The following is a 115343-nucleotide window of genomic DNA, read 5'->3' as shown; positions in this document are numbered from 1 at the left end:
CGGGGTTGGGATCTGAGTCATAAAACCCCGTTGTCTCTGGAAGTAATGGCGCGATGGCTCAATCCCATGTTACGAGGCTGGATTAAGTACTATGGGCGCTTTTATCGCTCAGCGATGGGCTGTATAGCCAGTCATATAGATCTGCACCTTGCGAAATGGGTCGCCCGCAAATATAAGCGGGTACACGGCAGCCTGGCTCAGGCATATGAATGGTTGAGAAGGATACAGAGCGCTAAGCCCGGCCTGTTTGCACACTGGGAAATTTGTACGCGGCGTGAACGGTCAACGACAAGAGCCGGATGACGGGAGACTGTCACGTCCGGTTCCGTGGGAGCGCAGGGGGGAAGTTCCCTTGCGCGACCCGATAACTTGCCGCACACAGAGGAAGAAATAAAAACTGGCGGGGATCTTAAGCCGAAATCAATTTGGTGGCAGGGAAAAGAATATGGTGCCTGGGCTTATGAAATTAGCGGTATATCAAAATCAAGTGATGGATCACCGCCCCGGCCAAAGCTAACTGTTTCTAATATCAATAGCCTTATTTCTTCTCTTTGCCTGAAATTCGAAGATATGTTACAGGCTAAAGTAACGATATTTGAAACATTTGCACACTATCTTGACGCGAAAAATTTCACAGATGGCAATTTAACAGCTAATCATGATGAATGCTTTAAACAGGTTTTCTATATTGATACTAAAACGAGTGAGATAGCCGGTGAGATTATAGAGTTTGAATTATCCAGTCCGTTTGATCTGCAAGGTTTGCGTATTCCAACCCGGCAAATCCACACAATTTGCACCTGGTGTATGAGAGGGTGGTACAGAACCGGAAACGGCTGTGGTTACGCGGGTACGAAATATTTTGATAAAGACGGAAAGCCAACCGATGATCCGGCTAAAGATGAATGCGGTGGGCTACTATCAGACTGCAAAAAACGATTTGGCGAAAATAACCCCTTAGATTTTGGAGGGTTCCCTGCATCTGGCTTGATTTCGAGGTGATAATGAGAGAGAAAACTATCGCAGCGATATTTGAACATGTGAAAGCTGAATATCCGAATGAATGTTGTGGTGTTATCGCCCAAAAAAGCAGAGTAGAGAAATATTTCCCTTGTCGTAATTTGTCTAAAGAAGCCACTGAACACTTTGAACTTTTACCGGAAGACTACGCGCAGGCAGAAGACTGGGGAACTATCATAGTTATAGTTCATAGTCACTGTGGTGATGGTGTGACAACGCAACCCAGTGAATTGGACCAGTTACAGTGTGATGCTACCGGATTACCCTGGGTCATTGCTTCATGGCCTGAGGGTGATATCAGGGTGATACAGCCGCGTAGTGGCAGGCCATTAACTGGCCGGGCATTTGTGCTTGGTCATGCTGATTGTTGGTCTTTAATTAGGGATTACTACAAGAAAGAACATGGTTTATTTCTGCATGACTACAGTGTAGATAGGCACTGGTGGGAAGAAGGCGAAAACCTCTACATGGACAACTGGCAGAAAGAGGGATTTGTCGAGATCACGGATAGCCCGCGAGATGGTGATATGGTCATCATGCAAGTTCAATCAGATGTACCCAACCATGCTGGTGTTTTGGTGAATAATGGGATGTTGCTTCATCACTTATACGGACAGTTAAGCCAAATTATCCCATACAGTGATTACTGGCGTGACAGAACTGTGAAAATAGTCAGACATAAGGAGCTGGTATGAATCAGTTAAAAACAGTTCGACTTTACGGCACACTTGGAAAGCAATTTGGGCGTGAACATACAATTGCAATTGATTCCCCGAAAGAGGCCATAAAAGCCCTGTGTGTACGCTGCGAAGGTTTTGAAAAGTTCTTAAACGCAGCTCATCTAAAGGGGCTTGAATTTGCCATTTTCAAAGGTAAAAGAAATATTAGCAATGAAGAGCTTCATTTAATTACTAATGAAGAAATCCGCATTGCTCCGATCATTAAGGGAAGTAAGCGCGGCGGGTTCTTTCAGACTATTTTAGGTGTTGCACTCATTGGCGCTGCAATGTTAACAGGGCCGGCTGGATGGGCGGCATTTAGTGCAGCGGGCACATGGGGCGGGGCGCTCGCTCTGGGTGGCGCTGCAATGGCGTTGGGTGGTGTTGTCCAAATGTTAGCCCCACAACCACCGGGGTTGTCAACGCGACAAGATGCAGATAATAAACCGTCGTATGCTTTTGGCGGTGCAGTCAATACAACCGCCCAAGGGAATCCCATCCCTGTACTTTACGGCGAGAGGGAAGTTGGCGGGGCTATTATCTCAGCCGGAATATATACCGAAGACCAGCAATAACAATATTTAAATTAATTCAGACCAGGTCGCTAAACGCGGCTTTTTTTGTGGGTGGAATATGGCAACTCAATTAATTCAGGGTCGAAAGGGTGGTGGCGGAAAAGGACACACCCCTGTTGAATCACCGGATAACTTACTATCTACGTCTACAGCGAAGATATTATTAGCAATCAGTAACGGTGAAATAGCGAGTGGATTAGATGATACAAAGATATTCTTAGACGGTACTCCGATCGGAAACCCTGATGGTTCAAGAAATTTTGAGGGGGTTACATGGGAATTTCGCCCCGGCAGCCAGCAACAGGAATACATTAAAGGGATGCCAAGTGTTGATAATGAAATCAATATAGGAATGGAGCTTAAAAGTGATCAGCCGTGGATACGTTCTATTAGTAATACACAACTATCTGCTGTGCGTGTTCGGTTTTCTATTCCTCAATTGTTACAACAGCGAGATAATGGCGATACAACAGGTTACCGTATTGAATATGCAATAGATTTAAATACGGATGGTGCGGGGTTTAATCAAGTAGTTAAAGCTGCGTTTGATGGGAAAACAACGTCAACTTATGAGCGTTCACACCGAATTGATTTACCCAAAGCGACAACAGGCTGGCAAATCAGAGTACGCAGGCTGACGCCGAATCAAAATTCAGGGCGATATGCTGATAAAGTTAATATTCAAGCAATAGCAGAAGTTATTGATGTAAAGCTCCGTTATCCAAACACTGCTCTTCTGTTTGTTACATTTAATGCTGAACAATTTAATAATCGAATTCCGAAGATTAGTGTTTTATCCAAAGGATTATTAATTAAAGTTCCATCAAACTATGATCCAGCAACACGGACCTATTCGGGAATGTGGGACGGGACATTTAAATTAGCGCATAGTAGCAACCCAGCCTGGGTTTTTTACGATATTCTATTAAGTAAGTTATACGGTCTCGGTGACAGGCTTGACGCGAGCCATGTTGATAAGTGGGAACTTTATAGAATTGCCCAATATTGTGATCAATTAGTCCCCGATGGCCGTGGTGGGGATGGAAAAGAGCCGCGTTTTATATGTGACGTGTATATACAAGCACAGAATGAAGCTTATACAGTATTGCGTGATTTGGCGTCAATTTTTCGCGGGATGACTTATTGGTCGGATAATAAAATCGTTGCAATTGCTGATATGCCGCGTGATGTTAGCCGTATTTTCACTAAAGCATCGGTTGTTGACGGAAAATTCAATGGCGGTGGTGGTAGTCTGCGTAATCGATACACGCATGCTTTAGTGTCGTATGGCGATCCGAGTAATCACTACAATGATGCTGTTGAAGTTGTTTCTGATAATAAACTGGTTAGACGATACGGCGTAAATCAGACTGAAATTACTGCGATTGGTTGTACGCGACAGAGTGAAGCAAACCGGCGCGGAAGATGGGCTTTGCTAACTAATGCTCATGATAGAACAGTATCATTTTCTACCGGTCTTGAAGGCAAGATACCGCTTCCCGGAGATATTATTGGTGTTGCTGATGAGTTGTTTTCTGGGCGTGCAATCGGTGGCCGGGTATCAGAATCAAATGGAAGAAATATCACATTAGATAGAAAGACAGGGGCAAAAGTTGGGGATCGCCTGTTAATTAACTTACCTTCTGGAAAATCAGAAGGACGCACAGTCCAGGCGATAAATGATACTGTAGTAACAGTAAGTACAGTCTATTCAGAAGTACAACAAAAAAATGCGGTGTGGTCTATTGATGCTGATGATTTGGCTATTCAGCTCTATCGTGTCACAAGTATTGATGACAACAATGATAATACATTCACGATTAGTGGTGTTTGTCATAATCCCGATAAGTATAGTCACATTGATACTGGTGCCCGAATTGACGAAAAGCCAATCTCTGAATACCACCTGGTGTTCAGGCTCCACCGAAAAACGTGTCCATCAGTTCTTATTCTGCCAAATGCCAAGGGCTGGCTATCACGACAATGCGAGCAACGTGGGATGCTGTCGAAAATGCTATCGCTTATGAAGCTGAATGGCGGAAAGACAATGGTAACTGGGTATCAGTTCCCCGAACGTCAACACAGAGCTTTGAAGTCCCAAACATCTATGCTGGACGCTATCAGGCACGTGTCCGGGCTATCAATGCATCAGAGATATCCAGTATCTGGGCCAATGCCCCTGAAACTCAGCTCAACGGAAAAGAGGGTAACCCTCCGGTACCGTTAAATTTCAGGACAACGCCCATCATTTTCGGTATTCAGATAGACTGGAACTTCGGTGAAGACACATCAGACACACAACACACTGAGATTCAGTACAGCAAAACAAATGACGGCAATGATTTGATGCTGTTGTCTGACGTTCCTTATCCTCAAAAGACATATACGATGCAGGGATTGGCCGCAGGTGTGGCTTTCTACTTCCGCGCGAGGCTTGTTGATAAAACCGGTAATCAAAGCGCGTGGACTGATTTCATACGGGGCGAATCATCTTCAGATGCAAGCTGGATAATTGACGCTGCTGGCGATCAGTTCTTATCAACAGATGCCGGTAAAGCGCTTCAATCTCAGATTGATGATAATGCAGAGGCTGTGCTTGAAAATGCCACTGCAAGGGGAGCCGATACTAAGCGTTGGATGAAAGAAAACGGAAACAGAAAAGCTGAGATTGTCGAGATACGCGAAGTACAAGTATCAGATCAGCAGTCACTTGCACGTTATCAACAGCAAGTATCGAGTCGGTTTGAGAATACTAATTCAAGCGTCTTAGATATTAAAGAATCGGTATCTAAATTAAATGAGTCAACGGCAAAAGACATTAATCAAGTTAAAGCCGAAGTTAATGAAAATGCAAATGGGATCTCTCTAGCCAAGGGGCTTATTCAAGAGAATAAAAACGCAATTGCAAATACGGATAAAGCTTTGTCTGAATATAATACCCAGACAAGTGCCGAATTCAAAAAACAAAAGGCGTTAATTGATACAAAAGCCACAACGGTTTTTGACAAAAACGGAGAAGGCTCTGCTATCTATACTGTCAAAGCTGGTATTAAATATAATGGGACAGAATACAACGCTGGTATGGTCATCGGTGCCGAAGTTAAAAACGGAAAAGTCAGTACAAATATCGGGTTCAGTGCAGAGACATTCGGTGTTTTTAATCCATCAAACGGTAAGCTTGAATCTGTCTTCTTTATCAAGAATGGGCAAGTGTTCATGCGCAGTGCATTCATTGATAAAACCGTTATTCAAGAGTTGCTGGTGGGTGTTGATCTAAAGTCAGTCAATTATATTCCGAACAAAAGCGGTTTTCGTATTGACGCCGCTACAGGCATCATGGAAGTGAATGGAATAAGCGGAGAGTATCGAACACGGCTCACAAGTGGAGGGTTTTATTTGTTTGATAAGAACGGCACAGCAATAGTTGAATTGGGAGTTTTTCTATGAGCAATTACGGGCTAAAAATAACAAACCCTAATGACGGAGTGCCTTTTATCTTCAATGAAAAAACATCTCCATGTGCAATTATATGGTCAAGAGCGGTAGAGGTCAGCCGGGGGGATATTTTGAAAAATCCTACGGCAGGGCAGAATGGATTCTGGTATGACTGGGAGTGTCCAGTAAAAATCCCCTCCGGTTATAGATTCACAATAATCAAAAGTGGTGGAATGGCAATAGTAAAACGTCGGTACACAGCACGCGGAGTCTTTTTCGATGGTGCATTAGAAATGGTTCAATATTCTGAGAATAACGGGATAGTGACAGCATCCGGTTTTGGCGATGATACAAGAATCTTTGTTGATCGACTGGCATTAAACAATCTTATAAAAATCATTGCCTGGCCTGACCCTAAATTAAAAACATCAGGTTTAAACTATGGATTACGGATTGCAGGCAATGCGGTTTTTCTTAATGAGAAGCCGCCGATGGGTTACGGATATGCATTCTATAAAAAGAAAATGAATATCAATGGGATTTTTAATCCGAAAGATATTGATCCATCCCTCACAATAGATAATGCTATCTTCTTTTTTTATACCGATAATTCAGACGCAATCATGAGAGCAAGAGAGGATTATTCATATCTGGATTATTCAGTATGGTCGGAATATGTCTGTGTAAATAAAAAGACAGGAAAAGAAATGAGTGCGACTTGGTGGGTTGTTGTGTTTACTAATCCCAAGGGAAATGAGTTATCTCAGGGGGCCGGGGGATTAAGAATAAGAAATATAAAAGGAGAAATCACTTTTTCGTCATATTATGGTGTTTTATCACTCCCCGCTCAAGTGCCCGGTAATAATTTTTCTGCCGGGAGAGGGATGAGTATCCCCGATATTAAACGTCCCATGTATATGCCTACTGTTGTCGGCCAATCAATATTTCAGCCTAATTATGACTGGTGGAATTGGGTAGAGGAAAGATGGGAAAGGCCGACTAATTATTACTGGGTTGGAGAATTATGCGTGGGTAATAATGACAAACATTCACTGTCTCTTTTCAATTTTGCCAGGGTTCAGGATGGGGCGGGTATGCAAAACTACAAAGACGGATATAGAGAAGTCAAAACAAATCAGCCGATTTTAATATTGGATGCTGAAACCTATTTCAATTTCTAATCATTAAGGAATAATCATGTCTTCATACAACACAGGCACAATTTCAATTGCTGCCAACTCTGATATTGCCACTGGCACAAATACAAAATGGAAAGATAATAAATTCGGTGTTGCTCCGGCTCAGACTATATTAATCAAGGTCGGGAATGCTTTTAAATTATCAGCAATTAAAAACGTTAATAGTGATACCGAATTAGCCTTAATCGATAAATTTCCAGACGCGGTCTCTAATGCTAAATATTTTATTCAAACATCAGTTCCCGACACTTATTCAGATGCCGCTCGGAAAGTTACAGCGTAATTGGGTTATACCGATGAGCTGTTATTCAACTTAAACAAATGGATGACAGAGAATGGAGTTGTGACTGTTACAACTCCGGAAGGTAAAACAATTCAGCTTAAGTCTATCAATGCACTTGCATCAGATATCAGCAACAGACTGACAAAAGACCAGAACGGCACAGATATCCCCAATAAAAGTGAGTTTATAAAAAACCTCAATTTGTTGGAAACGGTAGTGTTTGCTAAGGAGGCGGTACCAGGTAGCCGGAAAATTAATGGTAAGGAGTTGACTGGGGATATTATTTTGAGTGCTGGAGATGTGGGGGCATATACGCGAGCAGAGAGTGATAATACTTTCTTGCGTATTTCTAGCGATAAAACCGCCACCGTTGGTAGTTTACTGATTGATAGTAAAACTTCCTTTCCTGAATTGCGTTTCAAATCAAAAGATGGGTATGTGGTAGGAATTAACGGTTCGGAAGGAAAATTGTTGCATATTTATTCTAACGATCCGAGCAATCAGCGACGTTATAATATATTAATACCTGAGCGAAGCGGTACTCTTGCACTACAAAATGCAGCTATAAAATCTGAAAATGGTTGGTGGCAATGTGGGGATACGGGAATAATGATTCAATGGGTTAAAGTTGCATCCAGTCAACAGTCATGGGTAAAAGTCAATTATCCAATTTCTTTTAAAAATAAATTCTTTGGCTATATCGCAAGTATGTCGAGTGTTAATACATCAACAGGTCATACATTAGTACGTAATGCAACATTATCGACATTTGAATATCAAGCTGGCACTCCTAACAGTAATGAGAATCCAGACAGAGTTGTATATATATTATTTTGGGGGGTATAAATGGTTTATTTCTCCAGAAAAGAATGCGCTTTTTATAATGAAACTTGTGAAGAATGCGTCGAAATAACAGCGGAAAAACATAATGAATTACTCGCGGGGCAATCGCGCGGTTTATCAATTGTCAGTAATAAAGAGGGTTATCCAGTACTCATTGAACGTGCTCCGTCCGTTTATCATAAATATGATGGTGAAAAGTGGATAATATCAGAAAATGGCAAGGCACAACTTAGGCAGGAACAGCAACAACAAGCAGAACATAAGAAACAGCAACTTATGCTCACTGTAAATAAACAAATAGCCCCGTTGCAAGATGCGGTAGATTTGGGGATGGCGAGTGATGAGGAAAAATCGCTGTTAGCCGCTTTGAAAAAATATCGGGTATTACTGAACCGCGTTGATGTTAATTTAGTACCAGATATTCATTGGCCCGAAAACCCCTCAGAATAATGGAATCAGAGCCGCAGTAGCTTAGTTCTTATTTGAGCGGCTCTGACTATTCGATATCGGGAGCCTGTGAGGTATCTACCCTATTTTTCATCTCTATTTATGCAACTTCTTCTATTTTAAGTTTCATAGTGCGTAATGTAACGACTGAATCTTTTAATTCGATGACGTCTTATTAATTGCTCAGGGGATAAATGTCCTTTTGACTTTTTTGATATCCTCCACTTTGTGCTATCCCTGATACTTACCCAATCAACTGAATTTTATTGTCACAGCGATCACCATAGCGAAATCATCATTACGGGAGTCTTTCGCTATGGCACAAGATTATCATCATGGCGTCCGTGTGCAGGAAATCAACGAGGGCACGCGCACCATTACCACTGTCAGCACCGCTATTGTCGGGCTAGTCTGCACAGCGGATGATGCTGACACCAAAACTTTTCCCTTAGACACGCCAGTCTTGTTAACCGACGTTCTGACTGCCAGTAGTAAGGCTGGCAAAACGGGCACACTGTCCCATGTTCTGCGAGCGATTGCCGACCAGTCCAAACCCGTGACTGTTGTTGTGCGTGTGGCTCAGGGGGAAACCGAAGTCGAAACCACGTCGAATATCATTGGTGGCGTTACCGACGAGGGCAAAAAAACGGGAATGCAGGCGCTGCTTGCGGCACAAGGTCAGCTCGGCATCAAACCGCGTATTTTGGGGGTGCCCGGTCATGATACCCAACCTGTTGCAGCAGCCCTTGCCGACATTGCTCAAAAGCTGCGGGCAATGGCTTATGTCAATGCTTACGGCCGCAAAAACATTTCCGACGCTATCAAATACCGCAACAACTTTAACCAGCGCGAACTGATGTTGATTTGGCCGGATTTCCTCAGTTGGGATACGGTCGAAAATAGCGAGTCTATCGCATACGCAACGGCTTGTGCGCTGGGCCTGCGTGCCAGAATCGACGAGGAAACCGGCTGGCATAGAACATTGTCCAATGTTGGTGTCAATGGTGTGACAGGGATTTCAGCCGATATCTTTTGGGATTTGCAGGATATTGCCACCGATGCCAACCTGCTTAACCAGAACGCCGTTACGACCTTGATCCGCAAGAATGGTTTTCGTTTTTGGGGTTCTCGCACCTGTTCGGATGATCCGCTGTTTCAGTTCGAGAGTTACACCCGCACGGCGCAGGTACTGGCCGACACGATGGCTGATGCGCATATGTGGGCGATTGACAAGCCGCTGATGCCTTCACTGGTACGCGATATTATCGAGGGCATCAATGCCAGGCTGCGCGAACTAAAAGCCAATGGTTACCTGATAGACGGCCAGTGCTGGTATGACGAAAGCGCCAACAGTAAGGATACCCTGAAAGCAGGCAAGTTATTCATTGATTACAACTACACGCCGATCCCGCCATTGGAAAACCTGCTGCTGCGCCAGCGCATCACTGACCAGTACCTGATGAATTTCGCCAACAACATTAACAACTAAGAGGCTATTTATGGCATTACCTCGCAAACTTAAATACCTGAATTTATTCAATGATGGCAATAATTACATCGGCGTTGTGGAAGAAATGACGCTTCCTAAACTGAGCCGCAAGCTCGAAGCCTATTGAGGCGGTGGCATGAATGGCACTGCCTCGGTTGACTTGGGGCTGGATGATGGCGCTCTAGATACCGAATTTTCTCTCGGTGGTGTTGAGTCCCAACTTTACCGACAGTGGGGCATTGAGAAAGTGGACGGCGTTTCTCTGCGCTTTAATGGCTCCTTTCAGCGTGATGATACCGGGGAAGTGATTGCGGTCGAAGTCGTAATGCGTGGCCGCTTTTCGGAATTTGACCACGGCAGCTATAAACAGGGCGACAACAGCCAGACCAAAGTCAGCGCCAAGAACACCTACTTCAAACTGACGTGGGACGGAGAAGCCCTGATCGAAATCGACACCGTTAATATGGTGGAAATCGTCAGTGGTGTTGACCGTCTGGAAGCCCACCGACGCGCCATCGGTTTGTAACAATTGAACGCTTATCATCTGATAAATCACTATAGGAATATTCACCATGACTGAACAAACCCCCATCGTCCAGCCGGAACACGCTACAGTGACACTGGAAGAACCTATTACCCGTGGTGCAACCACCATCAGCGACGTCGTTGTGCGTAAGCCCAATAGTGGTGCGCTGCGTGGTGCCCGCTTGCAGGCCCTGATGGAAATGGACGTCGATTCTATGATGTTGGTTTTGCCTCGTGTCACCGCGCCGGCACTGACTAAAAATGATTTGTTGCTAATGTCGCCCGGCGATCTGATTAACCTCTGTATTGAGGTGGTTAATTTTTTGTTGCCGAAGTCGGTGAAGTCCGATTTCCAGCATTAATAACTGTTGATGAACTGGTGGCAGACATTGCCACTGTGTTTCATTGGCCGCCTGCTGTGACAACTGAGATGGGCCTGCCTGAATTGTTGGCATGGCGTTACCGGGCCATGAAACGGAGTGGGGCCGATAATGAGTGACCGAAACTTACGCCTGCAAGTTATCTTGAATGCCGTTGATAAAATTACCCGTCCTTTCAAGAGTGCGCAGGCTTCTAACAAACGGCTGGCTGAAACTCTTCGCCAGTCGCGCCAGCAGCTCCGGGAATTGAACCAGCAGGCCGGACGGATCGATGGTTTTCGCAAGGTAAAGCGCCAACTGCTAGAAACCCGGCAGGTTTACCGCAGCGCTACCGAACGCGTGGCAGCACTGAACCGTGAAATGAACGCCAGCCAGAACCCGACACAGGCCCAAATCAACCAGCTACAGCGGGCAAAAAACGCAGCCAAGCAGTTCGAGGAAAAAAGTCAATCCCTGAGCCAGTCCCTGCAACGTCAGCGTGATGCTTTGCGCGCCAGCGGTATTTCCACTAACCAGCTTGGACAGGCGCAGAGACGGATAAACGCGGACATCAACTACACAACTGGTATGCTCCAGCAACAGGAGCAGCAGCTTGGGCGTCTGAGACAGCAGGAACAACGGTTGGCGAATGCCCGCTCTCGCTACCAAAAAATGAAAGATGTGCGTAACCAAATGACGGCAACCGGTGCTGCGGCAGCGGCAGCGGGTGTTGGTGCGCTCTATGGCGCTAAACGGGTGATGATGCCGGGTTACGACTTTGACGTGAGGATGTCGAAGGTGCAGGCGCTGACCCGTCTGGATAAGCATTCTCCCGAATTAAAAAAATTGCAGGAGCAGGCTCGGCACTTAGGCGCGACAACGGCATTCACCGCTAATCAGGTCGCGCAGGGACAGAGTTTTTATGCAATGGCCGGCTTTACTCCAGACCAGATACGATCAGCTATGCCTGGTACATTGGCGATGTCCTTGGCGGGTGATACCGATTTGGCGGCCACCGCCGACATTGGTTCTAATATCCTGACGGGTTTTAAGCTGAAATCCGAAGAAATGGGGCGGGTGAGTGACGTACTAGTGGGTGCCTTTACTCGTTCTAACACTAATCTGATGATGCTGGGTGACACCATGAAGTATGTCGCCCCTGTAGCGGCAGGCTTAGGGGTTGATATTGAAACCGCCGCTGCGGCGACGGGTAAGCTCGGTGATGCCGGTATTCAGGGTAGTATGGCGGGAACTTCCTTGCGATCTATTTTGGGACGGTTGGCTGAACCGCCCGCCGCCGCCGCGAAAGCGTTGGCAAAACTGAACATTCAGACTAAAGATGCCAAGGGTAATCTCCGCACCTTGCCGGATATCCTGACTGAGCTGGACAAGAAAACGGCCAAAATGGGTAACGCTCAGCGTGCCGGCATTTTCAAAGCCATTGCCGGAGAAGAAGCTTTTTCCGCGCTGTCGGTATTGGCTGAAAGAGCCGGTACGGGGGAATTGCAGAAACTCATCAAAGAATTGAAGAATGCCCAAGGTGAGGCTAAGAAAGTCGCCGATACTATGACTAATAACCTTGACGGCGACCTGAAAAGTCTGTCATCGGCATGGGAAGATATCGGTATTCAAATTTTTGGCGGTGTGGACAGTCCCTTGCGTGGGATCACCCAGCGTATCACCAAAATTATCAGTAAAACGGGTGAGTGGATGAAGGCCAACCCTGAACTGACCAAAACGTTAACGATGGTGAGTATCGGCCTGGGTATTATTTTGACGGTTTTTGGTGCGATTACGCTGGCATTGGTTGCTTTGTTGGGACCACTGGCAATCGTTAAATTTGGCCTGTCAGTGTTGGGTATCAGGGGAGCAGGCTCAATGCTACGTCTTGGTAACGTGTTTTCCTATATTGGGAAAATGGCGATGTGGCTGGGGCATGTTATGTGGACAAACCCCATTTTAGCGGTTATCGGTTTGATTGCTGTGGGCGCTTACCTGATCTGGCGATATTGGGACAAACTCGGCCCGTGGTTCCAGAACTTATGGAACAACATTTCGAACTATGTTTCCACCACATGGGAAAACATCAAGCAACGGGCATTAGCCAAATGGAATGAGCTGGTCGCTGACACGAAAAAAATTCCGTCCGAATTTAAGAAGATTGGCGGTGAATTTGTCGAAAATCTTAAGGCAGGCATTGAGGAAAAATGGGAATCCCTGAAAAAGAAATTCTCCGAATTGGGCAAGATGGTTAAAGACGCCTTGACTCCCGACTTTATGCAGGAAGAAAACCAAGATCCCAGGCAAAAGGCGGCATTGAATGCTTATAAGGAAGCTACTGGTCCGATTGGCGGCATACTGGCGGGTGGATTCGATAAAGGTGGTTACATCCCGACGGGCAAGATTGGCATCGTGGGGGAATATGGCCCGGAGATCATCAACGGCCCCGCCCGTGTCACCAGTCGTCGTCAAACGGCTGCACTGGCGACAATCGCGGCCCTATCTGTAGGGGCAGTCTTGCCAGTCAGCGCCCAAAATGCTCCGTTGCATCCATACAGTTTGCCTGCGTCACAGTATCAGACATCGGTTGTTTCAGTTGCTAACCAGATCCAGGATAACAGACGATCCATTTATGAAATTCATATACACGCCGTTCCCGCACAATCCGCACAGGATATTGCTCAGGTGGTGGCACGTGAACTGGATCGCCGCGAGCAACAACAACGCGCCCGCGCCCGTAGCTCATTTTCTGATAGCGAGGACTTTTATTCATGATGGCCGCACTTGGCTTATTTGTCTTTATGCTGAAAACCACGCCATACCAGAGCCTGCAACACCAACAATCATGGCGCTATGGATTTAACAATCGGGTAGGTGCCCGTCCTGCTTTCCAGTTTATGGGGCCAAATAACGATACTATTACACTGTCCGGCGCCCTGTACCCTGAAATCACCGGCGGCCGGTTGTCCTTGCTGGCCCTGCAATTGATGGCTGAGAGTGGCAAGGCATGGTCATTTCTGGATGGTAGCGGCACGATTTACGGCATGTTTATTATTGAAAGTATCGACCAGACCAAAAGTGAATTTTTTACCGACGGTACCGCCCGTAAAATTGACTTTACCGTCACGTTGCGCCGTGTGGATGACAATTTAGGGGAGATGTTCGGTGACCTTCGCACCCAAATGACTGACTTGAAAACCCGTGTCACACACAAATTGGGTGGGTTATTTTCATGATTTCTTTACCTGATATGTTAAAACTCGATTGGGTAACCGGCAAAACTAATACACCTGTGTATGTTCTCAGTGCTGGTGACAAAAACGTCAATGCCCGTATTCAGTCGCGATTGATTTCCCTGAGTCTAACCGACAATCGAGGCTTTGAGGCTGACCAGTTGGATATTGAACTGGATGATAGCGATGGTCTGTTATCTTTGCCCCGTCGTGGGACGGAGTTATCTCTGCATCTGGGCTGGCAGGGGGAACCACTGATCCACAAAGGTAAGTTTATTGTGGATGAAATCGAATATAGTGGTGCGCCGGACAAGATAATCATCCGTGCCCGCAGCGCAGATTTTCGGGCGATGCTTAATATCAATCGCGAGGTGTCCTATCACCAGAAAACGATCAGCGATATTGTGCACACTATTGCTGTACGTAACGATTTGACGCCGAAAGTGGACAAAATGCTAGCCAACATCACCCTCAGCCATATTGACCAGACCAACGAATCCGACGGCAATTTTCTAACCCGGTTGGCAAAACAGGAGGGTGCTATTGCCACTATTAAGAATGGCTATTTGCTTTTTATCCGACAGGGGCAGAATAAAGCAGCTAGCGGTCAGCTCTTGCCAGTGGTTATCATTACTCGTCAGTCTGGAGACGGTCACCGTTTTTCACTGGTTGATCGGGGCGCTTACACCGGTGTTTCCGCCAGTTGGCTTAATACCCGTGATCCTAAGAAAAAAGAAAGAGTCACCGTCAAGCGCAAGCAGAGTAAGAGCAACTCACAGGCAAAAGAAGAAAAACAGGGTGATTATCTGGTTGGCAGTGAGGGCAATGTTTTTGTGATGAAGCACATCTATGCCAACAAGGCCAATGCTGAACGTGCAGCTAAAGCAGAATGGGAGAAAATTCAGCGCGGTGTGGCGTCATTCTCTATTCAACTGGCGAAGGGAAGGCCAGAGCTGTTCCCTGAAATGAAAGTCAGGGTGAGTGGCTTCAAGCCTGAAATTGATATGGCAGACTGGACTCTGGTTACCGTCACTCATACTTTGGATGACAGCGGATTAACGTCATCTTTGCAATTGGAAGTGAAAATTTCTGATTCAGATATGGTATAGTTGCTTTAGTGCCAGTTTCAGCTATGGCAACCTGTTTGTTGAGGTACTCGCGTTATGATGAGATGCCCCTTATGCGGTCACGCCGCCCACACCCGTAGCAGCTTTGAACACACCCCCCAGACCAAGGAACGTTACAACCAGTGCCAGAATATTAATTGTGGCTCAACGTTTGTTAGTCATGAAACCTTTGTTCGGTTCGTCACCAAGCCGACATTGATTGAAGCGGTTCCGCCGCATCCTGATAGCGGACAACAGACCGTGCTGGTATTCTGATCGAAGAGTTGTCGATCAGTAAATGATTAAAAAAAGCGTTCCATTATTCATCGTGGTGCGCTTTTTTAATGTAAAAATCTTTTTCTTGGGAGGAGCTTAGGAACGGTGAGGAGAAGGCTTATGTCATGGCCGTCTCAAGCTATATTCAATTTTCGGGAGCGTGCTTGTAATTCACTAAAATCTGATGAATAGCCAAAACAACATCAGAAAAATCGTCATCTACAATATAAAAATAGCATTCAGGAACGTTTAACACTTTGGAAAACGCACACATTGTTTCAAAGGTTGGCTGATGAGTTCCATTTTCATACTGTGATACTCTCGCTCGTGCTGACTTTTCATCTATGCCAGCCGCAATTCCGAGTTTTTCTTGTGTGATATTTGCACGTAAACGAGCGGCTTTTAAACGTTTGTTAATCATAAAGTTAACCGTCAGTTATTAGAAATGTAGCTGACGATATATGTAACATTTCTTAGCGCTTTTTTTGTCAAAATTTACTTAACAAAAATATTAATGTTTGATTTGTTATTTTATGCCATATAAGAAATTAATTGCTGTGTATTTTATTTAAGTTGTTAATTTAATATGTATTTAGCCCACATACAAGTTTTTTGGCAATGATGAAGCAGCATAAATATCAGCTAATAAAAATGAATATCTTGGGTGTTTTAACAACTTAATTTTTGCTATGAACATGTAAAACCAAATTTTTAACAATAGTCACATTATATTTTCTTTAAAATGTTGACGGTATGTTTAGTATTCCTTAACATGAATGTTGTTAAGGAATACTTAGCAAAAAAATCAAATTAATTAAAAGGAAGGCTATCATGCATAAAAAAATCTCTGATGACTGGCATCCAGCAGACATTATTGCAGCTCTAAAAAAACAAGGAACAAATCTTTCAGCCGTTTCACGTAAAGCGGGATTAGCATCATCCACATTAAGTAACGCGCTGTATCGTCCGTGGCCAAAAGGAGAAGCTCTGATTGCCACCGAGCTAGGTTTATATCCATCCGATATTTGGCCATCACGTGGAAGGTAGAAAAGGGTGAATTTAAGCCAATGGCGCTGGATACGGTTAGCGCCATTATTAGGTGTCAGAGTTGTCTCAAACAGTATTCAATTTTTAGAAGTGTGTTTGTAATTTGCTAGAGTTTGATAAATAGCTAAAACAACATCAGAAAAATCATCATCTACAATATAAAAATAGCACTCAGGAACGTTTAATACTTTGGAAAATGCACACATTATTTCGAAGGTTGGCTGATGGGTTCCATTTTCATACTGTGATACTCTCGCTCGTGCTGACTTTTCATCTATGCCAGCCGCAATTCCGAGTTTTTCTTGCGTGAGTTTTGCATGCAAACGAGCGGCTTTTAAACGTTTGTTAATCATAAATTTAACCGTCAGTTATTAAAAATGTAGTTGATAATATATTTAACATTTCTTAATACTTTTTTTGTCAAAATTTACTTAACAAGAATCACTAATCGGTAGTGAAGGGAGTGTATTGGTGCTGAAACATACCTGTGTAAATAATGTCAATTCTGAGCATGCCGCCAAAGTCGAATGGGAAAATTCCATCTGGGGTTGTGTCATTTTCAATCCAACTGGCAGAGCTGTTTCCCAAAATAAAAATCAATGTGTGTGGCTTCAAGTTTCAAATTGACCCGGCAGAGACTGGACACCGACCATCAACCCATCCCTAAGTGACAGTGGGTTAATGTCTTCTCTGCAATTGGAAGTGGAAGTAAAGATTTCTGATTTAGATATGATGTAGTCATGTTTAGTGTCAGTTCCAGCTATGGCAACCCATTTGTTGAAGTGTTTGCCGATGATGAGATTCCTCTCTATGTGGTCATGCCGCCCACATCCGCAGCAGTTTTGGACATACAACCCAAACCAAAGAGTGTTACAACCAGTGCCAGAATATCAATTGTAGTACGACGTTCGTTAGCTATGAAACCTTTGTCCGGTTCGTGACTACACCAACATTGATTGAGATGGTTCCGCCTCATCCTATTAATCTACTAATGATCAGTGAGCTTTATGTCTTTTTAATTAGATCCATTGAATAAATAATCATAAAAAGTACATCATGATTCGTTCAGGTGTGCTTTTTTATGTGAAAAATATTTTTCTGATGATGCTTCGAGAGGGGGAGAGATTGCCTGAAATAGATAGTGTGGGTTTATACAGTGGTGCCAAGGTGCTGCCAATCTGCTGCCATTTTGCGATTTTCGTGCAATCGCAGAAAGCAAAAAAGCCACCTTGCGGTGGCCTTTTCTTTTCCCTAACTCACTGTTTTATCAGTGAATTTTATATGGTGCCCAGGGCGGGACTTGAACCCGCACAGCCTTACAGCCGAGGGATTTTAAATCCCTTGTGTCTACCGATTTCACCACCTGGGCTGAATTTGGAGGCGCGTCCCGGAGTCGAACCGAGGTTAACGGATTTGCAATCCGCTGCATGGCCACTCTGCCAACGCGCCTTACTTATTCAGCTATTAAGTTACCAATCATTTATCCTAACTAGTAACTTGGAGCGGGAAACGAGACTCGAACTCGCGACCCCAACCTTGGCAAGGTTGTGCTCTACCAACTGAGCTATTCCCGCACCGCTTCGAACCGACTGATTTACTTATTTGTTTTCGTAAATCTCATGTGCCGTTCGATGCGTTGCATTCTACTTACTTCACGTATCGAGTCAACACAATTATTGTTAGGATGTGTTTGTTCGATGTTTTTTACGTCACTTCGATCAAGCTTCCCGCAAATCAGACCACGCCGCGCTGACATATTGAAACATTGACCAAAATGTTATCGCTGTAGCAACGTAAAGTAATATGAATCCACCTAGTTCGAATTCAAAATTAGGACGCCATAATAAGGTAATTAATGCCGCCATCTGTGCTGTCGTTTTTACCTTACCCATCCAGGAAACGGCAACGTTACTGCGTTTTCCTAATTCAGCCATCCATTCTCTGAGAGAAGAGATGATAATTTCACGTGCTATCATTGTTGCAGCGGGGAGTGTTATCCACCATGTATGATAATGCTCGGAAACTAATACTAATGCGGTGGCAACCATGATTTTGTCAGCGACAGGATCAAGAAATGCGCCAAAGCGGGTTGTTTGCTTCCAAAGGCGGGCGAGAAAACCGTCAAACCAGTCTGTCGCCGCAGCGACAACAAAAATTATGGCACAGACCATCGGCGCCCAATTGAATGGCAAGTAAAATGCCAGTACAAAAAATGGGATCAGGGCGATACGGAACAGAGTGAGCCATGTTGGTATATTTAATTGCATAGTGCTTCTTAACTATCTGGCTATAGTGGAATTTATAAGTATGGTGCATCAATGCACCTAGTGTTTCAATGCATTATGAATTTTTTCTGCTAATGCATAGGAAATAGTCGGTACTTTTGCGATCTCTTCGACACTTGCGTTGCGTAAAGGCTGTAACCCCCCCATATATTTCAGTAACATTTGCCGGCGTTTTGGACCAACACCGGCAATAGATTCTAACGTACTGGTTTTTCTCACTTTATCTCTCCGCTGGCGGTGCCCCGTTATCGCATGGTTATGTGATTCGTCACGGATATGTTGAATCACATGCAGGGCAGGTGAGTCCGGTGGTAATGCTATACCTTCACCTTCTGCCGCGAAAAATAGCGTTTCAAGCCCGGCTTTGCGATCACTTCCTTTGGCAACGCCTATCAACTGAGGGCGTGTTTTGTCCCATTCAACATCAAGAGACTGGAATACCTCTATTGCCTGAGCTAATTGCCCTTTTCCGCCATCAATGAAAATAATGTCGGGAATTTTTGATTCATCCCATGTCTTTCCGTATCGACGGCGCAATACTTGATTCATGGCAGCGTAATCATCACCGGGCGTAATGCCACTAATATTATAGCGCCGATATTCAGAACGTAGTGGGCCATTACTATCAAAGACAACACAAGATGCAACAGTTTGTTCCCCCATAGTGTGACTGATATCAAAACATTCCATTCTCTGAATTTTTGCCAACTTAACTAAATTAGCGAGAGATTCTAATCTTTGGTGAATGGTGGATTGTTGAGATAAGCGAGTAACTAAAGCTGTTGCTGCATTTGTCCGGGCGAGTTTCAGATAACGGGCCCTGTCTCCGCGAGGGCGGGTTTGAATATGAATTTTTCGACCGGATATTTCAGATAATGAATCAGATAAAATGTCTTTCTCTTGCAGAGCAAAATCCAGCAAAATTTCTGATGGCAAAGTCCGGTTTTGGCTGCCTTGTAAATAAAATTGACCAAGGAATGTCCGCACAATCTCGTCGGGTTTTGTCCCAGCCGGTATTTTAGGGTAATAACTTCGGCTCCCCAGTACTTTCCCCTGACGTATAAACAGGACATGCAGACAAGCCATGCCCGCTTCAAATGCAATGCTAATAACATCCAAATCGTCGTCTGTACCTGAAACAAATTGTCTCTCAGTGACCTGACGAACGGTTTGAATTTGATCGCGATATCTCGCAGCATCTTCAAATTTCAGTTGTTGGCTGGCTTCTTCCATTCGGCTAATCAATTTGGTTAAAACTTGCTGATCTTTGCCTGAAAGGAATAGGCGAATATAATCAACTTGCTGTTGATATTCTTCTTCACTTACCAGCCCATTAACGCAAGGCCCAAGACATCGGCCAATTTGATATTGAAGGCATGGTCGAGAGCGATTGCGGTAGATACTATCCTCACATTGCCGGATAGGAAAAAGTTTTTGCAGTAAGATTAATGATTCACGTACTGCATAAGAGCTTGGAAATGGGCCAAAGTATTCACCTTTAGCATGTTTAGCACCCCGATACATTGCCAGCCGTGGGTGTTTATCTGCGCTGAGAAAAATATAAGGATAAGATTTGTCATCTCGCAGTAAAACGTTATATCGGGGCTGATAAAGCTTGATGTAATTATGTTCCAATAGCAATGCTTCGGTTTCTGTATGTGTGACAGTCACATCTATTTGAGCAATGCTTCTGACCAGAGATTCGGTTTTACGGCTGACGACCTGCGCACGAAAATAACTGGAAAGCCGCTTTTTTAAATCTTTAGCTTTACCGACATAAATAACCGTTCCCAAGGTGTCATACATACGATAAACACCAGGCTGACTGGTTACTGTTTTTAAAAATACTTTTGAATCAAATTGTTCCGTCACTATTTAACAGACTCTCTGTGTCGAACAGCCCATAACGTATTGCCATATGTGTTAATTCTACATCACCGCCGATATTTAGTTTACTAAACATTCTATAGCGATAGCTATTGACGGTTTTTGGGCTGAGATTAAGTTGTTCAGAGATATCACTCACCTTTTGTCCCTTTGTGATCATCAGCATAATCTGTAATTCACGATCAGACAGGCAACTTAGTGGATTATCTGCCTGTGGGTTAATTTGGCTAAGGGCCATCTGCTGGGCAATATCGGGAGCGATATAGCGCTGTCCGGCATTAACAGTACGAATCGCATTGACCATATCCTGAGGAGTAGAGGCTTTACTGAGATACCCTCTGGCGCCCGCCTGCATCATCTTCATTGGCAATGGATTTTCAGTATAGATAGTCAGCATAATTACCCGGACATCGGGATGATAACGCAGGATTCTTTTTGTTGTCTCCAGGCCACCGATGCCTGGCATATTCATATCCATTAACACGATATCTACTTTATTCGTCCGGCACCATTTTATCGCGTCTTCACCACAATTGACTTCTCCTGTAACTGTTATCCCTTTCACGTCATCAAGAATACGTTTTACACCAACCCTGACCAATTCATGATCATCGACTAACAAAACATTTATCAAAAAAGTGTCTCCAACTGGCCCTATGCTCATACATGAGCTTTCATTGATATTGCTTGTGAATTAAATTTGTTTCGGAAGAGTTAACTTCAGTAAGCTATTTTTTGATTTTTAGTAAAAATTATATAAAACAATAGAATAGATAAATTATCCCAAAAACTCATCAGGAATGTGAATATTATACTTATATCTCTCAAAGACAAAAGAGAATTATCTTATATGGCGATATATATTATTTATTTACAACAGGAGCATCCTGAATATTCTGATTATAATAGAATTAATAACTGCATAAATAGTTATAAAATAAATAAATTTAACAATAAGTTAACATTTGTTTTTGTAGATCTATTTGTCAGGTGTATAAAAATAGGGGGCAAATTATGTGGTATAATTATTATTTTCATGACGTAATTAATACTTAAGTAGGTAACGACTATGAGTAAAATTGATTTGACTTCATCTTCCGATACCGAAGTTCTGGCAACAGAAGTGACATGTTTAAAAATGTTGTTGGCTTTGGTTCTTAAAACGATGGGGCAAGCTAATGCCGGGAAAGTTATACTGAATGTAGAGAGTGCTATTGCAGAAATGGACGATGAAAAACAGGCTAAGATATTTGAAAATACCGTTCAGCAGATAAAAGCGTTATATCGGCAGTAAAATAGGTTTCAGGGGCTGATGTTATTGCCCCTGTACATTTTCCTTTCGGCATATGTGAAAATGCTAAACGTTTATTTTTATAAGTATTAATTCTATGTGAAAGATATTGGTTATATTCTATATAGATATGAAATATAAGAATTTTTATTGCTTTTTATCATTGTTTTCGTTTGGTTAAATAACTCATAGTAATTAACAGTATATAGAGTATACTGAATGTAGTAGTCTGGTTTGGTATGTAAATATAGGAGGGTGCGTATGTACAAAACTATTTTAGTACCGGTAGATATTTCAGAAAATGAATTAACGAGTAAAGCCGTTAAGCATGCCCTGTCTTTAGCTAAAGAAACGGGTGCGAAGCTCCATATACTTCATGTATTGCCAATCTCATCGGCGATTGTTAATGCATATTCATTAGGATATGAGGAAATTAAGGATAAAGCGACAATTAAAGCAGAAGATAATTTAAGAATGCTGCTTGATACGATGGATCTTCCTGATGATAAGCTATCCTATTCCATTGCATTTGGTTCGCCAAGAGACGAAATAACAGAAACTGCTACAGAAATTAATGCTGATCTTATTGTTATTGGCTCAAGGAGGCCTAATATCACAACGCATTTATTAGGATCTAATGCAGCAGGAGTTGTCAAATACTCGAAAATATCTGTTTTGGTTATCAGGTAAGATAGCTGAAGCTTAAAGCCTATCCCAGTAGGTATCGTTGTTGAAAACGGTTCTTGTGAATAAACCGCGAATATGGACAGTGGATAATTGGATAAGCCATCGCAGGATGGCTTACCATTAGATAAAGCTGTTTTAGTAAATCTTGATCTGGCTTCATTTTCATTGAGATTGCATATGTCTGTGTAGAATTAACGAATTATACAGTAATTTGTTTGATTTAGTTAAACAACTCACAGCAAATGGTGGAATATTTCATATACTTATTGAAGTAGTTCAGTTTGGTATATAAATATAGGAGTGCATATGTACAAAACTATTTTAGTGCCGGTGGAAATCTCAGAAGATGAATTGACCGATAAAGCGATTGCACATGCAGAGTATTTGGCTAAATTGTCTGGTGCCAATATACATCTTTTTCATTCCATTCCTGATGTATCAAGATTTTCAGTTAGTTATAGTTATCATTATGACTTGATCAACTCTTTTTCCAAGAAATCTATTGCAAGGTCAGAAGAAGAACTGGCAAAAGTTGCTGAAAGAATAGACTTGCCAAAAGAGCGAGTCTCTTTCTCCGTCGCTTTTGGATCACCAAGGGACAAAGTATTGTCAACAGCAAATGAGGTTGAAGCCGATTTAATTATCATTGGTTCCAGGCGACCTAATATTTCGACTCATTTATTAGGTTCAAACGCTTCAGGAATTGTCGGGTATGCAAATATTTCAGTTTTGGTAGTCAGATGAGTTATTTATTTAGTAATGAAAAAGCTATCTTTTATATCGTACCCATTGTTTAATATATATTAAGCTATTCAATACTTATGTAATAATCCGGTGTCTATATTCTGCACCGGATTTTTATATTTTAAAAATAATGTTGAGATTATTCTGGAGATAATTGATTTTAAATGATCCATATTTTATCGAAAAGTTGATCCAGTACGGCAAATTCTGCATTGAATATTGTGCTTAAAGTGAATTTAGTATAAATATATCTAATCAATCAGCAGCTTATGCGGTTATGCTAAAAATAAGCGTGATTTTCATTTATTAGCTATAGTTAATTCCAGCAAGGTGACTCTATTCGATAACAGGGTGAGGATAAAATATGTTAAAAAAATTAACGGCTGAATTGCTTGGAACGTTCGTTCTGGTTTTTGGGGGATGCGGTAGTGCTGTATTAGCTGCTGGATTTCCTGAATTAGGTATTGGTTTTGTCGGTGTCGCTTTAGCATCTGGTTTAACCATTGTGGCGATGGTGTACGCAGTAGGGCATATTTCTGGTGGACATTTTAATCCTGCGGTGACAATTGGCCTTTGGGCGGGAGGGCGTTTTAGGGCCGCAGAAATTATTCCTTATGTTATTTCTCAAGTTATAGGCGGTATTCTTGCGGCGGCTGTGTTGTATGTTATTGCCAGTGGGCAGGCTGGTTTTGATGTGACAGCCAGTGGTTTTGCATCTAATGGTTATGGTGAGCATTCACCGGGTGGATTTTCACTTCAGTCAGCTATTGTTGCTGAAGTCGTTTTGACGGCTATTTTCCTGATTGTCATTATTGGTGTAACAGATAAACGAGCCTATGTGGGTTTTGCGCCATTAGCAATAGGTTTGGCGTTAACTTTAATTCACTTGGTCAGTATTCCTGTTACAAACACCTCAGTTAACCCTGCAAGAAGCACTGCTGTTGCTATATTCCAGAATACCTGGGCTTTAGAGCAGTTATGGCTATTCTGGGTTATGCCGATTATTGGCGGGATTGTGGGCGGTGTAATTTACAGGTTACTGCTTGCTGAAAAACAATGATTTTTACCGATGGAGTTACTTTGTTTTAAGGCCGCGCGATAGCGTGGTCTTTTTCATGCTGTTTCCAAATATATTGCCAGGATTGCAAATCGGATTTATTTGTCAGCGAGTGCTAGATCCCATTCTTCGTCATGTTAGATAGTCTTTCGTTTTAAAAGGAGTATTTAAGAAGAAATGCAAATAAACAATGTTTGTCTTATAGGTCGATTATGAGGCAACATAAAAGGGAGAGATCAAAATGATATTTTAAATAAATAGGGTATGTCATTGAAACAGAAAGTTAATTTTTGGGCGATTTATATTGGGTGTTTCAGTTTAATTGTTCCCTCATCTTCTTTTGCTGCTCCGGCTACATTTGAGCAAGCTAAAACTGAACTGCGTAACCATATCTATCATGATCAATTTAAATCAAAGACGGGAACATTGTATTGTGGCTGCCATTGGCAATGGACGGGGAAGAGTGGTGGGCGCGTCAATCTGTCTTCGTGTGGTTATCAAGTCAGGTCACAACAGAATCGGGACCGGGCTGAACGGATTGAATGGGAACATATTGTTCCTGCCTGGGTTTTTGGATATCAGCGGCAGTGTTGGCAAAAGGGAGGCAGGAAAAATTGTGTATCCTCAGATCCGGTTTTCAGGGCAATGGAATCTGATATGCATAATTTGTCTCCATCCATTGGCGAGGTTAACGGTGATCGCAGTAATTTCAGTTATGGAATGTTACCAAAGAATGAGCCGAATGATTATGGTGCTTGTACCAGTAAAGTCGATGCTAAATCTCGCACGTTCGAGCCGCGGGACGCAGTAAAAGGGCAAATTGCCCGGATCAATTTTTATATGCACGATCGTTATAATCTTTCTATGTCACGTCAGCAGCAGCAGTTATTCATAGCCTGGGATCGTCAATATCCACCAAATCAATGGGAACGGGAGAGGGATAACCGAATTGCCGGCATTATGGGGCATCATAATCCTTTTGTTACCGGTGAACGGAAATGGGAATTGTGGCATAAGAATTCAGCTATCGGTGTTTCACCAGCAGAGCAGAGAAAGGGGCAGGGAAAGAATAATCAAACAGATACCCAGAAAAAACGGGGGTCATCTGATTCGTCACATACAGGATTAATCAAAGGTAATAACAATAGCAAAATTTATCATTTCTCCCATTGTTCAGGATATAAAGCGATTTTGGAGAAGAATGCTATTTATTTTCAAACAGAAGTTGAAGCAAAAAATGCCGGCTTCCGATTGGCTGGAAACTGTAAGAGTACTTAACAAAACTGCGGAATTCTCCCTCCTAAATTTGGATAGATATCTACACAATCTTTTGTAGTTGAACTACGTTGTATAAGGCACCATATTGACGTACAATTAGAGTATTGTTTATACAATAGAGAACGTGAATCATGGGTATAGTTACAGAAAGAATCAATCTTCGTTTGCAGCATCAGGTGAAACAATCAATTGAACGTGCGGCGAGTCTTGAAGGTAAGACTGTGAGTAGTTTCATTTTGGCCTGTGCGTTGGCACAAGCTGAAAGAACTATTCACGAACATGAAGTGATGCGTTTGAATAATCAAGATTCAGAGGCATTTTTTAATGCGCTAGCTAATCCAGTCGATTTCAATGATAAATTGACCGCAGCTTTGTCAGAACATAGTCAAAGAGTCACCCATAAATGACGGATTGTCCAAAACTTATTATATCGGGGCTAAACAACCACCACGATAGAGCCAGTTTTCGTTGCGGAGTTCCCTTATTAGATGACTATATTCGAAAGCAAGCGAGGCAAGATGTTACACGTAGGATCAGCCGAGTATTTGTGGCAGCAGATGTCACTGAACCAAATAAAATCGTAGGTTATTACACGCTTTCAGCCTTGTCGATTGAGTTCAGTGAGCTGCCGCCGTATCTCTCTAAGAAACTGCCTCAACAACTTGTTCCCGGTGCATTATTGGGTAGATTAGCTGTTAACCAGACTACACAGCGGTGTGGAATTGGCCAAATGTTACTGGCTGACGCCATTAAACGTACACTAGTTATTACCGATATTGCGATTTATGCAATGGTAGTTGATGCTATTGAGGGAGCACAGGAATTCTATAAACAATATGGATTTTTACCACTTACTACAGGAAAAAACAGGTTGTTCCTTCCACTAAAGCCCATTTGAAAAAGAAAGCTATTTAGTTAACTTGAGACTATGAAAACGGTTATTAACCATATAAGTGGTTTTATTTCTTCCAAATGAAAGGTTAAAACCACCGGCTTTAGCTGCAATACTGTGTTGTACTGGAGGTGCAATATGGATTACAGATATGGCAGCCACACGGTATTTCAGATTGAATAGCATTTTGTGTGGGTAACGAAATACAGATATAAAGTGCTGACAGGAGACGTCGCGAGCTGAGTGCGTGAGTTAGAATGTCAGACATGCGAATCTTTTGAAATCAGGATACTATCTGGAAAAAACAAACCCCATTATTTTGAATGAAGTTTATCAGCGGTCTGAAATCCCTCGATTTTCATCGAGGGGTTTGTGTAGGAAAGACAGCGGATCTCGGGGATTATCTTGTTAAAACTGACAAATAAGAGCTGTATCAAGGCAATTTCGTTGATAATCATCCCAAAAACCTAGGGGATAATCCTCAATATCGCTTTTTGACAGCATTGGTTCTTGCCATCTAAATTGTTTGAACCCCGCTTTTTGGATCGCTGCTTGATACTGTTCACGACTCCAATGATACATAGTGAAAGGGCTGGGTGGTGTGGTAATAAATTCAGCTCTCACGAGCGTTGTGTCTTTCACGGGCTCTTTACTCAGAATTTTTATACAATAATTTTCATAATTCAATTTTTCTAATTGACAATCAGGTTCAACGGTATATGCAATGAGTTTACCGGAAGGCTTGAGATGAGCGGCAATAACACGGAACATAGTTTCAAGGTCTTCAATAGATTCTGCATGGCAGAATAACCAGGCTGCATTGACTATGTCAAATTTGCCAAATGACTCCATCTTGCAGACATTTCTTACGTGAAATTCGATATCGTCACCGTATTGTTGTGATTTGCTTTTCGCAATTGCTATCATGTTATCTGATATATCGACGCCAATGACTTTTGACGCACCACGATCTTTGTATTCTCGACTAAAAAGACCATATCCACAGGCTAAATCTAACACTGATTTCCCGTGTATATCTCCTGCCAGATCGAAGATAGTTCTGATTTCTACTTTGATATGTGCAGCAGCATCTGAAAAGCTCTCGTAAAGATGTGCAATAGGATCATATAAAGTGTTATCTTTCATGTTTTTTATCCTTAGCTAAAGGTCAAAGTACTTTATTTATCGAAGAGATATTATTTAGTATGAATTTAATAATTACTGAAGGTCTTTCTCTTATTATATATTAATGCTTTAGTGATGAATTAGATATGATTTTTTATATCGGTTAATTTTTGGATAAATATGAGAGGTAAATATAAAACATCTATAATATGTTTTGTGGAGCTATTACTCTTGTAATAATTATGCCGTGTCATTAGGTGTTGAAATGAGCGATAATTTATGAAGTAGCCCGGTGGTACGACTCATCCCATTTCAAAAAGGTATACCGCTTCCTCCAGAGAATACAGCAGCCAAAACCCAAAAGTGGAAAGCAGGTATACCTATTGATCACACCGTCAAGATTCCTGAAAAAATCTCCCGGCGTGATCTTTTGCCTATTATGACTGGCTGAAATTATGCACTAATCATAGCGCAAAGCTATCCATCACTTCATGGCGCAGCTCGTGATAACCTTCCTCATTAAAGCCATGTCTCCAGTAAGGGATAGCATACAGCTGGTGGCGTTCATAACCTTTTTCACGGCGAACATAGCGACGAAGCGCTTTTACCATTTTATCTTCACCGGCAAGCCAGAAAGTGACATCTTCTGTTGGTAATGACCAGGATTTGAACATGGATACCATCTTGTCGGTTACTTCAACACCGCCGGTAATCCAGTGGATTGTTATTCCCGCTGGTTTTTTCAACTCCTGAATATCTTGTTCACTTTCAATACGGATAATCACCTGCCCGGCAGCGTCCGGTTTCATTGTTTCCAATAGCGCCGCAATTGCCGGCAGGGAACTTGGGTCGCCGGCCATATAATAGTTGCTGACTTTTGGCAGTAGTGGATCAGGGCCTCCGGGGTTAGTGATGCCGATCCAGTCACCGATTTTGGCTCTGTGAGCAAACTCCACCGCCGGACCGCCATGGTCATGCAGTGCGAACTCAATATCGATCTCTTTTTGTTCGGCACGGAGAGCCCGAACAGTGTAAGCACGGGTAACCGGGCGCAGTTCTTTTGCCGGCCATATTGGGCCTTCTGGGGATAGAGTGGGTAAGATCGGTTTGGTCTGTCCCGGAAGAGGTAAAAATATTTTTACCAGCCCGCCTTCGCATTCAGTGGGATAAGTGTTCAGGTTTTCACTTTCGAAAGTAATGCTGCGCATATTGGGTGTTACGTCGAAAATTTTTTTTACCTGAACAAGCCTCGGTGGTGCAGGGCGGTAAATATTTTTCTCTTCAATTGTTTTATTCGCCACGTAAAATTCCTCTGGAAAATTTATCGAAGGTAATGATCTGATAAAGCAAAATGCAGTGTAACAGCAATTAACACAAATGCTAATCATTATCATTCAATAAATTGCACTGATGCCAGTAATTTGATTTATTTGTCTTTTTCAATCCAGTGATAATTGAATTTCTATTTCTGTACCACCATTTTTACGGTTTTTTATCTGTAATTGTCCACCGATAAGAGTGACTCTGTCTTGCATAATAGCCAGTCCAAATCTGTTTTTATCAATTGCATTTAGATCGATGCCTCGGCCATTGTCACTGACAACAGCAATGATTTTGTCATCAATAGGATAAATACGGATACTGATCCAGTTTGCATTGGAATGCTTGTAGCAATTGTTTAAACACTCCCGGATGATTTGTATTAAATGTTTACAGTAACTGTCAGGGATGTGCTGATGTGTCAGACGGTAATTGAATTCAATATTAAAGCCCTGACGATGGTTAAACTCATTAATCAACGTCTGTAAAGATTCTTGTAAATTACATTGAGGCTGCTCGTTCCTGAAGGTTGCTAATAATTCTCTTAGCTGGCGGTAAGCGATATTCAATTCATCCTTAATCATATTGAGCGAGGTTAAACTTTGCTTGGATAAGTTGTCACTACCGATATACAGGCAATTAACCTGAATCTTAAGGAAAGAGAGCGATTGGGCAATTGAATCGTGGAGTTCACGGGAAATAGCCGCCCTTTCTGCTGCCAAGATACTCTGATGGTGGCACTGGATTTGGTTTTCCCGTAACAGTTTATTCGTCATTAAGGCAACCACATTCTGAACCAGGCTTTTTTCATCGGGGGTCAGATCACTATTTCTGTGTGTTTTTATCCAGAGTGTCCCATAGTTATCAATATTATCATCCAGATTCCATCTCATAATCAGAGGCATATCGAAATAGGGGCACTGGTGGGGATTGCGGAAGAAATATTCTTGTTGCGATGGATAAAGGATGATTTTGGCTTCACAGAAAGGGATCAGGCGATTGAGATGAGAAAAAATCTCCTGTAGCTTTTCAGGAAGAAGTTTACAGTTTTGTAGTTTGAAATGGCTTTGACAGAGGAAATCCAAATGGCCATTTTTTTGTTTCAGTGCGTTAATTTCTGCTTTGTATCTTGAATGTTGCCATTCTTTGACAGGAACAGAATTATGCACTGCTTTTATCAGGAAATACACATTTGTAATGCTTAACATTATCAGCAACGGTAGAATTAAATCTTGAATAGACTGTTTGTTAATCAATAACAGTATAAAAAGTAAAAATAAATTTATAATAGAGTTGATTACAAACAACTTTTGGTTTGTGAAGATAGAGTTATTTGAACTTGTTTTCATCAGGTTAAGATTCCGTTCTGCGATACTGATGAAAACTTTAGCTCAATTTATTAAATAGTGTTAACAATTACTTTAATTTCATGCCTGCTGCTGTCATCAGAAGGCGAAATAGTGTGGAGACAGCAAAAAGAGTCATCACACTGCAAAGCCAGATTACCGCCATCCAGCCTATCCGTTTCCATACGGAAGGGCGTTGGATATTTTGATCAGTGGTAGCCTTGTTCATGGTTCACTTTCCCCCGGAAAACGTAGTAGCTCCAATAGGTATAAACCAGGATCACTGGGATGATCAGCAGGGCGCCAACCAGCATAAAACCTAAACTTTGTTGTGGTGCTGCGGCGGCTTCATAGCTGATCGCTGGTGGGATCAGGTTAGGCCAGATACTGATACCCAATCCGCTGTAGCCAAGGAAAACCAGCAACAGCGCTAACAGAAATGGTGTGTAATGGGTTTTGTGTTTGATGGAGCGCAGCAGTTTCCAGCCGGACCATACCACTAACAGCGGTACAGGGAGGAAGAACAATAAATTAGGTAAACTGAACCAACGTTCTGCAATTGCCGGATGGATTAATGGTGTCCACAAACTGATAATGGCGATGACAGCTAGCATCAGAAAAATGAGTGGGCGGGCTACACGGTACATCGCCTGTTGCAGATGGCCTTCAGTTTTCATAATCAGCCAGCCGCAGCCTAACAGGGCGTAAGCAACGATAAGCCCAAAGCCACAGAACAGCGGGAACGGTGAGAACCAGTCAAAATAGCCACCCGCATAAGCCCGGTTTTCAACAGGGAACCCCTGAATAAAGGCACCAACTACAATCCCCTGAACGAAGGTGGCAATCACAGAACCACCGATAAAGGCTTTATCCCAGATATGACGATGCTCAGGCGTGGATTTGAAACGAAACTCAAAGGCGACGCCACGAAATATCAGGCCAAATAACATTAATGTCAGGGGGATGGTCAACGCGTCAAGGATAACAGCATAAGCCAGAGGAAAAGCACCGAATAAACCCGCACCCCCAAGTACCAGCCAGGTTTCGTTACCATCCCAGACGGGGGCGACACTGTTCATCATTAAATCACGGTCGCTGTCGCTTTTAACCGTGGGATAGAGCAGCCCAATCCCAAGATCAAAACCATCCATGACAATGTACATCATGGTGCTGAACACAATGATGATGAACCAGATTAACGGCAGATCAATACCCATTTTCTAACTCCTTTTTGGGGCCTTTGCGGATAAGTTTCATCATATAGGCGTAACCCACACCAAATACCGAGCTATAAACCACGATAAACAGCAACAGGCTGATGCTCATATGGATTTCACCGTGTGCGGATACAGCGTCTTTAGTGCGTAACAGACCATAAACCACCCATGGTTGACGGCCTATTTCTGTGGTAAACCAGCCGGCAAGAATGGCGATCAGGCCGGAAGGTGCCATCAAAAATATAAAACGCAGGAAGGGTTTTGATTGGTAAAGCCGTTGATTATAACGTAACCAGAGTCCCCAGCAACCGGCAATGATCATCAGCATACCCAGGCCGACCATCACTCTGAATGACCAGAAAACCATCAGGGCATTTGGTCTGTCTTCCGGTGGAAACTCTTTAAGAGCAGGAACCTGTTTATCGATGCTGTGAGTCAAAATCAGGCTGGCGAGATATGGGATCTCCACGGCATAACGCGTCTCTTCCCGTTCCATATCAGGAATACCAAACAGGATCAGCGGAGTCGCTTCGCCGGGACGATTTTCCCAATGGCCTTCCATTGCCGCGACTTTAGCGGGTTGATGCTTGAGTGTGTTAAGACCGTGAGCATCACCAATCAACGCCTGCAAAGGCGCAATAATCAGGATCATCCACATCGACATGGAGAGCATTTTTTTCATTGCTGTCGAGTCATTGCCTTTTAATAAATGCCATGCCGCTGAAGCTGCAACAAAGAATGCTGAGGCAAGGAATGCCGCAGTACACATGTGAGCCAGACGGTATGGAAAGGAGGGATTGAATATGACTGCGAGCCAGTCGACGGGGACGACCTGATTATTGATAATTTCATGGCCTTGTGGGGTTTGCATCCAGCTGTTGGAGGCCAGTATCCAAAAGGTGGATATTAGAGTACCTAGCGCAACCATACAGGTGGCGAAAAAATGTAACTTCTCACCCACACGGTTCCAGCCAAATAGCATCACGCCAAGAAAGCCCGCTTCAAGAAAGAACGCGGTCAGCACTTCGTAAGTCAGCAAGGGGCCAGTGATCGAACCGGCAAACTCGGAGAAAAAACTCCAGTTGGTGCCGAATTGATAAGCCATAACCAGGCCGGAAACCACGCCCATGCCGAAGTTAACGGCAAAAATTTTCGACCAGAAGTGATATAACTCTTTGTAATCACTATGACGGGTTTTTAGCCATAATCCTTCCAGTACCGCTAAAAAACTCGCCAGCCCAATCGTGATTGCTGGAAAGATAATGTGAAAGGAGACAGTAAAAGCGAACTGAATTCTGGCCAGTTCCAGGGCACTTAAACCAAACATAGTGACCTCTTATTTTTAGTTTGAATAAAGGCAGGAAAAGTATGTGGGTAAGTAGAGCATGAAAAAAATAACTATAATAGTGACAATTTTCTGTATATTAACTATAACAGTTTCCACGGAGGTCTGAACTTATGACGCGTTATGAACAATTTGCCAAACAAATCCTGCAACATATTGAAGATGGTACTTGGTTGGTAGGCGATAGATTACCTTCTCTGAGAGAATCAGTGAAATTATCGGGTTTGAGTTTGATGACGGTTGTTCAGTCGTATCAGTTATTGGAAAGTCAGGGATGGATAGCTTCCCGGCCTCAGTCTGGTTATTATGTCACCAAGCGTTTACAACCATTTGCGGCGGTGAAAGGGGGAAAGCGATTACATCTGAGCGAAAGCGTGGAAATAAGCGCTTCTATTTTTGATGTATTACAAGCGTGCAAAGATCCCTCGATTATTCCTTTTGGTTCAGCATTCCCGGATCCATCCTTATTGATTCAGCCTAAACTTACCAAAGCGTTAGCGGCAGTCGCCAGGCGAATTGCGCCGCATAGCTCTTTAGCTAACTTACCACCGGGTAACGATAAGTTACGCCGTAATATATCGCGCCGCTACGCGATGCATGGTATTCATGTTTCTCCTGATGAAATTGTCATTACCGCCGGTGCGATGGAATCATTAAGTTTCAGTTTGCAGTCAGTGACTGAGCCGGGTGATTGGGTGGTCATTGAATCACCGGCTTTCTATGGTGCTTTGCAGGCAATTGAACGTTTACGCTTAAAAGCGGTGGCAATAAAAACCGATCCGCAAAACGGTATTGATTTAGATGCGTTGGAGGAGGTGCTGCAAAAATATCCGGTAAAAGCCTGCTGGTTAATGACTCACTTCCAGAATCCATTGGGCGGAACGATGTCTGCCGAAAATAAATTACGATTGGTGAATATCCTTAACAGTAACCAAATAGTACTGATTGAAGATGATGTGTATGGTGAACTCTATTTCGATCAGCAACGGCCTGTACCGGCGAAAGGGTTGGACAGTGAAAGCAACTTTATGCATTGTTCTTCGTTTTCTAAATGTCTGGCGCCCGGATTCCGGGTGGGGTGGGTCGCGGCAGGAAAGCACGCCAGAAAAATCCAGCAGTTACAAATGATGAGTACCGTTTCTGCCAGCATGCCGACACAACTGGCTATTGCCGATTATCTAGCCGAAGGGGGATACGATAAACATTTGCGCCGTCTTCGCCGTATATTGGAACAGCGTCAACACCAAATGCTACGGGCGATTGGTGACTATATGCCTGCATCAGTGAAAGTGAATCGCCCGAAAGGCGGGTATTTCCTCTGGCTGGAATTTGAGCCACTGTTCAGTGCCGAGCGGCTTTATCAACTGGCGTTGGCGGAAGGGATCAGTATTGCGCCTGGCAGTATGTTTTGTACCAGCCAACAGTTTAACCATGCCTTTCGTCTTAATGCCTCTTTTGATTGGAATGAGGAAATGGAACGTGCTATGCAGACTTTAGGCCATCTTTGCCATACTTTAATTGGCTGAATGTGGATAATAACTATAACACATTGGTCAGGGTGAAACTTAGTTCAAGCGCTACAGAGGAAGGAGCAAGCCACATATAGAGTGCTTAAATAGAAAAAATCAGGTATATCCCTTTGACATATTTCTCCTGGTGCTTATTATGGATATATAAGAAGTATATTCCTATGGAGGAGGATCTTATGGCGCAAACAACAGTATTTAAAAGTAACCGTTCTCAAGCAGTCCGACTTCCCAAAGCTGTAGCTCTACCGGAAGAAGTGAAACGGGTTGATGTGGTGGCTGTGGGGCGTACCCGTATAATCACGCCCGCTGGTGAGTCTTGGGACAGTTGGTTTGACGGTCCTGGTGTGACTGCCGATTTTATGGCAGAACGTGAGCAGCCGCCAGTGCAAGAGCGTGAGGGGCTCTGATGCTGAAATACATGCTTGATACTTGTATCTGTATCTACACTTTCAATAACCGGCCCCAGAAGGTGCGTGAAGCTTTTTTGCGCCATCATGGTCAACTGTGTATCAGTACTGTGACATTAATGGAACTGGTGAAAGGGGCGGAGAAATCAGGAAATCCAGAGGCCAATATGAAGTTAATTGAGGAGTTTGCTGCCAGGTTGGAGGTGCTGAATTTCGATAGTAAGGCTGCTGTGCACTCAGGTCAAGTCATTGCAGAGCTTGAGCGCAATGGTTTGTGCATTGGGGCTTATGACAACCAGATAGCAGGACATGCCAGAAGCCAAGGACTGATTATCGTCACCAATAATGTGCGTGAATTTGAGCGAGTTTCTGGTCTTCGCGTGGAGAACTGGACCAACTAAGGGGGTAATTACTGTATTTATTGCTTGTTTTAATAAAGTGTTTTATATCAGAGATATTCATCATGGTGTCCACGATGAATTTGCGGACACCATTTTGTCAGTTATTTCACTATATCAACTTATTCTATACAACGTGCCCTTACTTCTTTTCTTTCTTCCTGGTTGTCATATTGTTAATCCAATCTTCTAATGTTTCCTTCTGCGCTTTCTCGAATGCGGGCCGCGCGTTTCTCCATGCTTCGTAACTCAGTTGATATTCTGCTTGCGGTAGAAGGTAAGTAGATTGAAATTCGATAGTGCCTTTATTATCTTCTAAAGCGATTATTGAAAATTCAGACCAATATAAGAAGCATGATACACCTCTTGGCGATGTGGCAAGCACGTTTTGTACGAAATTAGATCGAGTCTGCTTTTTACCCGCATATGATAACGCAGCGAGAGCCAGTTGTCTCAAGGGGGTTCTCATCTGGTCTCTCTCCAGATAAGTTAAACCTTGGAAGCTTTCCAGGAAAGAGTTGATCAAAACATCCAGATTACGGCTTTTTTGGACAACATTTTGTACGCTTTTTGATATTAAGGAAAGGATCGGTACACCCGATAATTCTTTTGTAAATGCAAAGAAGTGTTCTTTATTGCCTTTGCCTTCAGGATCTAACGCATTATAACCTGAAACTGCACGACATATATTCACTATAGTTTGCAGACCTTCGGTAACGCTTACCGGATACTTATATGATGTAGCAGATTGATTTGCCAGGAGTATATAATTTTCTGTCGCTGCGGCATTAGCTGGGCTTTGTACTTTGGAATAATCTTCAAGATCGGAAATATCTGTGAAAATGTTATCTGAGCGTTGCCAATCTTTCAGCAACCTTGTTCCTCCTTTCTCAATATGTTCCATCCATTCTTGTGTTTTTTTTACTGCGTAATCAGGATTGCTTAAGATATTTTCCATGATTTTTGTCCTTTATAGGTTTATTAAACTAGATATTGAATGTTAAAATACTGTTGAAAATAAGGAACGATATTGAGTCCTATTTGCAACAATGCCTATGTAAACTTATTTTTTATCTTAAAATTTTTCGTTAATAGATTTCAAACGATTAATAAACACACTTTCCTATGAGCCAATTATATCTATAAGTGAACGTTTTTCATTATAAAATATTGATGATGGATAGTATGTAATTTAATTTATTTCTCATTGATAAATGATTGTTCATGTGGCGTTTTTATATTAGTATAAAAACGCCATTTGTAAAATTTTCTCTCTGGAAATTAATCTTATAAGATTAATTCATATTGTATAGTTGAACGATATATTTTCATATGCACTGATGGTATATCTCATTCATTATATTATTGTTATCTATTTTTATTGGAAACTAGTCATTCTATGTGATAACTATGATTAATGGTGGAAATTTATTTAAAATATTCTCGAAAGTATGTTTTTAATAATTCCGTTGATCTGGATCAATTAATCTATTTATAAAAATATTTTAATTTATGTTTTTAGTCTGGTTGTCATGCAGTCAATTAAATATTCGATTGATATTTTATTTTCTTTCTCGAATGCCGGTTTTACATTTTCCCATGATGCTTGGCTGAGATTATATTCTGCCTGTGAAAGTTTATAACTGGATGTGAATTTTATAGTACCTTTATTATTCACTCTCTTTATTGTTAACACAGATGAATACAATACAAGTGAAGCGCCATTTGGGGGTTTAGTAAGAGCGTATTGTACGAAATTAGATTGTCTTTCTTTCTCATCAGCATATGATAAAGCAGTATTAGCCAGCGCTTTTAGATAGATTTTGATTGTAATTTTATCCTGAGGAGAGAGTCCTTTAAAGGCTTGGACAAAAGAATCTATTAGGATATCGGTATTATGGCTTTGTTGAATCACAATACTTGAGTCTGCCCACAATAAAGAGAGAAATGGAATATTTGCTATTTCTTTTGTGAATGCAATGAACTTTTTCGCATTGCCATTACCTTCTGGCTTTAAAGGGTCATAACCTGAAGCTATCCGACATAAGTTGATGATAGTTTGCAAACCCTCAGTGACGCTTACTGGGTATTTATATGATGTAGCAGATTTCTTTGCAAATATTGAATATTCATTTGTTACTGCTACACTGGCTGGGCTTTGCACGTTAGAAAGATTTTCAGGTGCCGGGGAATGAGAAAAAATGTTATCGGGGTATTCCTGTGTTTTCAGGTATCTTAGTTTTCCTTGTTTAATATACTCCAGCCACTCTTGAGCCTTTTTAAATTCATAGTCAGAGCTGGTGAATATATTCTTCATGATTATTTTCCTTATAAGTTTATTTAATTAACTATTGAATATTTACTTTTAATCCAGGTTAATTCTGTCTTCAGGAAATATAATTTATTTTAGATCAATAAGATATGGTTTTATTTTGTATGATAAATATTTTTTCTGAAAACTGGTAATATCTATGTCAATTGATAGAAATTGCGTCTATTATATTTCCATAATAGTTTAAAAATACAGTATGTAAAGCTTGTTATCATGAAATTTGTTTTTTAGAGTATTTTATAAAAATAACTCTTTATTATACAACTGGATATGTATTTATATCTGCTAATAATTTATTTTATTATCAATTATATATTGATTTGTTTTTTATTTATATTGATTTTAAATGAATAATTACGAGTGAAGATTGTTGTTGATTATATTATCGTCTTGGTTAAAATGTTTTTTGTCGTTTGGTTTATCTTGTTTTATTGTTATTAGAGATGAAAGGTAGGATAGCGATAATAACGAAATTTAAGAACTTATATTAATCAAGGAAAAGTCGGAGATAAATAAAAAACGATTTCGATTTTGCCGGAAATTTGAAGCGCCTTCTGAAATAACAGAAGGCTTTAAATTAAATTTGGATAAGTTCAACAGTGATGGATTTCAGGCAGACTTTCCAGTTAGTAAGCAAAATTTGCATTCAATTAATTGTGATAAGGGGATTAAGGCACTTATTCATCAGCATCGTCCGATTGCGTTGCTGGAAGGGATGGTTTGTTACACCGACGCCGTCAAGCTACAATTGAGTTGCTGGCTACGGTTGATTGGTTACTGACACGCGAAAACTGCCCGCCAACACTGATGTCCGTGAAAGAGGGATTACACTATTGGCCTGCCGGTGAAAGGTGGGCTAATCGAAGATTGAAAATAAAAATCCACGCAACTGCGTGGATTTTAAGTGTTTTTCTGATCCTCATGAAATATCGTGAGATGTCATGAGACAGAAAAAAATATTTAGACATTAAACAAGAAGTTCATCACATCGCCATCTTTAACGATATAATCCTTACCTTCTGAACGCATTTTACCGGCTTCTTTTGCGCCTTGTTCGCCTTTATAAGTGATGAAATCTTCAAAAGCGATAGTTTGCGCACGGATAAAACCTTTTTCGAAATCAGTGTGGATCTTACCGGCAGCCTGCGGTGCGGTTGCGCCTACAGGGATTGTCCATGCCCGGACTTCTTTCACACCGGCGGTGAAGTAAGTTTGCAGATTCAATAACTGATAACCAGCACGGATAACGCGGTTTAAACCGGGTTCTTCCAGACCAAGTTCAGCCATAAACTCTTCGCGTTCGTCATCTTCCAGCTCTGCGATATCGGATTCTACCGCAGCACAAACAGGGACGACCACCGATCCCTCTTGTTCTGCGATTGCACGAACAATATCCAGATGAGGATTATTTTCAAAACCCTCTTCGTTGACATTAGCAATGTACATCGTGGGTTTCAGCGTCAGGAAACTCAAGTAGCGGATAGCGGCTTTCTCTTCGGCACTGAGATCCAATGCCCGCAGCATACCGGCTTGTTCCAGATGCGGTAGGCATTTTTCCAGCGCTTCCAGTTCAGCTTTGGCATCTTTATCGCCACCTTTGGCTTTTTTCTGGACGCGATGAATGGCTCGCTCACAAGTATCCAGATCGGAAAGTGCCAGTTCTGTATTGATGATCTCAATATCCGCGGCAGGGTCAACCTGACCGGAAACGTGAATGATATTGTCGTTGACGAAGCAACGCACAACATGGCCGATAGCTTCTGTTTCACGAATATTAGTCAGAAACTGGTTGCCCAGACCTTCACCTTTTGATGCGCCTTTCACCAGACCAGCAATATCGACGAATTCCATTGTGGTAGGCAGGATACGTTGAGGTTTTACAATTTGCGCCAATTGCTCAAGCCGTGGATCGGGCATAGGTACTACACCGGTATTTGGTTCAATGGTGCAGAACGGGAAGTTTGCTGCTTCGATACCTGCTTTGGTCAGCGCATTGAATAATGTTGATTTTCCGACGTTAGGCAAGCCAACGATACCGCATTTGAATCCCATAAATTTTCACCTTAAATTACTTATAAATCAAAAGGCTGGGGTAGCCTTTATGATGTCAGAAAAAATTGGCGCCATTATACACGGAATGGCGAGCTATCACGATCCCGCAAATAGGATTTATCTATTCTGTGTCGTCAGGCACTGGCTTTGAAGCTGTGCAATCGGTTGATCGCTTTATCCATATCTTGTTTCATCAGAATATCAGTGCAGCGCAGAGCTTCATCAATCGCGTCATCAATCAGCTTTTGTTCACTGGCTGGTGGTTTTCCCAGCACAAAGCCAATAACTTTATTTTTATCGCCTGGATGACCGATACCAATACGTAAGCGATAGAAGTTAGGATTATTGCCAAATTTGTTTTGAATATCTTTCAAACCATTATGGCCGCCATGACTTCCGCCCAGCTTCATTTTTGCCACTCCCGGCGGTAAATCGAGTTCATCATGGGCCACCAGAATTTCATCTGGTTGGATACGGTAAAAGGAGGTGATGGCTGCAACAGATTTACCACTGAGATTCATAAATGTCGTTGGGACTAACAGACGAATATCATGACCGCACATATTAATCCGGGCAGTGTAACCGAAAAATTTACTCTCTTCTTTCAGTGATTGATTGTGGCTCCGAGCGAGTAGATCAACATACCAGGCTCCGGCATTGTGTCTGGTTTGGGCATATTCAGCACCGGGATTAGCCAGACCGACGATTAATTTTATGTTACTCACTATTTTTCTTCACTTTTGGCAGTAAAACAAAAAGAAGAATAGTTTACCTGTCGGGGGCTACAAGTACAAAATTCAGTTTGAAAGCTTGGAAATATTGTTACGAAAATTTTCGAGAGGAAATTGGAAGGAGAAAAGTCATTTACAGATATTAAGCACAAATAGTTTTGATATCTGTTTGGTTTGAAAATATTAAATTTTTTATTATTGCCAGTGGTACAAAAATAGTTAACTACCTAAGTCATAAGAAAGTTTTATTATTGTTTTTTCGAGATAGACTATAATTGAAATAAATTATGTAGAACGATTTTTACGATAATCCAACATGTTGATTATGAAATGATGTTTTTTTAATTTTAGGAGGATGTATGAGTCAAAAAAATGATTTTAAAGCTTTTTCTATTAGTAATAATGCTAATGTGGTGAGTCAGGAAAGATATGAAGAAAGTAAGGATTTGCTGACTGGATTTCCACCAGAAAATATTACTACTCATTTACTAAACAAGGTATTACGTCAGTCATCGACAATAGCATCTGTTGTAGCCAATTTTATCGCAACATATTCCGGCAATGATGTTCTGGATGATGGGGATATAGCTAAACTTATTGTTCAATTAAATAGAGCATTAGAACAAAAAATTGCAATAGAAGTACCTAGTGCTTCATTAACACAAAAAGGTGTTACTCAGCTCACAGATAAAATAGGTAATAGTCATACTCTCGCGGTAACGCAGAAGCTTGTTTCTGATGTAAATGATAACGCTAATAACCGATTGGCAAAAAATCAAAATGGCGCAGATATTCCTGATAAAAACGCGTTTGTGAAAAACCTCGGCTTATCGGAAACGGTAGCGTTAGCAAAAAATGCGGTATCGGCCAATGGTGGAAATTATCCACAGTATTTTAGGTTTAAACAGGTTGAAACACTGCCCACTGAACGTAATGCGACTATGTTAGTTTCTTTGCAGGGTGCTAAACCGACAAGTGAAATAGTCGCGTTTACGCTTTACAATTGGTATGACAATTATATTAAAACCGGTATTGTGCGTGGCAGTAGCGTCGATACTTACGGATATACGATAGATATTAATGGTAAACGAGTTTTTTCTGTTTCTCCTGCGGGTCAGATTGAAGCCGCGTCAGCGAATATAAAGGGGAATGCCGGAGTTTTTAATATAACTCATGACACGGGTAAACATGCATATTGTCAGTTTATTGAAGGGGCAAAAAGAACGGCTTATGTTGGATTTCCAGGTGACGGGTCATCGGATTTTGATATTTGTAACGAAAAAAAATCTAGCAAATTAACAATCGGTGGTGAGTTGGCTGCATATATTAATAATAATCGGGTCTTTTCTGTTTCTCCTGCGGGTCGAATTGAAGCCGCATCGGCAAATTTAAAGGGGGGTGCGGGTATTTTTAACATAATATACGATACAGGCGGACATGCATATTTGCAGTTTTATGAGGGGGCAACAAGAACGGCATTCGTTGGATTTCCGATTGGCGGGTCATCGGATTTTGATATTTGCAATGAAAAAAAATATGGCAGGCTGACAGTTGGCGAGAAGTTGAGATATAACGGTAACCCTATTGCCGTTTTTAATGATAATTGTATCGCCGATACTAACGGTAATCTTAGAGTATCCAGCCCCGTAGTGAGTATTTATCCAGACGGAACTTATAAGCTAACTCGCGAAGCGGAAGGGATGATTGTTAAGCGGATAGAGACCGGGAAATATCGCATCAGCGGCTGTAACGGTTTTGCTAAAGATGGAGCATGGGGAATTCACGGTGGTACCATCGTCCCGGCAGACAGCAACGGGTTAAATCTTATTTGGGTTTATGAATCGGTAGACACATCCAACGGCGATATAACCATCGAATGTTATCATCGTCAAAATACCGATGCGCCGATATTTGCCCAAAATAAGCGCGTCAAAAGTATTAACGGTGATGGGGAAGTCATTTATTACAATGATGGTGAGTTATGCGACATCCCTGATGGACGAGTACTCAATGTTCGGGTACAACTACCGGAAAAACCACAAGAATAATGTAATCGGGGACACATGGTCCTTTGTTATACGTTGTTATCCGCACTCTCTGTCCTCATTATTTCAACAGCCTTAAAAAGCTGAGTTATTTACTGGGTTCACAGAGAGTCGGCCTTAACTGTCAGTACATCAACGTATTAATCACTCTAAATAGCTTTCCATAATACCGATACACCTATGCCTTTTGTTTTCTTTTTAAGCAATGTTGGTTCTGTAGCCTATCTCACTGATTCTACGGACTGCTTGGATGAAAAGACTGTATGTCTTAGTACACAAGGGCTGGTTGGAGATGGAGCATAATTATGAAAACTTATTTAGACAGTAAATTTAACTAATTGAGCTTTTATCTAATAGAAAACGCGGCAAAAAGTGATTTAACCAATTACCCTAATCTTGATCCCAAAAATATTGTGACTATATATGGTATACTTAGATATAAATTCTATGCTAAGACATCTATCGGTGCTTTTATTGTAGACGATAATATTACCGATAAAAATGGATATTTTAGCTTTAGAATTTATTCTAGTTACATTGGATCTTCGTATCGTTATGAACCACCCAAAATTAAATATTCATCGATTGGTATAGGTTGCCTGGGTGATCGGATACATCGTGGAATATCGATAATGTTAAACTCATAACTATATTGGACGCTGGATATTTGGGAGATACTGATTGCGTAGTTTATTATTGAATAAAAATATATAACCTAAATTGAATTTCACAACTATCATTGTTATATATCAATATTACAGCTAAAACCTGAACTTTTTTTAATGAGGTTCAGGTTATCTAAGTTATTATTTTTATCATGTTATTTCTCACCATAAATAGGGAATTGCAATTAAATCTTTGTTAGTTGTGATCGTGTCCGCAATGACCTTTTAGCAAATAGGGCTATACTCTATAGTGTAAGTAAACATAAGTTTTTGACTTTAGGTTCTTAGTGTGCACGAAGAGTGTTGGAGGTAACAAATGAAACGTCAAAGTGCCTTCATAGTCGGTAATGTATTAATGGGTATTGGTATGTTGACCATTATTAGCAGCCTGGCTTATACATTACTGCCCCATATCTTCGGTTTTGGCTGGCCTGAGTTTTTATCTGAAGCAGCGCTATTGGGAGTTTTTATTGGTGCTCTTGTTTGGTTAGCTGGTGCCGGTGTGGGAGGCCGGGAAGGTGTGGCAGATCGCTACTGGTGGTTAAGAAACTATGATGAGCGTTATCGTCGTGGTGATCATCGGTATCCATAACAAAAACAGTGTTAGTTAGAATTCTTGCTAATGGAGATATATGATTATGTCTCTGGATAAGCAAAAAACCCGTTGAAGCTTTTGACAACGGGTTTTTTCTTATAAGGCGATTATGGATGAAACTTAGTGTTCAAACATTGCAGAGATTGACTCTTCATTACTGATGCGGCGGATCGCTTCAGCTAACATACCGGATAAAGTCAGAGTGCGAACCTTGTTCAGTGCCTTGATCTCAGCAGACAATGGGATGGTGTCACAGACAATGACTTCATCAATCACCGAGTTTTTGATGTTGTCCACTGCGTTGCCGGAGAAAATCGGGTGAGTTGCATAGGCAAATACACGTTTGGCTCCACGTTCTTTCAATGCTTCAGCCGCTTTGCATAATGTACCGCCGGTATCAATCATGTCATCGACCAGTACGCAGTCGCGACCAGCAACATCACCAATGATGTGCATCACCTGAGAAACGTTAGCGCGTGGCCGGCGTTTATCAATGATAGCCATATCTGTGTCATTCAGCAGTTTAGCGATAGCGCGGGCGCGGACTACACCACCAATATCCGGGGAAACGACGATAGGGTTTTCCAATTCTTGCTGCAACATATCTTCCAGCAGAATCGGGCTGCCAAATACGTTATCAACCGGAACGTCAAAGAAACCTTGGATCTGTTCAGCATGCAGATCAACTGTCAATACGCGGTCTACGCCGACACTGGACAGGAAGTCTGCGACAACTTTTGCGGTAATCGGCACACGGGCTGAACGGACCCGGCGGTCCTGACGGGCATAACCGAAGTAAGGGATGACTGCGGTAATACGTCCGGCGGAGGCACGGCGCAGTGCATCAACCATAACGACCAATTCCATTAAGTTGTCGTTGGTCGGTGCACAAGTGGACTGGATGATGAAAATATCACCACCGCGTACATTTTCGTTAATTTGTACGCTGACTTCACCGTCGCTGAAACGACCGACAGCAGCGTCTCCAAGATTGGTGTACAGGCGGTTGGCAACACGTTGTGCTAGTTCCGGGATGGCGTTACCAGCAAAAAGCTTCATATCGGGCACGAGAAAAACCTCAGGCTTGCGTCCAGAGAGATATTGTTGACCAATGCTCAGATGAACGATATCTATTCATTGGTTCAATAACCGGGTATCCCAGAGCGGAAACTGTGCAAAGGTGAATTGTTGACGCCACGCGCAACAAAACCATGCAACCACTCAGGGGCTTGATTTAACACCTTACGGGCCGATGCTTCTGATTCGAATTCACCGAATACACATGCACCGGTCCCTGTCAGGCGTGACGGCGCGTATTCTAGCAGCCATGAAAGAAGCTGTTCAACCTTACGAAAACGTTTTCTTACAAGAGATTCGCAATCATTTGCGTACGGAGCCTGTAATAATGCGGCCAGAGAGCGAATTGGTGTATCACGTTTTAATTCCGGATCTGTGAAGACACGCAGAGTTGGGATCTCAATCCCAGGGTGAGCAACCAGATACCACTTCTCTTCCGGCTTTGCTATATGCAGGATTTCACCAATACCTTCTGCAAATGCGGCGTGGCCTTTAATAAAGACTGGCACATCAGCACCAAGGCTGACGCCGAGGGTTGCCAGTGTCTCGTCTGTGAGGCTGGTTTGCCAGTGGTCATTCAGGGCTACCAGTACGGTAGCGGCATTCGATGAACCTCCGCCTAACCCACCGCCCATAGGCAGACGCTTGTTGATACAGATATCTGCACCTTGATGAGTAATGCCGGTACCGTGTTGATGGCTGTAGGATTGCAACAGACGTGCCGCGCGAACAATTAGGTTATTATCATGCTCTACGCCTTCTACCGGCGTCAGTAAACGGATTTCATTATCCTGACGTGGGGTGATGGTAATTTCATCACCATAATCCAGAAACTGAAACAAGGTTTGTAACTGGTGATAACCATCAGCGCGGCGACCGGTGATATAGAGAAACAGGTTAAGTTTTGCGGGTGAAGGCCAGGTCAGCGTCATTATTTTGTGGTCCAGTTATCCATTTTCAGCTTAATGCGGCGATCGCCCTGAGTCAGTTCAAGACGGTCAGGAAGAGAGGGGGTTGTGGCAGTATCGTAAGATTGATAATTAACCTGCCATGTTGCGCCATGTTGTTGATAGTTTAAAGTTTTCAACAGATAGTTAGCATCCAGCTTGAAGTCTTTTGCGTCACCAGGAAGACCGGTTATCCAATGTCGCAGATTATCCAGTGGAATATCCATATCGGTGAGTTGATAAATGATCTCTTCAGGATTATCACTGAAATATTTTTTACCCTGGTTATCGGTTAATTGCGTCATACCGGGCTGAACGATCAGCTCTAATTCAGTGCTGCCCAGTGGGTTTGTCAATAATAAACGGTAGCGCTCAGGGTTATATTGTTGCCAGAAAAAGCGGGCATAAACTTTCTTTTCATTAGCCAAATAGGCAAAAGATCCACGGGTCTGGTATTGGTTCAATTGCTGTAGTTGTTGTGTGTGTGCCCGCCACTGCGGGGAATCTGCCGAACTGTATCCACCGGGTTGCGTTAATGTACAGGCGGTCAACAGCACGCAAGAGAGTGGCAGCAGACGGAATAGTGATAATTTTTGCATTGGCTTCATTGGCAATCTCTGATTAATAACATGAAAACTTTTACACCACTTAATAGTGAAGAATGGCGCATTAATCCAGTTAAATCTCAAAAAATATCCTGAATAATGATATCAGACGTGGTTGAGCGTCTTTTATTGAACGGAGGTATCAAGTAGAATGCACAGCTAATTAAGAGTCCTTATTAAGGGTGATGATTTCATCAAAACAAGATGTTTTTTACGATGAATTGCCTTCCTGCTGATAATTCAATATGACTTTGTTAGCACTTGGTATCAACCATAAAACCGCTCCTGTATCCCTGCGTGAACGGGTGACTTTTTCACCGGACACTATCAGTGAAGCACTCGACAACCTTCTCCAGCAACCCCTGGTGAGGGGGGGAGTGGTATTGTCAACGTGTAACCGTACAGAGCTTTATCTCAGTGTAGAACAGCAGGATAATCTGTATGAACAATTGATTAACTGGCTGTGTGAATACCACCAGCTTAATCCCAGGGATCTAAAATCCAGTCTTTACTGGCATCATGATAATGAAGCTGTCAGTCACTTGATGAGAGTAGCGAGTGGGTTGGATTCGTTGGTACTTGGGGAACCTCAGATCCTTGGGCAAGTGAAGAGAGCATTTGCCGAGTCGCAGGACAGCCATTCTTTATCGAGTGAGTTGGAGCGATTGTTTCAAAAATCATTTTCTGTCGCCAAGCGCGTCAGGACTGAAACAGAGATTGGTTCAAATGCGGTTTCCGTTGCTTTTGCGGCGTGTACCCTGGCGCGGCAGATTTTTGAAACACTTTCTGAACTGAATATTTTGCTGGTTGGTGCAGGGGAAACCATTGAGCTGGTTGCCCGCCATCTGAAAGAGCATCGGGTGCACCATATGATGATTGCTAACAGAACGAGAGAGAAGGCGCAGGTATTGGCTGACGAAGTGCAGGCGGAAGTGATCACTTTGCCTGATATTGATACACGTTTAGCCGAAGCTGATATTGTCATCAGTTCAACCGCCAGCCCTTTGCCTATTATTGGTAAAGGCATGGTTGAACGTGCATTAAAGTTACGCCGTAACCAACCTATGTTGCTCGTTGATATCGCTGTTCCCCGCGATGTAGAGCCTGATGTGGAAAAATTGAATAACGTCTACCTCTACAGTGTTGATGATTTGCAGGCAATTATTCAGCGCAATCTTGCACAGCGCAAAGCGGCGGCTGTTCAGGCTGAATATATTGTTCAGCAGGAAAGCGGTTATTTTATGGACTGGTTGCGTTCACAAGGCGCAGTCAACTCAATCCGTGAATATCGTGCTCAGGCAGAACAGATGCGGGTTGAAATGACCGCTAAAGCGCTGGCTGCTATCAACCAGGGGGCTGACGTAGAACAGACAATAAATCAATTAACTCATCAATTGACGAATCGTCTGATGCATGCACCTACCAAATCACTCCAGCAGGCTGCCAGCGATGGTGATCTGGAGCGTCTTAATTTATTACGTGACAGCCTGGGGCTGAAACATAATTAACCATATCTCGGAATAGGGTCTGAAATCACGAATGAAGCCTTCTATTGTTGCTAAATTGGAAGCATTACAAGAACGTCACGAAGAAGTTTTGGCTCACCTCAGCGATGCTGATGTGATTGCTGATCAGGAACGTTTCCGTGCTTTGTCACGGGAGTATGCTCAACTGACCGATGTGACGAATTGTTTTAAGGTCTGGCGTACGGTGCAGGATGACCTTAAGGCCGCTGAAATAATGCTTGATGACCCTGAAATGCGGGAAATGGCACAGGAAGAGATCAAGGACGCTAAGGTTCGTAATGAGGAGTTAGAGCAGCAGTTGCAATTGTTGCTGCTACCAAAAGATCCTGATGATGAACGCAACTGTTTTCTTGAAGTTCGCGCCGGAACTGGGGGTGATGAAGCGGCTATTTTTGCCGGGGATCTGTTTCGTATGTACAGCCGTTATGCTGAATCCCGTCGTTGGAAAGTTGAGGTGATGAGCGCCAATGATGGTGAGCATGGTGGTTATAAAGAAATTATCGCTAAAATTTCCGGCGAACAGGTTTATGGTCATCTGAAATTTGAATCTGGTGGTCATCGTGTTCAGCGTGTACCGGAAACTGAATCGCAAGGGCGCATTCACACTTCTGCCTGTACCGTTGCGGTTTTGCCGGAGATTCCAGAAGCAGAATTGCCAGAAATCAGCCCAAGTGATTTGCGTATTGATACGTTTCGTTCGTCTGGTGCCGGTGGTCAGCACGTCAACACTACGGATTCAGCTATCCGTATCACGCATATTCCAACCGGTATTGTCGTTGAGTGTCAGGATGAGCGTTCTCAGCATAAAAACAAAGCGAAAGCGATGTCGGTATTGGCCGCGCGTATTCGTGCTGCTGAGGTGCGTAAGCGCCAGGAAGCAGAAGCCTCGGAGCGCCGTAACTTGCTGGGTTCCGGTGATCGTTCAGATCGCAATCGTACTTACAACTTCCCGCAAGGACGGGTGACGGATCATCGTATTAACTTGACCTTGTACCGTCTTGATGAAGTGATGGAAGGCAAACTGGATATGCTTGTTCAGCCGATCGTTAATGAATATCAGGCCGATCAATTATCAGCGTTGTCAGAGCAGGATTGATGGATTATCACTCCTGGCTTAAACAAGCCACAATACAGTTATCAGCCAGTGACAGCCCTAAACGGGATGCGGAGATTTTGTTGGGGCTCGTCACTCGCCATTCCCGAACTTACCTATTGGCATTTGGGGAAACGCAACTCTGTTCAGAGCAGTTCAGCCAGCTTGAAACGTTACTGGCTCGCCGGGTAAAAGGTGAACCTATTGCTTACATTATCGGCGAACGTGAATTCTGGTCGTTGCCATTAAATGTTTCGCCTGCCACATTGATCCCGCGACCTGACACGGAGTGTCTGGTTGAAAAAGCGCTTGAACGGCTTGCACCGGCACCTTGTCACATTCTGGATTTGGGAACCGGAACCGGTGCGATTGCGCTGGCGATTGCCAGTGAGCGCCCCGATTGCCAGATTACTGGGGTTGATATCAATCCTGATGCGGTTATTTTGGCGCAGGGTAACGCTGAAAAACTGAAAATACAAAATGTGGATTTTCTGCAAAGCAATTGGTTCTCTTCGTTGAATAATCAACAAGTTGCTATGATTGTGAGTAATCCGCCTTACATTGATGAAGCCGATCCACATCTGTTTCAAGGTGATGTGCGATTTGAACCGGAGAGTGCATTAATTGCGGCAAAACAGGGAACGGCCGATCTAAATACAATTATTAATTTGTCGCGTAATTTTCTGTTACCTGATGGATGGTTGTTGCTGGAGCATGGTTGGAAACAGGGAGACGTTGTAAGAAGCCTGTTTTCTGAGAGTGGTTATCAGCAGGTGGCTACTTTTCAGGATTATGGCGGTAATGAGCGAATAACACTGGGTCAGTGGAAAAGTGATGAAAGCCATAGCTGATTATGAATTTAATAACGCATCTTTAAGTAGCGGTATTCTGTTAATATCCGGAGCCATTCGCTCCGACTTTCCTCAGAACTCAGTAGAGATGCAGCTTCAGGTATTGACTGATGAAGCCAGGCGTGAAATATCTCCACAAATGAATAGAGAGGAACAGCTGGAAAAATTACTCAAGCTGTTTTACCAGAACTGGAAATTCGGCGGTGCCAGTGGTGTTTATTGTCAGTCAGATACATTGTGGTTGGATAAAGTACTGCAAACCCGCCAAGGTTCTCCTGCTGTTTTAGGCATCATTCTTATCCATATTGCTCAGGCTTTAGAACTGCCCTTTATGCCGGTTGTTTTTCCGACACAATTGATTCTGCGTATTGATTGCCCGGATAAACCGGTGAGGTTTATTAATCCAACCAATGGTGAAGTGCTGAGTGAATATATACTTGATGTGTGGCTAAAAGGTAATATCAGCCAGACAGCTGAATTGACAGCGGATGATTTGCAGGAAGCTGATAATATCAGCATGATACGCAAAGTGCTGGAGACCATAAAAATCGCGTTAATGGAAGAAGGGCAGTTGGAGTTGGCGCTGAAAGCCAGTGAAGCCGTTCTGATGTTTGATCCCGATGACCCATATGAAATACGTGATAGAGGGCTTATTTACGCCGAGCTTGATTGTAATCATATTGCAGTTTCTGATTTAAATTATTTTGTCGAGCATTGCCCGGAAGATCCGGTCGTAGAAATGATCAGAATGCAGATATACTCCATTGAGCAGCAATATGTTGTGTTGCACTGATATTGCTCTGCACTGATTTATCTGGTTAATTTATTTGCCCTTAACAGAAGGTATAAGTATGCAACAGAAAGTGGTTAATATTGGTGATATCAAGGTCGCTAACGATCTGCCGTTTGTTCTCTTTGGTGGTATGAATGTCCTTGAGTCACGGGATTTGGCCATGAGTATTTGTGAGCACTATGTGACAGTGACACAAAAACTGGGCATTCCTTATGTTTTCAAAGCGTCCTTTGATAAAGCAAACCGCTCATCAATTCACTCTTACCGTGGCCCTGGGCTGGAAGAGGGAATGAAGATTTTTCAGGAGCTGAAACAAACTTTTGGTGTGAAAATTATTACTGACGTGCATGAGCCGGTACAGGCACAGGCGGTGGCGGAAGTGGTTGATGTGATCCAACTTCCGGCATTTCTGGCGCGTCAGACTGATTTGATTGAGGCAATGGCCCGTACCGGCGCGGTGATTAACGTTAAAAAGCCACAATTTATCAGCCCAGCCCAGATGGGGAATATTGTTGAAAAATTCAAAGAAGGCGGCAACGATCAGGTGATCTTGTGTGATCGTGGCAGCAACTTTGGTTATGACAATTTGGTTGTGGATATGCTGGGTTTCAATGTCATGGTCCAGGCCACGGGGGGGCATCCTGTGATTTTTGATGTGACTCATTCACTGCAATGCCGTGATCCGTTTGGTGCCGCGTCTGGTGGTCGTCGTGCTCAGGTTGCTGAACTGGCGCGTGCGGGAATGGCCGTCGGTATTGCCGGCTTGTTCCTTGAAGCTCATCCCGATCCGGTAAATGCGATGTGTGATGGCCCGTCAGCATTGCCGTTGGCAAAGCTTGAGCCATTCCTGATCCAGATGAAAGCGATTGATGACGTGGTGAAAAACTTCTCTCAACTGGATACCAGTAAATAATCTGGTGATATCACATGATGAATGTATTTGGCGCTGGTTTACAGCGCCATTATTGGTAACAGGCTGGCTAAGCTCTTATTTCTAGTGGTTTCAGTCATCCATTTTTCAATTGAAATTCAATTCTTCCATTGCCCGTGGCAATGTTGCATGGAAACTGAGATGATTTTCAACCAATTGAACTTTGGCTCTGGCCAGTGTTTTTAAAGGCTGAAAGGGAATATCGCAAACAGCAATATATTTATCCTTACCCACTTCATCAATAAAGCGCTGAAAAGCGTGCAGCCCACCTGCATCCAATACAGGAACAGCATCCCATTGCATGAGGATCGTCTGATAACCTGCGCTTGCTTCCTTTAATTCTGTAAAGATACGTTCAGCCGCAGCGAAGAATAACGGGCCATTGATACGCACAACCAACAGATCTTTATCCCCATTTGTTTGTGGCAATTGGCTGATGCGGGTCATATTGGCGATTCTACGCATAAACAGCAGTGAGGCTAACACGATACCAATCGTAATCGCGATGACCATATCAAACAGCACCGTGAGCGACATACAAAGAACCAGCACAATAATGTCATCCCTTGGCGCGCGGCGGATCAGATCGATAACTTTATGTATCTCGCTCATATTCCAGGCGACCATGAGCAACAGGGCGGACATGGCGGCCAGCGGAATATAGGAGAGCATTGGCGCTAATGCCAGTAAAGTTAATAACACCAGTAGAGAGTGAACAATGGCGGAAACAGGTGATGTTGCACCGGCTCTGATGTTTGCTGCTGATCGGGCAATGGCAGCGGTAGCTGTAATACCACCGAAGAACGGTACAGCGATATTTCCCAACCCTTGACCAATTAATTCACTGTTTGAGTGGTGCTTTTTACCTGTCATACCATCCAAAACCACGGCGCAAAGCAGTGATTCAATAGCACCCAACATTGCCATTGAAAAGGCCGCAGGCAATAAAGCTGAAACTGTTGCCCAACTGATATCAACGTGATGAGACCCCATATCGGGTAAACGCCACGGTAAAACGAATTGAGGAAGGATGGGCGGGATACCTTGACCTTGCGTACCATCATTCAATATATAACTGAATTCAGAACCGATAGTCACAACATCCTGACCAAATAAATTCATGATCCCCATCACGGCGGTTCCCGCGATCAAGGCTGGAAGATGTCCGGGTAATTTCAGCCCAAGCTTAGGCCAGTAAATCAGAACTGAAAGCGTCGCCAGGCCAATCAGCGTATCACTTAAATGCAGCGTTGGCAGTGCCTGAAACAGCGCGGCAACCTTATCGATATAACTTTCTGGTACATGTTCCAATTGCAGACCAAAAAAATCTTTTACCTGCATGGTTGCGATAGTGATGGCGATCCCAGAAGTAAAACCCAGTGTCACCGGTAGAGGAATATACTCTATTAATTTGCCAAAACGGGCTAACCCCATCACCAGCAGGATAATTCCCGACATTAATGTTGCAATAAGCAAACCACTCAGGCCAAATTGCTGAGATACCGGATAGAGAATGACCACGAAAGCGGCTGTGGGGCCGGAAACACTGTAGCGTGATCCGCCGGTTACCGCGATAACAATGCCGGCGATGGCGGCGGTGTAAAGCCCGTATTGTGGCGCGACACCACTGCCAATAGCCAGTGCCATCGCGAGTGGGATAGCGATAATACCGACAGTAATACCGGCAATAATATCTTTAATTAAACGGGTAAAAGAGTAGGGTTCTTTCCAACAAGCATCAATAACAGCACTAAATGGCCGTATGCCATTCATTCTACGAGTTTTCATCTGTGCATAAACCAAAAAAATAAAAGGAAAAAGCAATAAGGCCATCATAATCCGAATTGCAGGAATAATACTTTTAGTTCAAAACGATAGAGCCATACATCAAACTCAATGTAAATAGCTTAACGGCAGGGAAGTAAAAAGTAAAAGAGAGAATAACGATTTTATCACTGGGAAATATCTTGGGATCAATTATATTACGTGTTTTTTCTTATCGGTAGATTTTATTAAGCTAATTTCATAAATAATATTATCAATGTTTTGAGATCTTAAGCTATATATTTTTTTAATTATAGAATTATAAGATTTATTTTTGTAATGAATTAACCTGCTTGATGACAATTTATAATTGTTATTATTGTGGAATTAAATAATTGATTGTGTATTTACTACTTGTATTTATTATGCAAGGATTAAATTAGCCATATCAAATGATTTCATAATTTATTTTTTCTTTAGTTTAGTGTGTGATTTGACCAACATTTTAATGTTTCTTAAATATTAGATTAATAATTTGACAGATATAAAAACCCACCCTATTATTTAGAGTGACTCATGTAATTAGACGAATTAAATTAGTCAAAAATACTTTTTTATCTTAATGATACTTATTCTGAATGCCCTATTTAAAGTAGGGTTGACGGTTGGAAGATAATTTTTAGATAAGGTAGAAATGTTTAAATGGATAAATATAACAGTAAGGTACTTATTATTGGTTCATCAAGTGAAATTGGGAATGCGATTTGTAAACATGCGGTAGCGAGTGGTTATGAGGTCTTAGGGACTTCACGTAAACCGCATAATGAAGAGATTCATTTGGATGTTATGTCGGATGGCAGCGTAAAAGAAGCAATTGAAATTGCAATTGAAAAGATGAGATGTATTGATGCGGTTATCTATACTCCAGCGATGTCATTGGATGGTTTGTTGCATGTCCAGGATATTGAAAGCTGGCATGATGTTTTTAATGTCAATTTATTCGGCGCTGCAAGAGTGGCAAAGTATTTGCTTCCGCATTTTATGAAGAATCGTAATGGTGTGATGCAATTTATCTCTTCTACAGCGAGTGTACGTGGATCGCCGGGAGCTACGGCTTATTCTTGTTCGAAAGCGGCTATGAACGCATTGGTAAAAAATATTGCTAATGACTATGGTCGGTTTAATATCAGGGCCTACTCTGTGATGCCAGGGTATGTTGATGGTGGCATGCTACGTCATATTTCTTCAGAGAAAAAAGTGGAATTAGCCAAAAGTATTGCATTAAAACGAATGGCAGATGTTGATGAAATTGCCCGTTTTTGTGTCGGAGCATTGAGTGCGTCAACTTATATAACAGGTACAACCCTTCGCATTGATGGAGGATTGATGGGTTAATAGCAACATCATAAATATTGCCAATCGCTTTAATGTGAGAATGATTGCCGGTTATCATTACAGTTTTGGTCAAACTATTTGGAATAAAGACTAAAGCTAATTATTAAACATCTTTATTCTTATATCGTTTATGAATTATTTTTCTGAATAAATCAGTAGGAATAAATTTTTCAATATACATATTTCTTGATATAAATAGATCTATAAACCATTAAGTAGGATATACGCATATTGGGGATGATGATATGGACAATATTGATATGGTTAATGAAGAATTAGCAAGTATTCTGTTGAATGTTGCTGAGTTAGACTCTGATTTTGAAATAACTTCGAATAAATTATTGAAGAGTGATCTTGGCATTGACTCACTAAAGTTAATTGATGTTATTTTATCGGTTGAGCGAACCTTTGGAAAAGAGATTTCCGAAGATGCGCTTGCTCGTATTCAAACTGTAGGTGAGCTTTGGGAGGAAATAAAGAATAACTTGCCATAGTCGGATTCGTTCAATCAACAATTAAGAGCCAATCCTATTAGATATTCATTCACAATAACGGTCTGAACAATAACGCTTATTGGGATAGGCTCTAGAATTTTCTATTCTTTAAACATGAGTTTGGTGAAAATGCTGACTTTTAACGTAGAAAATTTAGCTATTTATCCGAATATATTTCGGAATGAGAGAGAGGAGGGATTTTATCTTCCCTCTGATATTTCTGAATTTGTAAGCAATAAAGGTGATCGTTTTCGTGACGACTTCAGCCGCATTTGTACCTATCTGGCAAATAAGCTTATTGCAGAAGAGAGAAATGCAGAGAATGAATCTGTGATTGTGGGTACAGAATATGGCAACCTTGACGCAATGCTTCGTTTTCAGCAGCAGGTAAGGAATAATGATAAGACGGTATCCGCTCAACAATTTCCTTATGCTACTACAAGTTCAGCTTCAATCTTTATTAACATTGACAAGAAGGTGACAGGAGGAAACTGTACACTCAATGCAGGCAGTAAAACGCCGGTTATGGTATTAATTCAGGCGTTACTTAATTTATATAATAGATCAGCAGGTATTAGCCATCTGTTTTTGGGTGATATCTATTGTGCAGAAGCACTTGATGATATACGAAAAAAAATCAACAACCAGAAATCAATATCTTCTGGCGTGATGTGTGTGGATTTATCGAGTGGAAAACAATTTACGGCAGATTTTTTCTTTGGGTCAACAGTGGAAGAAATAAAAAGGCAGCTTAACGCTTTATCACCGGATACTAAAATTTTTATATTCAATACGTTAAATAAGAATGAAGCATTAATTAATACGATTAAAGATTATAATATCATTGAATATCAAGAATATAACAGTGCTTTTCTATTTCATGAATTTATGAGTGCTATTCAGCACAGCAAAAAAGAAGATGCTTTTATATTTATGACAATCGATAACATGAATGCCTCAGGCGTAAGGGTTATACATAATGATGATTAATTATATTAGCCAGGTCTTTTCATCTGAAGAGGAGATATTTAAATATCATTTTCCTGATAACCCTGTTGTTCCTGGTATACTGCCGGTAGCCGCTTTTTGTAAAGAGATGGCTGATAAATCTGTCGATTTTATCAATTTGAAAAATCTATCTTTTTATCAATTTATACGTCCTGATGAGAACATTAAATATAGCCAGGAGAGGAATAAGATTTCTGCAACCGTATCCGAAAAACTCTGTTTTTCTTTTTTACTGGATTATTCTGGAAAAGATGATAAATGCGAAAGTAAAATAAATATTTTTTCATCTTCTCTATTATCATTACCATTGCGTGAACCCGAATTTTGGTTTTTGCCGAAGACCGTCTATATTAATGATATATCAAATAGCGCAAATTGTCATTTGGATATTAAATTATTGCAGTATGAATCCGCTTATTTGCAAAAATTCCATTATTCTCCTTTGCTTATCCTTGTTGAGGCAATGGGGAATTTGGCATTAGTTTTGCAACATCAGCAGCAAAACATTTTAACTGAAAGTGATTATGTTTTTGCCAGATTTGGTGAATTGGCTTTCAGTCCGGAGATTGAACATATTAATTCTCCTGTGTTTATTGAGACTAAAGTGACACGGTTTGGTTCAATAATGTGTTGGGATGCATGGGCATATAGTGAAGGGGAAAAATTGTTTTGGATAAATGACGCTGTATCAATTAAGAGGAAGGGGAACGATGTTGGATAAAATATATGTTACCGGGCTTGGCGTCGTCACTCCCATTGGTATAGACGTCGAAAGTTATTGGAAGAAGTTATGCGCTGGAGAGTCAAACTTTACCCGATTGGCGCCTGTTTATGCTTCTATGAAGCCAAATTTTGTTGCCGGAAAAATTTCGGCTGGGCCGCGTATGGATATAAAAGCCAGGGCGCCAAAATGTACAGGGGCACAGGTGCCTGATTCTTCTCTGTATGCTGTAGACGCAGCACTCCAGGCGATAGCAGATGCAGGATTACAACCGGGATGCGCTGAATTGCGTAATGCATTAGTGTGTGTTGGTAATAATGAGGCTGAGGCGGATATTCTTGATCAATTAGTTGAAGGTATGCCTGTGAATTGGAATGCCAATATCTATTCGAGTCATGCGGTTTCCGATAATGTTGCTCGCGCAATGGGTTCTTCCGGACCTTCCATGACGATACATAATACCTGTGCGTCAGCAAATATTGCCCTTGAAACAGCACTACGCATGATGAAAGCAGGGATAGTTTCAACATCCGTAATAGGTGGCGGAGATGCTTTTTCTAAAAAGGTGTGGTCAGGTTTTTACATGCTTAATGCATTGGGTGCGGAACAGTGCCGTCCGTTTTCGCAATTAAGACGCTTTATTACCATATCTGAAGGCGCTGCTTTTTTAGTGTTGCAGAATAGGAAGCGAGTTAGCGAATATCAATCTCCTTATGCTGAATTGATCGCCACTGCAAGTAATAATGATGCATTACATCCTACTAATTTGGATATTCAGAGTGTTACTCAATGCCATGAAAAATTATTAAATTCGGCAGGGCTGGACGCTGGAGATATTGATGGTATATATGCACATGGCACGGGAACAAAAGCTAATGATGCAGTAGAAGCGTCAATATTTTCTGAATATTTCCCCAACTCGGTTGTTTCAGCGATTAAAGGAACTATAGGGCATATGATGGCAACGGCGGGAGCGATTGGCGCAGTCAGTGCTTGCTTATCTTTGAGAGATCAGATTATGCCACCAACAAATATTTTGCCGGAGGATTTTGAATATCAATTTAATTTGATTACTCATGATATGGAAGTAAAACATAATTTACGTTATGTGCAGAATAATGCATTTGGCTTTGGTGGTAATAACGCGATCACTTTATTTGGTAAGGTGACTTAATTCTTCATGATACAAAACGGACTATAAATATAAATCGCATAATCTGATTTTCATGAAAGAAAAATAATAATTTTGAGGTTAATAATATGATTATATTAGGTATCAGTGGTCTTCCCAACTCTCAACGTTTTATGCAAGAAAATTATCCGCGTGTGAGTAAATTAGACGAGCGTGTTTGTCAGGGAGTAGATAGTGCGGCCTGTTTGATTATTGATGGAAAAGTTGTTGCCGCTGCGGCGGAAGAACGTTTTACCGGAGAGAAAGGCACGGGACGGTTTCCAGCCAATGCGATTAACTATTGTTTGGCGGAAGCAGGTCTCACACAAGATGATATACAGGTTATCGCCCACGGTTTTAATTACGATCACTATCGTCGTTTTTTTATGTCGAACGAAAAAATGTTCGAGGGTGTTTTCAGTGGCAAAACGGTGATTGATGAATTCGTTTCAGCCGGATGGCAGGATATTGAACCGCGTTTTCAAGCGGTAGATCACCATTTGGCTCATGCGGCGTCGGCCTTTTATCCCAGTGGTTTCCAATCTGCACTGTGTGTCGTTTCAGACGGCATGGGTGAAATAGAATCCTTGAGTGTTTATCTTGCTAAAGATCAGCAATTTCAAAAATTACACAGCCAGCCAATTAGTTCTTCATTAGGAATATTTTATTCTATTTGTACCCGGTTCCTTGGCTTTGTATTTAATAGTGATGAATATAAAGTCATGGGACTTGCCGCATATGGTAACCCTGAGCGATATCGCAATATTTTCAACGAATTGGCTCAATTCGATGCAGATAGTGGATCAATATCTATAAATTGGTCATCACAAGCGTTTGATAATGCGGAATATGGCTATCCTGGCGCGATAGCACAACTTAGCGATATGTTCGATCTTGCACCGAGAAGTGAAGATGACACTTTACTGGATGTTCACCAGGATTTTGCTGCGGGATTGCAGGAAAAATTCACACTTTTGCTGAAACAATTAGTCACATATTGGTTGCAAAAAACCGGTGAAACGTCGCTTTGTCTTGCCGGCGGATCATTTTTAAACTGCAAAGCCAATCAGGTTCTTTGTCAGCTTGATGGAGTGAAAAATGTCTTTGTCCAGCCTGCATCGGGTGATGATGGTACTGCTTTGGGGGCGGCGCTTTTTGTTGCCGGTAAATACCACAATGATTCAGATCGTTACTTTAATCCCTATCTCGGCCCGCGCTTCTCAACGGATGAGATCCGTAATGTATTATTCCGACATGGTGGTAATGCAGGAATGAAATGGCGTTATTTGGGGTTGAACGATGATTATTTTATTTCTGCGGCGAAAGATATCGCCGGAGATAAAATCATTGCCTGGTTCCATGACCGGATGGAATTTGGTCCAAGAGCACTTGGCAATCGTTCAATTCTTGCGCTTCCGGCAGGTGAAGGAATAAAAGACAGAATTAACAGCACGGTGAAATTTCGTGAAGCTTTCCGTCCATTTGCGCCTGCCATTTTGGATGAAGACTGCGATATTATTTTTGAGACACGAAATCTGGCACCGACCCGATATATGCTTTGCACTGCCGGAGTAAAACCAGAAATGGCAGGGCCGGTCTCTGGTATTGTTCATGCTGATGGAACGGCACGTATTCAGCTTGTGGAACGTAATTTTAATGCGACTTTCTGGCGGTTATTAAAAGCGGTACAGGAAATAACCGGCTATGGTTGTCTGGTGAATACTTCATTTAACGTTAAGGGGCAGCCACTTATCATGTCACCTGATGTTGCGATAGATACGTTTTTGAAAACCTCACTGGATAAACTTTATATTGAGGGATTTGTTGTATGGAAAGAATAACGTTGAAATCCTGAAGAAAATGACTGAATTGAATAAAGCTTAGATATTTCAAATGTGTTTCCTTGTCGTCTTAGAAGAATATCTGGATATGATATTTGATGATATGGGAACACATCCTTTCAATTTGGAGGGCAGGGATTGCTTGCCGGATAATATAAGGTAATTGTCGATCAGCAAAGGTAATATAAGAATATGATAAAAGAACTTCAGCAGCGTAAGCTGTTATCCATTGTGCAATCACAGAATGGTCTTATTGGGTACAGGTTCACTGATAGGTTGTATGATGCCGCCGAAGTCCTTGATGCGACACTCTTGCAAGTTTTGTGTGAAGGAATATCGGTTACGCCACACTCCTGTACTACATTGTTACCTCGCTCCACGTTGGAACGTATAAATTTCTTTGATAAATTGCCTAGCAATCCGTTGCATGTTTACCCTCATTTAAACAATGAGGTGATGAGTGAGGAAGCGGGGGATGCATGGGTATTGAGTCCATCGACTTGCTATCATACCTTTTCTCATTTGATAGATAGCACCCATGATTGGGAATTGAAATATTTTACGGCTAAAGGACAGTGTCATCGATACGAACCGGTTAAAGATGAGCCTACCCGCATGGGGAATTTTACCATGCGTGAATTAATATTGGTGGGGATACAGGAAAAAGTAGAAACGCAATGTGAAATAATATTTGGACAAACCGTTAAATTCTTACGACTACTGTTTCCTTCTCTTTCGGTGGAAAAAGCCAGCGATGTATTTTATGGCGAGCATTCTAAAGTGACTCGGAAAGTACAATTATCAATGGGCGTCAAGTGTGAAGTGCTTATTCCTTGGTTTGATAAATATAACGTTAGTGTTGGTTCACGAAATTTACACCGGGATTTATTTACCACAAATTTTAATATTATCAGTCGTGTCAGTGATTGCCCTATGCATTCTGCTTGTATTGCTTTTGGGATGGAGAGATTACTTTTGGCGCTGTTATCACATACTTTGAATTATGAACCTGACTTACTTATCGAAAATATATCACAAGCAGCCAAAATAATATTAAAGGAAAAATAACTGTGATTGCAGGACATAATATATTTGGTCCGCTATTCATAAATAAGTCCATTGTATCGAGGTGATAAAATACTTATGGAAAATATGATGGATAAATCGAAAATAAACGTCGCTATCAATTGTTTTACCGGTAGCCTGACAAGATTACTTAATCTACAGGGTAAGGAGATTTTTGAGGCAGAGATCTTTGAAGCTGGCAATGGTTATTTATTTCGTAGTGGTTATGATGAGTTGAATATGCCTGAATATACTTTCTCGGTTGAAACTGTTGGACTAACTGGCGCGGTATCTTTAGGTGCAAATATGGTTTCACTACCGATAGATTACACACATTGGTGTTGTCAATTATATGAATTATTATGTCAGAAGAAAGGCGTAGTTGCTTGGGTCAATTCGGCACATTTATCTTATTCTGAGGTTTATACCAATAAACCAGAATACCTGCATGCTGTGTTGATCACCGCTATTGCGGATGATTATTCACAAGTGCGTATCTTTGATTCTTTGGTGGTTGATCGGGAATCCTATGCTTGTGAGGCATGGATGCCCTCCGAGCAATTTTATTTAGCGCTTTACGATAAAGTGCCCGGTGAAACTTATGATCATATGGGGCATTTTTATATTGTTGATTCATTGAAAGATCTAGAGATCATGTCGGTAAGGAAATTACTGACTTGTCAAGCTGAATTATTTAATACTTTACCCGAATATTATGATGCGTTGAGAAATTATAGCAAATTATGCCTGAATGCGTTTCAGCAGCCAAAGGAAAAAGCTTGTCGGGCTGCCAAAAGATTGTTTGATCATATCAGTGTGTTGTATGTGATACCCAATTTGAGTTTGTTAAAATATTCTTTAATCAGAGCAGATATTGCACCTTCTCTGATTGAACATTGCACGGAATTGATTGGTCATTGGAAAGCTTTATCTATTTTAGCCCTAAAGTTTGAAGCCACATTATCACTTCAGGTATTAGAAAAAATAGAGGGCCGTTTTAATCACATTGACCAAATGACTAATGTGATGTGGGGGGAGTTGTCTAGGTATAAAGATAAATCCTGCGATTGATAATGACGGAACACTGCCGCACTGTCTAATTTATATATAAACTAATTCGTAAACAAGGTAATAATTTTCATAAATATTATCACGCATAAATAAAATCGTAACTCTTTTAATTTAAACTTTTCATTAACAAATCTTGTTGATATGATGGAGCAGCTCAGGTACAGCGTAATCAGAGTCTCATTTTTGGATGTTTTATTATTTACACTGCCATAACACCAAAATACGAGAAGTAAGTTATTGATACAACCCAGTTTGCAAGATGGTCAAGCAGTAACTTAAGTTGAAGTTACCCCACTAAATGGATGGTAAATATGACTAAAAAATTTTCATTCATTATTAACGGCCAAGTCGAAGCATTTCCTGAAAGTGATGATTTAGTGCAATCCATTAATTTTGGTGATAATCGTGTTCATCTGCCCATATTGAATGACTCTCAAGTAAAAAACATTATTAATTATAATGAAAATAATAAATTACAGCTGCATAACATTATCAATTTTCTCTACACAGTAGGGCAAAGATGGAAAAATGAAGAATATTCAAGACGCAGGACATACATTCGCGACCTGAAAAAATACATGGGATATTCAGAAGCAATGGCTAAGCTGGAGGCCAACTGGATCTCTATGATCTTATGTTCTAAAGGTGGTCTTTATGATGTTGTAAATAATGAGCTTGGTTCTCGCCATATCATGGATGAATGGTTACCTCAGGATGAAAGTTATATTAGAGCTTTTCCGAAAGGTAAATCTGTACATCTGTTGGCGGGTAATGTCCCATTATCGGGTATAATGTCTATATTACGCGCAATTTTGACAAAGAATCAATGCATTATAAAAACCTCATCCGCCGATCCTTTTACAGCCAATGCATTAGCGTTAAGCTTTATTGATGTAGACCCTAATCATCCGATAACGCGCTCTTTGTCTGTTATATATTGGCAACATCAAGGTGATACATCACTCGCAAAAGAAATTATGCAACATGCGGATGTCATTGTCGCTTGGGGTGGGGAAGATGCGATTAATTGGGCTGTAAAGCATGCACCACCTTATATTGACGTAATTAAATTTGTCTCTAAGAAGAGTTTCTGCATTATTGATGATCCTGTTGATTTGACGTCCGCAGCGACAGGTGCGGCTCATGATGTTTGTTTTTACGATCAACAAGCTTGTTTTTCCACCCAAAACATATACTACATGGGAAGTCATTATGAAGAATTTAAGCTAGCGTTGATAGAAAAACTAAACTTATATGCGCATATATTACCAAACGCCAAAAAAGATTTTGATGAAAAGGCAGCCTATTCCTTAGTTCAAAAAGAAAGTTTATTTGCTGGATTAAAAGTAGAGGCTGATGTTCATCAGCGCTGGATGATTATTGAGTCAAAGGCGGGTGTGGAACTTAATCAACCACTTGGCCGGTGTGTGTACCTTCATCATGTCGATAATATTGAGCAAATATTGCCTTATGTTCAAAAAAATAGGACGCAAACCATCTCTATTTTTCCTTGGGAGTCAGCATTTAAGTATCGGGACGAATTAGCATTAAAAGGTGCTGAAAGGATTGTAGAAGCAGGAATGAATAACATATTTCGAGTGGGTGGATCTCATGATGGAATGAGACCGTTACAACGATTAGTGACATATATTTCTCATGAAAGGCCATCTCACTATACTGTTAAGGATGTTGCGGTCGAAATAGAACAGACTCGATTCCTGGAAGAAGATAAGTTCCTGGTATTTGTCCCTTAAATAGGTAAAAAGTATGGAAAATGTATCCAGATATAAAACCATCGACCATGTTATTTGCGTTGAAGGAAATAAAGAAATTCATGTTTGGGAAACACTGCCAGAAGAAAACAGCCCAAAAAGAAAGAATGCAATTATTATTGCATCTGGCTTTGCCCGGAGGATGGATCATTTTGCTGGTCTGGCGGAGTATTTGTCACGGAATGGGTTTCATGTGATCCGCTATGATTCACTTCACCATGTTGGATTGAGTTCAGGGACAATTGATGAATTTACCATGTCTATAGGAAAACAGAGTTTGTTAGCCGTAGTTGATTGGTTAAATACACAAAAAATAAATAACCGTGGTATTTTGGCTTCAAGCTTATCTGCACGGATAGTTTATGCAAGCCTGTCTGAAATCAATGTTTCGTTTTTAATCACTGCGGTGGGTGTTGTTAACTTAAGATATACTCTCGAAAGAGCTTTAGGATTTGACTATCTCAGCTTACCCATTGATGAACTGCCGAATAATCTGGATTTTGAAGGCCATAAATTGGGTGCTGAAGTCTTCGCGAGAGATTGCTTTGATTTTGGCTGGGAAGATTTAACTTCCACAATGAATAGCATGATGCATCTTGATATACCGTTTATTGCTTTTACTGCAAATAACGATGATTGGGTAAAACAAGATGAAGTCATCAAATTGTTATCAAATATTCGTAGTAATCGATGCAAGATATATTCTTTGCTAGGAGGTTCACATGATTTGAGTGAGAACTTAGTGGTCCTGCGCAATTTTTATCAATCAGTTACGAAAGCGGCTATCGCGATGGATAATGATAGTTTGGATATCGATATTGATATTACTGAGCCGTCGTTTGAACATCTGACTATTGCGACAGTCAATGAACGCCGAATGAAAATTGAGATTGAAAATCAAACAATTTCGCCGTCTTAACTCTATCACTCGGATAGAAACATAAGGACTATTTATGAAATTCGGAAACTTTTTACTTACCTACCAACCACCTCAACTTTCTCAAACCGAGGTAATGAAACGTTTGGTTAAATTAGGCCGCGTCTCTGAGGAGTGTGGTTTTGATACTGTATGGTTACTTGAGCATCATTTCACGGAGTTTGGTTTGCTTGGTAACCCTTATGTCGCTGCTGCATATTTACTGGGTGCAACTAAGAAACTGAATGTAGGGACTGCTGCTATTGTTCTCCCTACCGCTCATCCGGTACGCCAACTTGAAGATGTGAATTTGCTGGATCAAATGTCAAAAGGACGATTTCGGTTTGGTATTTGCCGGGGGCTTTACAATAAAGACTTCCACGTATTTGGCACAGATATGGATAATAGCCGCGCCTTAATGGAGTGCTGGTATGGGCTAATAAGAAATGGAATGACGGAGGGATATATGGAGGCTGACAATGAACATATCAAATTCCATAAGGTAAAAGTAAATCCGACGGCATGTAGTAGAGGTGGAGCACCTATTTATGTCGTTGCTGAATCAGCCTCGACAACTGAGTGGGCCGCTCAATTTGGTTTACCGATGATATTAAGTTGGATTATAAATACTAACGAAAAGAGAGCGCAAATTGAGCTCTATAACGAGGTGGCTCAAGAATATGGTCATGATATTCATAATATCGACCATTGCTTATCATATATTACATCCGTAGATCATGACTCAATTAAAGCGAAAGAAATTTGCCGGAATTTTCTGGGGTATTGGTATGATTCCTATGTGAATGCCACGACCATTTTTGATGATTCAAACCAAACAAAAGGTTATGATTTCAACAAAGGACAGTGGCGTGACTTTGTATTAAAAGGACATAAAAATACCAATCGCCGTATTGATTACAGTTATGAAATCAATCCCGTAGGAACGCCGAAGGAGTGCATTGATATAATTCAAAAAGACATTGACGCCACGGGAATATCAAATATTTGTTGTGGGTTTGAAGCTAATGGCACAGTAGACGAAATTATTGCTTCTATGAGGCTTTTCCAGTCTGATGTCATGCCATTTATCAAAGAAAAACAACGTTCGCTATTATATTAGCTAAGGAAAATGAAATGAAATTTGGATTGTTCTTCCTTAACTTCATCAATTCAACAATGGTTCAAGAACAAAGTATAGCCCGCATGCAGGAAATAACCGAGTATGTTGATAAACTGAATTTTGAACAGATTTTGCTGTATGAAAATCATTTTTCAGGCAATGGCATTGTCGGTGCTCCTCTGACTGTTTCTGGTTTTTTGCTCGGTCTCACTGAAAAAATTAAAGTTGGTTCATTGAACCACATCATTACAACTCATCATCCTGTCCGAATAGCGGAGGAAGCTTGCTTATTGGATCAATTGAGCGAAGGGAGATTTATTCTAGGATTTAGTGATTGCGAAAAAAAAGATGAAATGCATCTTTTTAATCGCCCTGATAAATACCAACAGCAATTATTTGAAGAGTGCTATGAAATTATTAACGATGCTTTAACAACCGGCTATTGTAATCCAGATAACGATTTTTATAGTTTCCCCAAAATATCCGTAAACCCCCATGCTTATACGCAAGGTGGGCCTCGGAGATATGTAACAGCAACGAGTCATTATGTCGTGGAGTGGGCAGCCAAAAAAGGCATTCCTCTTATCTTTAAGTGGGATGATTCCAATGATGTCAGACATGAGTATGCGGAAAGGTATAAAGTCATTGCTGATAAACAGGGTATTGACCTATCATCTATAGATCATCAGTTAATGATATTGGTTAACGTTAATGAAGATAGTCAGAAAGCTAAAGAAGAGACACGTGCATTTATACGTGATTATGTTCTTGAAATGCACCCTGATGAAAATCTCGAAAAGAAACTCGAAGAAATAATCACAGAAAATGCTGTCGGAGATTATATGGAATGTATAGCTGCGGCTAAATTAGCAATTGAACAGTGTGGTGCAAAAACCATATTACTATCCTTTGAACCAATGAATGACTTGATGAGCCAGAAAAACGCAATTGATATTGTTAATGATAATATTAAAAAGTATCACATGTAATATACTCTATAGATTTCAAGATGCATCGAGATGGCAAGGGAGCGAATCCCCGGGAGCATAGCGAACTATGTGACCGGGGTGAGCGAGTGCAGCCAACAAAGAGGCAACTTGAAAGATAACGGGTATAAAAGAGTATGGCAGCAGCGCTGTCATACTTTCTAATATTATCTGGAGAGGTAAAACAGGTATGACTGCATATATTGAGAAACAAGACATCACAGCAAGCTCAGAAATTGATGATTTGATTTTTTCGAGCGATCCATTAATTTGGTCTTATGATGAACAGGAAAAAATCAGAAAAAAACTTGTACTTGATGCGTTTCGTTATCACTATAAACATTGTCAAGAATACCGTCGCTATTGTCAGGCACACAAAGTAGATGACAATATTACGGAAATTGATGATATACCTGTATTCCCAACATCAGTTTTTAAGTTTACTCGCTTATTAACTTGTAAGGATGACGAGATTGAAAGTTGGTTTACCAGTAGCGGCACCAATGGTCTAAAAAGTCAGGTGGCGCGTGACAGATTAAGTATTGAGAGACTCTTAGGCTCTGTGAATTATGGCATGAAATATGTTGGTAGCTGGTTTGATCATCAAATGGAGTTGGTCAACTTGGGACCCGATAGATTTAATGCTCATAATATTTGGTTTAAATATGTTATGAGCCTGGTAGAATTGCTATATCCCACGACATTCACCGTAACAGAAGAACGAATAGATTTTGTTAAAACATTGAATAGCCTTGAACGAATAAAAAATCAAGGGAAAGTTATTTGTCTTATCGGTTCGCCATACTTTATTTATTTGCTCTGCCATTATATGAAAGATAAAAATATCTCATTTTTTGGTGATGAAAGCCTTTATATTATAACGGGGGGAGGCTGGAAAAGTTACGAAAAAGAATCCCTGAAACGCGACGATTTCAATCAGCTTCTATTCGATACCTTCAACCTCAGTAATATGAGTCAGATCCGGGATATATTTAATCAAGTTGAACTCAACACTTGTTTCTTTGAGGATGAGATGCAACGTAAACATGTTCCACCGTGGGTATATGCGCGAGCACTTGATCCTGAAACGTTGAAACCTGTACCTGATGGAGTACCCGGTTTGATGAGTTATATGGATGCGTCATCAACGAGTTACCCCGCATTTCTTGTCACCGATGATATCGGGATAATCAGAAGAGAGTATGGTAAATATCCTGGTGTACTCGTTGAAATTTTACGGCGCGTCAATACGAGGACACAGAAAGGGTGTGCTTTAAGCTTAACTCAAGCATTTGACAGATAATATACAGGTAAAAAAGCTCAGGCGTTTTACCCTGAGCTCAGGTTGTTTACACGACACTAAATGTTGAGCCGTAGACGGAGCAATATCCAATGCCCGCGCTAGGTCACGAATTCCTAAATCTGGCTCTTCCAAAAAGTCAGCAATAACCTCGCCTGGATGAGGTGGATTAAACATTTTCATTATCTGTTTAAATGGTTATTAATTTTATATGGTAGATTCGAATAATAAGTGCAATTTTTCAGAAGGGTGGTCAGTTGCTATGCAATATTCTGGTTATGTTTATGACTTGCAAGAAATCCATAGGGTATAACAGCGAGTCGTTGGCGGAGTTTGTTTGCATGATTACGCCAGTAGCCGCCACTTATCAAAAAGCAGATTAATTCATTGGCAGGGAAATTTGATCAGGTTCCCAATAATTCAGAAGAAAAGCTAAAGAAAAAATAGCTGGTTCCGAAATAAAGTATGATAGGTAGAACGAAACTGTACGTGAGCTGAATTTTTTATATAGATCACTAATAAATTACGGGAGTTATAATGACTACAAGGTTTGATATAGAACACGGAAGACTGGTTTACACAGAAAAGTTAGGCGGGGTTTATCTTTGTATGGTAAGAAGAGAGTTGCTCTTACTATTATGATGTATACAACTCATTTATTTGAGTCCTACCAAGACTCTTTTCCTTTTAATTGGGTTACGGATAGTGGTTATAGTGGTGAAGATTTAATTTCTAATTTACTTGGTTTTTATCGGGCTGTAAATGGCATTGATTATTTATCTCAGTTAGGAGTAGTAAGTAAAGAAGAAGCATTTGAGCGATGGGATTACTATGGTCCTATAGGTAAATATAAAAATAAAATTTTTAAACCATTATTATTTCCTAATCCTGAAAAATATCCAAATAATGCAAGACCTTATTATACGTCTCTACCTGGTTTTTTAAATACTATATCACCCATAAGTGATATAAAGACAAGTCATGACATAATACATATTAGCGAACAGACTGGGATTAACTTAGATGTGGAATATGCTGGGATTTCGATTGAGTAGTTTTATACGTATAATTGTTGTTATATCCATTCTCATTGGATGTGTTCTGATTTTTACTATGTCACTTGCAAATGTTAATTTGTCATATACGAAGAAAAATTTTATTTATTATAATATGTTTACTTTTGATGAAATTAAAAACATTCCCTTAATTTCAAATGATTATATCATATACTATGATTCACCTGATGGAACACCGACAATGACTAACAAAATTGTTTTTTCAAATGTAAATTTGAATAATAAATCAGAGTTAATAAAATATGTTGAAAGTATGGGTTTTGAAAAATACTTTGACGAATATTGGCATGATGAATATTGGCGTAAGGATAATGTACTCATAAATATAAAACAAAATGATACAAAGCGTACTATTTTGTTTTTAGTTGAGAAGAATTAAAATAAATTGTCTTTTCTTATGCTGTAACCTGTGAATTTTTAGACCTCGACTGACAGTTTTATGTATATTTAACAGGTGTTAGTTGAGGTTAATATAAATAAGGAAGAAGACCGGGATACTTTTTACCGTTGGAAAAAGGATTATGTTGCCAAAGGAGAAAAAGGGTTTATTAATAGCAAACCATGCCCGGAAAATCCGGCTGTCCGCGTTTCCTCGTCCCTCCCTGCATCGGGGAATATATAAGCAAAAAAGCCTGAGTTTTCACTCAAGCTTTCTCTTCAAATCTGGCGGTGAGGGAGGGATTCGAACCCTCGATACGTTTTCACGTATACACACTTTCCAGGCGTGCTCCTTAAGCCTCTCGGACACCTCACCGTGTTTTTTCGCCGCAGTCACTTTGTTTGATATCGTCGCTGCAACGGGGCGCTACTATAGGGAAAAGCATTACAAGCGTCAACACTCTTCTAATACTTTTCTTTGGTTTTATGATTGATTAACTAAATAACCGTCAATTCGATGAATTGATGCCCATCTGACGTTGTTGAAGTAAACCAATGCAAGTTTTTTGATAAGAAAAAAATGAATTCGTTAACTACTTAACATTCTCAACATTTTCATAAAGATGATTAACAAAGTGGCTTGCAACCTGCTATTAATCAGATAACCCTGTATAAAAAAATAAAATAGGATGAATAATCATGGATATTATCTTTTACCACCCTTTTTTTGATGCCGCTCAATGGATTCAAGGCATGCAGCATCGACTGCCGAATATTAATATCCGTCAATGGAAACGAGGCGATAATGCTCATGCAGATTATGCAATGGCTTGGGCACCTCCCTACGAGATGTTGGCAAATCGCTCCGGATTGAAGGGGATTTTTATCCTGGGAGCAGGAGTAGAGGCCATTTTGAAGCAGGAACAGCAAAGACCTGGGATGTTGCCCGCCGGTGTACCATTAATGCGGCTCGAAGATGCAGGTATGGGATTACAAATGCGGGAGTATGCAGTAGCAACGGTTTTACATTATTTACGCCGCATGGATGAATATAAGCTACAGCAAGGGCAGAGAATGTGGAAACAACTCGAATCACATGATCGCCGCGATTTTGTAATTGGTGTGTTGGGTGCCGGGGTTTTGGGATGCAGTGTTGCTGAGACGCTGGTTGAGTTTGGTTTTACTGTACGCTGCTGGAGCCGTACTCCGAAGCAGATTAATAAGGTAGACAGTTTTTACGGTCAAGATCAGTTGGGCGATTTTCTCTCCGGCAGTAAAGTGCTTATTAATCTATTGCCTGATACACCAAATACCCGTGGTATTCTGAATTTATCGCTGTTTAGTCAGTTAAAACCGAAGTCCTATCTGATTAATCTCGCACGAGGCTCCCATTTGATAGAACATGATCTATTGGTAGCGATCAATAAAGGCTATATTGCAGCGGCTTCATTGGATGTATTTACTGAGGAACCCTTGCCGGAAATGCACCCATTCTGGACGCATCCCCGTATAACGGTTACTCCACATGTTGCTGCTATTACTATTCCCAATATCGCTATGGATAAGGTCAGTGAAAATATTCAGCGGATTGAAAAGGGTGAATTACCAACGGGTGTTGTGGATATCAAACTGGGATATTAACAGTGTCTCTTTACAGTAAGGTCGGTTATTGGGGACAATAGCGGCAAAATAGCGATTTATTTGGAAAATGAGATGAATGAATTTTCAATAGTCTGCCGCATTTTAGGGACGTTGTTTAACCGCCAGCCACAAGATCCGGTTCTGCAACCCCTTCTGACAATGATTGCGGAAGGTAAACTGAAACAATCCTGGCCGTTAGAGCAGGATGCGTTGTTGGATCGCCTGCAACAGGGTTGTGAACTGCCGGCAATGACAACGGATTACACCGCGCTGTTTGGTGATGATGATGCCAGTGTGCCGGGTCGCCGTTCTGACTATACCGGGGAGAGTGAAAACGATATTCGTCAGTTTCTGACCGAACGCGGTATGCCATTGTCAGAGGGGCCGGTTGATCAGTTTGGTTCTCTGTTATTAGCGGCTTCATGGCTGGAAGATCAGGCCGCAGAAGATGAAGTTCAGGGGCAAATTGTGTTGTTTGATGAGTATCTTCTGCCGTGGTGTGGGCAATTGCTGGGAAAGGTAGAAGCCCACGCAACAACCGGTTTTTACCGGACATTGGCGACGATCACCCGTGAAGCGTTGCAAGCGTTACGGGAAGAGTTGGATTCTTAGTTTGAAACGGATAAAAAGGCAAATAATTTATGATTATTTGCCTTTTCTGTGATATCTCGATAAAAATTATTTATCGGTCAGCATGATAACAAATTTGCCAGGTTTGACTTCTAACCCTTTTGCCAATTTTTTGGCGGCGGCTTCAGCTTTGCTGTGATCCGGTTTCAATACATAAACGGGGTGAATATCAAAGAAAGCACTGAGTGATTTATTCAGATAAGGAAGCAGAGCGTTAATCGGCTTTTCCATTTTTTCCGGTGTGATTTGATAATCAACGATTTCTAATTCTTTCAGAAAAATAGCGCCTTTTTCTGGATCAAACACAGGTTGAGCTTTTAGTGTCAGCTTCATATCCGCTTTAGCCGGGCCAAGCAGGGAGGCAATATTAACCTTTGCCTGGCCGGTTAATGCCATTTTATCGGGTTCTGTACGGCCAATTTGGCTGGACAATTCTGTCAGTTCTATATCCGCGTTGGCAATACCATGTAATTCAATCTGTTTCTGGTAATGGACATGTTTCGCCAGATAGCCGTTAATCAGCTCTTCGCTGATACTGAAATCTTTGAATTGATCACAACCGCTGACCAACCCGGCCAGCAGTAATACTGCCCCCAAGAAAAATTTTCTCATATTGACTCCTTTTATTTTGAAGGGCAGATTTTACATCATTAACTGCCCTTAAGCATGGCGGATTCAATTTTACGCTGGTTAAACTGGCGGTGCAGTGCATACAACGTGATAAAGCCAATAATTCCTAACAGGATCCAGGGCAGTTGCGGCATGTTTAGCGTGTGGCCGGTATCATACAACCAACCGCCGCCGGTATAACCTAAAGCGCCGCCCAGTGCCAGGCCGAGGCGGCTAAAGCCCATATAACTGCCACGGGCGCGCGGATCGGCCAGTGAAGCGCTTAATGTCTCACGGGCAGGTTCGGCGATGATTGTACCAAGGTAGAACAGGCAGATAATGCCAAACAGCGTATTGATTTCACCAATCAAACCTATTGGGAACATACTCAGGCTCATCAGGAAAAGCCCTGCCATCAGGCGCTGTTCCAGCCGGAAACGTTTTTCGCTCCAGCGGGCAATGGGATAAAGCAAAGTCAACGAAAGTGTCGCTTCAATGGCGTACATCCACTTCACCGCTGCGGGCGTCCCGGCGATTTCATTAACGATAATTGGGAACATCAGCATGACCTGTACAGACAGCATAAAGTAGCCGGTCAGTGTCAACACATAAGTGAAGAAGCGACGGTCTTTAATGACGCGTCCCATACCTTCCCAGATTGGCGTACGGGTAGTGGAAATCCGGTATGCAGGGAGTTGCCAGGCATTCCAGATGGCTGCCAGAACGAAAATAACAGCACCTGTCCAACAAACAATCTGGAAATCGTATTGCAGCAGCCAGCTACCAATCAGCGCACCGACAACGGCGCCGGCGCTGTCCTGCATTAACAGCAGGGAATAAAAACGGCCACGCTCGTGAGGGCGGGTGAGTTTGATAACCAGTGCGGTCCGTGGTGGATCAAATAAAGTGCCGCCTAATGCGGATAATATGCAGGCAAGCCATAAGATCCACGGCTCAGTGGCTAATGCGATTAAAGCAAAACCAAGGGCGCGCAATAGCATCCCGGTGACAATCATCGGTTTTGCACCAAAGCGGTCGGCAATGGCGCCACCGAAAATGCCTAAGCCTTGTTGTACAAACTGCCGCAAACCAAGAGCAAAACCGACAACCAGCGCGGTCCAACCCAGTTGTTCAACAAAGTGTATTGATATTAAGGGAAAAACGACGAAGAAGCCCAGAACGACCAGCAAGTTATCAAATAACAAGAAGTACTTGCCCAGGCTACGTGCTTGCGAAACCAGTGACATTTCTCACCATTGGAATATTAGGAAGAGAAAATAATATAATTCTTCTATATTCTGTACTTAATTTAATCGTTAGGGTAGTGATTTATAGATAATATTTTTTTATCGTAAGCGGGTGGCTGGCAGGTATATTTTACAGATAGTGACTTAAATTTTTAATGGATAAATTAGGCATAACTAGGGAGAAATCATGTTTGGTTATCGTTCCACTTTACCGAAGGTTCGTCTGATAACAGAACGAATGGTGGTGCGTTTGGTGTACGAGCGAGATGCTTATCGTTTAGCTGAGTATTATGCAGAAAATCACGAATTTCTTAAACCTTGGGAACCGACCCGGGATAACAGCCATTGTCAGCCTTCTGGTTGGACAAGCCGATTGAATTTAATCACGGAAATGCAAAGACAGAGTGCAGCTTTTCATTTCTTGCTGCTTGATCCGAATGAAAATGAAGTTATTGGTGTGGCGAATTTCAGTAATATTTTGCGCGGTGCTTTTCATGCCTGTTATTTGGGATATTCTCTTGGTGAAAAATGGCAGGGGAAAGGGCTGATGTATGAGGCATTGCAACCCGCTATTCGTTATATGCAGCGTCAGCAGGGTATGCATCGGATTATGGCTAACTATATGCCTGATAATCATCGTAGTGGTAAGTTGTTGGAACGATTGGGTTTTGAGCGTGAAGGATATGCAAAGAAATATCTGATGATAAATGGAATTTGGCAGGATCATGTATTAACCGCACTGACAGATGAAAAATGGAATGGAAAAAGCTGATGATCAGATTGTACTGCTAGATAAACAAGGAACTGCCTAGTTACAAAGTTATAGCGGAACTTAAATTACAGTCTCGTCGTAAGCCCCATCATGGGGCTTTTGCTCATTAATGAACAAACAGATGTAGAGAGAAGGAGGGAAATGTAACTTGAAAGATGGTGTTTCCTCATACCTTATTTTTGACCCTTTTTTCTCAGTTAATTATAACTTATTGATTTATTTAAGAGATTAGCATCTGTTAAAAAAAAGGGTTTTTCTCCTTTGTGTCATTTTGCTCTTTAATAATCAAGAGATTAAAGTTAGTATTCAACAGTTCACTGCCGTACAGGCAGCTTAGAAAATAACGGCATCCGTTGTTTTCATAAACTACCTGTTCACTGCCGTACAGGCAGCTTAGAAAGTGTGCCCCCCGGACGGCACCGGCTTCAACCAGTTCACTGCCGTACAGGCAGCTTAGAAATCACAAAGACAAAGTGGGGAGCGTAACCCTAAGTTCACTGCCGTACAGGCAGCTTAGAAAGATGATGAGGGGCAGCTACTTGTCGATGAAGTGTTCACTGTCGTACAGGCAGTTTAGAAATTAGAAAGATCGATTTATAATACCCTTTTGACGCAAATGGTATTCTCTGACAGACTGCAATGCATAGGAGCTATCTATATAGCAGACTTACCAATGGAGGCAACCATGAGTCATACCCGTTACGAAACTGATGTGGTCGCTTGGGCGAATGAGCAAGCAGCATTATTGCGTGCAGGTAAATTCTCTGAGATCGATATAGTTAATATTGCCGAGGAGATTGAGGACGTGGGCAAGAGTGAAAAACGTGAACTGGCAAGTCGTATGGCGGTTTTGTTGGCCCATCTTCTGAAATGGCAATTCCAGCCTGGCCGTCGTGGTTCAAGCTGGCAACGAACTATCAGGGAACAGAGAAAAGCACTGGAATTGCATATAAAAGAGACACTTAGCCTGAAAAGTACCATTGCTGATGAAAACTGGTTTGCTAAAGTTTGGGCTGATGCCGTTTCTTCCGCTGCCGACGAAACAGGGCTGGATATGTTCCCGGATGAATGTATCTGGAATATAAATCAGATCTTTTCCCAAGAGTTCTATCCTGATTAAATTAAGCTTTAATGAGTTGACTTATTTAACGCACTGACTTCGGTTGGTGCGTTTTTTTGAGCATGATTTTGAGATAAATACGATGAATTTATTGAAATCGCTGGCTGCGGTCAGTTCTATGACCATGTTTTCCCGGGTTTTGGGCTTTATCCGTGATGCCATTATTGCCCGTATATTTGGGGCAGGTACAACAACGGATGCTTTTTTTGTTGCATTTAAATTACCTAATCTGTTGCGCCGTATTTTTGCAGAAGGCGCATTTTCTCAGGCATTTGTGCCGATTCTGTCTGAATATAAAAATCAGCAGGGAGATGAAGCGACCCGGACGTTTATTGCCTATGTTTCCGGTATGCTGACGTTAATTCTGGCGGTTGTTACGGTGCTGGGTATTTTAGCTGCACCGTGGATGATTTATATTACCGCGCCGGGTTTTACCGATACTGCGGATAAATTTGCTCTGACGACAAATCTGTTAAGAATTACTTTTCCCTATATTTTTCTGATATCGTTGGCCTCGTTGGCAGGGGCAATCTTAAATACCTGGAATCGGTTTTCTGTACCGGCTTTCGCCCCGACGTTGCTTAATATCAGCATGATTGTGTTTGCGCTGTTTGTCGCCCCTTATTGCAATCCACCGGTGATGGCGTTGGGTTGGGCGGTTGTTGCCGGCGGTATTTTGCAACTTGTCTATCAGCTTCCTCATCTGAAAAAAATTGGAATGCTGGTATTACCGCGCATCTCTTTCCGTGACAGTGGCGTATGGCGGGTTATCCGACAGATGGGGCCGGCGATCCTTGGGGTTTCAGTCAGCCAGATTTCATTAATTATTAATACGATTTTCGCCTCATTTCTGATATCCGGTTCTGTGTCCTGGATGTATTACGCTGACCGTTTGATGGAATTACCTTCCGGTGTATTGGGCGTTGCTCTTGGAACAATTCTTTTGCCTTCGCTGGCGAAAAGTTTTTCCAGTGGCAATCATGAGGAATACACTAAACTGATGGATTGGGGGCTGCGGCTCTGTTTCCTATTGGCACTGCCTTGTGCTATCGCGCTAGGTATTCTGGCAGAACCTTTGACGGTTTCTCTTTTCCAGTATGGTAATTTCACCGCATTTGATGCAGCAATGACTCAGAAGGCATTAATTGCTTACTGTTTCGGGCTGATGGGGATAATTATTGTTAAAGTATTGGCACCGGGTTTTTATTCCCGTGGAGATATCAAAACACCGGTGAAAATTGCGATTGCGACTTTAATTTTGACTCAACTAATGAATCTGGCTTTTGTGGGTCCACTGAAACATGCCGGGTTGGCGCTTTCTATCGGTTTGGCAGCGTGTTTCAACGCAGGTATGCTTTACTGGCAATTACGGAAGAAAAATATTTTTAAGCCGCTGGTGGGGTGGGGTGTTTTCTTATTTAAACTGATTGTGGCAATTGCAGTAATGGTTGCTGTGTTAGCGGTGACTTTATGGTTGATGCCAGCATGGGAACAGGGAAATATGGCTATGCGTCTGTTGCGGTTAATGATGGTGGTTATCGCTGGGGCTGCTAGTTATTTTGCGGCATTGATGCTGATGGGTTTCCGGTTGAAAGATTTTGCCCACCGTGGTTTATAAATAAGTTCAGGTATCCCGGCGGTTATTCTCGGATCAAGCCACGTTTGAGCTTTCGGAGATTGCTGGGATATCAACTTGCATAGAATTAATGTAACCAACTAATTGATTTGTGACTTATATATTTTCATCGTTGAAATATTAATAATTAAGTGATATCTCAGATGTTATAGTCACTTAATTTAATAAAGTTTGAATAAAAAGTTCATTGTGCGTGCCAGGTCGTGTTTTTATTGGTATCGTCCTGTGTTCATCGGATTATTCAGAAGTCATAGATTAACTTACTGACCTTGATAGATTTAACTGAGTGGGGAAGAATTTATGTGGTTTGAAAAATTAAGTCATATTCAATCAGGTAAAACTGATCATATATTATTCTGTTTCCCTTATGCGGGTGGCTCGGCAGAAGTTTTTCGTAGCCTGAGCACTTGTCTGGCGAAAAATATCGCGGTATATGCATTACAATTGCCAGGTGGCGGCAGTCGTTTTGGTGAAGCGTTAAGCCGGGATGTGGAAAAGATTTTGCAGGCAGTACATGGGGAAATGAGACATCTGATTAACGGTAGCCGGTTTTCTTTATTTGGGCACAGTAACGGCGGTTTGTTTGCTTATGAATTGGCTAACCGGTTAAATAATGAGAACCAATCTCCGGCAAACGTATTTATTTCCGCAGAAGCCGCTCCGCATATTACCAATTTTAAAGAAGATCCATTTGATTTTTCTGATGCACAATTGAGTGAGTTGTTGGCAAAATACGGTGAAACGCATGATGAGGTCATCAATAATGAAGATTTCAAAGCGATATTCTTTCCTATTATTCGTAATGATTTATCGCTTAATTACCATATGAAGCATTACTTGCGGCAAAAGCAAAGTGTCTCTGAACTCGTTTTAATTCATGGACGAGAGGATAAAACGATGTCAAAAGAGGATATGCTGGCGTGGGAAAGCTACACTTGTGGTGGTGTTGATATTCACCTCGTCGATTCTGATCACTTCTTTATTCAGCATATCCCGAAAGTGGTTGCTAATATCATTCATACCAGAATTGCATTGAGCACCAAACAATAACGGACGATGACTGTATAGTACAAACCTTAACCGGCGTGATAAGGCAATGTATGCCTGTATCACGCCAATTTTTCAGAGAAAACTGTGATTGTACAGTTACATCCGCTCTACCGTCTCAATGCCCAATGTATTCAGACCTTGCTTTAGCGTCTTAGCGGTCAGCAAAGCCAGTTTCAGGCGGCTCTGGCGCAGTTCTTCGTTTTCTGCATTCAGGATCTGACAGTGTTCATAGAAACCAGAGAACAGACCGGCTAAATCGTACAGGTAAGCACACATAACGTGTGGTGTACCTTCACGGGCGACAGCGGTGATAGTCTCTTCAAATTGTAACAAACGGGTTGCCAGAGCTTGTTCACGATCCTCATTCAGGATAACCGGTAGAGTCAGGCTGCTTTCATCAATATCGGCACGTTTGAAGATCGAGGCCACGCGGGTATAGGCATATTGCATATAAGGCGCGGTGTTACCTTCAAAGGCGAGCATATTATCCCAATCGAAGATGTAATCTGTCGTACGGCTTTTGGAGAGATCGGCATATTTCACTGCGCCGATACCCACAGCTTCAACCACTTTTTTCAGTTCATCTTCTGGCATATCCGGGTTTTTCTCACGGATAAGTTTATCGGCACGTTCAATGGCTTCATCCAGCAGATCGGTCAATCTGATAGTACCACCGGCACGGGTTTTGAATGGTTTGCCATCTTTACCCAGCATCATGCCGAACATATGGTGTTCCAGTGACATGGTTTCAGGTATATAGGCCGCTTTACGAACGATGGCCCATGCTTGCATTAAATGCTGATGTTGACGGGTATCGATATAATAAAGCACGCGTTCAGCGTGCAGGGTATCATAACGATATTTTGCACAGGCGATATCCGTTGTGGTGTAAAGATAGCCGCCATCCTTTTTCTGGATAATCACGCCCATCGGTTCACCTTCTTTGTTTTTAAACTCATCAAAGTAAACCACGGTTGCACCATCACTTTCTACCGCCAGACCTTTCTGTTTCAGATCAGCGACAATACCGGGCAGTAGATCGTTGTACAGACTTTCCCCCATCACTGCATCTTGAGTCAAAGTGACATTCAGGCGGTCATAGGTTTGCTGGTTCTGGGCCATCGTGATATCCACCAGCTTGCGCCACATCGTACGGCAATACTCATCACCGCCTTGCAGCTTCACCACATAGCCACGGGCGCGGGCCGCAAACTCTTCATCTTCATCATAGTTCTTTTTCGCTTCACGATAGAAAGCTTCCAGATCGGCCAGTGCCATATCGCCGGCATTTTCGTTCTGCACTTTCTCCAGATAGGCGATCAGCATACCGAACTGAGTTCCCCAATCACCAACGTGGTTAGCGCGGATAACCTTATGGCCGAGGAATTCAAGTGTACGCACCGCAGCATCACCAATAATTGTGGAGCGCAGATGACCAACGTGCATCTGTTTAGCAACATTGGGTGCTGAATAATCGACAACGATAGTTTGCGGTTCGACTGGAGTAACGCCCAATTTCTCATCTTTCAGTGCAGTTTCGATATTCGCGGTAATCCAGGTTTTATCAAGAAAAATATTGATAAAACCGGGGCCGGCGATTTCAACTTTACTGGCAATACCTTGCAGATCCAGCAGGCTAACAACTTTTTCTGCCAGTTGTCGGGGTGGCATACCCACTTTTTTGGCGGCAGCCATCACACCATTGGCCTGATAGTCACCAAATTGCACTTTCGCGGATTGACGGACGTGAGCTTCGCTGTCGGCTGGAGCACCTGCTGCAATCAGCGCCTGGCTGACTTTTTCTGAAAGAATCGCCTGAATATTCACCTGGTTACCTTAAATTACGAAATGAGAAGTAAAGAAAGTAAGTATAGTACCGTAAAAACACGCTAATTCAGATAAAAAGACGTGAGTTCGGATAAAATTCGGGTAAAAAGACGAAAAATGTATAGCAAATACCATGATCAAGTAAAGCCCTGCTGTTGCTACTGTTCAGCTATAGGATGAGAAGACAAAAAACGTGTTTTCTTAAAAAATCGTTAATAATTTTAGCGAAAGAGCAGCAAAAATAAGAACTAGTTTGTAAGATAAAGGTCAAAGAATTGCTTATCTGTGATGTGTTCCCCGTGTTCACGGGGATGAACCATATAATATAGATTTGGTTGTTAAAAATAAGGAATGAGTTCCTCGCATTGGCGGGGATAAACCGGTGATATTTGCTGTGATGATGAAAAAACACGGTACGGATTATTTAACGGAGTGGTTATGATTAGAGTTAGTCGAATCGTTAATAAATAATGGCAAAGTGAGTTTTAAATTGTAATGTTTTGAAAAGAAATGTCAGTGTGAATGTAATAATAACATGATGATAAACCACATTATAATCGTAGAGTATGAGTATGTCGTGATTAATCTATTTGGTTTTTTTCTGGCAAAAATGTGATGCAATGATTAATGGAATAACCAAACATATGAATCATAACTGACCGTGGAGTAAATATATTATTTGTTAATAATCAATATGTTGAGTTTAATATTGTCATGATGATAATTTGGCGATAGATGGTGAATTAGAGGCTTTTTTGTTTATATAGATTGTTTTTTTGATCAGTTGGTCAATTTAACGATATCTATTCTTTGCTTAATGAAAACCTGAATCCTTTTTATATTTATAGCGCATTATTATCAATTTTCTTTTGTAAATTTTCAAAGAAGTTCTTGCACTCTGATGATGATTTAATAATTATTGTATAAACTTTGTCATATGGTCGAATATGAAAGAATATCATCAGATACTCTTTGTCGTTATCAACAGGGATTAACTGATTGGTGTTTGTTTCTTTTGTTTTCCGCCTATCCGGCTTTTTGTGTGGGATATAGGCCGTGTGTTGTATTCACGTTAAAAGAAGGAAATAAAACCAATGGGTATATCCGATCCGCGTCTGTGTTTCGATTGTAAGCGGTTTTTGAAAAACTGGGTAGAATTTCAGTTGGTGGATGAACAGGATAAGCCGCTGGTCAACATGCCTTATCGCCTGATCAGTCGTGGAACCCCAGGTTATGTGCGTCAGGGGGTAACCGATGGTTTCGGTGTGCTTAGGGAAGAGATGCTGTTACCCCATCCGGTGACACTGTATATCGCTGCTCAACCCTTGGCGGATGAAATGGAACAGCGTCCGTTGCGGGAAATACGCAGTGAAGAAGCGTCGGTGGTGAAGCTAAAAGCGGAAGCCGAAGGTCATCAATATCGCTATGTGACCATTGGGCAGATTAGTGATGGGGTGCCGGTGATTAAGGGATGGAATCCCAAAGATATTCCACCTCCGTATCATTTCCCGAACCCAGAGCCAAAAGGCTATGAAGTTCATCCGTTAAATCAACGTTATGTACTGGAAGTGTGCCCGTTCCGGGCTTGGGTCTTACAACTGCATCATCAGAAAGAGTATTCCATTGTCAATGCACATAACCAGTGTTTGATGAGTGTGCTGGCTTATGCCGATGGTGATGTCAATGTAGAAGGCTCTGTTAAACATTTTTTTAACCGGCAAATGGTGGATGTTTCAATCTTTCCCTATAAAGTGGAGGAATTGTCGGCAACACCTGTGGTCTATGATGTGCCATTTAGTGAACGTTATACTCGGGTAGAGTTTATTGATTCACGAGCAGGAAACAACAAGCAGGGGGATACCCAACTGTTTTATGCGGCCAGTCAAAATGATGCGGTTGTTAGTTGGCGGGGTACAGCCAGTTGGAGAGATGCCTTAACGGATACTACGTTCCAGCCCCTGGAATTGAGCTGTGATGATGAAAAAGCGCTGTGCAGTGAATTTATTCACCATGGCAAAGTGCATAAAGGGTTCTGGGAAGCGTTTAACTTGGTTGAAAAGCTAACAGTCCCGGGTGATGAAAATCTAATGGTATTCAATGAGATTCTGGACTTGGCTAAAAGGAAAAAGCTATTTATTTGTGGTCACAGCTTGGGAGGCGCTCTGGCATTATTGCACAGTGCACAACTGAAAGAGCACAATCCTTGTCTATACAGTTATGGGATGCCACGAACATTAACCCGCAGTGCAGTAGAAGAATTGTCTTCCATTACCCATTATCGCCATGTGAATGAAGATGACCCGGTTCCTTCTGTGCCCTGTGAGAAAGATATGGATAATGGTTTTTTCAATTACTGGACACCGGCGGGGTATGACTGGGAAATTGTGAAACTCGTGTCACCTTCACCGATTGTTAAAGCGATTAAACAAGCGACAGCCAGTAAAGAAATTTATCTGCATCATGGCAAAGTGGTTCATTTCTTAAAAGCTGGTGCCTGCCCGGAATGGCTGATTATTGCCAGTAATGCATCATTGATAACCAGATTAAGTGCAGAGGACATATTAAGTAATACGACAAAGCTGTATTTAATTCCTGAGCTGGATAAAGAAACAGAACACTCTTTCGCGCAGGCAGGTGAACAGCAAAACGCCCTGTTTAACCAGCTCACTCCGCAAGAAAAGGATAAATTGTTTGCTGAAAATAAAGATCCTGAGTTAAAAGACAAATTAAGTATTCTTAATCACTTCTCATCCAGATATGCCAGTTATATTGACGCACGTCTTAAAGAGTTATGTGAACCGGATAAAATGACGGTTTATCAGGACAGTCAGCGTCACTTTAAGGAAAAAATGGATGTTTATAAAAGCCTGATCCCAGATGCTATTTACTACCGTAATCTCTGTTTTCTGGAAATGGACAAACAATTAATAACGTCATTGGCCGTTAGTCAGCAGACAGAAAAAGGGAAACTGGCTTTACAGCATTATTGCGATGGTAAGGAACTCTCAGTATGAGAATAGTAAAAGTCACGCTGTTGCTACTATTGCTGTATTTTATTTACTGGGCGTTGGGCGATACCTTTTTTAACTGGCTTTTTCCCTTTTCATCTGACGGAAAGGGGCCGTGGATAACCGTGGAGGGTGTTGCGCCGAAATACACAAAACCGTATGTGTCAGCAGAATACATATCAAAAAAATGCTTTGAATATCAGTTGCATGCTGATATGTCGCCTTATAAGGTACCGACCTATAACGGATTGCGCCTGGATGTAAAGGCAGATCCGAAAACGGGTTATTTTCAGGCGAAATTACCCTTCAGTGGTGGAGGGTGGTGTAAGTGGAAGATTGACCAGGCGTTTGTGTCAGTGAGTTATACCGATGTTAGCCACCTGGAGAAAGATGCTATACCCTATGGAGGAACGGGTCTAACCGCCTTTATCAACGATGCTGTTCAAACAAATCTTAGCGAAACGGCGGCATCGAATATCATTGATTTTAGCCCGGTTATTTACCCTGTTTTGAAGATGGTTGAGAAAAGCCCGAAAAGAATATCCTTACAGGGTGAAGTATCAAAAATGCGCTCTTTTCGACTAACGTTAACTCCAGGAACTGAATGGAAAATTACCTTTAAGCCTAAGCTGGATGAGACCAAAATGGCAAAGGTCACTGTGACTGACGAGAAAGGCGAGTGGGTTGAATATCCTGGCGGGCGAATTGAAACCGGTACTCAAACAGTCGATTTTCGGTACATGTATATGAACATGAAGTAACGCTATCAGAACCTCCCATTTACTTCTAATAAGATGGACAAGAAGATTTGATATTGAATACGCTATACAGATAACACTGTAGGAATTGAGGAAAACTGACCATGATAAATATGAAACGCTATGGCACGGAACCACCAATATGAAAATATTAAAGGTCACACTGTCATTATTATTTTTGTATTTTATTTACTGGTCTATGGGCGATACCTTTTTTAATTGGCTTTTTCCCTTTTCATCTTCTGAAAAAGAACAGTTGATTACCGTGGAAGGAATCGTGCCGAAATACACAAAACCGTATGTATCCGCGGAATATATCTCAAAAAACTGTCTTGAGTATCAGTTGGATGCAGGAATGTCGCCTTTTAAAGTACCGACTTATTATGAATTAGACTTGGATATAAAAGCCGATCCGCAAACAGGTTATTTTCAGGCGAAATTACCTTTCAATGGTGGAGGGTGGTGTAAATGGAAAATCAACCGGGCGTTTGTGTCCGTGGGTTATGCCGATTAGCCACCTGGTGAAAGATGCTATACCCTATGGAGGAACGGGTCTAACTGCCTTTATCAACGATGCAGCGCGAACAAATTATTCTGAAGCCTCTGAGACTCGTGCATTGAATACGATAGACTTCAACCCGGTTATTTACCCTGTGTTGAAACTAGTTGAAGGGCGGCCAAAAAGAATTTCCTTACAGGGTGTGGTGGGTTTGTTTCCTTTTCGGCTGAAATTAACTCCAGGAGCGGAATGGAAAATTACCTTTAATCCTAAGCTGGATGAAACCAAAATGCCGAAGATCATCGTGACTGACGGGAAAGGTGAATGGGTTGAATATCCTGATGGTCGGGTGGATATAAACAGAGATTCCATTGATTACTGGAAAATAAAATAACGTCACCAAGGCCATATTACGGCTTGACCTAAACACTAACACCCGAAATAAGGAGTCCCTATGAACGAGGGGTTACACTTTCTCTGTCAGATTACCGATTTGCCGGAGAAAACATTTGCGGTAGCAGAATTCTCTTTACAGGAAGAATTATCCGAACTGTTTACCCTCTCTTTAACTCTGGTCAGTAAACGGGCGGATATTGACCTGGAATCACTGCTATTACAATCGGTGACATTCCGGGTGGTTTTCAACGGCGTTGAGCAACGCCAAGTCAGCGGCATTATCGCACAGGCTGTACTGGGTGACACTCATACTCACCGCACCGTTTATTACCTCACCGTCCGGCCTGCGCTCTGGCGGATGAACCTGAATCAGGACAGCCGGATTTATCATCGGCAAAGCGTACCGGAAATCCTCAACAGCTTACTGAAAAAACACTATATTCTGGCCGATTCCCAACTGAATGAGTTTCATTACACGCGCGAATATGTGACGCAAAAACGCGAGTCCGATTATGACTTTTTTGCCCGGTTAGTCGCCGAAGAAGGGCTGAATTTCTGGTTTGAAGACGACAAATTGTTTTTCAGTGACAGCCACTTAGGCATGACGGCCAATTTACCGCTGGTCTACAACCCTCAGGCAGAGTTAGCCACTGAAATGAATGTGATTAATCAGGTGCGTCTGGGTGTCTCCATGACCCCGCAACGGGTGATCTATAAGGACCGAAATCCGCAAAACCCCGCTTACCGCCTGACACACCGGGCCAATGTCGATCCGCGTGTTATGGGGCAAGAAACCCTGTTTTCAATTTTTGAAAGCTACGGCCGTTTTCAGAAAGACGCGGAGGCGAAACCGTTTGTCCAGCGCCGTCAGCAGGCCGTTCAGAATCAACGTCAGTCCGGTAGCGGGCAAAGCAACTGTTTTAAACTGATGCCCGGTAAAATCTTTGACCTCAGCGAACATCCGGTTGATGCCATGAACACCCGCTGGCAAATCGTGACCATTCACCATTACGGCAAGTGTCCGCAGGCACTGCAAGAAACCGGCGGCGGCTCAGGAAGTTATCTGCATAACGAATTCAGTTTTATTTCCGGTTATAAGGATTGGCGAGCGCTCTATCGCTACAAGCCGCTGGCGGATGGTGATGAAGTGGCGACCGTGGTGGGCCCGGCAGGGGAAGAGATTTATGTCAGCAAAGAGGGTTGTATTCGCGTCCATTTTCACTGGGATCGCTATGATAAGGCCGATGAAAACGCGTCTTGTTGGGTCCGGTTCGCACAGGGCTGGAATGGCAGCGGTTACGGTTTTATGGCGGTTCCCCGTATCGGTCAGGAAGTGATCGTCTCCTATTTGAATGGCGATATTGATCGGCCGATTGTCACCGGCTGCACCTACAATGGCTTAAACCGGCCCCCGCTGGATTTACCCGCCGAGAAAACCCGCACCACGTTTAAAACCCGAACCCACAAAGGTGACGGTTTTAACGAATTGCGGTTTGAGGATGCCAAAGATCAGGAAGAGATTTACCTGCACGGGCAGAGAGATCTGACCGCCCATATTCAGCACGATGCTTACTGGCATATTAAACACGACCATAAACAAAGGATCGATAATAACCGGTACAGTGAAATCCATGCCGATGACCACCGGAAAATCGCCGGCTCCGGTAAATACAGTACCGATGGGGATGTATCGCACCGTATCACCGGCAGTCAGCATTTACAGACCGGGGAGGCGTTGATCGCTGAAAGCGGTCAGGAAACGCACCTGAAAAGCGGCGGTAAAATTGTGTTGGAAGCAGCGTCAGAAATTACCTTAAAAATCGGCGGCCATTTTATCCGGTTAACGCCCGGCGGTATTCTAACCTCCCCCAATTTATCCGTTGGGCAAGGCGCTGCCGGTGTCGGACGTGGTTTGTCTCTGCAATTACCAGAGGGTGTTGCGCCTCTGCCGGGTGTCGAATTTCCAGCCAGACCGCTTTGTGCTGTGCAGGCTCAATTGGAAGCTAATTTGATGATCGATAACCAGGGGGATATATGAACATTTCTATCAATTGGCAACAGTGGCTGACAACGTCTAATAGGCCACCTGTTTTCTTTATGCTCAATTCACTGGCAGAGCCGAATCCTGTCACTCTCTTTTATAAAAACGACTGGGTAGAGCAGGCTTTTCCATTGTATAGCGGTACACCGATGGATCACCTGTTGGCACAAAGTCCCTGGCTGGTTCAGCCCAAGTCAGGCTATCTGTCAGTCATCGGTTACCTGCTTGATAGCCAAACCCTGAGCGATAACAGTTGGGGCTGGGCTTACCGCAGTGAGGATTTATGGCCCCAACAGCTTAATCACTGGCGTTCACGCCAACAGGTGATATTGCAGGAGAGGCAAGTGCTCTTGCGCAGTATGGATCCCCGCATTCTCAGTCAGTTATTACCGGCAATGATAATCAGTGACTGGTCGGGATTCCTGACGCCGGTGAGTGAATTAATGATCGACGCACCTGAGCCACAAATTTATTCCCGCCCTGAAAATTGTGGTCAAAGTGAGAGTGAAAAGCCCTTTGTCTTGGGTCATCATTTACTTGAGGCTTGGTTCCATTCTGATTACGCCTTGCAAGGGCAGGTATTTGCGCTCATTAGCGATTTATGGGAAAACCACGGTAAGCAAGTTGAGAAACTGGTGCAGATTACTTACAGACGCTCTTGAGCAATAACGAACATTGGATAGCACATGATGGTTAACATCTTGCGAATTTCTAAACCTGTCATGGTTGCGGCTTTACACAACAAGAAATGCGGTTAAGTTTTCGTTACTTAGCAATACGATCAATTTCTTGTTGTGAAATATTACATTGAAAATGATATTTTGTCTTTATCATAGTGACCTGTTTTTTAGGTAATTATATTTCTGATAAACAGAAAATAAGAAAATTGCTTTTTTCATTAGTTAAAATCCCAAAATCAATATAATAAAAAAATATATAATATATATTTTTGGCATTGTTCCTAATGTAATTAATTCCTATTTTGTTGTTATTTAATGTTTTTTATTTTAAGTGAATCTTATTGATTAAAATTGAAAATCTTTTGCAAATTATTTGTTGAAATTTTTAATAAAAAAGAAATTAATATCGTTTATGATTTAATAAATCCAAGAAAATAGCTCACCAGCATTGACCTAAAAAGGAACTACTATGCTTTGGAAGAATACTTCTAACCAATTTGGGCATTTATCTGTCCTTTTACACTGGCTGGTTGCACTGACCGTGTATGGCATGTTTGCACTGGGGCTGTGGATGGTGACGTTGGGGTATTATGATACGTGGTATCACGGTGCACCTGAAATTCATAAAAGTATCGGGATCATACTGCTGATAGCGATGGTGGTACGAGTTATCTGGCGCTTTGTTTCTCCACCACCAAAACCCTTAGCCAGTTATAGTCGCCTGACCAAAATCAGCGCTGTTTTAGTGCATATTCTGTTGTATATTTTACTGTTTAGCATTCTGATTAGTGGTTATTTAATTTCGACTGCTGATGGGCAGCCAATTTCTGTCTTTGACTGGTTTACTGTGCCAGCCACATTAACCGGTCAGGGGAAACAGGCAGATACTGCTGGAATGATCCATCTTTACCTTGCCTGGACAGTGGTGATTTTATCGTTATTACATGCTGTTGCTGCGTTAAAACACCATTTTATTGACCGTGATGCAACCCTGAAGCGTATGCTGGGTTTCCGTCCTGAATAATACAAAACGATTATGGAGAATAATATGTTGAAGAAGACGTTACTTGGCCTGACTGCGGGTGCATTGTTACTGAATGCAAGTTCTGCATTAGCAGCCAATTATAAAATTGATATACCGGGTCAGCATGCCTTTATTGAATTCCGTATTCAGCATTTGGGTTATAGCTGGTTATATGGATCATTTAAAGATTTTGATGGTTCTTTCACCTTTGATGAGAAAAACCCGGCGGCGGATAAAGTTGATGTCACAATTAAAATAGCCAGTTTGGATACTAACCATGCCGAACGTGATAAACACTTGCGCAGTAAAGATTACTTTAATACAGAGAAATACCCTGAAGCAAAATTCGCTTCAACCGATGTGAAAAAAGAGGGGAATAAATATACTATTACAGGTGATCTGACTTTAAATGGTGTGACAAAGCCCGTGGTATTGAATGCAGTATTGATGGGAGAAGGTAAAGACCCATGGGGTGGTTACCGCGCAGGTTTTGAAGCTTACAGTAAAATCAACCTGAAAGACTTTAATTTCAAAGCAGATTTAGGCCCTAAATCACAGGAAGCGGATTTACTGATTTCTGTCGAAGGTGTTAGGGAAAAGTAATATCCTGATTACTTAACGTAAACTGAATAAATAAAAACCTGGCTAATGCCAGGTTTCAGGCTGCTGACTAACCCATTAATCCTTTTTTTATTGCATTATTTTTGTTAGTGTTTTTTCCGTTTCCTAACCCGTATTTAAATTTCCCGATTTTCATTAAATTGATATTTAAGTTTTACCGTTTTTCCTTTTCCTGCATTTGATTTTTCAGGTTTAAAACCAGAGAGAGTAATTTACTAATTTAGTTTTCGTAAATTAAAAAATGAGAATTTTTCTTGCTCAAGTTCTGTCATATGAGCAATATGAGGCAAATTTCGAATTCCGTTCCCCTTATTTAAAGGGATTAATCGATTGAGATACATTTTTGTCTTCCTAAATGTGATGAATAGAAGAGAGTCTTTTTTCCAATGGATAACATGTTCTCCTAATCAACGGAGATGAGCCATAAATGAAGTGATAATTCGATTTACTTCAAATACTGTTCCTTGTGTCCACGGGGATGAGAATTCATTGGCATCCGTTTTTGCTTTATCTATGCCTTTCTTAATGAAGACGGTTGCATTCGTGTCCATTTTCACTGGGATCGTTATGATAAGGCCGATGAAAACGCGTCTTGTTGGGTACGGTTCGCACAAGGCCTGGAATGGCAGGGTCAGGAAGTGATTGTGTCTTATCTGAACGGCGATAAAACTGAATGAGTCAGAGGGGCGCTCACTGAGCAATATCAGACCACTAAATCGCATGATAGCTAGCATCTTGCGAATTTTTGACAGCTGTTTAGGGCGGTTCTTTAGCTATTGCTATGCGAGGCTGGCAAGAAATTCCAGTGCCTGTGGGTGGCGATCCACCATTTTAATCAGTAACATAGCTTGTTTATTCGGTTTAGCCCGCCCTTGTTCCCAGTTCTGATAGCTTGAAACGGCGGAGGCTCCTCGGCGTTCAGGTCTGGAGGAGATACCAATTTATTGCATGTTAACCAGGATGATATGACACATTTTTCTTTTGTTGTTGAATTACAGAATATTGCTGAATTACAGGATTTAGCTGCTGATCTGGCAATGTTCACACATAAACTAGCGCAATTCAGGCAGCGGCTTAATCTGGATTTTGATAAATATCAGGCCGATCATATCTCTTTACGCTGTCATGATATGGACGTAGCGGAGCGCTGGCGTACAGGTTTTTTACAGTGTGGAAGTTTGATGTCGGAAAGTATGATTAATGGGCGTCCAATCTGTTTGTTTGATTTGGCACAGCCAATAACGGTGCTTAACTGGCAGATTGATTGTGTTGAATTGCCATACCCCGGTAAGAAAACCTATGCACATCAGGGATGGGAGCATGTGGAGCTGGTGCTGCCCGTGGCGCCGGAAATGTTATCGGCAGCAGCAAGGGCATTATTACCGCAGCCTTTGCCGGCCGGTTTTTCTGTTAAAGAGAGTCAGCCCAAAGGGGAGCAGGAGCGGCTGCCTAATCCTACCTTAGCAATCACTGATGGTGAGATCACAGTCAAATTTCACCCATTTACATTGCGTGACATTGTTAAAAGTGAGCACCAGTCAGCAAAATTAACTTTTCCATCCCTGTGATCCAGATAAAAATTCTGACCTTGTGATTTCCTACAAATCATTGAGAATAATTAAATGTCATAGTTAGTGAGTTGAGTTACTGAATCGTTTAGGTTCATTAATTGCTCGTTATTGACTGGGTGTTCAAGGAACTTCTGATGACAAAGTTAGAAATTTGTTGTTTTAGCGTAGGTTGCGCATTAATCGCACAACAGGCTGGGGCTGACCGGATAGAGTTGTGTGCCAGTCCGACGGAAGGGGGATTAACACCGAGTTTTGGTACATTGAAGCAGGCTATTGAGCAATTAACTATTCCTGTACATCCAATTGTACGTCCAAGAGGCGGTGATTTTTGCTACAGCCATTCAGATTTTGAGGTGATGAAAAATGATATTGCCCAGATCCGTGATATGGGATTTATGGGCGTCGTTTTTGGTGTATTGGATGAAGAAGGACATATTGATTTGCCGCGGATGCAACAATTGATGGCGTTGTCCGGCGATATGGCTGTCACTTTTCACCGTGCGTTTGATATGTGTTTTAATCCTAACGTGGCATTGGATCAACTGACTCAGCTTGATGTTAAGCGAATATTGACTTCCGGCCAGCAACAGAATGCTGAATTGGGGTTACCCTTATTGAAAGAGCTTCATCAGGCCAGTCAGGGGCCAATTATTATGGCGGGCGCGGGTGTTCGCCTGAGTAATATCCATAAATTTATGGATATAGGGCTAACGGAAGTTCACAGTTCTGCCAGCCGGGTGATGCCTTCCACCATGACCTACCGCAAAGCGGGGGTGACGATGAGTTCTGACAATGAAGTGGATGAGTTTTCACATTACTGCGTTGATGGTGGTGCGGTAGAGGTCATGAAAGGGATGCTGAGTCTGACTTTGTTTGAATAAATCCTACTCTGTTAAGCAAATTTCGCACTGGCCCTGTTGGGCCAGCTCTCAAACTCAGGGTTTACGGGCAATCAGTAACGCACGCAGCGGAGCGGGATAACCCTCAATGGTTTTACTGCTATCTTCAGGATTAAGAAAATCAGATAACGACTCTGTTTTCATCCAGTCTGTACGACGTTGTTCTGCCATGGTAGTTACCGCGTGATCGACAATCCTCACATCAACAAAACCGCATTTTTCCAGCCAGACTTTCAGCATTTTCGCTGATGGGATGAAATAAACATTATGCATCTGGGCATAGCGTTCTCCAGGGATTAGGCAGGTGTATTCATCACCTTCAACAACCAAACTTTCCAGCACCAATTCGCCATCGGACACCAGTTGGTTTTTTAACTGCCAAAGATGGTCGAGTGGGGAACGGCGGTGATAGAGGACGCCCATTGAAAAAACGGTATCAAAAGCGGCCAGTGCCGGTAATTGTTCGATGCCCAGAGGTAAAAGATGAGCACGTTGATCGCTGCCAAGCAACTTTCTGACGGCTTCAAACTGGCAGAGAAAAAGCTGAGTCGGATCGATACCAACCGCAAGTTCAGCTCCTTCACCGACCATCCGCCACAGGTGATAGCCGCTGCCACAGCCAACATCAAGAATTGTTCTGCCCGCTAAGGGAGAAATGTGGGGCAGTACCCGATCCCATTTCCAATCTGAACGCCATTCAGTGTCGATATTCACACCGTAAAGAGAGAATGGCCCTTTGCGCCACGGCATAAATATTCTCAATATATTGGTAATACAGACTTTTTCACTGGCGGATAGGGGGGGATCCCGCTCTGCGATCACGCCATTTTTTAGATCTAATTTGGTCGGCGAAATGTTGGGCAGGTTTTCCAGGGTTTTGACCCACGATTTAAAATTGCCATGCAGGGCGGCTTTTTGCCATTCATCCAGTTGAACCGGAAGACAATGAAGCCAGTGTTGGAGGTTGCTCCTGGCGATAAGCTGATAAAAATTACCGAAATCGATCATTTATCAGCTCCTTTTATCGCCAGTAATGAGCCGAAATTGAAACACTGAAACCAGACTTCAACATGTTCAAAACCAGACTGATGGAGGCGGGATTTATGTGTTTCGACAGAATCCGTCAGCATCACATTTTCAAGCATGCTGCGTTTCTGGCTGATTTCCAGTTCGCTGTAGCCGTTAGCACGCTTAAAATCATGGTGCATATTAAACAGCAACTCACCAATCTGTTGATCTTCAAAACTGAATTTCTCTGATAAAACTAACACACCGCCCGGACGTAATCCCTGATAAATCCGGTTAAGCAAACCTTGTCGATCTTGCGGGTCGATAAATTGTAAAGTGAAATTCAACACAACCATTGAGGCATTTTGAATATCAATATTGAGAATATCGGCTTCAATAACGTCAACCGGTGTGCGCGCCCGGAAAGCATCAATATGGCGACGACAGCGTTCTACCATAGCCGAAGAATTATCAACCGCAATGATCTTGCAATTTTCCGCGGTAATATTGCGGCGCATTGCCAGGGTTGATGCGCCAAGGGAACAACCCAGGTCATAAATCTGGCTGTTTGATGTCACGAAACGACTGGCCAGCATACCAATCATGGAAACGATATTTGAATAACCTGGCACAGAGCGTTGGATCATATCAGGGAAAACTTCTGCAACCCGTTCATCGAAACGCCAGTCACCCAGATTGGCAATGGGGGCGGCAAACAGGCTATCCCTTTGATTGTGAGGATCTTGATTTGACATAACAGCATTGATTATTAGAAAAAATAGAAGGGGGCATTCTAACAGATGTAAAGCTTGACCTTGAACCAATTTTCTCTGTATTGAAAAGCACCTTTAAATGACCTATTGTTCGCTTACATAAAAGAGTGGGGTGGTGTATGGCATATCAGATCTTAACAAATGTCGCGGCAAGTATTACCGATTTGAAACGTAACCCAATGGGGACATATTTGCAGGGGGAAGGTGAAGCTATTGCAATCCTGAATCGGAATGAACCTGCGTTTTATTGTGTGCCACCTGAATTATTTTCTTACTATTAGGAACTGGCCGAGGATGCCGTACTAAACAAAATTGCGGATGACCGCTTAAAAGATGCTGAATTTGTCAGTGTGAATCTAGATGATCTATAGTCTGCAATTTGAAAAGCGGGCCTTAAAAGAGTGGAAGAAGCTAGGTCATCCAGTTAAGGACCAGCTAAAGAAAAAACTGGTTGAACGCTTAGAAAACCCTCATGTGCCGTCTGCAAGATTAAGTGGGCGAGCTAACCGATATAAAATTAAATTGCGGTCTTCTGGCTATCGTTTGGTTTAAACACTTGCCCGTTTTGCATATCAACCCCGGGAAGTCTTCCTCATAAATGGAACAGCTATGATTAGAATAATAGGCAGCAGAACTCGCTGCCTGTTTGTTTCAGTGGCGGCAATATCAGACATAAAGAGAAAATATCTGTTCCCAGGGCAGGTAGTAAATATTGGCAATCACCATCAATACCATGGAGAGATAGGTTGCTACCATGCCTGAACGTCGCCAGCGGAACTCACGGTGGTACAGGCCATAATAATGTAACAACCTGCCAGTGAGCAGGATCAAACCACAGACATGTATCATCCAGACATTCGAGCCGTTCATCTCCATCATCACCAGTAATAACATAGAGATGGGAATATATTCCACAGCATTGCCGTGAATACGGATAGCGGTTTGCAATTCGTAAAAACCACCATCTCCATATGAAACCCGATATTGCGTTCTTAGTTTAACCACATCAAAAGACAGCTTAATCAATAATAGTGCGCCCAACACAACATAAAGCGAGCTAACCATTTTTAACTCCATTGCCTAACCGAAATTGGCCAATTAGGTTATGATAAACCTCAAAAATAAAACTGTCGCTATAAAAAACAGGAATTGAAAATAAATTTGTCTGATTATCAGACATCAAGGCAATTGTATTATCCAGGATATTGCCTGCCCTTATCTCTGAGCAGAATTTCTATTATAATGGCGGCCTTTTTTGACAGTTCTTGAACTTTTCGTATTTAAAAAAGTTCAAGAACGATGCCAAAATTTCCGCAGCGAAAGCACAACAGCCGAATAAAAGGATATTGTATGCGTACTGATTATTGTGGGCAGTTGAATCTGACCCATGAAGGCCAGAAAGTGACTCTTTGTGGTTGGGTAAATCGCCGCCGTGATCTGGGTGGCCTGATTTTTATTGATATGCGTGATCGTGAAGGTATCGTTCAGGTATTTTTTGATCCGGATCAGCAAGCAGCGTTTTCTTTGGCTTCTGAGCTGCGTAATGAATTCTGTATTCAAATCACCGGTACTGTACGCGCGCGTCCTGACAGTCAAATCAATAAAGATATGACTACCGGTGAAATTGAGGTTTTTGCGGAAAGTCTGAATATTATCAACCGCTCTGAACCTTTGCCTTTGGATAGCAACCAGACGAACAGTGAAGAGCAGCGTCTGAAATATCGCTATATTGATCTGCGCCGTCCTGAAATGGCAAATCGCCTGAAAACACGCGCTAAAATTACCAGCTTTGTCCGCCGTTTTATGGATGGTGAGGATTTCCTGGATATTGAAACGCCGATGCTGACTAAAGCGACACCAGAAGGTGCCCGTGATTATTTAGTGCCGAGCCGCGTTCATAAAGGCAAGTTTTATGCACTGCCTCAGTCCCCGCAGTTATTTAAGCAATTGCTGATGATGTCCGGCTTTGATCGTTATTATCAGATTGTGAAATGCTTCCGTGATGAAGATTTGCGTGCGGACCGCCAGCCGGAATTTACTCAGATCGACGTGGAAACGTCCTTTATGACTGCCGAGCAGGTAAGGGGAATGATGGAAACGATGATCCGCGAATTGTGGCTGGAAATTAAAGGTGTTGATCTCGGGCATTTCCCGGTCATGACTTTTGCTGAGGCTATGCGTCGTTTCGGTTCTGATAAACCTGATTTGCGTAACCCACTGGAATTGGTCGATGTCGCTGATCTGGTCAAAAATGTGGAGTTCAGCGTTTTTGCTGAACCGGCGAATGACAGTAAAGGCCGTGTGGCCGTTATCCGTGTTCCGGGTGGGGCTGAACTGAGCCGTAAACAAATTGATGAATATGGCAAATTTGTTGGGATTTATGGCGCCAAAGGGTTGGCGTGGATAAAAGTCAATAATCGTGGCGCTGGTCTGGAAGGGGTACAAAGCCCGGTGGCTAAGTTCCTGAATGCAGAAGTGATTGACGGTCTGCTTTCCCGTACCGGTGCGCAGGATGGCGATATTCTGTTCTTCGGCGCCGGCAGTACAAAAGTGGTCACTGATGCCTTGGGAGCACTTCGTCTGAAATTAGGCCGCGATTTGAACTTGACGCAACTGGATAGCTGGCAACCGTTGTGGGTTATCGATTTCCCAATGTTCGAAGATGACGATGAAGGCGGCCTGAGTGCAATGCACCATCCGTTTACTTCACCGCGTGATATGTCAGCGGAAGCGTTGGCGCAAAATCCGCTTTCGGCCATTGCCAATGCTTACGATATGGTGATTAATGGTTATGAAGTAGGCGGTGGTTCAGTGCGTATTCACCGTAACGACATGCAACAAACGGTGTTCCGCATTTTGGGAATTAATGAGCAGGAACAGCAGGAAAAATTTGGTTTCCTGCTGGATGCGCTGAAGTTTGGGACTCCACCCCATGCAGGCCTGGCATTCGGTCTTGACCGTCTGGTGATGTTGCTGACAGGGACTGACAACATCCGTGATGTTATCGCGTTCCCTAAAACCACCGCTGCCGCTTGTTTGATGACCGAAGCGCCAAGTTATGCAAATCTGGCCGCGCTTGAAGATTTGTCAATCTCGGTTGTGGCCCGGAAAGAGAGTGAATAATGGCTTATAAGCGCCCTGAATCTGTTCTGGTTGTTATTTATGCGTTTTCCAGCAGACGGGTGCTGATGCTACAGCGGCGGGACGATCCTGATTTCTGGCAATCTGTGACGGGTAGCCTTGACGGGGACGAAACGCCGCGTGAGACAGCATTGCGTGAAGTGCAAGAAGAAGTCGGTATTGATATCATCGGTGAAAATCTTGAACTGATAGATTGCCGGCGCTCGCTTTATTATGAGATTTTTACCCATTTGCGTCATCGTTATGCTCCGGGAGTAACCCGTAATAAAGAGTACTGGTTCTGTCTGGCATTGCCTCAAGAGCGAGAACTCCTGTTGACTGAACACCAGGCTTACCAGTGGCTGGATGCGGATAAAGCGGCAAAGCTCACTAAGTCATGGAGTAATCGGCAGGCAATTGAAGAATTTGTGATTAATTAAGTTAATTAGATGTTTTATCGGAGAACCTTATGGCAGGTCATAGTAAATGGGCCAATACCAAGCACCGCAAAGCGGCACAGGATGCGAAACGCGGTAAAATTTTCACCAAAATTATTCGGGAGTTGGTAACGGCTGCCCGTTTGGGTGGTGGTGATCCGGCAGCTAACCCACGTCTGCGGGCGGCGGTTGATAAAGCGCTGTCCAACAACATGACCCGCGATACCTTGAACCGGGCTATTGCCCGTGGTGTTGGCAACGATGATGCTGACAACATGGAAACCATCATTTATGAAGGTTATGGTCCGGGGGGTACCGCGGTAATGGTTGAATGTCTGAGTGATAACCGTAACCGTACGGTTTCTGATGTTCGTCATGCTTTCACTAAAACCGGCGGTAATCTGGGTACGGATGGCTCTGTTGCTTATCTGTTCACCAAGAAAGGCGTAATTTCTTATGCGCCGGGATTGGATGAAGATGCGGTTATGGAAGCGGCGTTGGAAGCAGGGGCTGATGATGTGGAAACTTATGATGATGGCGCTATTGATGTCTACACCTCACCAGAAACGTTTGGTGACGTGAAAGATGCATTGGATGCTGCCGGTTTTGTTGCCGAATCAGCAGAAGTTTCGATGATCCCTTCCACTAAAGCTGAATTGGATGCGGAAACCGCGCCTAAGTTACTGCGTCTTATCGATATGCTGGAAGATTCAGACGACGTACAAGAGGTTTACCATAACGGTGAAATCTCTGATGAAGTTGCAGCTCTGCTGTAATTTCAATCGGGTTGTATAGCGTAGAGAAAGTGCACTGGGGGTTCAGGGCACTTTCTCTAACGTTTTTATTCCCCCTTATTAAAGATGATCGTAAAGGCGAATAAACAGATATGGCGATTATCTTAGGTATCGACCCAGGTTCCCGCGTCACCGGTTATGGTGTGATCCGCCAGCAGGGGCGCCATTTGATCTACCTTGGCAGTGGCTGTATCCGGACAAAAGTTGATGATCTGCCTAACCGGTTACAGCGCATTTATGCCGGTATCCTTGAAATTATTACGCAATTCCAACCGGATGCCTTTGCTATTGAGCAGGTATTTATGGCGAAAAACCCGGATTCAGCGCTGAAATTAGGGCAAGCGCGTGGCGTTGCTATTCTGGCTGCGGTAAATCAATCTGTACCGGTTTTTGAATATGCTGCCCGGCAGGTTAAACAGACAGTTGTCGGCACTGGGGCGGCTGAAAAAAGTCAGGTTCAGCATATGGTGCGTTCTATGCTGAAATTGTCTGCTAATCCGCAATCTGATGCGGCAGATGCGTTGGCAATTGCGATAACCCATTGCCACTTTAATCAGAATCTTTTGCGTGTCGGTGATCCCAGATTAATGCTGGCGCGAGGACGTTTAAAATAACGGCTGGATATGCATCCAGCTTTTTTTATGTTATAAGCATTAGCAGAATAATCAGTTTTATTTGCAGGGGGTAAACAAGTGATAGGGCGTCTCAGAGGAATTGTGCTGGAAAAACAACCACCGTTGGTTTTGCTGGAAACGAATGGCGTGGGTTATGAAGTTTATATGCCAATGACCTGTTTTTATGAATTGCCTGAGACCGGACAGGAAACTGTTCTGTTTACTCACTTTGTGGTGCGTGAAGATGCGCAATTACTTTATGGTTTTAATGATAAACAGGAGCGGGCGCTGTTCCGTGAACTGATTAAAGTGAATGGCGTCGGCCCTAAACTAGCGCTGGCTATTCTTTCGGGTATGTCTGCGCAGCAATTTGTTTCTGCGATTGAGAAAGAGGCGATTGCTTCTCTGGTTAAATTGCCGGGTGTGGGTAAAAAAACGGCTGAACGGCTGGTGGTTGAAATGAAAGATCGTTTTAAAGGGCTTAATGGCGATCTGTTTAATCAGAGCAGTGATATTAATCTGCCAGCAACCGCCAAACAGACAACTTCTGATGCTGATATCGAAGCGGAAGCCGCCGCCGCGTTAGTCTCTCTGGGTTATAAGCTGCAAGAGGCCAGCCGAATGATCAGTAAAGTCGCTAAACCGGGAGCTGATTGTGAAACACTTATCCGCGAAGCCCTTCGCGCCGCTCTTTAATCACAGGGGTATACCATGATTGAAGCTGACCGTCTGGTTTCCGCGGAAGTTTTACAAGATGATGAAGCCATTGACCGCGCAATCAGACCCAAATTACTGTCTGAATATGTCGGGCAGCCGCAGGTCTGTGAGCAGATGGAGATTTTTATTCAGGCGGCCAGACAGCGTGGTGATGCCCTTGACCATCTGCTGATTTTTGGCCCGCCCGGGTTGGGGAAAACAACCCTGGCGAATATTGTTGCCAATGAGATGGGGGTAAATCTTCGCACAACGTCTGGCCCGGTCTTGGAAAAGGCGGGGGATTTGGCGGCAATGCTGACAAATCTTGAACCGCACGATGTTTTGTTTATCGACGAAATTCACCGTTTATCGCCGGTAGTGGAAGAAATTCTCTATCCGGCAATGGAAGACTATCAGCTGGATATTATGATTGGCGAGGGACCGGCCGCCCGTTCGATCAAAATTGATTTGCCGCCTTTTACCCTGATTGGCGCTACCACGCGTGCAGGCTCCCTGACTTCTCCACTGCGTGATCGTTTCGGTATTGTGCAGCGCCTTGAATTTTATAATGTGGATGATTTGCAAAGTATTGTCTCCCGCAGTGCCCGTTATATGGGGGTGGATATTACTAATGATGGTGCGCGGCAGATTGCCATGCGTTCCCGTGGAACGCCGCGTATTACCAACCGTTTACTGCGTCGGGTGCGTGATTTTGCTCAGGTGAAAGGGAATGGTGGGATTGATAGTGAAATTGCTACCAAGGCGCTGGATATGCTGAGTGTGGATTCTGCCGGTTTTGATTATCTGGATCGTAAGTTATTGATTGCCATCATTGATAAATTTATGGGCGGGCCTGTGGGGGTGGATAACCTTGCCGCCGCCATCGGTGAGGAGCGGGAAACGATTGAGGATGTGCTGGAGCCATTCCTGATCCAGCAAGGTTTTATTCAACGGACTTCCCGTGGACGAATCGCCACCGATCATGCTTATCGCCATTTTGGTATGGTCAGAGATTAGGCACAATCAGTTTGCAGTGTGAGCTAATTGGGATGGGGCTCCGTCAAGGGAACCCTATCCCGGGTTTTCTTCATTGGTAATTGAGCGTAGCAACTCAGTGAATCAACTTCTTGCCTTACTGAGTAGGCTGATAATAAATAGCACCGCAGCGCACAGAACAACAGAAGGCCCGGCTGGCGTGTCATAAAAGGCGGAAAAAGCTAATCCGCCGGTGACAGCGAGCATACCAACGATAATGGCAATACCGGCCATTTGTTCCGGTGTACGGGCAAAACGGCGCGCGGTGGCAGCGGGAATAATCAGCAGAGAAGTGATAATCAGAGCGCCGACAAACTTCATTGCCAGGCCAATTGTCAAGGCTGTTACCAGCATTAACAGCACTCTCAACCGCTGGATTTTAATGCCATCCACAAACGCCATTTCTTGGCTGACTGTCATAGAAAGCAGGGCGTTCCATTGCCGGAACAGCAGTGTAGTAACAATAGCGACACCGATTACAATCAGCCAGATATCTTCATAAGTGACTGACAGTAAGTCACCAAACAGATAAGCCATTAAATCAACCCGCACATTGGACATTAAACTGACAACCACCAAGCCTAATGATAAGGCGCTGTGAGCCATAATCCCCAATAAAGTATCAATGGCCAGTTGTGGGCGTTTCTCCAGCCAGACCAGCATGATTGCCAATATCAACGTGACCGCGATAACCGCGTAAAACGGGCTGATATTGAGTAATAATCCGAAAGCGACGCCCAATAATGACGCATGAGCCAGAGTATCGCCAAAATAGGACATTCTGCGCCAGACAACAAATGATCCTAATGGTCCGGCAGCAATCGCCAATAATATGCCGGCCAACCAACCGGGGAGTAATAATTCAATCATCACTGGCATTCCCTGTTATTTTTCAAGATAATTTTTCCTTTCAGATCATGATGGTGATTATGTTGATGCCGATATATTGCTAATTGCCCGGTGCCATGATGACCAAACATAGCGATAAATTCAGGGTGAGTTGAAACAACTTCCGGTGTACCGGAACAGCAAATATGTTGATTAAGGCATAAAACTTCGTCTGTTTTCGCCATCACCAAATGCAAATCATGGGATACCATCAGTACAGCACAATGTAATTCAGTTCTGATTTGATTAATTAAATCATACAGTGCTAACTGACCATTAACATCAACGCCTTGTGTCGGTTCATCAAGCACCAGCAATTGGGGTTGATTTAATAGCGCTCTGGCTAATAAAACCCGTTGGTTTTCTCCGCCGGATAATTTTTGCATCGGTTGCTGCAAGAGATGAGCCGCGTTAACCCGTTCAAGCGTCGGCAATATATCGGCGGATTTTACGCCGGGTTTTAGCATCATAAAGCGTTTGACTGTCAGTGGCAGGGTAGGATCAAGATGCAACTTCTGTGGAACATAGCCGATTCTCAGTCCATCGGTATGCTCAATCGTGCCGGATGACGGCGCAATAAGCCCCAAAACAACACGGACTAATGTTGACTTACCGGCACCATTGGGACCCAGCAACGTCAGGATATTCCCTTGTTGCAAGCTAAGAGAAATATTGTTTAATACCTGACGGTTGCCGAAGGTAACTGCAACATTTTTTAAAGTGATGAGTGTCGACATGCTAAATATATCTTGCGTGAACATTGAGATGTTATAATATAACAATTCTTGCTTCTGTCCACGAGATATTTACATTATGTTGCACAAATCATATAAATTGGCGCAGAAATTTTTCTGCAAAGCTGCAATTGCCACTGTTTTTATGTCAGGAACAATACCATCGGCTAATGCTGATGTGGTGACATCAATTCGTCCGTTGGGTTTTATTGCTGCGGCAATAACTGAGGGTGTTACTGATACGCAGGTATTGTTGCCTGATGGCGCTTCACCACATGATTATGCATTGAAACCGTCTGATCTTAAGAAGATTAATCAGGCAGATTTATTTGTGTGGGTTGGTCCTGATATGGAAATCTTTTTGTCTAAACCGTTAACCAAAGTGCCACAAGATAAACAGCTGGTATTAGCGCAATTGCCGGCGATTAAACCACTATTGCTAAAGAATGATGAAGATTTACAGGAATCGAATCATCATAACCATGAAGAGAACCATGAACATCATTCTCATGGTGAATATAATATGCACATTTGGTTGTCGCCAGAAATAGCGAAACAGGCTGCTCAGGGGATCCATGACCAATTATTAGCGCGTTATCCGCAGAAAAAAGCGGCACTGGACGTAAACCTACGTAAATTCAACGTTCATCTTGCGCAAACTGACAAAAATATTGCTAATATTCTTAAGCTGGCGCGCGGTAGGGGGTATTTTGTTTTTCACGACGCCTATGGCTATTTCGAACAGCATTATGGCTTGACCCCGTTAGGGCATTTTACGATTAACCCTGAAATACAGCCCGGCGCGCAAAAATTACATCATATACGAACACAATTGGTTGAGCAGAAGGCAACCTGCATTTTTGCTGAACCGCAATTCAGGCCGACCGTTATTAATGCGGTAGCGAAGAATACGGGGGTGCGTATGGGCACTTTAGACCCGTTAGGAGGCCGCATCGTATTGGATAAGGACAGCTATATGAAATTTATAACTCAGTTGTCGGAACAATACGCGAGTTGCCTGAATTAAAGTAATAAGGAATTCGATTAGTGCAGCAGATAGTTAAAACTATCGTTCTGGTGTATAGGGAGTTACCGCGACCGCATAAGATTATGCTGGGTTCGCTGACTTTGGCGACATTGGTTGTCACGATGTGGCAGCCAATTGTTTATCATCATGAACAGGAAGAAATAAGCACCGACAGTATTGCAATCAGTGCCCCGGCAAATACTGATGAGATTATTGCGGATAGTAGTGAGCAATTACCGGATGAGGGCATTCCCGATGAAGAGACGAATTCGGAAGCGACGGCTCAAACTCCGCATGAATATATTGTCTCTGACGGTGATACCCTCAGTAGCATTTTGACGCAATTTGGTATTGATGCTTCTGACGTGGCGTTACTGGCAAGTCAGCATAAAGTGTTACGGGGGCTGAACATTGGTCAGCCATTATCATGGACGGTAAATGAAGCGGGTGATCTGCAAAGTCTGACTTGGGGTGTTTCCCGTCGTGAAAGCCGTATTTATACCCGTGAAGGTGATGTCTTTAAAGAAACGAAATCATTTCAGAAAGGTGAGTGGAAAAACAGCGCGATTATAGGTGTGGTTGATAGTAACTTTACCAGCAGTGCTTTAAACGCGGGATTAACCAGCAGTGAAGCACGTGAAGTCACCAAGGCACTGCAATGGCAAATTGATTTGCGCAAATTACATAAAGGTGATCGCTTCTCTGTATTACTTTCCCGTGAAATGCTGGATGGTCACAGTGAACAGAGCCAATTACTGGGTGTTCGCCTGAACAGTAGCGGTAAAGATTATTATGCTATCCGTGCGGAAGATGGGCGTTTTTATGATCGTGAAGGTTCCGGTCTTGAACGCGGCTTTTTACGTTTTCCAACAACGAAACAATTCCGTGTATCTTCTCACTTTAATCCCCGGCGTGTGAATCCGGTAACAGGGCGTGTCGCACCACACAAAGGGGTGGATTTTGCTATGCCGGTGGGAAGCCCGGTTTTGGCGGTAGGTGACGGTGAGGTTATTGTCTCCAAATATAATGGGGCGGCAGGGAACTTCATCGCTATTCGTCATGGCCGCCAATATACCACCCGTTATATGCACCTGAGAAAACTGTTGGTGAAACCAGGGCAGAAGGTGAAACGTGGTGATCGTATCGCGTTGTCCGGTAGTACCGGTCGTTCCACGGGGCCTCATTTGCACTATGAATTCTGGATCAATCAGCAGGCGGTAAATCCATTAACTGCGAAATTGCCGCGTTCTGGTGGTCTGAGTGGTAAAGATCGCACAGAATTCCTGGCAACGGTAAAAGAGGTAACACCTCAGCTTTTGCTGGATTAGCTTAATTGAACATTAATGACAGACTTTAAGGTGGATGATTGATATCATCCGCCGTTGTTTTGTCTATGCCAGAAAAAGATGGGTTGATATCCACTGATATAAATCTCTGTACTAAAATGGCAGACATCGTTTTGTTCTAAAGAGTTAGCTCATGCATAAAGAGACAGATACAGACAGTAAAGTGGGTTATGTGCCGACATTTCATAAATCCTACCTGCATCCTCGCTATTGGGGATTATGGTTGGGAGTAGGTGTATTGGCTGGGCTGACTTACTTCCCGGTTAAAATGCGTGATCCTTTGTTGGCTAAAATAGGCTGGCTGGCTGGCAGGCTGGCAAAAGGGGCGCGCCGCAGAGCGAGGATCAATCTGTGCTACTGTATGCCGGAACTGACAGAGCAGCAGCGCGAGGCGTTGATTGATGAGATGTTTTCTACTGCGCCTCAACCTTTTGTTATGCTGGCTGAGATTTGTTTACGTGGCACAAAATCAGCTTTAAGCCGGACGCATTGGCATGGTGAAGAGATTACTCGCCAACTGAAAGCGCAGGGAAAAAACATTATTTTTATGGTTCCTCATGGCTGGGCGGTGGATCTTCCGGCGATATTATTGACAGCCAATGGACAGAAAGCAGCGGCGATGTTTCATCATCAGAAGAACCCTGTAGCAGATTATCTGTGGAATAAAGTCCGGGGTCGCTTTGGTGGTCGCTTACATTCCCGTGATGCTGGCATTAAACCTTTTATTGCTACTGTTCGCCAGGGTTACTGGGGATATTATCTTCCTGATCAAGATCATGGCGAGGAGCACAGTGAATTTGTCGATTTCTTCGCAACGTATAAGGCAACATTACCGGCCATTGGGAGGCTGATGAAGATTTGTCGTGCGGCGATTGTGCCATTGTTTCCGGTTTATAATTACCGTACTCATCAGCTTGATATTTATATTCGCCCTCCAATGGATGATATTGAAGGCAAGGATGATGCTTTTATTGCCCGCCGGATGAATGAAGAGTTGGAACAATTAGTGCGGCCAAATCCTGAGCAATACACTTGGATCCTTAAATTGCTTAAGACCCGCAAAGAAGGGGATATTGAGCCGTATAATAGAGAAGATCTTTAATTCTAATATACCCTTCATCTTTCAAGTTGCTGCTTTGTTGGCTGCTTTCACTCACCCCAGTCACATAGTTATCTATGCTCCTGGGGGTTCGTTCACTTGCCGCCGCGCTGCAACTCGAAATCTATTCGGTATATATATGAAGTCATTATCACAGTTTGAACTTAACCCCTAATATTGGACATCATATCCAATGATTAGGGGTTATTATGATGAAACATTTTACTTGCACTTGAAATATCAGGATAGCATTTACGCCGCGATGGTTTGTTTTATTGTCTCCAACAAACCGCCGGTTCCACAACATGAACCATCATAATTTGGATTGTGCTTCCTGTTGGTCACTCGATCGTGTGGGCATCCACCATTACACAAATGAAACCATTTACATTGATGCATTTTTTCATATGATTCCATTTCCTCTTTAAGATGATCCTTATTTGTATTTGATTTAGATAGTAAATTCCCAAGATCATTATCAATAATCGAACCATAATTATTCCCTTCAGCACCAACATATTTATCACATGCTGATACCGTACCATTAGGTTCTAATGTGATTATTTCCTGAGAACAGTTACCCGCCCAATAACAATCTGACATTTTCTTTTGGGACGATTTGATACTGTCAATAAATCCGTCAAACAAGCGAATATTGATTTTGCCTTGATAACCATTCCACCAGACACGGAAAACCTTAGAAAGGAAATTAATATAGTTATGGTAAGTTATATAACTTCCTCCAGGATCATCACCCGGCTGGCATCGGTTATCTGGGACAATATTCAGAAATTCAATATCCGTCAAACCGATTTCGTAAAAATAAGAGAGCATTTTTTCTATATTTGATTCATAAACATCGCGGTCGACGACGATAAGCGCACCGTAAGGTATGCCATAACTTCTTAACTTTTTCATACCTGCCGCGACTTTATGGGATGTTGGCCTTCCTCTGTAATCTAATCTCCTGCTATCGTGTATTTCCGGAATACCATCAACGCTTATTCCTACCCCCATTCCAATACCTTTGAGGAACACTAACCAATCTTCAGGAATATTGACGGCATTTGTCTGTACCGAATTGGTGATAACTTGATCCGGTTTTTTAAATTGTTCCTGTAACCAGATGAGTTTCTTAAAGTAATTAACATTCAACAACGTTACTTCGCCACCATGCCAGACGAATTCAAATCGCTTGATATTCGGTAGGGATAAGAAACGGTGGATGGAACGCATTAAATTGAAGAATGTTAAGGTATTTCCTTTTCCTTCTGCCCAGGAGTGACAATAAGTGCATCTTAAATTGCAAAGCCTGGTGGCTTTCACAACCACAACTAATTTATTAGCATTAATAATTTCAGGGCTGAAATGTATACTGATTTCTTTATTATATAAAGCCAGTTCATCATCATCTAATATCTTTTCGGCGGAGATTTCACCGATAATTCTGCAAGCTAATTGCCTGTAGTTAATTTTAGATGATTTCTTAAGAATCGATGATTCGTCTGAATCTAAATATTTTATGGGGATTATTGTGTCCATAAAGAACTCCTTTATTATGTTATTTATGCTCAAACAAGCAAGTGGCCATCCCTCATCGTTAATATTCTGTCAGAAAACGCTGCCGCTTCTACGGAATGGGTTACCATAACAATCGTCGTACCGTTTTCATTCAGCTCCTTAAGTGAAGATAAAATATTCTGACCATTTACGCTATCCAGGTTCCCCGTTGGTTCATCAGCTAATAAAATGGTGGGGTTTGCTATCATTGCTCTGGCGATAGCAACACGTTGCTGTTGTCCACCAGATAATTGTATCGGTTTATGATTTTCCCGATTTTCTAATCCAAAACTATTTATTGCATCAAATACTTTGCTTTTCCGCTGTTTTTTAGGAAAACCTCTGTATTTTAACGGTAACTCTATGTTTTCAGATACCGTCAAATTGGGTAACAGATTGAATGATTGAAAAATATAACCAATAAATTCTCGTCTGAATGATATTTTTTCAGAATATTTCATTGTTAAAATATTGCTATTGTTCAGTGTTAATTGACCGCTATCGATTGTTTCAAACATGCCAATGACATTCAGTAATGTTGATTTCCCTGACCCTGACGCTCCCATTATAGAAATAAATTCGCCTTTATCTATATTGAGATTTATATCATTCAAAACATTTGTTTGAATGAATTTAGTTTTATATGATTTACAGACATTCATCATGCTAATCATTTTATTCAATCCTTACTGTATCATTATTAACTAATTTATTCTTACCAAAGCTAACGAGCGTTTGTCCTTCAGTAACACCACTTTTGATCTCAATATCAGAACCATTATCTTGGCCGGTGGAAACTTGAATACGTCGGGCAATTTTTTTATCTGGATGGTAAACAAACACATAGTTTTTATTGTCAATAGAAAACACCATAGATGAAGGTACGGAGAATATTTTCCGATCTTCATCAAGTTTAATCATGACATCAACGGATTGCCCCCGTTTGAAGTTAATTGTTTTTTTATCTTCCAATTCAAATCTGACTTTGAATGTTCCATTATTCACTTCAGATGAAATTAATTTCACCAGTAAAGGTATTTTTCCATTGTTATAGATTAAACTGGCAGATGAATGGTATGTTATTTTGTTTAAATAGTATTCGTTGATTTCTGATTCAAAATAAAAGTTTGATAAATCATCAACAATAGCTATTTTGTCGCCAGGTTTTAACCGTTGTCCTAAAATTAAATCTAATGAACTGATATTACCGGCGATAGGGGATTTTATTGAAAGCTGCTCGAAACCATTTTCGATGATGTCAGCGAGTTTTCTCTGTTTTTCGACAAACTCGTCGATTTCCTTTAACTGTTTTGATATATCACGATCTTTATCATTTTTTAATTTTTTGTAGAATAGATAAACATCGTGCCAATAATCTCTTTTAATCCTTAAATCGGACATAGTTTCTTTAGAAATATAATTTTTATGTACAAGATCGTGATATCGCTTTAATTTATCTTCTACTTCTTTTAGTTCTTTGGCGGCTTCTAAGAATCGGTTATTGATATCCCGATAGTCAGATTGCAAGTTTATTCTTATGTTTATTAAATTATTGAGTTTATCTGTCACGTCCGCTAACATCGAAGAATTATTCAATGTGAAATTAAAATTAGATAATTTCACGATTTCTTCATTCTTTAAAACATCTTGTGATGGTTTTTTCATTATATCGGTAACGATTCCCCCTATCTCGGTTGAGATAGAGACACTTTTATCAGGAACCACAACTGCCCTGGTTTTCAGAATATCACTATCTACTTTGCTGCTGACCTGAAACTGGGTAACTTCATTTTCATTCACGAAAGCGTCTTTAGCCGAAACGACATAATAGATAATAAATACAACAAATGAAATAAAAGCGATAAAGAAAATGAGAATGAGTAATTTCTCTCTGTTATGTATGCCTTTTTTTCTGATTTCTATATCCATAATTAATCTCACAAAAATTTAGTGGCGGATAATTTTCTATAATTCACCAAATAGGTAGTCATCATTATAATAACGGTGAATATCATTGTAGCAGATAGGGCGATAGCACTGTATACAAAAGAATCGGTGTAAATCACACTATATTCATCAAGCAGATAAACTAAAATAGTTCTTCCTGATATATATGCCACGAAAATTGATGCGATTATCGGGATGACACTTTTCGATAAAAAGTGAATGAGATTGGTGTAAATAGAACCACCAATAGATTCCATTATACTTAATTCCCTTTTCATCGCCTTAAAGTCAGTCATGCTGGTAGTAAAGCAGGCGATGACTAATAATAGAACCGAGAAAATAGCGACGGCAGATGATAATTTTATTACTTTTAAATAATTATCATAATAAGAGTTAAATAAGTGACTGGTTAAATCAATTTCATTATTATCAAAACCCTGTTTTGATAGTTCGTTAAGTACCGGAGAAAGGTTTTTCATATTGTTTAAATTCAGCGAAGCATATTTTCCATGATCTTTTTTGATGAAAACAACTATTGGCCTGAATGGTTCATCTACAGCACCTAAATTGAAATCATCTATAATCTGAATAAATCTGATTTGGATCTTTTTATCCTCCATTGTGTACCAATAGTAGTTGTTAAAAATATCATCATATTTGAGAATTCCATTCTGTTTTAAAAATTCTTTTGTCACTAATGCATGGACTACATCAGCATTATCACTCTGATATACTCGTTTATCACCACCGGCTAATATCTTCATTCTCCACACATCAGTGAAATTTTCATCCGCAGTAATAACATTTGAAGAGATATAGTTATTCCTGTTTTGTTGGCCGGAATAATTAATAGTGATATTTTCTCTTGACATATCAAATGGTCGCCAATTACTGAGGGTTATTTTTGAAGTATTGTATTTTCTGATAAACTCATAGCTTAATTCATCAATAGTTGATTTTTTATTATTATCGTTATTAATTGCTATTGATATTGTCTTGGCATTATCATATGGAGTATGTAAATCAACAAGGTGAATATATTGATTGGTTAATCCGGTGACTAAATAAATAGATATTCCGGAAACAAGTAATTGAATAGCCAATGATGATTTCCTAAACCAAGAGGCAAGGGTTGATTCATATCTCATATCCATTTTTCTGTTTCTTTGATAAATATAAAAACGTAATGAGAATGAAAAATGTATTGATGAAATAAAGATAAAGGCAATAACAACTGAAAATATCCCTAGATATATTATACTGTCTGCTTCTAATAGGGTAAATATATTATTTATATAGAGAGAGACATTGAATATAGTTATGATAAGTAACAAAAAGATAAGGGTGGAAAGGATTATTTTGATCAACATGGCCGGCAGTGAATCGCAAATAATATTGAAAGTTGAAGCGCCTAGCGCTTTCTTTAACTGATAAATATCCCTTTTTTCTGCTGAATCAGCAGAAGTTAAATTATAATAGTTGGTTAATGCGGAAAATAAGATAAATGCGAACGCGATATATGAGCTATAAATTATCTCCTTTGATAAACCAATAGAAATTTCATCAGGCAATCCATCTTGGTAATGAATATCTTTTGATTTTTTTAATGATAGGTGAATAAATTCACTGGCAGTAAATGGAGCGCCTGGAAGATTGGGGGCTTTGGTTGCAATAATATGATTAAGAAGCGCATCGCGATTGGATATTGATTTTTCATCAGAGAGTTTTATAAAGATATAAGCATGTGTATCATACCAATTGAATATTTCTTTATTGTAGTTTTTGATAAGTGTTGGCTTAAATGAAATAATAGCATTCATATTAAGACTCGAATCATGACGTTTTTCTACGATATCCTTGATGATATAGGTTTCATTATCCAGAACAATAGATTTTCCTTTGGGATTTTCCAGGCCGAGATAGCGATTATTGAACTCTTTTGTGATGTAAATCTCATTTGCTCCCAGGATATTATCGATTTTCTTAAAGGGAGACAGGGTATTCAGGAATTGATGACTGACTGCAAACACGGGAACTTTGGTGATCTTTTTTCCTTGTAACTCAATCGTCGTGTTAAGTTTGAAAAAGTAGTCTGCACGATTTATCCTTTTATCTTTTTCTAGCTCGTCTATGAGCGGCAATGGCGATTTTGCCGATCTCACTTTTTCTCCATTGGGCAAATTAAAGGTGGTTTCCACCCGGTAAATGTTGCCATTATCTTGATAATAGTTATCAACTCGAGCATCTGAATAGAAGGCAGTAGAAAGTAAATAAATTGCTAATATTGCTATTGATACTGAGAGTATCGATACCAATATATTGAAACGTTTCATGGATTCTGAGATGTTAATAGCATTCATTTATGGCTACCGTTCCTTACTTAAAGCCCATCCTATTAGGGCTATTTTATTTGCCTGCATCAGTAACACCTGCTGGGACAGGCTATTACCCTTTTTAGTTACTGAAATCTATTATATTTTCATCTTGAAATTAAAAAATCCAATAATATTAGTGGTAAAAGGTGGTTGTGTTTAATGATAAAATACAAACCTTCCATTCAGGTTAAAAAAACTTATCTGTATTATTCAAATTTTTATATTTACTTTATGAAAGTATTTAGGGTAATCCCGGATAATACATAGGATTACCCTATGATTAAGGTTCAAAAAATTATTTATTTTAACTGAACAACTTGATTGTTTATCCCAATGGACATTGTTTTTTCAGGAAAATAAAATAACCTGATGGGATAAGCTTTAAATTTCCTGGAAGCTTTTTGACCAGTTCCAGGCCGTGATCTCAGGGATCTTAGGTTTATTGCTTAATTCGTTTAGTGCTTTATCAGTAATTGAGAGTTCAGTCTCTTTGAATGATGCAGCAAGAGAATTGAGTGCTTCTTGAGTTTTAACGGTTTCATTTAAGGTATTATGCATGATAATCTCCACTTTATTTCTTATACCGGTTATCTTTCAAGTTACCTCTTTGTTGGCTGCGCTCGCTCACCCCGGTCACATAGTTCGCTATGCTCCCGGGGATTCGCTCCCTTGCCGTCGCGATGCATCTTGAAATCTATAAGGTATAGATGATTAATTAGTTAGCTCATTATTTCCTTCTAATAAAAGTATATCATCGGGAAATTTGGTATTTCCACATGGAAAATGCTGATATCAACGCCTAATTACTAATGTTATGTTGAATGATTGTCAATATAATTTTCTGCCTTTTATGATGTAACTCAGAAGATATAAACTGGATTTTTAGATATATCAGACAGGTAGCGCTTTGATGGAGATTAATTTTTAGCTAATGAGAATCTACTTAAATTATTATTATTTATATTATTTAAGGTGAAGATATTTACTCTAAGTTTAATATTGTATTGAAAACAGAATGACGGATAAAAAACAGCATTTTGTCAACAATCTGAGACGGTAAAAACTTTTTTACCGTCGGTTGTATTGGATAAGCGAAGTGCGCCAGTCTTCCCGATTTAATCTGTGTCCTCCCCGAAAGCCCGACGCTAAAATGTAGTGAGTTTTTATTCCACTTCAAGAATACGGCAGGTGTTAGTACTGCCAATGGTTCCCATTTGGTCGCCCTGAGTCACCAGAACAAGGTCGCCGGATATTAGATAACCTTTATCTCGCAGGCGGTTAACGGCTTCATTCGCTGCTGTGATGCCGTCAGTATGACTGCTGCAATAAACCGGTGTAACGCCCCGGTAAAGTGCTGTCTGGTTCAGGGTTTTCTCATGGCGGGACATAGAGAAAATAGGCAGACCAGAACTGATGCGGGACATTATTCGTGTAGTGCGGCCTGATTCGGTCATTGCGATAATTGCTTTAACACCGTTTAGATGGTTTGCCGCGTACATGGTGGACATGGCAATCGCCTCTTCGGTACTGTCGAAAGTCGTGTCTAGCCGATGTTTGGATACACTGAGCCCTGGCATCTTTTCCGCTCCCAGACAGACCCGCGCCATCGCGGCAACGGTTTCGGCAGGGTATTGGCCCGCTGCGGTTTCAGCGGAGAGCATCACCGCGTCAGTACCGTCAAGAACCGCGTTTGCCACGTCCATAACTTCTGCACGGGTCGGCATTGGGTTGGTGATCATGGATTCCATCATCTGTGTTGCGGTAATCACTACACGATTCAGTTGGCGGGCGCGGCGGATCAATTTTTTCTGCACACCAACCAGTTCCGGATCACCGATTTCTACGCCGAGGTCACCACGGGCAACCATCACGACATCGGAAGCCAGAATGATTTCATCAATGATTTCATCACTGCTAACGGCTTCTGCACGTTCAACTTTTGCCACGATCTGTGTTTCGCAACCGGCATCCCGCGCCAGACGGCGGGCATAATTGAGATCTTCACCGGTGCGGGGAAAAGAAACAGCGAGGTAATCAACACCGATTCTAGCGGCAGTGATAATGTCTTCTTTATCTTTTTCGGTCAGGGCTTCAGCGGATAAACCCCCGCCCAGTTTGTTGATACCCTTATTGTTGGATAGCGGGCCACCCACGGTCACTTCCGTAAATACTTTCATTCCCTGAACTGCTAATACTTTCAGTTGAACACGGCCATCATCCAGTAGGAGAATATCGCCCGGGACAACATCAGCGGGTAATCCTTTGTAATCAATACCGACTTTCTCCTTATCGCCTTCGCCTTTACTAAGGTTGGCATCAAGCAGAAATTTATCTCCGATATTCAGGAAAATTTTGCCCTCTTTAAACGTTGATACGCGGATTTTAGGTCCCTGAAGATCGCCAAGAATAGCGACATGACGCCCCAGGCGGGCGGCGATCTCGCGGACTTTATTGGCACGCTGGATGTGATCTTCTGCGGTGCCGTGGGAAAAGTTGAGGCGGACTACGTTTGCACCCGCAGTAATAATCTTTTCAAGGTTATTATCGCGGTCGGTAGCCGGACCAAGTGTAGTAACAATCTTAGTTCTTCTGAGCCGTCTAGACATGCATTACTCCGTTGACCTGTTAGTATGCCCACCGCAAAGTCGCAAGCGACTATCGTAGGGCTTTTTGTGACCCGTATCAGCTTATACCGATACTTTTCGCTGTAGTGCTTGTGCTGACTAGTTGTCTCTGTAGGGGAACTACAGGGGGAACGCTTTACACAATCACTATGCCCTGGCGAATCAGCTAGCCCTTCTATGGCGGGGATATTTATTGCCGCGTTTCTATCCTATCATGATTTGTTCCCGGTTTATCAACAATCTAATGGTCTTGAAGGGTTTTGGTATTGAAAAGCGGTAAGCGGTATTTTCAATGATGAAGGATAAATTCCACTATGTGAGCTGTCTCTTAAGTTAGATTTGTGATCAAGAGACAGCTATTTACGTGAGGTTTGTCAACGTTCAGGAGGATGCAGTGGCCTTATGCTTTTCGATACCATCCCATCAATTTGACATATGAATTTGTAATTGAAATCGCAGCATTGGCGCCCGTGTCTCCCGTATTACCTGAAATTGTATGGTTATGTGATCCTATTGATACAATATGAGAATGGGCGCCATTAGTGCTGGTGTTGAATTTGTAATTGTCTGAATCTATAGAGCTTGACCCTGTATTGTTTCTAGTGTTGTCATAATAGCCATAACGCCCACCGAAAGCTTCACCCCAACCGCTATCATGATAGTGATCTCCGGCGATACTGGTGGTTTTGGTGCCATAATCAAATGTGCTCGTTGTCCCAAAAAATGTATGATTGTGCGCTGGTATTTGTGCCGTCGTCAGATTTACCGAATCATTACCACCGGTTGATAAAATATCGGCACCATCGGCTTTGGCTAATCGAACGGTTTTATTTTCACCGATATATTCCCATTTAGTGCCCGGAAATAGCTCATTTGGGTTTTTATTTTGGGCAAACCAAACCACAATTCCTACAGGATATTGTGTGTTAATAATGGTTTCTATTAAGCCGAGATTTTTCAAAAATGCATTTTTATCAGGAATGTCTGCGCCGTTTTGGTTTTTTTCTAGTCGGTTATTAGCATTATCGTTTACATCAGAAACAAGTTTCTGAGTGGCTGCCAGTGTATTACTATCGCCTGTTTTTTCTGTGAGTTGAATAACGCCTTTTTGTGTTAATGAGGCATTCGGAACTTCTGTTGTGATTTTTTGTTTTAATGCTTCATCTAATTGGGTCGTGAGTTTAGCTATATCACCATCATCCAGCACATCATTGCCAGATTGTGTCGCGATAAAATCAGCTATGACAGATGATATTGTTGATGATTGACGTAATACCTTATTTAGCAATTGAGTAGTAATATTTTCTGTCGGAAATCCTGTCTTTATATTTTGATTTTCTTCATATTTTTCTTGGTTAATTACATTAGCGTTATCACTAATGGAAAAAGCTTTAAAATCATTTTTCGGACTCATATGCTCTCCTGGAATTAAATAATATTGATTTATAATCAATTGGTTAAATTATTTTTAAGATGATTTTTGCGACTTATGTCAATGATAGTTTAGTCTAGGGAAAATAGGATAAAATATCCTTATCACTTAGAAGGATAA

At 42.0% G+C, this 115343-nt stretch carries 107 protein-coding genes, 4 tRNA genes, 9 pseudogenes and 1 CRISPR repeat array (1 of these 121 only partly in view); of the genes and pseudogenes, 79 read left to right on the top strand and 41 right to left on the bottom strand.

The window, feature by feature from the left end:
- From ltrA to ACGF63_RS05145, 17 genes and pseudogenes are all read left to right on the top strand, one after another.
- Positions 1–303, top strand: partial view of a group II intron reverse transcriptase/maturase gene (ltrA, locus tag ACGF63_RS05225; protein WP_162524128.1) — the 3' portion only. 960 nt of this gene lie to the left of the window's left edge; 303 of the gene's 1263 nt are visible here — the last part of the coding sequence; its start codon lies beyond the left edge, outside the window; the stop codon is at positions 301–303.
- Between the two features lie 60 nt (positions 304–363).
- Positions 364–1002: pseudogene (locus ACGF63_RS05220) on the top strand (phage minor tail protein L); the annotation flags it as partial.
- A gap of 2 nt (positions 1003–1004) precedes the next feature.
- Positions 1005–1715 carry a C40 family peptidase gene (locus ACGF63_RS05215; protein WP_387629236.1) on the top strand — a complete coding sequence of 237 codons (711 nt, stop codon included), beginning with the start codon at positions 1005–1007 and terminating at the stop codon, positions 1713–1715.
- A complete protein-coding gene (locus ACGF63_RS05210; protein WP_387629234.1) occupies positions 1712–2314 on the top strand; it encodes a tail assembly protein in 603 nt (200 codons plus the stop codon). The genes ACGF63_RS05215 and ACGF63_RS05210 overlap by 4 nt, the downstream gene beginning before the upstream one ends.
- Before the next feature lie 58 nt (positions 2315–2372).
- Positions 2373–5761 (top strand): annotated as a pseudogene (locus ACGF63_RS05205) (host specificity protein J).
- Positions 5758–6930 (top strand): hypothetical protein, encoded by a 1173-nt coding sequence (locus ACGF63_RS05200; protein ID WP_387629232.1) that lies wholly within the window; start codon positions 5758–5760, stop codon positions 6928–6930. The pseudogene ACGF63_RS05205 and the gene ACGF63_RS05200 overlap by 4 nt, the downstream one beginning before the upstream one ends.
- Before the next feature lie 16 nt (positions 6931–6946).
- Entirely contained in the window at positions 6947–7231 is a 285-nt protein-coding gene (locus tag ACGF63_RS05195; RefSeq protein ID WP_387629229.1) for a hypothetical protein, read from the top strand.
- Positions 7232–7291: 60 nt separating this feature from the next.
- Positions 7292–8077: a hypothetical protein gene (locus tag ACGF63_RS05190; protein ID WP_387629227.1), complete on the top strand. Its 786-nt coding sequence runs from the start codon at positions 7292–7294 to the stop codon at positions 8075–8077.
- Positions 8078–8524, top strand: coding sequence for a tail fiber assembly protein (locus ACGF63_RS05185; protein ID WP_387629224.1), 447 nt, complete (start codon positions 8078–8080; stop codon positions 8522–8524).
- Between the two features lie 313 nt (positions 8525–8837).
- A complete protein-coding gene (locus ACGF63_RS05180; RefSeq protein WP_387629222.1) occupies positions 8838–10010 on the top strand; it encodes a phage tail sheath protein in 1173 nt (390 codons plus the stop codon).
- A gap of 10 nt (positions 10011–10020) precedes the next feature.
- A pseudogene (locus tag ACGF63_RS05175) lies at positions 10021–10536 on the top strand (phage major tail tube protein).
- A gap of 46 nt (positions 10537–10582) precedes the next feature.
- Positions 10583–10897: a phage tail assembly protein gene (locus tag ACGF63_RS05170; protein ID WP_387629219.1), complete on the top strand. Its 315-nt coding sequence runs from the start codon at positions 10583–10585 to the stop codon at positions 10895–10897.
- Between the two features lie 17 nt (positions 10898–10914).
- Positions 10915–11034: a GpE family phage tail protein gene (locus tag ACGF63_RS05165; RefSeq protein ID WP_051560792.1), complete on the top strand. Its 120-nt coding sequence runs from the start codon at positions 10915–10917 to the stop codon at positions 11032–11034.
- A complete protein-coding gene (locus ACGF63_RS05160; protein WP_387629216.1) occupies positions 11027–13669 on the top strand; it encodes a phage tail tape measure protein in 2643 nt (880 codons plus the stop codon). The genes ACGF63_RS05165 and ACGF63_RS05160 overlap by 8 nt, the downstream gene beginning before the upstream one ends.
- Complete coding sequence (locus ACGF63_RS05155) at positions 13666–14130, top strand: phage tail protein (RefSeq protein WP_132345278.1); 465 nt, start codon at positions 13666–13668, stop codon at positions 14128–14130. The genes ACGF63_RS05160 and ACGF63_RS05155 overlap by 4 nt, the downstream gene beginning before the upstream one ends.
- A gap of 14 nt (positions 14131–14144) precedes the next feature.
- Positions 14145–15236: a phage late control D family protein gene (locus ACGF63_RS05150; protein ID WP_387629331.1), complete on the top strand. Its 1092-nt coding sequence runs from the start codon at positions 14145–14147 to the stop codon at positions 15234–15236.
- Between the two features lie 54 nt (positions 15237–15290).
- Positions 15291–15509 (top strand): ogr/Delta-like zinc finger family protein, encoded by a 219-nt coding sequence (locus tag ACGF63_RS05145; protein ID WP_023045648.1) that lies wholly within the window; start codon positions 15291–15293, stop codon positions 15507–15509.
- A 145-nt stretch (positions 15510–15654) separates the two neighbouring features.
- Here ACGF63_RS05145 and ACGF63_RS05140 read toward each other — a convergent pair whose 3' ends face one another.
- Positions 15655–15930: a helix-turn-helix domain-containing protein gene (locus ACGF63_RS05140; RefSeq protein ID WP_387629212.1), complete on the bottom strand. Its 276-nt coding sequence runs from the start codon at positions 15928–15930 to the stop codon at positions 15655–15657.
- Positions 15931–16340: 410 nt separating this feature from the next.
- Between ACGF63_RS05140 and ACGF63_RS05135 the strand changes: the two genes are divergently transcribed.
- The gene (locus tag ACGF63_RS05135; RefSeq protein WP_387629210.1) at positions 16341–16556 is read left to right on the top strand and encodes a helix-turn-helix domain-containing protein; all 216 of its coding nucleotides are present in this window, start codon (positions 16341–16343) and stop codon (positions 16554–16556) included.
- 77 nt (positions 16557–16633) lie between these two features.
- Here the strand turns inward: ACGF63_RS05135 and ACGF63_RS05130 are convergent, their stop codons facing one another.
- Positions 16634–16909 carry a helix-turn-helix domain-containing protein gene (locus ACGF63_RS05130; protein ID WP_387629207.1) on the bottom strand — a complete coding sequence of 92 codons (276 nt, stop codon included), beginning with the start codon at positions 16907–16909 and terminating at the stop codon, positions 16634–16636.
- A 476-nt stretch (positions 16910–17385) separates the two neighbouring features.
- On the opposite strand from ACGF63_RS05130, the gene ACGF63_RS05125 reads away from it, so the two are divergent.
- Entirely contained in the window at positions 17386–17592 is a 207-nt protein-coding gene (locus ACGF63_RS05125) for an ogr/Delta-like zinc finger family protein (protein ID WP_387629329.1), read from the top strand.
- Positions 17593–17838: 246 nt separating this feature from the next.
- On the opposite strand, the gene ACGF63_RS05120 is transcribed toward ACGF63_RS05125, so the two are convergent.
- The 6 genes from ACGF63_RS05120 to uvrY form a co-directional block, all read right to left on the bottom strand.
- A tRNA-Leu gene (locus ACGF63_RS05120) sits at positions 17839–17925 on the bottom strand.
- A gap of 6 nt (positions 17926–17931) precedes the next feature.
- Positions 17932–18005: transfer RNA gene (locus ACGF63_RS05115), tRNA-Cys, on the bottom strand.
- 49 nt (positions 18006–18054) lie between these two features.
- Positions 18055–18130 (bottom strand) — tRNA-Gly (locus ACGF63_RS05110).
- Between the two features lie 144 nt (positions 18131–18274).
- Positions 18275–18823 carry a CDP-diacylglycerol--glycerol-3-phosphate 3-phosphatidyltransferase gene (gene pgsA / locus ACGF63_RS05105; protein WP_036847733.1) on the bottom strand — a complete coding sequence of 183 codons (549 nt, stop codon included), beginning with the start codon at positions 18821–18823 and terminating at the stop codon, positions 18275–18277.
- A gap of 57 nt (positions 18824–18880) precedes the next feature.
- On the bottom strand, positions 18881–20713 hold the full coding sequence (gene uvrC, locus ACGF63_RS05100) for an excinuclease ABC subunit UvrC (protein ID WP_387629204.1): 1833 nt from the start codon (positions 20711–20713) through the stop codon (positions 18881–18883).
- Positions 20697–21362 (bottom strand): UvrY/SirA/GacA family response regulator transcription factor, encoded by a 666-nt coding sequence (gene uvrY / locus ACGF63_RS05095; RefSeq protein ID WP_036848389.1) that lies wholly within the window; start codon positions 21360–21362, stop codon positions 20697–20699. Before uvrY ends, uvrC begins: the two co-directional genes overlap by 17 nt.
- Positions 21363–21797: 435 nt before the next feature.
- Between uvrY and ACGF63_RS05090 the strand changes: the two genes are divergently transcribed.
- The 8 genes and pseudogenes from ACGF63_RS05090 to ACGF63_RS05055 form a co-directional block, all read left to right on the top strand.
- On the top strand, positions 21798–22022 hold the full coding sequence (locus tag ACGF63_RS05090; protein WP_387629201.1) for a DUF2594 family protein: 225 nt from the start codon (positions 21798–21800) through the stop codon (positions 22020–22022).
- A gap of 258 nt (positions 22023–22280) precedes the next feature.
- A complete protein-coding gene (locus ACGF63_RS05085) occupies positions 22281–22709 on the top strand; it encodes a universal stress protein (RefSeq protein ID WP_387629198.1) in 429 nt (142 codons plus the stop codon).
- A gap of 303 nt (positions 22710–23012) precedes the next feature.
- Positions 23013–23450 carry a universal stress protein gene (locus ACGF63_RS05080; protein ID WP_387629195.1) on the top strand — a complete coding sequence of 146 codons (438 nt, stop codon included), beginning with the start codon at positions 23013–23015 and terminating at the stop codon, positions 23448–23450.
- Positions 23451–23814: 364 nt separating this feature from the next.
- A complete protein-coding gene (gene aqpZ, locus ACGF63_RS05075) occupies positions 23815–24510 on the top strand; it encodes an aquaporin Z (protein ID WP_132356318.1) in 696 nt (231 codons plus the stop codon).
- A 267-nt stretch (positions 24511–24777) separates the two neighbouring features.
- Positions 24778–25785: an endonuclease gene (locus tag ACGF63_RS05070; RefSeq protein ID WP_387629192.1), complete on the top strand. Its 1008-nt coding sequence runs from the start codon at positions 24778–24780 to the stop codon at positions 25783–25785.
- A gap of 131 nt (positions 25786–25916) precedes the next feature.
- Complete coding sequence (locus ACGF63_RS05065; RefSeq protein WP_387629190.1) at positions 25917–26192, top strand: DUF1778 domain-containing protein; 276 nt, start codon at positions 25917–25919, stop codon at positions 26190–26192.
- Positions 26193–26332: 140 nt separating this feature from the next.
- Positions 26333–26683 carry a GNAT family N-acetyltransferase gene (locus ACGF63_RS05060; protein ID WP_387629187.1) on the top strand — a complete coding sequence of 117 codons (351 nt, stop codon included), beginning with the start codon at positions 26333–26335 and terminating at the stop codon, positions 26681–26683.
- A 132-nt stretch (positions 26684–26815) separates the two neighbouring features.
- Positions 26816–26917: pseudogene (locus ACGF63_RS05055) on the top strand (transposase); the annotation flags it as partial.
- 168 nt (positions 26918–27085) lie between these two features.
- Here ACGF63_RS05055 and ACGF63_RS05050 read toward each other — a convergent pair.
- From ACGF63_RS05050 to ACGF63_RS05025, 6 genes are all read right to left on the bottom strand, one after another.
- Complete coding sequence (locus ACGF63_RS05050) at positions 27086–27823, bottom strand: class I SAM-dependent DNA methyltransferase (protein WP_387629185.1); 738 nt, start codon at positions 27821–27823, stop codon at positions 27086–27088.
- A 443-nt stretch (positions 27824–28266) separates the two neighbouring features.
- A complete protein-coding gene (locus ACGF63_RS05045; protein WP_387629182.1) occupies positions 28267–29103 on the bottom strand; it encodes a siderophore-interacting protein in 837 nt (278 codons plus the stop codon).
- Positions 29104–29241: 138 nt separating this feature from the next.
- Positions 29242–30291 (bottom strand): histidine kinase, encoded by a 1050-nt coding sequence (locus tag ACGF63_RS05040; protein WP_387629179.1) that lies wholly within the window; start codon positions 30289–30291, stop codon positions 29242–29244.
- A gap of 247 nt (positions 30292–30538) precedes the next feature.
- A complete protein-coding gene (locus ACGF63_RS05035; RefSeq protein ID WP_071992984.1) occupies positions 30539–30697 on the bottom strand; it encodes a DUF2474 domain-containing protein in 159 nt (52 codons plus the stop codon).
- Positions 30678–31685, bottom strand: coding sequence for a cytochrome d ubiquinol oxidase subunit II (gene cydB / locus ACGF63_RS05030; protein ID WP_036847681.1), 1008 nt, complete (start codon positions 31683–31685; stop codon positions 30678–30680). The genes ACGF63_RS05035 and cydB overlap by 20 nt, the downstream gene beginning before the upstream one ends.
- Positions 31675–33012 (bottom strand): cytochrome ubiquinol oxidase subunit I, encoded by a 1338-nt coding sequence (locus tag ACGF63_RS05025; RefSeq protein WP_152962185.1) that lies wholly within the window; start codon positions 33010–33012, stop codon positions 31675–31677. Before ACGF63_RS05025 ends, cydB begins: the two co-directional genes overlap by 11 nt.
- 131 nt (positions 33013–33143) lie before the next feature.
- Here ACGF63_RS05025 and ACGF63_RS05020 point away from each other — a divergent pair, with 131 nt between their 5' ends.
- The 3 genes from ACGF63_RS05020 (at position 33144) to vapC (ending at position 35367) form a co-directional block, all read left to right on the top strand.
- The gene (locus ACGF63_RS05020; RefSeq protein WP_387629176.1) at positions 33144–34556 is read left to right on the top strand and encodes a PLP-dependent aminotransferase family protein; all 1413 of its coding nucleotides are present in this window, start codon (positions 33144–33146) and stop codon (positions 34554–34556) included.
- 179 nt (positions 34557–34735) lie between these two features.
- Positions 34736–34966, top strand: coding sequence for a type II toxin-antitoxin system VapB family antitoxin (vapB, locus tag ACGF63_RS05015; RefSeq protein WP_166288135.1), 231 nt, complete (start codon positions 34736–34738; stop codon positions 34964–34966).
- Entirely contained in the window at positions 34966–35367 is a 402-nt protein-coding gene (vapC, locus tag ACGF63_RS05010) for a tRNA(fMet)-specific endonuclease VapC (RefSeq protein WP_036847669.1), read from the top strand. The genes vapB and vapC overlap by 1 nt, the downstream gene beginning before the upstream one ends.
- 139 nt (positions 35368–35506) lie before the next feature.
- On the opposite strand, the gene ACGF63_RS05005 is transcribed toward vapC, so the two are convergent.
- Positions 35507–36322: a hypothetical protein gene (locus ACGF63_RS05005; protein ID WP_239002302.1), complete on the bottom strand. Its 816-nt coding sequence runs from the start codon at positions 36320–36322 to the stop codon at positions 35507–35509.
- A 552-nt stretch (positions 36323–36874) separates the two neighbouring features.
- On the bottom strand, positions 36875–37681 hold the full coding sequence (locus ACGF63_RS05000) for a hypothetical protein (RefSeq protein ID WP_036847665.1): 807 nt from the start codon (positions 37679–37681) through the stop codon (positions 36875–36877).
- 598 nt (positions 37682–38279) lie between these two features.
- Between ACGF63_RS05000 and ACGF63_RS04995 the strand changes: the two genes are divergently transcribed.
- Positions 38280–38477, top strand: a complete 198-nt coding sequence (locus ACGF63_RS04995) for a hypothetical protein (RefSeq protein ID WP_157890153.1) — start codon at positions 38280–38282, stop codon at positions 38475–38477.
- Positions 38478–38656: 179 nt separating this feature from the next.
- Here ACGF63_RS04995 and ychF read toward each other — a convergent pair whose 3' ends face one another.
- A complete protein-coding gene (gene ychF / locus ACGF63_RS04990; protein ID WP_036847661.1) occupies positions 38657–39748 on the bottom strand; it encodes a redox-regulated ATPase YchF in 1092 nt (363 codons plus the stop codon).
- Positions 39749–39882: 134 nt separating this feature from the next.
- Complete coding sequence (gene pth, locus ACGF63_RS04985; RefSeq protein ID WP_387629169.1) at positions 39883–40473, bottom strand: aminoacyl-tRNA hydrolase; 591 nt, start codon at positions 40471–40473, stop codon at positions 39883–39885.
- A 365-nt stretch (positions 40474–40838) separates the two neighbouring features.
- On the opposite strand from pth, the gene ACGF63_RS04980 reads away from it, so the two are divergent.
- Together ACGF63_RS04980 and ychH are read left to right on the top strand one after the other, a co-directional pair.
- Positions 40839–42527, top strand: a complete 1689-nt coding sequence (locus ACGF63_RS04980; protein ID WP_387629166.1) for a phage tail protein — start codon at positions 40839–40841, stop codon at positions 42525–42527.
- Positions 42528–43505: 978 nt separating this feature from the next.
- Complete coding sequence (gene ychH / locus ACGF63_RS04975) at positions 43506–43781, top strand: stress-induced protein YchH (protein ID WP_036847646.1); 276 nt, start codon at positions 43506–43508, stop codon at positions 43779–43781.
- 123 nt (positions 43782–43904) lie between these two features.
- Here ychH and prs read toward each other — a convergent pair whose 3' ends face one another.
- The 3 genes from prs to lolB form a co-directional block, all read right to left on the bottom strand.
- A complete protein-coding gene (gene prs / locus ACGF63_RS04970; protein WP_036847644.1) occupies positions 43905–44852 on the bottom strand; it encodes a ribose-phosphate diphosphokinase in 948 nt (315 codons plus the stop codon).
- Between the two features lie 74 nt (positions 44853–44926).
- The gene (gene ispE, locus ACGF63_RS04965) at positions 44927–45793 is read right to left on the bottom strand and encodes a 4-(cytidine 5'-diphospho)-2-C-methyl-D-erythritol kinase (RefSeq protein WP_036847642.1); all 867 of its coding nucleotides are present in this window, start codon (positions 45791–45793) and stop codon (positions 44927–44929) included.
- On the bottom strand, positions 45793–46416 hold the full coding sequence (lolB, locus tag ACGF63_RS04960) for a lipoprotein insertase outer membrane protein LolB (protein WP_081738247.1): 624 nt from the start codon (positions 46414–46416) through the stop codon (positions 45793–45795). The genes ispE and lolB overlap by 1 nt, the downstream gene beginning before the upstream one ends.
- A 242-nt stretch (positions 46417–46658) precedes the next feature.
- Between lolB and hemA the strand changes: the two genes are divergently transcribed.
- The 5 genes from hemA to kdsA are packed head-to-tail and all read left to right on the top strand — an operon-like array spanning position 46659 to position 51589.
- On the top strand, positions 46659–47921 hold the full coding sequence (gene hemA, locus ACGF63_RS04955) for a glutamyl-tRNA reductase (protein ID WP_387629162.1): 1263 nt from the start codon (positions 46659–46661) through the stop codon (positions 47919–47921).
- A gap of 31 nt (positions 47922–47952) precedes the next feature.
- Positions 47953–49035 carry a peptide chain release factor 1 gene (gene prfA, locus ACGF63_RS04950; RefSeq protein ID WP_036847638.1) on the top strand — a complete coding sequence of 361 codons (1083 nt, stop codon included), beginning with the start codon at positions 47953–47955 and terminating at the stop codon, positions 49033–49035.
- Complete coding sequence (gene prmC, locus ACGF63_RS04945; RefSeq protein ID WP_152962175.1) at positions 49035–49883, top strand: peptide chain release factor N(5)-glutamine methyltransferase; 849 nt, start codon at positions 49035–49037, stop codon at positions 49881–49883. The genes prfA and prmC overlap by 1 nt, the downstream gene beginning before the upstream one ends.
- Positions 49867–50676, top strand: coding sequence for an invasion regulator SirB1 (gene sirB1, locus ACGF63_RS04940; RefSeq protein ID WP_036847632.1), 810 nt, complete (start codon positions 49867–49869; stop codon positions 50674–50676). Before prmC ends, sirB1 begins: the two co-directional genes overlap by 17 nt.
- A gap of 58 nt (positions 50677–50734) precedes the next feature.
- Positions 50735–51589 (top strand): 3-deoxy-8-phosphooctulonate synthase, encoded by an 855-nt coding sequence (gene kdsA, locus ACGF63_RS04935; protein WP_152962174.1) that lies wholly within the window; start codon positions 50735–50737, stop codon positions 51587–51589.
- Positions 51590–51694: 105 nt separating this feature from the next.
- Here the strand turns inward: kdsA and dauA are convergent, their stop codons facing one another.
- On the bottom strand, positions 51695–53395 hold the full coding sequence (dauA, locus tag ACGF63_RS04930) for a C4-dicarboxylic acid transporter DauA (protein ID WP_387629157.1): 1701 nt from the start codon (positions 53393–53395) through the stop codon (positions 51695–51697).
- 678 nt (positions 53396–54073) lie between these two features.
- On the opposite strand from dauA, the gene ACGF63_RS04925 reads away from it, so the two are divergent.
- From ACGF63_RS04925 to ACGF63_RS04865, 13 genes are all read left to right on the top strand, one after another.
- Positions 54074–54766 carry an SDR family NAD(P)-dependent oxidoreductase gene (locus ACGF63_RS04925; RefSeq protein WP_152962172.1) on the top strand — a complete coding sequence of 231 codons (693 nt, stop codon included), beginning with the start codon at positions 54074–54076 and terminating at the stop codon, positions 54764–54766.
- 245 nt (positions 54767–55011) lie between these two features.
- Entirely contained in the window at positions 55012–55260 is a 249-nt protein-coding gene (locus ACGF63_RS04920) for an acyl carrier protein (protein ID WP_036847625.1), read from the top strand.
- A gap of 123 nt (positions 55261–55383) precedes the next feature.
- A complete protein-coding gene (locus tag ACGF63_RS04915; protein WP_387629154.1) occupies positions 55384–56250 on the top strand; it encodes a hypothetical protein in 867 nt (288 codons plus the stop codon).
- Positions 56240–56989 (top strand): hypothetical protein, encoded by a 750-nt coding sequence (locus tag ACGF63_RS04910; protein WP_387629151.1) that lies wholly within the window; start codon positions 56240–56242, stop codon positions 56987–56989. The genes ACGF63_RS04915 and ACGF63_RS04910 overlap by 11 nt, the downstream gene beginning before the upstream one ends.
- Positions 56979–58163 carry a beta-ketoacyl synthase N-terminal-like domain-containing protein gene (locus ACGF63_RS04905; RefSeq protein WP_162524087.1) on the top strand — a complete coding sequence of 395 codons (1185 nt, stop codon included), beginning with the start codon at positions 56979–56981 and terminating at the stop codon, positions 58161–58163. Before ACGF63_RS04910 ends, ACGF63_RS04905 begins: the two co-directional genes overlap by 11 nt.
- A gap of 86 nt (positions 58164–58249) precedes the next feature.
- On the top strand, positions 58250–60001 hold the full coding sequence (locus tag ACGF63_RS04900; protein ID WP_036847613.1) for a carbamoyltransferase C-terminal domain-containing protein: 1752 nt from the start codon (positions 58250–58252) through the stop codon (positions 59999–60001).
- Positions 60002–60193: 192 nt separating this feature from the next.
- On the top strand, positions 60194–61069 hold the full coding sequence (locus tag ACGF63_RS04895) for a hypothetical protein (RefSeq protein WP_152962168.1): 876 nt from the start codon (positions 60194–60196) through the stop codon (positions 61067–61069).
- Positions 61070–61144: 75 nt separating this feature from the next.
- Positions 61145–62137, top strand: coding sequence for a hypothetical protein (locus ACGF63_RS04890; RefSeq protein WP_036847607.1), 993 nt, complete (start codon positions 61145–61147; stop codon positions 62135–62137).
- Positions 62138–62448: 311 nt separating this feature from the next.
- Positions 62449–63891, top strand: coding sequence for an acyl-CoA reductase (locus ACGF63_RS04885; protein WP_036847604.1), 1443 nt, complete (start codon positions 62449–62451; stop codon positions 63889–63891).
- A 13-nt stretch (positions 63892–63904) separates the two neighbouring features.
- Complete coding sequence (locus tag ACGF63_RS04880) at positions 63905–64828, top strand: acyl transferase (protein WP_036847602.1); 924 nt, start codon at positions 63905–63907, stop codon at positions 64826–64828.
- 34 nt (positions 64829–64862) lie between these two features.
- The gene (locus ACGF63_RS04875; RefSeq protein ID WP_387629145.1) at positions 64863–65945 is read left to right on the top strand and encodes an alkanal monooxygenase; all 1083 of its coding nucleotides are present in this window, start codon (positions 64863–64865) and stop codon (positions 65943–65945) included.
- Between the two features lie 14 nt (positions 65946–65959).
- Positions 65960–66934, top strand: coding sequence for an alkanal monooxygenase (locus ACGF63_RS04870; protein ID WP_152962166.1), 975 nt, complete (start codon positions 65960–65962; stop codon positions 66932–66934).
- 187 nt (positions 66935–67121) lie between these two features.
- Entirely contained in the window at positions 67122–68234 is a 1113-nt protein-coding gene (locus ACGF63_RS04865; RefSeq protein WP_036847596.1) for a long-chain-fatty-acid--CoA ligase, read from the top strand.
- 24 nt (positions 68235–68258) lie between these two features.
- Here ACGF63_RS04865 and ACGF63_RS04860 read toward each other — a convergent pair.
- Positions 68259–68414, bottom strand: a pseudogene (locus ACGF63_RS04860) (transcriptional regulator); the annotation flags it as partial.
- A gap of 422 nt (positions 68415–68836) precedes the next feature.
- On the opposite strand from ACGF63_RS04860, the gene ACGF63_RS04855 reads away from it, so the two are divergent.
- Positions 68837–69286, top strand: a complete 450-nt coding sequence (locus ACGF63_RS04855) for a hypothetical protein (protein WP_387629141.1) — start codon at positions 68837–68839, stop codon at positions 69284–69286.
- 58 nt (positions 69287–69344) lie between these two features.
- A complete protein-coding gene (locus ACGF63_RS04850) occupies positions 69345–69686 on the top strand; it encodes a hypothetical protein (RefSeq protein WP_241826140.1) in 342 nt (113 codons plus the stop codon).
- A 285-nt stretch (positions 69687–69971) separates the two neighbouring features.
- On the opposite strand, the gene ACGF63_RS04845 is transcribed toward ACGF63_RS04850, so the two are convergent.
- A tRNA-Ser gene (locus ACGF63_RS04845) sits at positions 69972–70061 on the bottom strand.
- 323 nt (positions 70062–70384) lie between these two features.
- Here ACGF63_RS04845 and ghrA point away from each other — a divergent pair.
- A complete protein-coding gene (ghrA, locus tag ACGF63_RS04840) occupies positions 70385–71326 on the top strand; it encodes a glyoxylate/hydroxypyruvate reductase GhrA (protein ID WP_387629139.1) in 942 nt (313 codons plus the stop codon).
- Positions 71327–71398: 72 nt separating this feature from the next.
- The gene (locus tag ACGF63_RS04835) at positions 71399–71938 is read left to right on the top strand and encodes a molecular chaperone (protein WP_152962164.1); all 540 of its coding nucleotides are present in this window, start codon (positions 71399–71401) and stop codon (positions 71936–71938) included.
- A 66-nt stretch (positions 71939–72004) separates the two neighbouring features.
- Here ACGF63_RS04835 and ACGF63_RS04830 read toward each other — a convergent pair whose 3' ends face one another.
- Both ACGF63_RS04830 and mdtH read right to left on the bottom strand, forming a co-directional pair.
- Positions 72005–72568, bottom strand: coding sequence for a lipoprotein (locus ACGF63_RS04830; RefSeq protein ID WP_152962163.1), 564 nt, complete (start codon positions 72566–72568; stop codon positions 72005–72007).
- 38 nt (positions 72569–72606) lie between these two features.
- Positions 72607–73812: a multidrug efflux MFS transporter MdtH gene (gene mdtH, locus ACGF63_RS04825; protein WP_152962162.1), complete on the bottom strand. Its 1206-nt coding sequence runs from the start codon at positions 73810–73812 to the stop codon at positions 72607–72609.
- A gap of 187 nt (positions 73813–73999) precedes the next feature.
- Here mdtH and rimJ point away from each other — a divergent pair, with 187 nt between their 5' ends.
- The 4 genes from rimJ (at position 74000) to ACGF63_RS04805 (ending at position 78390) form a co-directional block, all read left to right on the top strand.
- Positions 74000–74584: a ribosomal protein S5-alanine N-acetyltransferase gene (gene rimJ / locus ACGF63_RS04820; protein WP_036847584.1), complete on the top strand. Its 585-nt coding sequence runs from the start codon at positions 74000–74002 to the stop codon at positions 74582–74584.
- 310 nt (positions 74585–74894) lie between these two features.
- A CRISPR array of direct repeats spans positions 74895–75164; the repeat unit is 28 nt; unit sequence GTTCACTGCCGTACAGGCAGCTTAGAAA.
- Positions 75165–75269: 105 nt separating this feature from the next.
- Positions 75270–75704, top strand: a complete 435-nt coding sequence (locus tag ACGF63_RS04815) for a DUF29 domain-containing protein (protein ID WP_036847581.1) — start codon at positions 75270–75272, stop codon at positions 75702–75704.
- Between the two features lie 82 nt (positions 75705–75786).
- On the top strand, positions 75787–77322 hold the full coding sequence (gene murJ / locus ACGF63_RS04810) for a murein biosynthesis integral membrane protein MurJ (protein ID WP_152962160.1): 1536 nt from the start codon (positions 75787–75789) through the stop codon (positions 77320–77322).
- A 318-nt stretch (positions 77323–77640) separates the two neighbouring features.
- Positions 77641–78390, top strand: a complete 750-nt coding sequence (locus ACGF63_RS04805; protein ID WP_387629133.1) for a thioesterase II family protein — start codon at positions 77641–77643, stop codon at positions 78388–78390.
- Positions 78391–78486: 96 nt separating this feature from the next.
- Here ACGF63_RS04805 and argS read toward each other — a convergent pair whose 3' ends face one another.
- A complete protein-coding gene (gene argS, locus ACGF63_RS04800; protein WP_387629130.1) occupies positions 78487–80217 on the bottom strand; it encodes an arginine--tRNA ligase in 1731 nt (576 codons plus the stop codon).
- Positions 80218–81311: 1094 nt separating this feature from the next.
- Here argS and ACGF63_RS04795 point away from each other — a divergent pair.
- From ACGF63_RS04795 to ACGF63_RS04765, 7 genes and pseudogenes are all read left to right on the top strand, one after another.
- Positions 81312–83231 carry a lipase family protein gene (locus ACGF63_RS04795; protein ID WP_036847572.1) on the top strand — a complete coding sequence of 640 codons (1920 nt, stop codon included), beginning with the start codon at positions 81312–81314 and terminating at the stop codon, positions 83229–83231.
- A complete protein-coding gene (locus tag ACGF63_RS04790; protein WP_036847569.1) occupies positions 83228–83986 on the top strand; it encodes a hypothetical protein in 759 nt (252 codons plus the stop codon). Before ACGF63_RS04795 ends, ACGF63_RS04790 begins: the two co-directional genes overlap by 4 nt.
- Positions 83987–84182: 196 nt before the next feature.
- Positions 84183–84876 (top strand): annotated as a pseudogene (locus tag ACGF63_RS04785) (hypothetical protein).
- A 60-nt stretch (positions 84877–84936) separates the two neighbouring features.
- A complete protein-coding gene (locus ACGF63_RS04780; RefSeq protein WP_387629127.1) occupies positions 84937–86916 on the top strand; it encodes a type VI secretion system Vgr family protein in 1980 nt (659 codons plus the stop codon).
- The gene (locus ACGF63_RS04775; RefSeq protein ID WP_387629124.1) at positions 86913–87581 is read left to right on the top strand and encodes a DUF4123 domain-containing protein; all 669 of its coding nucleotides are present in this window, start codon (positions 86913–86915) and stop codon (positions 87579–87581) included. Before ACGF63_RS04780 ends, ACGF63_RS04775 begins: the two co-directional genes overlap by 4 nt.
- A 487-nt stretch (positions 87582–88068) precedes the next feature.
- Complete coding sequence (locus ACGF63_RS04770; protein ID WP_070974958.1) at positions 88069–88623, top strand: cytochrome b; 555 nt, start codon at positions 88069–88071, stop codon at positions 88621–88623.
- 24 nt (positions 88624–88647) lie between these two features.
- The gene (locus ACGF63_RS04765) at positions 88648–89226 is read left to right on the top strand and encodes a YceI family protein (RefSeq protein WP_152962158.1); all 579 of its coding nucleotides are present in this window, start codon (positions 88648–88650) and stop codon (positions 89224–89226) included.
- Between the two features lie 425 nt (positions 89227–89651).
- On the opposite strand, the gene ACGF63_RS04760 is transcribed toward ACGF63_RS04765, so the two are convergent.
- Together ACGF63_RS04760 and ACGF63_RS04755 are read right to left on the bottom strand one after the other, a co-directional pair.
- Positions 89652–89966 (bottom strand): hypothetical protein, encoded by a 315-nt coding sequence (locus tag ACGF63_RS04760; RefSeq protein ID WP_152962157.1) that lies wholly within the window; start codon positions 89964–89966, stop codon positions 89652–89654.
- A 57-nt stretch (positions 89967–90023) separates the two neighbouring features.
- Positions 90024–90140 (bottom strand): annotated as a pseudogene (locus ACGF63_RS04755) (helix-turn-helix domain-containing protein); the annotation flags it as partial.
- 69 nt (positions 90141–90209) lie between these two features.
- On the opposite strand from ACGF63_RS04755, the gene ACGF63_RS04750 reads away from it, so the two are divergent.
- Both ACGF63_RS04750 and cutC read left to right on the top strand, forming a co-directional pair.
- Entirely contained in the window at positions 90210–90812 is a 603-nt protein-coding gene (locus tag ACGF63_RS04750) for a VOC family protein (RefSeq protein ID WP_152962156.1), read from the top strand.
- A 137-nt stretch (positions 90813–90949) separates the two neighbouring features.
- Positions 90950–91696: a copper homeostasis protein CutC gene (gene cutC, locus ACGF63_RS04745; protein ID WP_036847542.1), complete on the top strand. Its 747-nt coding sequence runs from the start codon at positions 90950–90952 to the stop codon at positions 91694–91696.
- Positions 91697–91750: 54 nt separating this feature from the next.
- Here the strand turns inward: cutC and cmoB are convergent, their stop codons facing one another.
- Both cmoB and cmoA read right to left on the bottom strand, forming a co-directional pair.
- Positions 91751–92722, bottom strand: a complete 972-nt coding sequence (gene cmoB, locus ACGF63_RS04740; protein ID WP_152962155.1) for a tRNA 5-methoxyuridine(34)/uridine 5-oxyacetic acid(34) synthase CmoB — start codon at positions 92720–92722, stop codon at positions 91751–91753.
- Positions 92719–93477: a carboxy-S-adenosyl-L-methionine synthase CmoA gene (gene cmoA / locus ACGF63_RS04735; protein ID WP_152962154.1), complete on the bottom strand. Its 759-nt coding sequence runs from the start codon at positions 93475–93477 to the stop codon at positions 92719–92721. Before cmoA ends, cmoB begins: the two co-directional genes overlap by 4 nt.
- Before the next feature lie 137 nt (positions 93478–93614).
- Here cmoA and ACGF63_RS04730 point away from each other — a divergent pair.
- Together ACGF63_RS04730 and ACGF63_RS04725 are read left to right on the top strand one after the other, a co-directional pair.
- A pseudogene (locus ACGF63_RS04730) lies at positions 93615–93866 on the top strand (type II toxin-antitoxin system Phd/YefM family antitoxin).
- A pseudogene (locus ACGF63_RS04725) lies at positions 93856–94044 on the top strand (type II toxin-antitoxin system RelE/ParE family toxin); the annotation flags it as partial. The pseudogenes ACGF63_RS04730 and ACGF63_RS04725, both read left to right, overlap by 11 nt.
- Positions 94045–94161: 117 nt before the next feature.
- On the opposite strand, the gene ACGF63_RS04720 reads toward ACGF63_RS04725, so the two are convergent.
- Entirely contained in the window at positions 94162–94560 is a 399-nt protein-coding gene (locus tag ACGF63_RS04720) for an MAPEG family protein (protein ID WP_036847536.1), read from the bottom strand.
- Positions 94561–94845: 285 nt separating this feature from the next.
- Between ACGF63_RS04720 and aspS the strand changes: the two genes are divergently transcribed.
- From aspS to ruvB, 6 genes are all read left to right on the top strand, one after another.
- Positions 94846–96618 carry an aspartate--tRNA ligase gene (gene aspS / locus ACGF63_RS04715; protein ID WP_387629118.1) on the top strand — a complete coding sequence of 591 codons (1773 nt, stop codon included), beginning with the start codon at positions 94846–94848 and terminating at the stop codon, positions 96616–96618.
- On the top strand, positions 96618–97055 hold the full coding sequence (gene nudB, locus ACGF63_RS04710) for a dihydroneopterin triphosphate diphosphatase (RefSeq protein WP_152962151.1): 438 nt from the start codon (positions 96618–96620) through the stop codon (positions 97053–97055). Before aspS ends, nudB begins: the two co-directional genes overlap by 1 nt.
- Before the next feature lie 29 nt (positions 97056–97084).
- Entirely contained in the window at positions 97085–97828 is a 744-nt protein-coding gene (locus tag ACGF63_RS04705) for a YebC/PmpR family DNA-binding transcriptional regulator (RefSeq protein WP_036847529.1), read from the top strand.
- Between the two features lie 110 nt (positions 97829–97938).
- Positions 97939–98460 carry a crossover junction endodeoxyribonuclease RuvC gene (gene ruvC, locus ACGF63_RS04700; protein ID WP_132354909.1) on the top strand — a complete coding sequence of 174 codons (522 nt, stop codon included), beginning with the start codon at positions 97939–97941 and terminating at the stop codon, positions 98458–98460.
- A gap of 78 nt (positions 98461–98538) precedes the next feature.
- Positions 98539–99156 carry a Holliday junction branch migration protein RuvA gene (ruvA, locus tag ACGF63_RS04695; protein WP_036847524.1) on the top strand — a complete coding sequence of 206 codons (618 nt, stop codon included), beginning with the start codon at positions 98539–98541 and terminating at the stop codon, positions 99154–99156.
- A 15-nt stretch (positions 99157–99171) separates the two neighbouring features.
- Positions 99172–100173, top strand: a complete 1002-nt coding sequence (ruvB, locus tag ACGF63_RS04690) for a Holliday junction branch migration DNA helicase RuvB (protein WP_152962150.1) — start codon at positions 99172–99174, stop codon at positions 100171–100173.
- Between the two features lie 102 nt (positions 100174–100275).
- Here ruvB and znuB read toward each other — a convergent pair whose 3' ends face one another.
- Both znuB and znuC read right to left on the bottom strand, forming a co-directional pair.
- Positions 100276–101061, bottom strand: coding sequence for a zinc ABC transporter permease subunit ZnuB (gene znuB / locus ACGF63_RS04685; RefSeq protein ID WP_152962149.1), 786 nt, complete (start codon positions 101059–101061; stop codon positions 100276–100278).
- A complete protein-coding gene (gene znuC / locus ACGF63_RS04680) occupies positions 101061–101816 on the bottom strand; it encodes a zinc ABC transporter ATP-binding protein ZnuC (RefSeq protein ID WP_036847515.1) in 756 nt (251 codons plus the stop codon). The genes znuB and znuC overlap by 1 nt, the downstream gene beginning before the upstream one ends.
- A gap of 76 nt (positions 101817–101892) precedes the next feature.
- Between znuC and znuA the strand changes: the two genes are divergently transcribed.
- The 3 genes from znuA to lpxM all read left to right on the top strand — a co-directional run bounded on the left by znuA (position 101893) and on the right by lpxM (position 105288).
- Positions 101893–102840, top strand: coding sequence for a zinc ABC transporter substrate-binding protein ZnuA (znuA, locus tag ACGF63_RS04675; protein WP_387629113.1), 948 nt, complete (start codon positions 101893–101895; stop codon positions 102838–102840).
- A 20-nt stretch (positions 102841–102860) separates the two neighbouring features.
- Complete coding sequence (gene mepM, locus ACGF63_RS04670) at positions 102861–104168, top strand: murein DD-endopeptidase MepM (RefSeq protein WP_162524085.1); 1308 nt, start codon at positions 102861–102863, stop codon at positions 104166–104168.
- Between the two features lie 151 nt (positions 104169–104319).
- Positions 104320–105288, top strand: coding sequence for a lauroyl-Kdo(2)-lipid IV(A) myristoyltransferase (gene lpxM / locus ACGF63_RS04665; RefSeq protein WP_036847508.1), 969 nt, complete (start codon positions 104320–104322; stop codon positions 105286–105288).
- A 249-nt stretch (positions 105289–105537) separates the two neighbouring features.
- Here the strand turns inward: lpxM and darE are convergent, their stop codons facing one another.
- The 7 genes from darE to ACGF63_RS04630 all read right to left on the bottom strand — a co-directional run bounded on the left by darE (position 105538) and on the right by ACGF63_RS04630 (position 115205).
- Positions 105538–106827 (bottom strand): darobactin maturation radical SAM/SPASM protein DarE, encoded by a 1290-nt coding sequence (gene darE, locus ACGF63_RS04660; RefSeq protein ID WP_387629109.1) that lies wholly within the window; start codon positions 106825–106827, stop codon positions 105538–105540.
- 29 nt (positions 106828–106856) lie between these two features.
- Complete coding sequence (locus tag ACGF63_RS04655) at positions 106857–107519, bottom strand: ATP-binding cassette domain-containing protein (RefSeq protein ID WP_387629107.1); 663 nt, start codon at positions 107517–107519, stop codon at positions 106857–106859.
- 1 nt (position 107520) lies between these two features.
- On the bottom strand, positions 107521–108774 hold the full coding sequence (darC, locus tag ACGF63_RS04650) for a darobactin export ABC transporter periplasmic adaptor subunit (RefSeq protein WP_387629104.1): 1254 nt from the start codon (positions 108772–108774) through the stop codon (positions 107521–107523).
- 8 nt (positions 108775–108782) lie between these two features.
- Positions 108783–111152: a darobactin export ABC transporter permease subunit gene (gene darB, locus ACGF63_RS04645; protein ID WP_387629101.1), complete on the bottom strand. Its 2370-nt coding sequence runs from the start codon at positions 111150–111152 to the stop codon at positions 108783–108785.
- 396 nt (positions 111153–111548) lie between these two features.
- On the bottom strand, positions 111549–111725 hold the full coding sequence (gene darA-a / locus ACGF63_RS04640; RefSeq protein WP_152962143.1) for a peptide antibiotic darobactin A: 177 nt from the start codon (positions 111723–111725) through the stop codon (positions 111549–111551).
- Positions 111726–112330: 605 nt separating this feature from the next.
- Positions 112331–113773, bottom strand: coding sequence for a pyruvate kinase (gene pyk, locus ACGF63_RS04635; RefSeq protein WP_036847495.1), 1443 nt, complete (start codon positions 113771–113773; stop codon positions 112331–112333).
- 418 nt (positions 113774–114191) lie between these two features.
- The gene (locus tag ACGF63_RS04630) at positions 114192–115205 is read right to left on the bottom strand and encodes a tail fiber protein (protein WP_387629097.1); all 1014 of its coding nucleotides are present in this window, start codon (positions 115203–115205) and stop codon (positions 114192–114194) included.
- Positions 115206–115343: the final 138 nt, after the last annotated feature.

Source organism: Photorhabdus sp. RM322S (genome assembly GCF_042879395.1).
Lineage (GTDB): Bacteria > Pseudomonadota > Gammaproteobacteria > Enterobacterales > Enterobacteriaceae > Photorhabdus > Photorhabdus khanii.
This window is presented reverse-complemented; position numbering and strand designations above follow the sequence as displayed.

What these genes read in the sequence shown, in the direction of transcription:
- ACGF63_RS05200 (WP_387629232.1), top strand. Translation starts at nt 5,758, where the DNA reads ATGAGCAATTACGGGCTAAAAATAACAAACCCTAATGACGGAGTGCCT.
- lpxM (WP_036847508.1), top strand. Translation starts at nt 104,320, where the DNA reads ATGCATAAAGAGACAGATACAGACAGTAAAGTGGGTTATGTGCCGACA.
- pyk (WP_036847495.1), bottom strand. Translation starts at nt 113,773, where the DNA reads ATGTCTAGACGGCTCAGAAGAACTAAGATTGTTACTACACTTGGTCCG.
- ACGF63_RS04910 (WP_387629151.1), top strand. Translation starts at nt 56,240, where the DNA reads ATGATGATTAATTATATTAGCCAGGTCTTTTCATCTGAAGAGGAGATA.
- darC (WP_387629104.1), bottom strand. Translation starts at nt 108,774, where the DNA reads ATGGATATAGAAATCAGAAAAAAAGGCATACATAACAGAGAGAAATTA.
- prmC (WP_152962175.1), top strand. Translation starts at nt 49,035, where the DNA reads ATGGATTATCACTCCTGGCTTAAACAAGCCACAATACAGTTATCAGCC.
- ACGF63_RS05180 (WP_387629222.1), top strand. Translation starts at nt 8,838, where the DNA reads ATGGCACAAGATTATCATCATGGCGTCCGTGTGCAGGAAATCAACGAG.
- aqpZ (WP_132356318.1), top strand. Translation starts at nt 23,815, where the DNA reads ATGTTAAAAAAATTAACGGCTGAATTGCTTGGAACGTTCGTTCTGGTT.
- dauA (WP_387629157.1), bottom strand. Translation starts at nt 53,395, where the DNA reads ATGAAAACTCGTAGAATGAATGGCATACGGCCATTTAGTGCTGTTATT.
- ACGF63_RS05170 (WP_387629219.1), top strand. Translation starts at nt 10,583, where the DNA reads ATGACTGAACAAACCCCCATCGTCCAGCCGGAACACGCTACAGTGACA.
- ACGF63_RS04630 (WP_387629097.1), bottom strand. Translation starts at nt 115,205, where the DNA reads ATGAGTCCGAAAAATGATTTTAAAGCTTTTTCCATTAGTGATAACGCT.
- ACGF63_RS04655 (WP_387629107.1), bottom strand. Translation starts at nt 107,519, where the DNA reads ATGATTAGCATGATGAATGTCTGTAAATCATATAAAACTAAATTCATT.
- ruvB (WP_152962150.1), top strand. Translation starts at nt 99,172, where the DNA reads ATGATTGAAGCTGACCGTCTGGTTTCCGCGGAAGTTTTACAAGATGAT.
- nudB (WP_152962151.1), top strand. Translation starts at nt 96,618, where the DNA reads ATGGCTTATAAGCGCCCTGAATCTGTTCTGGTTGTTATTTATGCGTTT.
- cmoB (WP_152962155.1), bottom strand. Translation starts at nt 92,722, where the DNA reads ATGATCGATTTCGGTAATTTTTATCAGCTTATCGCCAGGAGCAACCTC.
- ACGF63_RS05210 (WP_387629234.1), top strand. Translation starts at nt 1,712, where the DNA reads ATGAATCAGTTAAAAACAGTTCGACTTTACGGCACACTTGGAAAGCAA.
- ACGF63_RS05005 (WP_239002302.1), bottom strand. Translation starts at nt 36,322, where the DNA reads ATGGAAAATATCTTAAGCAATCCTGATTACGCAGTAAAAAAAACACAA.
- ACGF63_RS05150 (WP_387629331.1), top strand. Translation starts at nt 14,145, where the DNA reads ATGTTAAAACTCGATTGGGTAACCGGCAAAACTAATACACCTGTGTAT.
- cutC (WP_036847542.1), top strand. Translation starts at nt 90,950, where the DNA reads ATGACAAAGTTAGAAATTTGTTGTTTTAGCGTAGGTTGCGCATTAATC.
- znuB (WP_152962149.1), bottom strand. Translation starts at nt 101,061, where the DNA reads ATGATTGAATTATTACTCCCCGGTTGGTTGGCCGGCATATTATTGGCG.
- ychH (WP_036847646.1), top strand. Translation starts at nt 43,506, where the DNA reads ATGAAACGTCAAAGTGCCTTCATAGTCGGTAATGTATTAATGGGTATT.
- ACGF63_RS04790 (WP_036847569.1), top strand. Translation starts at nt 83,228, where the DNA reads ATGAGAATAGTAAAAGTCACGCTGTTGCTACTATTGCTGTATTTTATT.
- lolB (WP_081738247.1), bottom strand. Translation starts at nt 46,416, where the DNA reads ATGAAGCCAATGCAAAAATTATCACTATTCCGTCTGCTGCCACTCTCT.
- ACGF63_RS05090 (WP_387629201.1), top strand. Translation starts at nt 21,798, where the DNA reads ATGAGTAAAATTGATTTGACTTCATCTTCCGATACCGAAGTTCTGGCA.
- ACGF63_RS04780 (WP_387629127.1), top strand. Translation starts at nt 84,937, where the DNA reads ATGAACGAGGGGTTACACTTTCTCTGTCAGATTACCGATTTGCCGGAG.
- cydB (WP_036847681.1), bottom strand. Translation starts at nt 31,685, where the DNA reads ATGGGTATTGATCTGCCGTTAATCTGGTTCATCATCATTGTGTTCAGC.
- ACGF63_RS04875 (WP_387629145.1), top strand. Translation starts at nt 64,863, where the DNA reads ATGAAATTCGGAAACTTTTTACTTACCTACCAACCACCTCAACTTTCT.
- ACGF63_RS04900 (WP_036847613.1), top strand. Translation starts at nt 58,250, where the DNA reads ATGATTATATTAGGTATCAGTGGTCTTCCCAACTCTCAACGTTTTATG.
- ACGF63_RS05050 (WP_387629185.1), bottom strand. Translation starts at nt 27,823, where the DNA reads ATGAAAGATAACACTTTATATGATCCTATTGCACATCTTTACGAGAGC.
- kdsA (WP_152962174.1), top strand. Translation starts at nt 50,735, where the DNA reads ATGCAACAGAAAGTGGTTAATATTGGTGATATCAAGGTCGCTAACGAT.
- ghrA (WP_387629139.1), top strand. Translation starts at nt 70,385, where the DNA reads ATGGATATTATCTTTTACCACCCTTTTTTTGATGCCGCTCAATGGATT.
- ACGF63_RS04835 (WP_152962164.1), top strand. Translation starts at nt 71,399, where the DNA reads ATGAATGAATTTTCAATAGTCTGCCGCATTTTAGGGACGTTGTTTAAC.
- ACGF63_RS04750 (WP_152962156.1), top strand. Translation starts at nt 90,210, where the DNA reads ATGACACATTTTTCTTTTGTTGTTGAATTACAGAATATTGCTGAATTA.
- znuC (WP_036847515.1), bottom strand. Translation starts at nt 101,816, where the DNA reads ATGTCGACACTCATCACTTTAAAAAATGTTGCAGTTACCTTCGGCAAC.
- darE (WP_387629109.1), bottom strand. Translation starts at nt 106,827, where the DNA reads ATGGACACAATAATCCCCATAAAATATTTAGATTCAGACGAATCATCG.
- ACGF63_RS05135 (WP_387629210.1), top strand. Translation starts at nt 16,341, where the DNA reads ATGCATAAAAAAATCTCTGATGACTGGCATCCAGCAGACATTATTGCA.
- ACGF63_RS04865 (WP_036847596.1), top strand. Translation starts at nt 67,122, where the DNA reads ATGACTGCATATATTGAGAAACAAGACATCACAGCAAGCTCAGAAATT.
- darA-a (WP_152962143.1), bottom strand. Translation starts at nt 111,725, where the DNA reads ATGCATAATACCTTAAATGAAACCGTTAAAACTCAAGAAGCACTCAAT.
- ACGF63_RS05000 (WP_036847665.1), bottom strand. Translation starts at nt 37,681, where the DNA reads ATGAAGAATATATTCACCAGCTCTGACTATGAATTTAAAAAGGCTCAA.
- ACGF63_RS04980 (WP_387629166.1), top strand. Translation starts at nt 40,839, where the DNA reads ATGAGTCAAAAAAATGATTTTAAAGCTTTTTCTATTAGTAATAATGCT.
- hemA (WP_387629162.1), top strand. Translation starts at nt 46,659, where the DNA reads ATGACTTTGTTAGCACTTGGTATCAACCATAAAACCGCTCCTGTATCC.
- ACGF63_RS04895 (WP_152962168.1), top strand. Translation starts at nt 60,194, where the DNA reads ATGATAAAAGAACTTCAGCAGCGTAAGCTGTTATCCATTGTGCAATCA.
- ACGF63_RS05160 (WP_387629216.1), top strand. Translation starts at nt 11,027, where the DNA reads ATGAGTGACCGAAACTTACGCCTGCAAGTTATCTTGAATGCCGTTGAT.
- ACGF63_RS05065 (WP_387629190.1), top strand. Translation starts at nt 25,917, where the DNA reads ATGGGTATAGTTACAGAAAGAATCAATCTTCGTTTGCAGCATCAGGTG.
- ACGF63_RS04705 (WP_036847529.1), top strand. Translation starts at nt 97,085, where the DNA reads ATGGCAGGTCATAGTAAATGGGCCAATACCAAGCACCGCAAAGCGGCA.
- prfA (WP_036847638.1), top strand. Translation starts at nt 47,953, where the DNA reads ATGAAGCCTTCTATTGTTGCTAAATTGGAAGCATTACAAGAACGTCAC.
- ACGF63_RS04890 (WP_036847607.1), top strand. Translation starts at nt 61,145, where the DNA reads ATGGAAAATATGATGGATAAATCGAAAATAAACGTCGCTATCAATTGT.
- aspS (WP_387629118.1), top strand. Translation starts at nt 94,846, where the DNA reads ATGCGTACTGATTATTGTGGGCAGTTGAATCTGACCCATGAAGGCCAG.
- ACGF63_RS04760 (WP_152962157.1), bottom strand. Translation starts at nt 89,966, where the DNA reads ATGCGATTTAGTGGTCTGATATTGCTCAGTGAGCGCCCCTCTGACTCA.
- ACGF63_RS04850 (WP_241826140.1), top strand. Translation starts at nt 69,345, where the DNA reads ATGTCACTTGCAAATGTTAATTTGTCATATACGAAGAAAAATTTTATT.
- ACGF63_RS04830 (WP_152962163.1), bottom strand. Translation starts at nt 72,568, where the DNA reads ATGAGAAAATTTTTCTTGGGGGCAGTATTACTGCTGGCCGGGTTGGTC.
- rimJ (WP_036847584.1), top strand. Translation starts at nt 74,000, where the DNA reads ATGTTTGGTTATCGTTCCACTTTACCGAAGGTTCGTCTGATAACAGAA.
- ACGF63_RS05130 (WP_387629207.1), bottom strand. Translation starts at nt 16,909, where the DNA reads ATGATTAACAAACGTTTAAAAGCCGCTCGTTTGCATGCAAAACTCACG.
- sirB1 (WP_036847632.1), top strand. Translation starts at nt 49,867, where the DNA reads ATGAAAGCCATAGCTGATTATGAATTTAATAACGCATCTTTAAGTAGC.
- ACGF63_RS05085 (WP_387629198.1), top strand. Translation starts at nt 22,281, where the DNA reads ATGTACAAAACTATTTTAGTACCGGTAGATATTTCAGAAAATGAATTA.
- cmoA (WP_152962154.1), bottom strand. Translation starts at nt 93,477, where the DNA reads ATGTCAAATCAAGATCCTCACAATCAAAGGGATAGCCTGTTTGCCGCC.
- ACGF63_RS04775 (WP_387629124.1), top strand. Translation starts at nt 86,913, where the DNA reads ATGAACATTTCTATCAATTGGCAACAGTGGCTGACAACGTCTAATAGG.
- ACGF63_RS04720 (WP_036847536.1), bottom strand. Translation starts at nt 94,560, where the DNA reads ATGGTTAGCTCGCTTTATGTTGTGTTGGGCGCACTATTATTGATTAAG.
- ACGF63_RS04765 (WP_152962158.1), top strand. Translation starts at nt 88,648, where the DNA reads ATGTTGAAGAAGACGTTACTTGGCCTGACTGCGGGTGCATTGTTACTG.
- ACGF63_RS05155 (WP_132345278.1), top strand. Translation starts at nt 13,666, where the DNA reads ATGATGGCCGCACTTGGCTTATTTGTCTTTATGCTGAAAACCACGCCA.
- ychF (WP_036847661.1), bottom strand. Translation starts at nt 39,748, where the DNA reads ATGGGATTCAAATGCGGTATCGTTGGCTTGCCTAACGTCGGAAAATCA.
- murJ (WP_152962160.1), top strand. Translation starts at nt 75,787, where the DNA reads ATGAATTTATTGAAATCGCTGGCTGCGGTCAGTTCTATGACCATGTTT.
- ACGF63_RS05080 (WP_387629195.1), top strand. Translation starts at nt 23,013, where the DNA reads ATGTACAAAACTATTTTAGTGCCGGTGGAAATCTCAGAAGATGAATTG.
- vapB (WP_166288135.1), top strand. Translation starts at nt 34,736, where the DNA reads ATGGCGCAAACAACAGTATTTAAAAGTAACCGTTCTCAAGCAGTCCGA.
- ACGF63_RS04925 (WP_152962172.1), top strand. Translation starts at nt 54,074, where the DNA reads ATGGATAAATATAACAGTAAGGTACTTATTATTGGTTCATCAAGTGAA.
- ACGF63_RS04905 (WP_162524087.1), top strand. Translation starts at nt 56,979, where the DNA reads ATGTTGGATAAAATATATGTTACCGGGCTTGGCGTCGTCACTCCCATT.
- ACGF63_RS04805 (WP_387629133.1), top strand. Translation starts at nt 77,641, where the DNA reads ATGTGGTTTGAAAAATTAAGTCATATTCAATCAGGTAAAACTGATCAT.
- mdtH (WP_152962162.1), bottom strand. Translation starts at nt 73,812, where the DNA reads ATGTCACTGGTTTCGCAAGCACGTAGCCTGGGCAAGTACTTCTTGTTA.
- darB (WP_387629101.1), bottom strand. Translation starts at nt 111,152, where the DNA reads ATGAATGCTATTAACATCTCAGAATCCATGAAACGTTTCAATATATTG.
- ACGF63_RS05020 (WP_387629176.1), top strand. Translation starts at nt 33,144, where the DNA reads ATGACGCGTTATGAACAATTTGCCAAACAAATCCTGCAACATATTGAA.
- znuA (WP_387629113.1), top strand. Translation starts at nt 101,893, where the DNA reads ATGTTGCACAAATCATATAAATTGGCGCAGAAATTTTTCTGCAAAGCT.
- ACGF63_RS05185 (WP_387629224.1), top strand. Translation starts at nt 8,078, where the DNA reads ATGGTTTATTTCTCCAGAAAAGAATGCGCTTTTTATAATGAAACTTGT.
- ACGF63_RS04870 (WP_152962166.1), top strand. Translation starts at nt 65,960, where the DNA reads ATGAAATTTGGATTGTTCTTCCTTAACTTCATCAATTCAACAATGGTT.
- pgsA (WP_036847733.1), bottom strand. Translation starts at nt 18,823, where the DNA reads ATGCAATTAAATATACCAACATGGCTCACTCTGTTCCGTATCGCCCTG.
- ruvC (WP_132354909.1), top strand. Translation starts at nt 97,939, where the DNA reads ATGGCGATTATCTTAGGTATCGACCCAGGTTCCCGCGTCACCGGTTAT.
- ispE (WP_036847642.1), bottom strand. Translation starts at nt 45,793, where the DNA reads ATGACGCTGACCTGGCCTTCACCCGCAAAACTTAACCTGTTTCTCTAT.
- ACGF63_RS05140 (WP_387629212.1), bottom strand. Translation starts at nt 15,930, where the DNA reads ATGATTAACAAACGTTTAAAAGCCGCTCGTTTACGTGCAAATATCACA.
- vapC (WP_036847669.1), top strand. Translation starts at nt 34,966, where the DNA reads ATGCTGAAATACATGCTTGATACTTGTATCTGTATCTACACTTTCAAT.
- ACGF63_RS04815 (WP_036847581.1), top strand. Translation starts at nt 75,270, where the DNA reads ATGAGTCATACCCGTTACGAAACTGATGTGGTCGCTTGGGCGAATGAG.
- ACGF63_RS05195 (WP_387629229.1), top strand. Translation starts at nt 6,947, where the DNA reads ATGTCTTCATACAACACAGGCACAATTTCAATTGCTGCCAACTCTGAT.
- ACGF63_RS05215 (WP_387629236.1), top strand. Translation starts at nt 1,005, where the DNA reads ATGAGAGAGAAAACTATCGCAGCGATATTTGAACATGTGAAAGCTGAA.
- ACGF63_RS04880 (WP_036847602.1), top strand. Translation starts at nt 63,905, where the DNA reads ATGGAAAATGTATCCAGATATAAAACCATCGACCATGTTATTTGCGTT.
- ACGF63_RS04770 (WP_070974958.1), top strand. Translation starts at nt 88,069, where the DNA reads ATGCTTTGGAAGAATACTTCTAACCAATTTGGGCATTTATCTGTCCTT.
- ACGF63_RS05025 (WP_152962185.1), bottom strand. Translation starts at nt 33,012, where the DNA reads ATGTTTGGTTTAAGTGCCCTGGAACTGGCCAGAATTCAGTTCGCTTTT.
- ACGF63_RS04920 (WP_036847625.1), top strand. Translation starts at nt 55,012, where the DNA reads ATGGACAATATTGATATGGTTAATGAAGAATTAGCAAGTATTCTGTTG.
- ACGF63_RS04795 (WP_036847572.1), top strand. Translation starts at nt 81,312, where the DNA reads ATGGGTATATCCGATCCGCGTCTGTGTTTCGATTGTAAGCGGTTTTTG.
- ACGF63_RS05035 (WP_071992984.1), bottom strand. Translation starts at nt 30,697, where the DNA reads ATGAACAAGGCTACCACTGATCAAAATATCCAACGCCCTTCCGTATGG.
- ACGF63_RS04885 (WP_036847604.1), top strand. Translation starts at nt 62,449, where the DNA reads ATGACTAAAAAATTTTCATTCATTATTAACGGCCAAGTCGAAGCATTT.
- ACGF63_RS05145 (WP_023045648.1), top strand. Translation starts at nt 15,291, where the DNA reads ATGATGAGATGCCCCTTATGCGGTCACGCCGCCCACACCCGTAGCAGC.